This window comes from Parabacteroides faecis (assembly GCF_014647375.1).
GTDB lineage: Bacteria > Bacteroidota > Bacteroidia > Bacteroidales > Tannerellaceae > Parabacteroides > Parabacteroides faecis.
This window is the reverse complement of the sequence record NZ_BMPB01000008.1, coordinates 173,015-288,357: the sequence shown is the minus strand read 5'-3', so window position 1 is coordinate 288,357 and position 115,343 is coordinate 173,015. Positions and strand designations below refer to the sequence as shown.

The following is a 115,343-nucleotide window of genomic DNA, read 5'->3' as shown; positions in this document are numbered from 1 at the left end:
CGCAAAGCTATTCCTATACCGGTACGGTGAACGGTGCGCCGGGAAGTACCTGTATGATCAACCAGACCGCCGGTACGAATGCGAATGAAATCATCCAGGAAATAGATAAGTATCTGGAAGAACTGAAAGGAAGCCTGCCGGAAGATGTGGAAGTGGTGGAACTGATGAGTACCAAGAACTTCCTCGACGCTTCCATCAACGAGGTGATAAAGACCTTGCTGGAGGCGATTATCCTGGTGGTGCTGGTGGTGTATGTCTTTTTGCAGAATCCGCGTTCTACGCTGATCCCTACCATCAGTATCTTCGTGTCGCTGATCGGTACGTTTGCCGTCCTGTATATTGCGGGATTTACCATTAACCTATTGACCTTGTTTGCGCTGGTACTTGCCATCGGTACGATTGTGGACGATGCCATTATCGTGGTGGAAGCGGTGCAGGTGCGGTTCGATGAAGGGTATCGTTCGCCTTACAAAGCGTCGGTGGATGCGATGAGCGGCATCTCTTCTGCAATCGTTACTTCTACACTGGTATTCATGGCGGTGTTTATCCCTGTTTCTTTTATGGGAGGGACTTCCGGGGTGTTTTATACCCAGTTCGGTATAACCATGGCCGTTGCCGTAGGTATTTCGGCTATCAATGCGTTGACGCTTTCACCGGCACTCTGTGCACTGATCCTGCGACCGAACGAGATACTGGTGGATGGTAAGAAGCCGGAGTTTTCCACCCGTTTCCGTTTGGCTTTCGATTCGGCTTTCAAACAACTGGTTCTTAAATATAAGAGTGGCGTTAAGTTCTTCGTTAAGCGGAAATGGATGGCCTGGGGTGCCTGGGGGATTGCTGTCGTTGCACTTTTTTATCTGATGAGTACTACCAAGACGGGGTTGGTTCCTTCGGAAGATACAGGTTCTATCTTTGTCAGCCTGGATGCGCCTGCCGGAAGTACGCTGGCGGAAACGGCTAGTATCATGGACGAGGTGGAAAAAGAGTTGAAGGATCTGCCCCAGATAGACAATTTCAATAAGGTAGCCGGTTTCGGTATGGGATCGGGTAGCGGGGCTTCGCACGGAATGTTTATCATCAAGTTGAAACATTGGGATGAACGTCAGGGTGAAGAGAACAGTGTGGATGCTGTTTCCGCCGAGATCTATAAACGTACGGCACATATCAAGAATGCGAAACTATTTGTCTTTTCCCCGCCGATGATTTCCGGATATGGTACGGGAAACAGTTTCGAGCTTTATCTGCAGGATCGTTCGGGAAAAGGGATCGAGGCGTTGAGCAATGTGACTAATGATTTTCTGGAAGCACTGAATAAACGTCCGGAGGTGCAGATGGCTTATACCTCTTTCAGTGAGAACTTCCCACAGTACCGGGTGGATGTAGACGAGGCACAATGCCAGCGTGCAGGGACATCGACCGATCAGGTATTATCGGTGTTGTCCGGGTATTTCGGGAGTATTTATGCCTCTAACTTCAACCGTTTTACGAAGATATACCGGGTGATCGTACAGGCACCGTCCGATTACCGTAAAGATATGCAGTCGTTGAACAATATCTTTGTGAAGACGACCGATGGGATGGCTCCGGTAAGCCAGTTCGTAAAACTGACCAAGACATATGGGGCGGAGTCGCTGACACGGTTCAATATGTTTTCATCCATCAATGTACAGGGGATGCCTGCCGAAGGATATAGTTCGGGTGATGTGATCAATGCGGTATCGGAAGTGGCTGCCCAGACATTGCCGACTGGTTATGGTTATGAATTTTCCGGTATGACGCGGGAAGAGGAACAGATGGCGAACTCGCATGATACGGTGATTATTTACGGGGTATGTATCCTGTTCATTTACCTGATACTTTGTGCCCTGTATGAGAGTTTGTTTATTCCGATGGCTGTCATCTTATCCGTTCCTTTCGGCTTGATGGGTAGTTTCCTGTTTGCCCGGATGTGGGGGATAGAGAATAATATTTATCTGCAAACGGGGTTGATCATGCTGATCGGATTACTTTCAAAGACGGCTATTTTGTTGACGGAATATGCTACGGAACGCCGTCAGGCCGGTATGTCGTTGACACAGGCGGCGATGGCTGCAGCTTCTGTCCGCCTGCGTCCGATCCTTATGACGGCGTTGACGATGGTGTTCGGTTTGTTACCGCTGATGGTTGCTTCGGGTGTGGGGGCCAATGGTAACCGTTCGCTGGGTGTGGGAACGGTCGGAGGGATGGTTATCGGAACCGTTGCTTTATTATTTGTGACGCCTGCTTTCTTTATCGTATTCCAATATATTGAAGAGCGGGTGATGGGTAAACGAAAAGAAGATAGAAAATGAAAAAGATCATATATAGTATTATAATATGTACGGCTTTGCTGAGCAGTTGTTCGGTTTACCGGAATTATCACCGGCCGGACAATCTGCCGGTCGACAGCCTGTACCGTGATAACCCGGCTGTCGGGGAAGATTCCCTGACGCTGGGGGATCTTCCCTGGGAAGAGATGTTTCAGGATTCGTTATTGCAAAACCTGATCCGTTACGGATTGGAGAACAATACGGATATGCAGGTTGCTTTCCTGCGGGTGGATGAGGCAAAAGCTCAGTTGATGGCTGCCCGTCTTTCTTTCCTTCCGTCGCTGACCTTGTCGCCGCAAGGGACTATCAGCCGTACGGACGGAGCGAAGAGTGTGAAAACGTATGAGTTGCCTTTGCAGGCCAGTTGGGAAGTCGACCTGTTCGGTAGCCTGCGTAATGCGAAGAAGGGGACACAGGCCACTCTTTTACAGCAGGAGGCTTACCGGCAGGCGGTTCGTTCGGAACTGATCGCGACTGTCGCCAACAATTACTATTCTTTGTTGATGTTGGATGAGCAGATCGGGATCAGCCAGTCTACGCTCGATATCTGGAATGAGCAGGTGCGGACTATGGAGGCAAAGCTACGGGTAGGCGAGGAGACGGAGAATGCCGTAACACAGGCGCGTGCCAGTCTGTGTGAGCTGGAAGCTACTCATAACGACTTATTGAGACAGCAGCGTGAGGCAGAGAATACGCTTTGTACGCTGTTAGGGATGACTTCGCAATCCATCTCCCGGAGTACGCTGGCGGAACAGACCTTGCCGGAGGAGGTTAATGCCGGTGTTCCTCTCCGCTTGTTGTCCAAACGTCCGGATGTGGTACAGGCTGAAATGGAACTGGCGAATGCTTACTATGCCACGAACCAGTCTCGGGCTGCCTTTTATCCGAATCTGACACTGACGGGAAGTGTGGGCTGGACCAATTCGTTGGGGCAGGTAGTGACAAATCCCGGCGGATGGATACTATCGGCTATCGGTTCGCTGACACAGCCTATATTCAATAGGGGGAAGCTGATCTCGAATCTTCGTGTATCGAAAGATGAAGAACAGATCGCGCAGCTTAATTATAAACAGGCTTTGCTGGATGCCGGGCAGGAGGTGAATAATGCGCTGTATGCCGTAGAATCGGTGAAGCGGACACTCGACAGCCATCAACGGCAATGCAAAGAGTTGGAACGTACGGTACAAACATCCGAATCGCTGTACCGGACAGGGAATGCAACTTATCTGGAGTTGCTTACCGCACGGCAGTCGCTGTTGAGTGCCCGTCTGAATATGGTTTCCGATCGTTTTTCACAGTTACAATCTGTTGTTAGTCTATATAATGCGTTAGGAGGAGGTTGCGAATGAGAGTCCTGGTTCAAAATAGAATAAACTATAAAGTTTTCTTGTTATTATTCCTCGGTATGCTGACGGCTTTCGGGCCGTTCGCTACCGATATGTATCTGCCGTCTTTTCCGTCGATGGCCGAATGGTTCGGAACCTCTTCGTCGATGGTGCAGCTGAGTCTGACATCCTGTATGATCGGGTTGGCGGTAGGGCAGTTGTTTTTTGGTCCTTTGAGCGATAAATACGGGCGGAAGATCGTGTTGTTGTGGTCGCTTCTGCTCTTTATCGTAGCTACTTTCTGGTGTATATATTCATCCGATATATATCAGTTCGTTGCTTTCCGGTTACTGCAAGGCATTGCTGCGTCGGGAGGGATTGTTATTTCGCGTTCTGTTTCTACGGATATGTTCGAAGGGCATGAACTGGCGAAGATGTTGGCGGTTATCGGTTCGATCAATGGGGTGGCACCCGTACTCGCACCGGTCGTTGGTGGTGCAATGACGGGGATAGCCGGTTGGAAAGGTATTTTCGGCGTTTTGCTATTGATCGGCACGCTGATTTTATTCGCAGCTTTTTATTATCAGGAGTCATTACCCCGTGAAAGGCGTGTTTCATCCAGTTTTCTACATGCTTTCCGGAACTTCAAACCTTTATTTGGAAACCGTCCTTACATGGGGTACATGTTGCAGCTTGGGTTCGCCCAGGCTGCACTCTTTGCCAATATTGCTTCTGCACCGTTCATTATGCAGGAACATTATGGGTTTACACCGCTCGATTTCAGTATCTGTTTCGGGGTTAATGCGCTGGCGGTGGTGATAGCAGCTGCGTTGGCTGTGAAATTTAAGCGGGTGGAGAACGGGACGCTTGCCGGGAGTATCGGGTTACTGGTTTTTTCCGTGTGTGAGATGGTTGCTTTGTTTGCCGGATGCAGTTTCTGGGTGTATGAGGTGTTTATGCTTTGCATTCTTTTTTCGTTGGGGCTTTGCTTCACTTCTTCCACGACACTGGCTATGGATAAGGGACGGATGTATTCGGGGAGTGCGTCTGCATTGCTGGGATCGGTTTCTTTCGCTTTCGGCGGGGTTGTTTCTCCTTTGGTCGGCATGGGAAACCTGATGCATTCGACGGGGATCGTCTTTGTTGTCTGTGCCGTATGTTCTCTCCTTTGCATATATGTGGCAAAGGAGCATTAAATATCTTTTTCTGTCAAACAAATGAAACGGGGCTGTAGTATATATCTTACTGCAGCCCCTAATCTTATCTGTGATGGAGATGTATCAGAACCACTTGATCCTCCTGAAGATGAAGAATGCCAGTGCCGACAAGGTGATGGAAAAGAGTACGATCACGACAAATCCGTGCGGTAGTTCTTCTACATAGTTGATCACATTCATGCCGTAGAAGCTGGCTATCAGTGTCGGAACCATCAGGATGATCGATATGGAGGTCATGCGTTTCATGATGGTGTTCACATTGTTGGAGATGATGGAGGCGAAGGCATCCATCGTTCCGGTAAGGATATCGCTGTAGATGTTCACTGTGAGATGCGCCTGCTTCAATTCGGTTTCCACATCTTCCACCAGTTCGGCATCCATATACATCGGCTCCTGGAAAATACTTTGCAGCTTCGAGAGCATCACTTCATTTCCACGGATGGACGTATTGAAATAAACCATACTTTTCTCCAGCTTCATCAACCGCAGCAGGTCTTCGTTACGGATACTTTTCTCCAACGCTTTTTCGGCACGTGCCACTTCGTTGTTGATCTGTTTCAGATATTTCAGGAACCAGACGGCAGACGAATGGATCAGTCGCAGGATCAGGTCGTATTTATGACGTACGACGAGCTCCTTACGCCGGCTGTAACGAATGAAATCGGGCAATAACTCCGTCTTATGATAACAGACGGAGATAATGATCTCGTTATTCGTGATGATGCCGATCGGGACAGTTGTAAAAGGAATACCGCTTTCGGTGCTCTGTACCGGGATACGCAGGATTGTCAGCAACCAGTTCCCTTCATACTCGATACGCGGACGTTCGTCGGTATCTTCGATATCGCTCAAGAATGATTGGGGTACGTGAAATTGGTTTAAAAGGTATTGGATATCTTCGGGGGTAGGGCATTCTACATTTACCCAGCAGTCGGGAAGCCACTTGTCTTTTTCCACAAAGCCGGCTTCACAATAAAGAAACGATCTCATTATTGCCTCCTTTCGTTGTTGATACGAACAGAGGTAATAAGAAACCTCCGTCCGCTAATTTTTACTTGTTAATGTTTCTCGCGGAATACTGTCGTCCATAATTAGTTAATTACTTTTTACGGCTGCAAAGGTAGAAAAAAGGAATGAATACCAAATAAAAATCGTATTTTTGGCATTCGAAAATTACTAAAGAGAATGGCAGAAGGAACTAAAAATACCGGAAGAGGAAACTCCGGAAAGGGGAAACAAAAACCTGTTGTAGTGTCTGATATGGGACGTCTGCAGCCACAGGCTCGTGAGTTGGAAGAGGCCGTTTTAGGTGCCTTGATGCTTGAAAAAGATGCTTATTCGATCATCAGTGAGATCTTGAAGCCGGAATGCTTTTACGAAAAGTCGCACGAGATGATCTATGCAGCTATTGTGGATCTGGCAGCCAGCCAGCGGCCGGTCGACATGCTGACGGTGACGGAGCAGCTGAGGAAGCGCGGCGAACTGGATCAGGTGGGCGGACCGTTTTATATCTCGCAGCTGACCAGCAAGGTTGCCAGTAGCGCGCATATCGAATATCATGCCCGTATCATCGCCCAGAAATACCTGGCGAGAGAGTTGATCTCTTTCACTGCGATGATCCAGGGAAAGGCTTTTGACGAAACGATCGACGTGGAAGACCTGATGCAGGAAGCGGAAGGTAAACTGTTTGAGATATCTCAGCGAAATGTAAAGAAGGACGTAACCCAGATCAATCCCGTTATCAAGGATGCGATGGATTTGTTGCAGAAAGCGGCGAACCAGAAGGAAGGTCTGAGCGGTACGCGTACCGGTTTCGATGCGCTGGATAAGATCACTTCGGGATGGCAGAATTCCGACTTGATCATTATCGCTGCCCGTCCTGCGATGGGTAAGACGGCGTTCGTACTTTCCATGGCGAAGAATATGGCGGTGAATCATAATGTGCCGGTTGCTTTGTTCTCGCTTGAAATGAGTAACGTCCAGTTGGTAAACCGTCTGATCGTAAACGTATGTGAGATCCCGGGCGAGAAGATCAAGAGCGGACGTTTGGAAAGTTATGAGTGGGAGCAGCTGGACTTCAAGATCAAGGAGTTGTATGATGCACCTATCTATGTGGATGATACGCCGAGTCTTTCGGTGTTTGAGTTGCGTACCAAGGCTCGCCGTCTGGTGCGTGAGCATGGGGTACGATGTATCATCATCGACTACCTTCAGCTGATGAATGCGAGTGGTATGAGTTTCGGTAGCCGTGAGCAGGAGGTAAGTACGATCTCCCGTTCATTGAAAGGGTTGGCGAAGGAGTTGAACATACCGATCATCGCACTGTCGCAGTTGAACCGTGGTGTGGAAAGCCGTCAGGGAGCCGAAGGAAAGCGTCCGCAGTTGGCCGACCTTCGTGAATCGGGAGCGATCGAGCAGGATGCGGATATGGTTTGCTTTATCCACCGTCCGGAATATTATAAGATCACGGAAGATGAGCGTGGTAACTCGCTGGTCGGCCTGGCAGAGATCATTATCGCCAAGCATCGTAACGGTGCGACAGGTGATGTGCGTCTGCGGTTTAAAGGCGATTATGCGAAGTTTATGAATATAGATGAGGATGTAGCCGTGCGCGAGTTCTCATCGAATATGAACAGTGAGGATCCGTTACCTCCGATACCGCCTGCCGGTGCAGATTTCCTGAACCAGGGCAGTAGCAGCGAGGTTCCGTTCTGATCAATCGAGGATAAGATCATGTGCGGCCTGTTCCCGGATTTGCGAAGGGGACAGGCTTTTTTATTCGCTTTATGTTCTCTTTTTGTTTGCTTTATGTTACCTTTGTGATTGTTGTATGATATAATATCAGGTTTATGAAACGTCCGGAAATAGTAAAAGCAATAAAGAAAGTATTAAAACAGGTGGCTCCCGATGCTACTGCAATTCTTTATGGCAGTGAAGCACGTGGCGACGCACGGTCTGATAGTGATATAGACTTACTTATATTGGTTGATAAGGAGCGTATTTCTCTGGAGGATCAGATGCGTATTATCGAACCGATCTATGAAATAGAACTTCAATCAGGCGTACAGATCAATCCCTTTTTTGAAACGTTGAAGAAATGGGGCGAACGTATTACACCTTTTTATCTGAATGTAATGAAGGAAGGGGTCGCCTTATGAATGAAGAACTGAGGAATGAAATCATCCAGTATCGCATGGAAGCAGCCGAAGCATTACTAAAGGAGATAGATAGCCATATTAATAATGGCTTTTATAATACAGCTGTAAACCGGATGTACTACGCATGCTTTTATTCTGTAAGTGCTTTATTACTTCATCAGATGATAGATGGAGTGAAAACACATGAAGGTGTCCGTCAAATGTTTGGAAAACATTTTATTAATACAGGTGTATTGCCTAAAGACTTCGGAAAGTTTTACACCATATTGTTTGCAAAGAGAAGTGCAGCCGATTATGAAGACTTTCTGAATTACGATAAAGAAGCTGTCATGGAACTACAACCCCGGACAGAAGATTTTGTAAAAACAATACATGATTTGATTAGTAAGTAATATTGATAATTATCACTTGAATATAGAAACGCTCTTTTCACCAAAATCAAACCTTCCTTTTCCCAATTTCCCTATAATTTCCCCCTTCACAGAAAAAATAGAACATATTTAGAAAAATATTGCGATTGCGAAGATGGATTGAAAGTCCGAACTTTGTAGCGATAATGTATTGTGTGTATTTTGATAAGTAATAGGGATGAATAGAAACTTAGTTGCCAGAAAGCTGGCGGAGAAAATGAGTATGAGTTTAGTGGATAGTCGTGTTTGTGTGGATACAGTTGTGTCGATTATGGTCGAAGGGCTGCTTACAGATGAAAAAGTAACTTTTCACGGTTTCGGGAGGATCTTTCTGTTATCACAGAGACCTCGGACCGTGCGAAATCCACAAACAGGGGAATCCATGATGTTTGAGTCGCGTGACACCATACGTCTGAAGCCCAGCAGAGAGTTGATCGATAAGATTAATAAAAGGAAAAGAAAATGATTTGTTTCCGGTGAAGCGGGATGGATAAAAGCAACCTTAGTCCATACAGAACTATATTTATCACGGCTTCAAAGGTAGGAAATTATTTGATATGGTTACGACTGAGCCCTTATTTTATAAAGGAATTATACGTTTTTCTTTTTTCTCTTCTTTTTTACTTCTGCGGGTGAAATAGAGCACGGTACCAACCGAAGGTTTGGATATGCCTGCCATTCTGCGTAAACTCCTTCTATACTTTCACTGTTTTTTGATGTTTTCCCAATTGGCGTCAGATGTTTTGATATGTTTTTCATTTCAAAAAACGTGTTTATCTAATTGAGCCATAGTTCTGTATGGACTATGCATATCACTCCTGTAAATTTCAACAGTCTGTAAACGTATGATTGTATGGGTAATAAGTATTTCAAAGTATTGCTGCAACGACCTGTTTTTTGCGCAAAACCGAAAAAACACACTTCAAAATGCTACCCAACTTCTACTAAAAGACCGGAAACAGCAGGAGGTATCCTATAAAACAACAAAATAAACACCTGATACAATGGAAAAGATTGATCTACTTCAAAAGTTTTTGCCCGCAGGAGCTATCCTGACAGGGAATGCAGCCTCTCTGATGGCCGCAAATGAAAGCGAGGCAGCCTCGCCGGATGAGACGAGCTATCTCCTTTGCATTCTCATCCTCCTGTTACTGATAATGTGTGGTATCTCGATCCTCCTGTACCGCATCCTCAAACAGAAGATCGGTGATAAGCAGGAACAGAAACCAACCTCCGCCCAGATTCCGCCATCCGTCCCTGTGCCATACCCCGACCTCCGTGCCGAGAACGAAGAGTTGAAACAATCCGTCGACACCCTGACTGTGCGTAACCGGGAAATGCAGCAACTCATGGTAAACAAGATCAAAGAAACGGACAACTGGACTATCGAACAGGAAGCCAAATACCAGGAAGCCCTCAATAAGGCTGCCGAACTAGAGAAGATTCACAACTCATTTTTTGTTGAAGCAGTACATGAGATGCGAACACCTTTGTCGCTGATATTAGGCTATTTGAGTCAGTTAGTACAGAACCGCGAACTCGACAGGCTCGTGTCTACCCAGGTTCTTTCCGCCTACCGTAATACCCTCGCCTTGCAGGATATGATGTACCAGTTGCAGGATATCCGCCACGGCGACGATGTGGCAAACCATATGCGTCTCGCCCGTTACGACCTCGTCGAAATCACGAAGCAGATGTGCGACCTCTTTGTCGATTGGATCGCCATGAACAATATCGACTTCAAGATCAACACGCAAACCCCTGTCTTATGGATGATGATCGACCGCCGGAAGATGGAGTATGCCCTGCGAACCCTTCTGTCGAACTCCCTGAAAAATACTTTTATGTACGGAAAGATAACCGTCAACATCTTTGTTGTCAAAAAGGACGGTATCGCCTATGGTGCCGTAAGCATCCAGGACGACGGCCTGAACGAGCAGGAGAACACCCGTATCGGATTGAAGCAGATCCGCGATATGGCCGAGTCGGTTCGTGCCGAATTTATGTTGGAGACGCTTCCCGGGCAGGAGGGAACCTGTTGCACTGTGATGGGGCCGTTGGGTAAACATGCACTGATGGACCTCCCGGTCGAGTTTGTCGAACCCGATGCCAGCCTTGTCAAGCTTAATGAAATCCAGAAAGAAGAGATTTCCGGCTTCGTGCAACTCATTCCCCAGAAGAAAGAGACGGGTAAGAAACTGCTGGTGATCGACGACAGCGACCAGATACGCTGGTTTCTCCGCCATGCCTTGAATAAGGAATACCGCATCGTGGAAGCCCGCGACGGCGGCGAAGGTGTCGAGATGGCGAAGAAAGAACGTCCGGATGCTATCCTTTGCGACGTTATGATGCCTGTAAAGGATGGCTTCACCGCCTGCCGTGAGATCAAGACCAACCCCGCCACCTGTCAGACCGTTGTTATCATGTTGACTGCCAAAGTGGAGAACGAAGACGTGATAGCTGGTATCGAAGCGGGTGCGGACGATTATATCACCAAGCCTTTCGACCTCGAAATACTGCGCAGCAAACTGATGAGCCAGATCAAACGCCGCGAACAGATGAAAGAATTCTACACCCAGCCTTCGGAACTTTCGGGCGGCGGTCCGCTCGTCATGCCTGCTCCGCTCAACGAGATCGAAGTGGCGGGGAATGCTTTTATGGATAAAATCATGAAGACAATTGAAGATCATTTGGACGACCCTTGTTTCGATGCGAAATACCTCGCAGACGAAATGAGCATGAGCATTCCGACGCTTTACCGCAAAGTGAAAGCCTTCTCCAATTGCAGCATCCTCGAATTAACGCGCGGTGTCCGTATCAAACGTGCCGCCGAACTGATCCTGCAACAGAAATATTCGATTATCGAAGTCTGCGAGATGGTCGGCTTTAACGATATGGCGACTTTCCGCAAGCGATTTATCGAACAATATGGTGTCAACCCTTCGCAGTTCGGTCAGCCGGTGCGGGTGTAAAACATGGTATTCATTAAAAAAGGTGCAGATAAACAGAGGAATTTTTATCATTTAAAAATTACCGTACATCGGTGATAAATATACCGACAAGCGGTCAGAAACAGCTTCTCTACATTTGCATTGTCAACAAGAAACGATATGAAAAGATACTTAGTCTCTCAAGCGAAAAGAAGTGAAATGAAAAGATTTTAGATTAAGTATAGGTGTAAAATAGTATATCACTTTTAAATAAATTAAGTTATGAAATTACAGAATTTACTTTATGCAACTATGGTTGCTTGCGCATTCAGCGCATGTTCGAACGATGACGATCCTAACATTCCGGATCCTGCATTAGAAATGGATGCTACACTGACAGCAATGTTCAATACAGTAGGGGATGGAGGTTCCGGGTTAAAGAGTACCAAAGCGGATGATGCCACGTACAACACCATTTCTAAAATAGGTATTGCAGTATTCAACAAAGGTGCAATGGGCACTGCTATGGCAGAAGGAGCATTGATCGATTATCAGGTGAAAACAAATGTAAGTGACACTACTGCCTGTATTTCCGCAAAATCAGGAGCTGTAAGTATTTTGGTCATTGCCAATCCGAGAGGTGATATGTTTCAGGGTTTAAACACACTGGAAGGTTTTCTCGGAAAAATTGATGACACTGCTATGGATCCTACCGGTGCTGATTTATTGATGTCAAGCCAGGTTCATGATATAACGTTGAAGAAAGGCCGGAATGTATTTGCGAAGACTGCATCTGATGTTGATAATACAACTAATGATATGCTTGTAGGAAGCGACAATATTGCACTTTATCGTAATGTAGCAAGAGTGGAAGTACCCAAGATTACAGTTAGTCCTCGCGAAGGTTTTGGTAAAGGCGATGAAGTGACGTTTACTTTGAAATCTGTTTTTGTAGCAAATGTACGTAACAGTGTAAGAGTCGGAGGTTTGTCAGATAATGCCGTAGCTCTTTTATCTGCACAGAAACCGTGGTGTACGGTAGTTAATAATGCTACTGATAATTTGTCGGGATTTGCTTCTGACCCGCAATCGGGAAGTCCTTATCTTAAAGAATATGCATCAAAAACTCTCTCATATAATGGCAGTGTTGTCGATTTATCTCTTACTGCTGATGCTGATAAAGTTGAGCTCTTCGTTTATGACAATGCAGCCAACGCAGCGATCACTGCGACTAAAGATGATAATAAAGCAACTCTTCTGGTAATTAAGGGAGATTATGAATATAAGACATCGACGGGTTCAAAAGTAAAATCGGAAAATGCTTATTGGACTGTTCCTATCAACAATACCAACCTTGATGCTACAACAGGCAAAAATTTCCCTGCACATTATGGTGTACTTCGTAATGTTAAATACATAATCAGCCCGACTATCACAGGCCCGGGTACCGGTACAATTACTCCTGAAAGCACAGGATCCAGCTTGTCAGCTAAATTTGAAGTTGTAAACTGGGGCGAAGTAAACCTTGATCCAGATATCGACTAACAATCATATCACTTACGCTCAATAAATCTAATAGATGTTAGACGGATCGATCGGGGAGGACTTCCCTGGTCGATCTTATTACCAAAAAAACTTTCCGGTTAAGACGATAATAAAACAATTAATATATGAACATTAGGGTTTTATTTTACAATGTATTTCTGTTTCTCGCTTTTCTATCCTGTTCCCACGACGGCGACAAGGAGATCGATGGGAGCGGAGACGGTTCGCTTTCATTGCGCATAACGATCCCGCAGATCGGGACGAAAGCCGACGGAGACGCATCGGTCGAACGTCTCTACGTAGCTGTATTCGGAACCTCCGGCGAGAACACGGACAAATTGATCGTCGCCAGCGAAGTCACCCGAACGAATACGGTGGAAGACCTCGGACCGCTGAAAGCCGGTTCCATCCGCATGCTTGTCGTTGCCAACGCTCCTGTTGGTACATTCGACGGTTTAACCTCACTGGACCAGTATCTGGCCCTTACCCAACAACTGGAAAATCAAGAAACAAACCCCGCCATGAGTTCGGGAGTACAAACCTACCTGTTGAAACCCGGTAAGAACACCATCGGTATGCAGACAGCAGGTGCCAACCAGATCAGCGTATCCCCGGTGACCGTCTATCGTACGGCTGCCCGCGTTTATCTCAACCGACTCTATCTACGTCCGGTGGACGAATACGCCGATGAAACCGCCTTCAAACTCGAATCCGTCTTTATGGCAAACGTAAAAAGTACCTCCCATTATATCAGCGAGCAAAACTGGGGTACAGTGGAAGTCACCGATCGTACCCAACCCGACCTTTTCCTGTCGGGCGAAGAAGCCGATCTCGACAGCATCTGCAAAGTAGATGGCATCGCCGCACTATCAGACGCTCTGCGTACCGCCTATCTCTACGACTACCGCGGTCCGGAAGACGAAACCGCGCTGATCGCTAATTGTGCCGCCAACACCTACACTGTTTTTGAAAACATGCAGGAGGAAGAATGGCATACCATGCTGATCATTCGTGGCAGCTACCGTTTCAAAGACAAGAACGGGAAAATGCAGGAAGTGAAAAACACTTATTACCCGGTCGTTGTGAACCGTCAGCACGATACGATCGACAACGTGACGGAACACCGGTATATCCGCCGAAACGTGATCTACTCGATTGACGTCGTGATTAAAGGCCCCGGTTCAAACAACCCGTTCGACTTCGATGCCACCCTGACAAGCAAGATCGCGGTGCAGGCCTGGGGCGAAGTCGTGGAGAATCCTTCGATCGATTAATTCCGAAAATAAGTTAGATAATACAATACAGACATGAAACATTTTAAATTATATATCACGCTCTTATCTAGCCTGTTGCTAGCAGCCTGCTCACACGAAGAAGAACCATCCCCGACCCTGGGTGGAGAGGACGCATCTGTCACAGTCTCGGTGTCGGTGGATGGGATTGCCGCAACTAAAGCATTCTTATCCTCCATGGAAAATGTGATCCGGAATATGACAATTGTTTTTATCGATAAGCAGAATAATGAAGTAGTCGGGCATGGATATTGTTTGACTGAATTTAAGGGTTATATTGATAAATATGAATACACATCGGAACCTATCAACCTGAAAACCGGAACATATAGAATGCTTGTGATGGCGAATACGGTCGAAATATCTTCTTTTAAAGCAACAGACTATTATGATTATATATCTGCTGATTTCTTTCAGCCTGACGATATGATTTTGGCGTCGGAATTTGGGTTTCCTATGAGTTACGTAGACGAAGATATAACGATCGATAACAAAGAGACGACCATTACGGCAAAGGTAAAACGTGTTGTATCCAGAATCGAACTAAGTGAACTTTCCTTCAACTGGAAGGATCCCGATCTTAAATCTATTTCAGGTCTTAAATTCAAAATAAAACGTGTATTCGTTGCAAATGTGCGTCAGCGGACTTACCTGTTCGATACATCGACCTGGCTGCCGGAAGGAGTTGCAACGCATCCGATAGAATGTGTCGAAGATAAATATTACTGTGGTATAGAAGACCTCGGGTTGATAGTAGAAGGAGGAGATATTGCCAAAGGAAATGTAAATAAGTCGGTAATACCCTTTTACGATTTTATGGATGAAGGAATGGGGACAAGTTACTTCGGTGAGAATGAAAATGTGATTGATTTAAAACATGCAAATTTCTATGTCACCACCAATTCTCAGACTAAAGACGACGCTGCTCCCGTAATCCTTTATATAACAGGAGATCTTTATGACAGCGTGAACAATAAGACTGTCCTTTCAGATCGCTATTACCGCGTCAAACTGGAAAAAGGCGTAAAGCCGAATACCGTTTACAAGCTATCTGCACACATCACCGGTAAAGGTTCATACGCCCCGGGAGTCAATCAGGAGAATACCGACCTATCCGCTATCCTCAAGATCCAAAGCTGGGACGGTAAGGATTTAGACAAAATAACCATAGACGAAGATTTCGAATTATAATATGAAACAGATCGATCATATCCATAGATGGCTGGTTGCCGCCGTATGTGCCGCCACCCTTACCCTGACCGGTTGTATCCACGAAGATATGGCCCCCTGCTACAAGCTGACACTGAAAGCGGAGAACGCCAAAGGCGACGACGTCACCGCAAGCGCGCTTAACGATGCCTCCCTCTATGTTTTCGATGAAGGGTACGAGTATCTGGAAACCGTCCGTATGACGGAAGCCCAGATACACGACCATCAGGAAATAAGACTGAATTATCCGGAAGACCGTAATCTGCATGTGATAGCCTGGGGGAACGTTGCCGGAGGCAACCAGACTGTAACGGAAAGCGAGTTGATAGAAGAACTAAGGGTGATACTTAAAAGCCGTGATGGTCTGGCTCAAAAGCCCGACGACCTTTTTTACGGCAGCCGCCTCGTGCAGACGAAAGCCGGGGGCGGCCTGGCGGCGGACGATACTATCGTGGTACGCCCCAAACTCTCGCAGGTCAATATCCTGACGCAGGATATCAAATACGCCCTGCAAAAAAACGTCCCCTCCGCCGTCCCCGGTGAAGCCGACTGCAACTACTACGTCAACCGCACGTTGAACGCCTTCGACTACCGGGGTAACCTGACCGGCGATAGCGTCTATTACCATCCCGATGCCGGATGGGATGCCGACAACGAATATTTCGCGCCCAACTACCGCATGTGTGCCGGTGAAAATATCAACGTCGAACTGACCGCCGAAAATCAGACGCTCGGTATCGCCACCCACGATGACGACGGTGATCCGCTGGTCGCTCCCGAAGCCGGTATCCTGTATGTTGTCCTGCGCTTCGGCGAAAACGGAGCCTTGCTTTCCGTCCGGCAGACCGTCCGTCCCTGGGGCACCATAGACGATCATATCGAATTTTAAATCAATCCCCATTAAATCGAACAGACAATGATCCTACATAAAATATTTTTATTCGTATCTGTATCCACTTTGTTGGCCTCCTGTGCAAAAGACGACGGACCAGTAACTCCGCCGCTTGAACAGGCGCGTCTTTCCGTCGGGCTGCAATTGCGCAGCCAGGCGGGAAGCAAGGCGACCGACGATCCGAACGCGCTGCCCGGTGAAAGCGACATACACGACCTGTCCGCCTACGTCTTCAACAGCGACGGTTCCACCCTGATCGGCTACCGGCGTAACGACGATCCTGATCTTTCGATGCTCGCCATAACCGATATAGAAACCAGTGCCGAACGCATCCTGCTTGTCGTACTGGCGAACGTGCCTGCAGACCTCGACGGGACGGTAGGCAGTTACGCCGGATTGCAGTCGCGTCTGGCGGGGCTTGCCACGCAGTCGCAAAGCTCGCTCACTTTCAGTACGCAGGTGATCCGCTCGACACAGGCGTTGGAGAAAGGGGAGGACAACCTGATCGGCTACACCTCAGGTACGAACGTGGATAATATCTCCAGCCCTTTGCAACTCACCCGCATTGCCGCCCGTGTGGAAATGCGCAACATCGAAACTAATTTCGCCGGTACGCCTCTCGAAGGCAAGACCGTGCGTATCGACCATATCACGCTTGCCAACGTCAAAAGCAACTCCCGTTATTTCAGCGAAGCCGATTGGGGAGATGTCGAAGCCGAAGCCGCCGATGCTGCCCTGGTCTATGGTGCAGGTGCTTCCGAAGCGGCTTCCTCCTTTGCCGAGGGTTCGCATCCGGTAGATTATCTCGGGGCGGACTTCAACCGGACGGTCAGCGACAACAGCCCCTGGTTGTCGCCTGCTTACAGCAACTACGTTTTCGAGAACAGTTCGTCCGATGCGTCCCCGACGCTATTGATCGTCAAAGCTACCTTGGTGGAGACGAACCAGACCCGCATCTTTACGTCGCCTGTCAACCGCAACGGCGTGCAGAACGGCTACGATCACAATTATGTGAAACGAAACTATATCTACCGCCTCTACGTCACCTTCTCAGGCACCAGCTTCGAGAGTGACGAAGCCTCGCTCGACGTCCGTGTCGAAGTGGCAGGCTGGGGCTCCGTACATCAAACCGAAGAAATAAAATAAAAGAAAAAGATATGAAACCGATCAAAAGTATATTCTTTCTACTGGCGGCGGCATTGCTGGCCGCCTGTTCCGCTCCCGGCGAGGAGGAGCCCGAAGTGATCGTTCCGCAGGATGCGACACTGACCTTGTCGGTTGCCCCCGGCTCGATATTGACGAAAAGTGCCGCGAAAAGCACGACAAAAGGCGCAACGGGTGAAGATCATCTGATGAGGAAAGGCGAAGACAAGATCAACAACATATTTGCCGCTGTGTTCCGGGAGGATAGCACGCTGCTGGCTTCGGCATACGTGGATTATGCGAATGTCAGCGGTGCTACACCCGACACGATACGTATTGCAGCCAAGAGCGATACGAAGTATATATATGCGGTGCTCGTCAATGTCGGCAAGCCCAACTTTACAAACATAAAAGAGTTGAGGGAACAGTATATTAAGCTCGAAGATATTCGGGTGGATAACCAGCCGATGTGTAGCCACTTTATAGATCTCACCAAACTGAAACCGGGCAACAACTACATCGGGTCGACAGAAACATTCAAAGATGTTCCGGCCGATGCCTTTTACAGTACCAATCCTGTGTCGGTCTATCGCACCGCCAGCCGCATCGATATCGAAAATATCGACCTGGAATGGCGCGAAGCGGATGCTGCCGACCTGAAAACCGAAGGTGCCCGCTTTCGTTTGAAACGGATCTATGTGGTCGATGCGAAAAGTGCCGCCGCCCTGGTGGATGACGCACTGCATAAAGTGGAATGGAAGGAAGGCGATTATAAGAATGGACGCGCTACAAACGACCAGGGATATTTATCCACACTCGACTTGTTATCTGTTACCGAAGCCGATGCCCCGATACTGACGGAAAACAGCAGTTATCCGCCGGTCGATGCCCCTAAGATACAATGCTACGTCACCGAAAATACAGGCGTGAATCCTACAACGATCATCCTGAAAGGCGATATCCTCCATAAGGACGAAGACACGCCGATCTTGTCGGATCGTTATTTCTTTGTTCGGCTTAAAAATATGACAGATACACAAGGTAAAAACCTTTCCGGCGTACTTCGCAACTACGTGATCCGTATCAGTGCGACGATTGCCGGACGAGGTTCCAGTGATGAAACATACAGAGAGAATGCCAAAGCCTTGGCTACGATTAGTGCTGACGACTGGGAAGTCGAAACACAGAAGACAGAGGTAAATTGAGAATGCAGATTGACACACGTCGATTTCTTCACCTCGGAGGTTTGGTGCCGGAAACGAGCCAAGCCATGTCCGTTCCGCCGGTTGGGAGGTAGTAACGTCCGTCAGGGCCTCCTTTCCGGCGGTTTGGATTAAAAAACAATCGTTTTTTCGTTCAGCACAATGGCGCGGGATGTTTGACGCACGTTTCCGTCTCCACACTTGCCGGGCAATATCAGAAACATAAAACAAACAGAATATTCATATAAAAACAGAAGATCATGGAAATAAGCACAATCAGCTTGCCCCGTATGAACAACGGGGCTCATTTTCTTTATAACACCGACTTTTATAACCGCATTGAAGCGGATACGAAAGTAAAAAATAAGGTCGCCGAAGTATTGACCCGTTACAAACAGGCCATCGACCACGAAGACGAAGCATTGACTATCTCCCGTAAAAGTCTCAATACCGACAAGATCGTCGAGTACGACCGTCGCCGCGACTCTCTCTATGTCGGCATAAAAAGTATCGTGAAGGCACAGCTCACCGTCTCTGATCCGGAGATTCAGAATGCCGCACGCGAAATCAATCAGATAATCAAGGACTACAATATCAATGTGAAGACACAACTGGACAAAGAAACCGGTCTCCTGATCAATTTTATCGACGATATGGAAAATAAATATGCCGACCAGGTGCAAAAACTGGCACTCGGTTCGTTTATCAACCAGTTGAAACAATCGAACAGCTACGTACGTTCCTATACTGCCAGCCGCAACGATGAACGGCTGTCAAATCCGGAGTATACGTTGAAGGAAGCACGTAAAGTAACGGATGAAGTTTATCTGGAAGTAGTCAAACTGATCAATGCGTATGCCGTTATCGAAGGGGATACCGATTATAAAGCATTGATCGCGGTGCAAAATCAGGAAATCGTACATTACAAACAGCAGGTATTGAAACAATCGGTACCTCCGGTTTCGGGTGACCCTACTGCCCCTATTGAACCTGATGCACCGAGCGGAGGAGGTGGTGACGACCGCCCGGAGATCGAATAATCCTTCAATCCTGTGGGGTACTTTTAATAAATACCGACCGAAAGGTGGCGTTCGTTGCAAACATCGGAAATTATCAGTCGGCGGTATTTTTATCAATTTCATGAGAATATATTTTTTCTATTGTTTTTCGGAGTCCGGAAAGCTCTTTTTTACAAGGTGTATTTATCGTTTTCATAGGGTATATTTATCAATTTCACGGCTTTAAAAAATACCTCTCCAGCCTGAAATATTTGCCGCACTTCGGCTATCGGGCAAGGCTGTACATTTGCATTGTAATCGTAAGGGTAAAATTTTAAATCGCAAATATACATTCCTATGAACACAAAAAATATCATTCTGGCAATTTTAATGGTGCTGTCATTCGCAGCTTGTTCTTCTGAAATAGAAGGTATCGACAACAATATGACAGACGCAAGTGTAAACAGTAACAGTGAAACATCTTTATCTGTACGTATGGTATCGAACGGAATCAATACAAAGGCTGACAACGATGTCAACGAATTTGCTATCGACAGTTATATGATAGCTGTTTTCGACTCCAAATCCGGCGAACGCATCGGTTTCACAAAAGAAGCATCTTCTTTTACGGATGAAACTGTAACGATCGACAATATCAGCACAAAAGAAGGAAAAGCAGACGTAGTCGTGATCGCTAATCTCGATCAGCATAATAACGATTGGACATTGTTCGACAATCTTTATACATACAACGAATTTGTAGATCAGACAGTAGGTTGTGTTCCTGGTTTGGTGAAAGTTGGAATTTCCAAAGGCGTTACTTTATCTGGAAGTGCAAGTACTGTTACCGTGGAACTGAAACAACTGACTGCCCGTGTCGTAGTAAATCTGTCAGCTAAAGCGGAAGGCGCAGGTTCGAATACTGTTGTAACGATGGTAGCAACCCGCTACGACGCAAAGATTGCCCGTGACTCTAAAATCATACCGGAAATTAATGCTCATGTGGATGGCGCAGCTCGTTATGATGGTGGTGTTTCTTCATTCTGGTATTGCACTACCAAAACGGAAGCGGCAAACATCGATGTAAATGTTGTAATCACCATTGATAAAGGAGACGGTAGCACACCGAAGGAAGTGGAAAAGACTATCTCTGTACCGTTCCTGAGCAACGGACAACCGGTGACGGTTCTTGAAAACGGTGTATCTTACAACATCGAGGTCGAGGCAAAGATAAGCGTGAAGTACGAAGTAGAATTGTCTTACCAACTGCATGCGATCAACACTATCACACAGGACGAAATCACTTTCAATTAATATTTTCTCGTATTACATCAATAATCCGATAAAAAGAAAAAACTATGATACATTCAATAAAAAATATATGCAACCTGTTGGCAGGCTTCCTGTTATTCGTCTCCTGTACGGACGAGACGTTGATCGGACCGAAAAAAATTATCGTAGAAGAAGGTCTGCCCGTTACTACAACGCTGACATTCGGAACCTCCGATCCGGTGAAGATCGAGACAAGAGTTTCGGATATCAGTGAGAACGATCAGGTCAGATCGTTAGCTGTACTGATCTTTAAAAGAGATGGCGGCAGTATGGTGAAAGTAGACAATACATTTTTCTTTGATGCCGACGCATTGACTATGGGCGCTGTCACGTTGAAAACAACTACCGGAGATAGATATGTGTATGCGGTGGCAAATTATAAGAGTTCCGTGTTTGGTGATCTGACATACCAGTTGGAAAATGTGAATACGTTGGAAGGCTTGAATGAGTTGTGTATCGAACTGGAGGAAAACAACACATCCGTACTGGACGGACAGTTTCTGATGAGCGGTTATTTTATTGGAAATACAGAGAGTACCGAAAAAGGAGCCTGCTGCATTACGGAAAATGGGGTGGTCGATCGATCGGGAAATTCCGGATTTATCGATTTGAAAAGGATCATGTCGTCTGTAAAGTTCAAAGTTTATAGCAATACTCCGGGGGCTACTTTTATTGTCGATAGCTGGCAGGTGAAAAATATCCCTCAACGGTCGTTCGTTTTGGAGCAGAATGGTGAGTGTAGCGGAATGTCATATGATAACACAAATAAAAGTTCTGTCTTCGTGGAGGAAGATGGTAAAAAAACGTTCTCTTTCCTGATGATGGAAAGCAAGAAGGAAGCAAAAGGTAGTGCTTCTACCCGTGATGAACGGGAAAAGATGTCTGATAGCTCTGAGAACTTTGATAATGCACCGGAAAATTCGACTTATGTAATATTGAAAGGTACTTTTTCGGGAACAACTGAGCAATCAGTAAATGGTGACATCTCCGGTAGAGAAGTTACCGCTTATGTTACCTATTATATACATCTGGGAGATTGGGGTACCGGAGGTGCAACGGACTATAACAATTACAAAATCCTTCGTAACAACCGTTACGTTTATACGGTCAATGTCAGAGGTGTAGACGACCTGATTGTCGAAGTTCAAACAGATAGCGAAAACTGGTCAGGTGATGGGGATATGCTCGTGTCAACTGATAATGCTATAATTTTTGATGCGCATTTTGAAACTACGATCATTTCTTTCTCAAAAAAGACGATTCGGGAATTGAGAGAGAAATATTCTCCGGACGGAACTGCTGCAGGTTGTACTTTGGAACGATTTAAAGAAAAGTTTCTGATCTATGCTTCTACACCTAAAAACAGTTTCCATCCCGGTGATGATGATGTCAATTGGGTTACTTATAGAAGGAATACAGAAGGAAATGTTGCTACTGATTTTATGAAATATAAATATTCGGCAAATGATAAAAGTCTTTTGAATGCTGATGGGTTTAAGACTGATTTATATAACGCTTGTGACGATTTGACAGATGATAATGATATTGTATATTATACTTGTTTCATCGATGAGTATTTTTATGGCGATGGTAATGGTAATTATAATGGGGCAGTGAAGTTAAGTGATTTCGTCAACCAACAACCCCGCATACTTCAGATTTGTACCAATTATATAAAGAATAATGAGACATCAAGCAATAGTTCTATCAGTACGGCAGCCTATACATTCTCACAGCGTTCGATCTGTACGATGTATGATATGGATAGAATGGAAAATAATGACGTGAATGGTTGGGGTACGGAATGGACACAGGAAAATCCCAATATGAAGATTGCTACTAATCTGGGAGAAAGAGTTGGATGGGCGAACAGTCTGTCACAAGGGCGTTATAATACGTGGGGAAATTTATCAAAAAGTTTTCCTGGATTTTATGGTCAGCAAAAAGCGTATTCATGGGCTAGTTATCTGAATTTTGCTACGAATACTCTTTGGCCTGACGGAAATAAAAAGGTTTATTTTGCAGATTTTGGCTGTTTGAATAAAAATCGGGATTTGAATGGTAATGGACAAATTGATGCTGATGAATTACGTTGGTATCTTCCTGCGATCAATCAGTACACCGAGTATCTCATTGGGGATGACGTTTTACCAGAAGAAGTAACCCTGGTTAATAGAAATAAATTCGATCATGGAGATATTTATGCAAGTAGTACTGCTCATATATATGCTGGTATGGCAGATACGCAAGTCGATCAGAGAGTCTTTTTGGCTAGTGAGGGTGGTTCGACTGCTTTTGCTAATAGCGCTGGAGGATATAAAGGGACTGTTAAACGTTATCGTTGTATCCGTAATTTGAGAAGTGTAACAGGGGGGACTGCAGCTTTGGCAACTCATAGTGAAACGACATTATCGGATGGATACACTTACCAATATCTTTATTTTGATAATTTAAATCCGACAGCAAAACGGGCAAGCGTTTCTCATGCTTTGACCTTCGGACATACTAACTTCGATGAAGAAGCACGCGTATCTGATGGTATTGAAGTGGGGGATATTAATAAAACGAGCCTGACTGCAGCGGAAATAAGTTTAATAAATCCGTGTGCATCGAAAGGAGAGGGCTGGCGATTGCCGAACCAACGTGAATTGGCTATTCTTACCTCTAACAGAAAGAATGAAGCGATAGACCGGGCTGCTACTATCTTTAGTTGTACAAAGAATAAATATTCTCCTAATAATACGAATAACAATAGTTCAGATAGGGTCTATTTGGGGTATTCCGCAGATATTGCAGGAAGTATGTCGATGTGGAGAGCAGGTTCTAAGGCAAGCTATCGTTGTGTAAGGGATATTAAAAAATAAACAGCATACTTTATGAATCGTGCAGAGTTAATAGAAATAATCCGTGACAGGTCGCATTTGAAGAGGAAAGAGATTATTGCCTGTCTGGAAATATGGGAAGAGGAAGTAGGGAAGGCCTTATTGCAGGAAGACAGCGTGATGTTAATGGGCTTCGGTACTTTCTCTCTTTGGAAGCAGACGGGTCGTCCGGGCAGAAATCCCAGATGCAACACCCCTTTTATGATCGCCGCCCGCAACAGTGTCAAATTCAAACCGGGTAAATTTCTCCTTGAATATCTCAACAATGCAGCCGATCCCGACGATAGTAACGGGCAGCCCGCAAACGAAGAATAAACAGACAAACAAGGAATATCGACAAACAAAATATAAAACAATAAACGATGAAGAAAAATATATTTATCCTGTTTCTGCTCCTTTTAATTATTCCGACCGTCTCCGGCCAGCAACCGCAACCTTCGGACGTTACTGCCCGTCAGACAGTGGCGATTGCCGGTCAACAGTCTTTGAACGTTTCCGGTGAGGGATCTTCGGTTGTTCCCGCCCTTCAGTTCGCGGTAAAAACGAATGTCCTTTACGATGTTACGACCTCTCTCAACCTCGGCATCGAAGTGGCTCTCGCTCCGCAATGGACTCTCGATATCTCCGCCAACTACAACCCCTGGAAGTTCGGCAACGGCATGCGTCTCAAACACTGGATGGTCCAGCCTGAAGCCCGTTACTGGCTTCGTGAAAAGTTCGCCGGTCATTTCTTCGGTCTCAACACCCAGTATGCCGATTACAATATCGGCGGCATCCGCTTCCTGAGCGACAACATGCAGTCGCACCGTTATCAGGGCAAACTTTACAGTGTTGGCCTGTCTTACGGTTACCAGTGGCACCTGTCTTCCCATTGGAGCATGGAAGCGACTGTCGGCCTCGGCTGGCTTCATCTCGATTACGACAAGTATCCTTGTGCTTCCTGCGGCACTCCGCTGTCTGTCTCCAAAAATTACTTCGGCCCCACAAAAGCCGCCTTGTCATTCATCTATTTTATAAAATAAGACGATCATGAACCAACAAATATTCAGCATTATGAAACGAGCATCAGACGTAGAATTAATCTTACTCAACGAAGTAGATAACAATCGGTACGTCCACCTTTATCTGGAAGGCGATACCTGGTGTGCATACGAGCGTTCGGCCTATTACCTGGCCGTGATGGATTTCCTGGTGAGCCTGGATATCGAGGTCGTTCATGATGGTTATGAAGTAATTTTGATGAAGGCCTCCTTCAACATCGACCAAATGCGCCTCCCTCTCTGCCGTTCCGCCGTACTCCGTTCTGTTGCCGACGACCGCCTGCTTTTTCAACTTGACAAACCCATTACCGGCTTCGTTGAATGGAAGGGTGAACAACTAAGCGGGATGCCTGCATAATTTGTCTCCCGTACTTGACGTGGGGAATTGTAGGAACGTATTCTTTTAGTAAGGGTAAAAAGAGAACGAAAAGTATTGTTTAAAATGGACTTAGTTCACGTAGAACTATTTTTTTTCCGTGTTCAAAGATATATATTTATTTTAAAAGATTTGATCCTCAGGCGTTATTTTATAACGACCTGTCCAGAATCATTTCTGACGCTGATTGTACCTTTTTTTCACCAGCCTTATAAGGTACAGTACACATTCAGTATCTGAAAATTTTGCCGGGGTCGTTCTGCTTTTATGTACACTTTGCCTCATTTTTGCGAAATACGACGTCGCATGCGACAAAATCTCTTGTTTATCATCTTAAAAAGTCTGTCCTCTTATCGTAACATAGTTCTACGTGAACTATGATTCTAGCACTTTTATCCCCTGGCAATCGTCCAAACCAAGCCTCTGCGTAGCCTAACGAATACAATGGCTCTTGCAGCAGGAAAACGATTACCGGATAAAAGTGATAAAATCAGGGTAAATAGTACTGTTTTTCTACTAAAAACGAACATAGTACGAATTTCACAAACAATCTCTCGAAAAACAACCAACTTATGACACAGATCATAGACATAGACTTGATTTATTTTAACGAAGTAGATAACGACAAATACGTCTATTCGGCCCTTCACCAGAATATCCAGGACTATTTCGATAAGGCAGGCGTAGAGATCATGTCGCCCCATTACACGGCGTTCCGGAATGGCAATGCTTCTACGATCCCCAAGAAAGAAGAGACGAAAACGAATTAAGCAGGCTGACTACCTATCTGTGCCCTTTTCCATTTGACGAAGCCGTCGATGGGTTTGTCGAGTTGGAAAAGGAGACGGTCGTCGGCAACAGTTATCAAGACGGCGGAGGGAATCAAAGGGAGACGCATGTGGTCTACGTTGAAAGAGGCTTTCATGATGATTTCACAACCGTCGTAAACAACCTCTTTGGCGAGGGTCACCGGAAAATCCTTTGCTACCAGATAGTATGCCGAACGCTCATAAGCGCACCAACAATCGTCTTCCAGATAAAGGTAGACGGTCGTCATATTGTTCGCCTCCTGGATATATGCGTTGATCTGGTAGACAGGATAGAAGTCGCTCAGGGCCGTTTCGAGAACGAAGGGAGCCGGTTCAGGCATCACTCCGGGTGTTGTTTTGGCGGCATCTATCAGAAGTTGATGCACTTTGCGCCAGGGGGTATCATAGCCGATCGTTACCTCCGAGTGGATGATCAGCCCGTAAGTGCGTGCCGATGATGTATAGTTGACTGTTTGTGATGACATGATGAAGGAGTTCGGTATCGTCACGATCTCATTCTTGATGGTGCGCAGACGGGTGACGAAGGCGGTCTTTTCGATTACGTTACCTACTGTATCGTTCAATTTGATCCGGTCGCCTTGCTTGAAGGCGCGCATATAGGTAATTACGAACCCGGCAATAATATTCCCGATCACCGTGCTGGAACCGAGCGAGACGATCAACCCGACGAAAACAGATACTCCCTGAAAGACGCCCGAATTGGCTCCCGGCAGATAAGGATAGATCATCGCAATCATAAAAGCATACAACAGGAACCGGATAATATGATAGGTCGGCATCGCCCAGTCCGAATAAAAACCATTAATCTTCAATCTTCCCGCATCTATCTCCGTGGCAAGATACCGGATGCCCTTAATGACGTATTTTATAACCAGGCAGATCACGATGATCGTGAAAAGATTAGGGATATAGCCGAGGATGCCTTCCAGGATATCTTTTACGGGATTCCAGATATAATAGGCGATCTTATACGCCAGTTCCTTCGTCTGCGGAAAGATGGAGAAAAGGATCGGTATCGTTAAAACCAACAGGATGAACAATAGGAGATAGCGGAGGATATTCGCCAGAAAGATCAACAGGGAGACCTGTTTCTGCGTATCCAGTATCTCATAATTCTGTATGGAGATCGGTTTCAGCTTGGTGTCTTTCAACTGCTGGATACGGTTTTTCACTTTCTTGTAAAGCCAGGAAGATAGGCGGAACAGCAGGAATTGCCCCAGCAATACCAATACGAAATAAAGGATATGTTTCCCCGTCTGCCACCAGCTGTCGTGATATTTCATCTCTTTCTCTTTGGCGACCGACTCTTTCCGTAGCGAGTCGAGTTTCTGTATCTGTCCGCTTTTCAGCTTGAAAGTTGCATCGTATTTTTGTAACCCGGACGAATCGATAGAGTCAGAGTCGGCATGCTCCGTCGTTATATCATCAGCCGAAAAAATATCCTTGATAACCTTTTGCAATTGCGCCTGCCCCGTTATATGCATAACCAATAGTAGCAGAAGAAGATATAATGATCTGTACAGTCTCATGTTGGCGTTCGTTTTTATTGTTGATTTAGATACAACAAAGAAGAAGCTAAATTGTTACGTTAGATTTTTATCCTATATTTGTAGATATACAAAAAATCAAAGGCTTATGAAGAAACATTTACTTCGCATGTTGAGTTTTGGATTGCTGGGTTGCTTTGCCTTAGGCGTACAACTTTTATCTGCAGATCCAATAGGTTTGGCCGGATCGCTCCGGATTGCACAGGAGCGTTATTCAGAAGCGCATACTTCGGGTTTGAAATCCGAGGGTTTTCCTGATTTCAAGTTGGCATATATCGGAACGGAGAAAGCTATTATGGCTGCTTCTTCATTACGTTCGTCGGCTGTCGAAGATGCTTTGTTATACATTTATAATGTCGGTGACGATCGGGGATTTGTAATTGTTTCCGGTGAAGACCAGGGGAAACAACTTTTGAGGATATCGGATAACGGCTCTTTTCCGACTGGTGGTTTGTCCGGCAATATGAATAATTTTCTTATGATGTACACCCGTTATGTCAAGGCTTTGCGAAGTGGTGCAATTGTTGCGCAAACAGCAGGGACGAAAGCCGGTAGTTCAGATACGGATGCTTCTGAGTTTCCGGAAAGAGTGATCCCACTGGTCAAAGCCAAATGGGAGGTAGGTTATCCTTATAATGCCTCTTGTCCTGAAATCGGTGGTTATCTGAGTGAGGCCGGTCCTGCTGCTGTAGCAATGGCCCAGATCATGTCTTTTCATAAATATCCGGCGGGTGGAGTAGGGCATATCAGCTATAAATATGCCGGCAGCTCCCATGGTTTCGGGGGAACTCTTACGGGTTCTAAGTACTATTGGGATGAAATGCCTGTTGAACTGAATGAAAAGTCTTCCGATCGTGAGATCGATGATGTGTCGACGTTGATTTTTCATTGTGGCATTGCTGCCCGTACCAATTATGAATATGGTTCGACAGCAGATAATGAAGATGTATGGAACGCCTTTGTCGAGAATTTTCAGTACGACAAGAACCTGCAACTTTATGACCGTGCTTTCTTCTCGGAAAACGAGTGGACTACTATGTTGAAGACTGAACTGGCTGCTATGCGTCCGGTTTATTATTCGGGAGAGGGCGGCGAGAATAATCAGGGATATAGCTGGTCTTTCGTTTGCGACGGATATAATAAGGATAATCTTTTCCATCTGAAAACCGGATATGCCGGGGACGGTTATTTTGAGTTAGGTGCTATCAATATTGGTTTTTATTCACAGAACGAGCATCAACAGATAATCACCGGTATCCGGAAACCGACGGCGGCATCTGAGCCTGCAACGCTTTTGGGGATCAGTTCGATCGATATTGAAGGAAACGGACAGGTTAAGTTAGGCGATAATCTGCCGATTTCTTTTTCCTTGTCTAACTTCGGTGCGGATGGCGACTATTACATTTTCAGCAAGCTTTTTAGGGAAGACGAAGCAATCGAGGTACAGAGAGAAGACTATGAGGCAAACGTGGAGTTGATCGATAACTTCAAACGTGGAGAGCTTATCGAAGGCAATACCTTTACCTTCGATGTGCCGGACAGCACGGCTACTTATTACATCTATGTGGTTGGTTGCAAAGCCGGGGAGTCTGTGATGAAACCGATCCGCACGGCTAATCATCCGTATGATTATGTGGTGGTCGATGTGAAGGACGGTAACGTTACGCTTTCTAAAGCCGAAAGGAAACTGTCTGCCGATCCCGTTAAGGTCACTTATGATGCGGATAATAATACGGCAGTCTTCGAGGTCACTTTCCATAACAATCAGCAGGCGGATTATTATGGAACAGCCGGTCTGCTGGTCACAGCGCCGGGTCTTTCTACCGAAGAATATAGCTGGGAAGTAAATAACCTGGTGAATATACCTGCAGGGGAAAGCCGGAAGGTTTCCTTTACGGGTGGTTTTGACTGGACTGTTGGTGACACTTTGGTTGTTGTTGCTACTTATCAGTCGGGCTTACGGGATCTGTGGTATCCTTTTTATACCGATATTGAGGAAAGCACGCGCTGGTTTGCATTGAAGGTGGACGGTTCTCTGACCGTTTCCAATGAAACGATTGAACAACCGGCAACTGGTTTTGAATATACTTTTGATCCTGTATCCGGGTTGCTTGCCTTGCAGTCGAATGCATTAATGACAAACCTGATGGTTTACAGATATGATGGACAGGCTGTATGCAGATATCCGATCGGTAGTCAAACAGCTTATTCAACTTACCTTTCTATTCCAACGGGACATTATATTCTTATGGTACAAACCGGACAAGGAACGGAAGTCAGAAAGTTTTATAAGAAATAATGGTTGAGAAACCAGCTTTACTTTTATTGACCGGCGGATCTTAAACTCTAAGATCCGCCGGTTATTTTTTCAGACTGATTCGGAATGGTTTATTCAACCCGCACTTCCCCTGTAATCCCTTTCAGGCTGCCGGGGACTAACTCGTATCCCATGACATATTCCGCCGGAATGCTCTTGTGTGTCAGTCCGAAATCAGCGATCGACTTAAAACCGAGCCGATAATAGTAATTCGGATCGCCGCACAGGAATGCCGCCTTATATCCCATCTCTTTGCCGAGTTTCAGACCTTCCCGCATAAGTGCGCCGCCGATACCCTTGCTTCGATATTCCAGGGCGACCGAAAGCGGAGCAACCAATAGGACATCGAACCGGCTGCCGTCCGGTTGGGTGATATACGTATTGGTCAACATGATATGACCGATCAGCTTGCCACCTTCTTCGGCTACCAGCGCCAGTTCGGGAATGTATAATTTACTGTTATTCCTTAGATTGACAGCGAAATCCTGTTCATCTCCGTCACTGACTTTCGCCGTTTCGAAGGCCGTCCGGATCAGGTCGTAGATAGCCGGGTGATCTTGCTCCGTCTCTTGTCTGATGATGTATTCCATAAATTACCAGGGAGTGAGCGTCACATTACGGAACTCCACTTCTTTCCCTTCGCTCTGCAAGCCGATGTAACCGTCTTTCTGCTTGTTCCATCCCGTGTTTTGGTAAACGCCGTTGATGTAGACGTTGATCTTACCGTCTTTCACGTAGATGTTGGCTTCGTTCCACTCTCCGGCAGGTTTCTCGCTGCTGGGAGCGTTCTTTTTCACTACCGGGAAACCAGGGCGAGGTTCGCCGGGCTTGCCTTGATACTGTGCCAGGTCGGAACCGCCCAACAGGACGAAATCACCGGCACTGCCTAACATCAGGTTACATTCGATGCCGTTCGGGAACGGATTCTTCGGTTCGGCGATCAACAGGAAAATACCGCTGTTCGCACCCTGGTCACCATTCGGCCAACGCCATTCCACATGCAACTTATAGTTGTCGTATTTCTCTTTCGTGTACATGTAACCGAAAGGCTGTCCTTTGATCTTGATCACGCCGTCGCCTACGGAATAAACCTGTTCGGCCGGAACGGAATTTTTGTCGACGACAAAGTTCCAGTTGGAAAGGTCTTTCCCGTTGAACAACTTGATCGTTTTCTGTGCGTTTGCATCGCTTCCGAAACAGAGGAAAGCAGCAGCGATAGCCGCCATGCAGAGCATTCTTTTTTTCATGGTTCTAAATGAATTATATGGTAATTAATCAACAATAAGTTTACGGTAACGTACGCGTTTAGGCTCTGTATCTCCGCCCTGTTTGCGCTTGTATTCTTCATATTCGGAATACGTTCCTTCATAGAAGACCACATTCGAATCGCCTTCGAACGACAGAATATGCGTACAGATACGGTCGAGGAACCAACGGTCGTGGGAAACGACAACGGCACATCCGGCAAAGTTTTCCAAACCTTCTTCCAGTGCACGCAGCGTGTTTACGTCGATATCGTTGGTCGGTTCGTCCAGCAGCAGCACGTTGGCTTCAGCCTTCAGTGTAATGGCGAGATGCAGGCGATTGCGTTCTCCACCTGACAGGACACCGCAAAGTTTTTCCTGGTCGGCACCTGCAAAATTGAACCGTGACAGGTAAGCACGCGAGTTGATCTCTTTTCCTCCTACGCGGATAAATTCCTGGCCTCCGGAAACAACCTGGAAAACGGTCTTTTTCGGATCGATATCTTTATGTGTCTGGTCGGCATAACCCACTTTCACGGTTTCGCCCACTTCGAATGTACCTTTGTCGATGCTTTCCATGCCCATGATCATCTTGAACAGCGTTGTCTTACCGGCACCGTTCGGACCGATCACACCGACGATACCGTTCGGAGGAAGCATGAAGTTGAGGTCGTCGAACAACAGTTTCTCACCGAATGCCTTCGCTACATGTTGTGCCTCGATCACCTTATTACCCAGACGCGGACCGTTCGGGATAAAGATTTCCAGCTTGGCTTCGCGTTCTTTCTGGTCTTCGTTCAGCAACGCTTCGTACGAGTTCAGACGAGCCTTACCTTTGGCCTGACGGGCTTTAGGGGCCATGTTGATCCATTCCAGCTCGCGTTCCAGCGTCTTGCGGCGTTTGCTGACCTGCTTTTCTTCCATAGCCATCTTCTTCGTCTTCTGATCCAGCCAGGAAGAGTAATTGCCTTTCCAGGGAATACCTTCGCCACGGTCGAGTTCCAGAATCCAGCCTGCCACATGGTCGAGGAAGTAACGGTCGTGTGTGATGCAGATCACCGTACCGGCATATTGCTGCAGGTGTTGTTCCAGCCAGTCGATCGACTCGGCATCCAGGTGGTTGGTCGGCTCATCGAGCAGCAACACATCCGGCTGCTGAAGCAACAGGCGGCAAAGGGCAACACGGCGGCGTTCACCTCCTGACAGCGTATCGACTATCTGGTCTTCGGGCGGGCAGCGGAGGGCATCCATCGCACGTTCCAGGCGGCTGTCGAGGTTCCAGGCATCGGTTGCGTCGATCTTGTCCTGCAATTCTGCCTGACGGGTGATCAGTGCATCCATCTTGTCGGGATCATCCAGCACTTCCGGATCACCGAATTTTTCGTTTACTTCTTCGTATTCTTTTAATGTGTCTACAATATCCTGTACACCTTCCTGTACGATCTCTTTCACAGTCTTGCCAGCTTCCAGTTTCGGGTCCTGTTCCAGGTAACCTACCGAATAGCCGGGCGAAAACACCACTTCTCCCTGGTATTCTTTTTCAATGCCTGCGATGATCTTCAGCAAGGTTGACTTACCGGAACCGTTCAAACCGATAATACCGATCTTGGCTCCATAGAAGAAAGACAGATAAATATTCTTCAATACTTGTTTCTGGGGCGGGAAAGTCTTACTCACGCCAACCATCGAGAAAATAATTTTCTTATCGTCTGCCATATTAATTAAAGTATGTTTATTAATTTTTTTCCAGGACAAACTTACGGAAATATCTTCAGATTCAAAAATAATATCTTATATACCCGATGATCTTTCTTTTGTATCTGCTGATGCAGTCACATAGTGACGTGATTCGGCTGTTTCCTGCTTTTTGTTGGGTTGGGCGGAAGGGCAGATAAAGGGTGTCAGGCTTTTGCAAATGGTAAACATCTGGAGTGGTGCCAAAAGACGGAGTGAAAATATTGTATCTGTTATGTGCAGTAAGCCAGTGTGTTCTGAACTTTTGGTAGAAATTTATGTAAAAAAGTTATTGGAATATTTGCATAATATAAAACAACCCTCTATCTTTGCACCCGCATTACAGAAGTAACGCACAGGATGATTCGCTAGCTCAGCAGGTAGAGCACATCCCTTTTAAGGATGGGGTCCTGGGTTCGAACCCCAGGCGGATCACTGAAAACAAAAGAAAAATCAAGCAAATCCCTGATAATCAAGCATTATCAGGGATTTCTTTTTTCTGGCAGGTGGCAGAAAATAGACATTTCAAGCATATTGTTGGTGTGCAAATCGTGGTACATAAATCGGGCTGAAAAAAGTCCCACGATTTAGCTTATTTCTCACTGATTCATAGTATTTTGCATAGCACTACTTTGGAAGAGAATACATAGTTTTGTAACTCTAAAAATGATGTAAAAATGGCTAGAAAAACCTTCAATGTGCTATTCTTTATCAAGAAAGCCAGATTATTAAAGAACGGAGAAGCACCCGTGTGCATGAGAATTACTGTAAACGGCTGTATGGTAGATGTTTTAGTAAAAAGAAGCTGTCCTGTAAACCTATGGAATCAGGCAAAAGAAAATTCAAAAGGTAAAGACCGTATGTCGGTGGAACTGAACCACTACTTAGAAATCACACGTTCACGCATACACCAAATTTATAGGGAACTAGAATCATCGGGCAAGACTATCACAGTCGATCTTATGAGAAAGTTATATTATGGTGTAGAAGAAGATAACAAAACACTATTGCAGGTATTCAGGGAACATAACGAGCAAAGCCGTAGGTTGATCGGCAAAGACTTCGTTAGTAAGACTGTGCAGCGGTATGAAACCACTACCCGATATTTAGAGGAATTTATCAAAAAAGAATATCTGCTTTCAGATATTGCTCTAAATAACTTGGAAGCGAATTTCATTTCTAAGTTTGATGCTTTCTTAAAGATTGAAAAGGGCTGTGCACAGAACTCCGCAATCACCCGATTGAAGAACCTGAAGAAAATTATCCGCATTGCTTTGGAAAACGATTGGATTAAAAAAGATCCATTCGCTTACTATCGCTTTAAACTAGAAGAAACTGATCCTGAATTCCTGACGATGGACGAGATTAAAATCATTCTCGCCAAAGAGTTTACTATTAAGCGAGTAGAGCAGGTACGGGATATTTTTGTTTTTTGCATTTTTACAGGCTTGGCTTTCAGCGATGTAAAAGATTTATCACCTGAACATTTGGTACGGGATAACAAAGGGGAACTTTGGATAAGGAAGAACCGCCAAAAGACAAAAATCATGTGCAATATTCCTGTGTTACCTGTGGCAGCTTCTATTCTTGACAAGTACAAGGATGTGGCAGAGTGTACCGGAAAACTATTGCCAGTATTGAGCAATCAACGCATGAACAGCTACCTGAAAGAGATTGCAGATGTATGCGGATTACAGAAAAATTTGTGCACACATTCAGCCCGGCACTCCTATGCCACCTCTATATGCCTAGCGAATGGCGTAAGTATGGAAAACGTAGCTAAGATGTTAGGCCATGCAGATACCAGCGTAACGAAACACTATGCACGGGTGCTGGATCAGAATATTCTAAAGGATATGCAGAAAGTTAATAGCTGTTTGTCGGAATTGGCGATATAAAAAAGCAGTAGCTAATATGGCAAAAAGATTGGGAAGAATGAATTTCACTTTCTCAATCCTTTTCTTTTAAAGTAAGTTTTTCAGAACTCAATATGAAGCATTGACAAAGGTAAGTTCCGTATTTAGACTGTTCAAGCCCAAGCCCTACGGGTTTTTCTAAAAATCTTCCTCTCCATTGCATTCCGAGCGTATTTTTAGAAAAAGACTTGCACAGACTAAATACTTCACTGGAAAAGTCAATGATTCAAATTGAATTCCGAAAAACAATGTTTTCGAGAGTGACAAGAGGAAAGTTTTCTCCGGTTCTGTCGTATCTTAAATAACTTTCTCATACAGCTTAAACCAATCTAGCCCATAGTTACCTAATCCCAAGCCTACGGTATCAATATATTCAAAACCGCATTTCTCATATAGAGAGATAGCCGGAAGATTCTTTTCATAGACATCCAATCGAATGGATTTTACACCTGATTGTTGAGCCAATTCAAATGAGTAATCCATTAAAGCCCGACCAATACCCATTTTCAGGAATGAAGGATGCACAACAAAAGTACGTATTACAAAAATATGGCTGTAGTCTGTATTGACCTTCCACCTTGCATTATTATAGGCTTCTTCTGGCTGGTGGTCTAAGATAATAGAACCGACAATCTTTTCGTCATACCTGACAACGTAAAGAGTATTATTCTGTATTCCATCGACTGCACATTCACGAACAGGATAAATGCCTTTTATCCATCCGGGATAATTGGTGGTAGCTGCCAGATAATCATTCAAATCATCATATAGCTTTTCTAACTCGTCAATATCGGCAGGCGTGCCGGATTCTATTACAAACTTCATAATTACAAATGTTTGGGATGCAAAGGTATAATTTCCACCTCAATAAAAGAGATTTCTCTTAAAGATAGTGGAAATCATACTCTTTAGTTAGTTATTCCTTCCAGCTTTCAAAATAGTGCTTTTGAAGCAGTTTATCAATTTCATTTTGCCGATAGATGATTTTACCCTTTATCTGAATGAAGGGTATTAATCCCGTATCTCGCCATTCTTGCAGAGTTCGTAAACTGACATTTAGTTTTTTAGAAACCTCATGATTGGAAAGAAAACGTTCTCCGTTCAGGTGGGGTTTATAGTGCTTTACGATAGTCTCAATGCCATTCAGCATTGAGTCAAGCGAAGAAAAAAACTCTTTGACTTGCGGTATATCTTTATTTATTAATTCCATGATTGAAAGATTGTTTTATTGAAATATTGATTTCAAGATTGATAGCTAATTAGTTGTATGATTAGCTGGTTGATTGATTAGTTACGCAGATAATCACCCAATGATGAAAAATTAAGTATATCTTTCACTGGATCATAATCTATGTAAATTCGTTTAGGAACAGGAGCGATAAAATACAGGCTGCCTTCTTTCTGTATTTCATAAGTGGCAGGTGAAGCCTGTTTGGTGGTTTCCGATACATAGATAATAGAGAGAAGATAATCTTTGTCGCTCCGGTAGATGATAACCGTAGGATTCAGATTAACGCTTTCCCATGTGCCGACAATGGAAAATAGGTTGAAGGACGGATAATCTTCTTTAGTTCTTTTCATGAGGCATGATTTGTTTGGATGATTGGTTTTGTGTTTCACTGTCTGCAATAATTCTTTCAATATCGGAAGACTTATAATAAATCTTGCTCCCAATTTGAGAATAAGCCAGTCGCCCACTACTTCGGTAATATTGCAGTGTTCGTTTACTAAAACCTAACAACAGGCACACTTCCTGACTATCCAGCCAGTTTTCAACTTTTTGAGTATGAGTGTTGCACAAACTCTCTATCCGTTTGGCAAACTCCGTGAACTTCTCGCAGACATACGAGAATGTTCTTTTTTCGATGGTTACTACTTCCATACATTTAATTTTTTAATGGTTTATAAAACGTATTGATTCTATTTCACCAGCAAATGAAAGAAGAATCAAGAGCCGTTTTCCAAACTGTCTGGAAGTGGTAGCATAAAGCTACTAATGTCTAACTACCTAAATGTATATATAAGAATCTGCGGAAGTTAAAATAGTAAACTCACTATCAGAATCACTTAATAAAAACAGATAAAAGGACGCAAAAAACTAGTTATGAGCTTACATCATAGTCTATAGCCTGTTTTAATTGGTTACATTATTGTAATGCGGAGATTAAACATTATATTTACGGCAAGATATTCAGCATACAACATAGATGTGAAATGAGAGAAAGTGAAATTCTATATCCGTCACTATCACTTTCCCAATATATTAAATATTATTGGGTGCTAAAAACCGATGAAGTAGAACCTGTGATGATTCAAACTATTCCATCGGGTTGTATGCATCTTGTTTTTCACCGAGGTGATAACTTGAACATCCACGCAAAAGGTTTACAACCGAAGAACTTTATTCGGGGACAATTTTCCATTTATGGGAATTTAATTTCAAAGGGTAATATTGATATGATTGCGATTATATTTCATCCTTTAGGCTTAAACCCCTTTATACAATGCCCTATGAGTGACTTATATAACCGTTACATAGACATTGAAGATTTAGAGGATATAGAATTAAACCATCTTAAAAATTTCATTTCCAGCGAAAGAAACGTTCAGACTTGTATTCAGTTTATCGAACTTTTTCTCATGAAGCGGCTGATTGATATAGATTATAATCACAAAAGGGTACAGAATTCTATCAGCCAAATAATCAATCAACCGCAAATAGAGGTGAATACTCTTGCTGAAAGTGCTTGTTTAGGATATAGGCAGTTTAAAAGAATATTCACCAACCATGTAGGGATGAGCCCTAAAGAATATTACAGAGTAGTCCGTTTTCAGCGAGTTCTGTATCTATTACAGAATAATCCGGGAATAGAGATTGCAGATCTGACTTATTCCTGTGGCTTTTATGACCCCTCTCACTTGGTAAAAGACTTTAAGAAGTTTTCAGGTTGTTCGCCAACTCAATATTTATCTTCCCATTCTCCTTATTCTACATTCTTCTCCGAAGATTGTAGGCTTAATGTTATCAAATCCAATCGTTTTGCATAGCTCCGATTTGTATAAAGTCAGTTTTTTACAAGTGAACGATAGGCAAAAGCCTTATTTTTGCAGAAGAATTTAAAACTGAAACATGATGCAAAGAACTAATTTTAGCTATATAACCGATGGAATTGCAAAGGTTGTTGAAACGGAAGAGAGGTTGTTAAACGACTTACCTGTAGAAGTGATAACACAAAGAAGAAACAGGCAGAATCGCACTATCAAGCAGATACTCGGTCATTTGATTGATTCGGCATCTAACAATCATCAACGAATGGTTCGTCTGCAATATAGCAAAGATCTACTTTTTTTCCCCGATTATCGTCAGGACAATGATCTGTGGATAGCTCTGCAAGATTATCAAAATGCAGATTGGGCTAACTTAATCCAATTATGGAAATTCTATAATTTACATATCATTCAGGTTATTCATTCTGTAGATGTAACGAAATTAGATAATTATTGGTGTGATTATGAAGGAACTAAAGTTACGCTAAAAGAAATGATAGAGGGTTATTTAGATCATCTACATCTGCATATAAAAGAAATTCATGAACTAGTTGAAAGCACTATTCAATAAACTATGCAGTTATTTGCGACAAGTATAACATATTGTAATATATTACTAACTTTTAGTATTTTGCAAAACAGAAAGCCTAAATAGAGAACGAATAATGAACGTATGAACTACTTTAGTCCGCTATGTTTTTCCGTTGCTGCAAATAACTCTCTTTCATTCATAGAATATTTTATCGAACTCGTGAAAAAGAGTTGCCCATCAAATTTATTTTCAGAAAAACATTAAAATATATCGCTATTTAAATAGAAATCACTATTTTAGCACACTGAACCAATACACTCTATATGTAGATACGCGGATATTCTATCCATACAAACTTTTAGTTGTAGCAGAAAACCTTTCTGTTACTTGTTTGCGTATCACTTCCTAACGTTTTAGCAATATTATTTTTAGCCCGAAAAAGGTGCGTAAATTTCTATGTTTGTAACGGATAATTGTATTTCTTATCCTATTATGGGATTTTTATAATAACAAATATTCAAAATACAAATGAGAATCATCAACAAAAAACCAGTTCTATTTGAAAAGTCCAATCATAATATTTGGACTGATCCTTATATTCAGCAGCAAATATTAAAAAGACATCTCGATTTCCAGTCCGATGAAGCTAGCCGAAGACAAGAATCTGTCTTAAAAATAGTAAATTTCGTTCTTAAACATTCAAAACCTGAAAGTCATTTACTTGATTTGGGATGTGGACCGGGATTATATACCTCACTTTTTGCAGATGCAAATTATGTTGTAACAGGCATTGACTTTAATAAGTCTTCAATAGAGTATGCTAAAAGAAAACAGAATGGAATAAAATACATTCTGAATGACTACATTAATAATTACCCCAATGGCAAGTACGATACTATAACCATGATCTATTGTGATATGGGAACTCATTCCGATAGTGACCGTGATCGATTACTGGATAATATATATCACTCTCTTACTAATGGCGGAACTTTTATTTTTGATGTTTTCTCGGAAAGGATAATTAGTGACAGACGGGAAAGTAAAAATTGGGAATACGCACCTCACGGTGGTTTCTGGGATGAAAATAAATATCTGCTTTTGAGCCAAACATTCCATTATCCTAAGAACAAAGTATTTGCATATCAACATAACTTGGTAGTCGAAGGAACAATCAAACATTTTATTATTTGGGAAAGATATTATTCAGAGAAAGAAATAACAGACCTATTAGAAAAGGTCGGATTCCGCAAAATAACAATTTATAGAGATTTACTCGGTAAGAACAATTTCACATCAAGCAGTGAAATTTTCATAGTTGCAGAAAAGTGAAATGTATGATTATATGTAACCTAGCCATTTAAAGTATAAGTGAAACGTTTCTTAGAAACAAAGTTATTCAAACTACTCTCTTGCTCTGTTAATGGCAATGAGATTGACCGTATAGAATTATCAATGGCTTATGATGATTTTGTACGGCAACTCCTTTTGTTTTGTCAGGAAGAACAGAATATTATATTATTATGCTTTGCTATAAATTACACTGTAGCAGAGGTAAAAGAATTGAATATGCGTCTAGAGGTTGAGGATGATAAATCTTCGCTTGAAATCCGGTTGTTAATAATTAAGGTATTAAGTATATTAGATTCTACTTTTAAGGTGATACAATTCCGCTTGGATAACCCTGATTTATTTCCGATAAACACAGAAAATAGTTTTGACCCTGATGTGTATTTATCTAATGATGTTGATATGATTGATATAATGGAATTGATATGCGGTTTATTTTATTCACACTCCGTAAAAAACAAGATTGGAAATCCTGTGAATTTTTCAGAACTGGCACGGGTATTTGAGAAAGGAATGAACTTTAAATTTGCAGACATATACAAGAAAAGGGATGATGTTTTTAAGCGTAAAGCCACAAAACTGACAGAGTTTCTAAATGAATTAATAATCGCTATCAAGATAGAAAGTAAAAATAGAGGGTATTTGTAAATCAGTAGCTTATCAATAATTTATAGGGGAATAGATGATCTACTCCCCTAATTTATTTGCGCCCGTTTGCTGAACTTTGCTTTATCAATCGATTGGAAATCTTAATGTTTAACTTAAAAATGAAGCAAGATGTATATTGACAACGAAGACTTTGAAAAATGGATGGCGAAGTTATCCAAGAAACTCACTGAAATAGGACAAGACCTAAAATCTCTTATAAACACCGATAAGGTACTGGATGATAATGAAAAGATACTCGACAATCAGGATTTAGCCTTTCTATTGAAAGTATCTTTTCGAACGCTTCAACGTTACAGGGTAAGCGGACAACTACCCTACTTTACCATCGGAAAGAAAACCTATTATCAAGCAAATGATATTCGAGCTTTTGTTCGTGAACGTGCCGACTCTCAAACTTACAAACAGTTTGAAAAAGGCAATCAATTAAACAATCAGCCCTGAAAGCAAAAGATAGCAGAAGAAAGAAGTCTGTGTTTAGGCTATTCCTCTGTACCACCACCCCGATTTAGCACAAACTGCCTCACCTATCGGTTCAGCCCGTTTCGCTAAATCGAGCAAGAGGGAACTGGACAAGTCCTGTTCTTCCCTCTTGCCCTGCGGGGCAAAGCCTTCGGCTTTAGCGTGTTGCAAGAACACGCTGTAATGACACCTGTAATAAGTATTTTCTTTTCAATCCTTATTATCAGGTATTTATCTATTCATATTTCTATAAAAAAGTAATTACTATGCCAAACAGCAGTCGAAAAACGATATTCACCACCATTTCCATAGACAAGGAAACGGCAGCTTTGGTAGAAAAGATATGCAAACGCTATTCACTGAAAAAGAGCGAAGTTGTAAAGTTGGCGTTCGGATATATAGATAAGGCGCATATCAACCCATCGGAAGCACCTGAATCCGTAAAATCAGAACTGGCGAAAATAAATAAGAGACAGGATGATATTATCCGCTTCATTCGTCATTACGAGGAAGAACAACTGAATCCGATGATACGGGCTACAAATTCTATCGCTTTACGTTTCGATACAATCGGGAAAACTTTAGAAACTCTTATTCATTCTCAACTGGAAGCTAGTCAGGAGAGACAAACAGCCGTACTTAAAAAGTTAAGTGAACAGTTCTGTAATCATGCTGATGTGATAAATAACCAATCCAAACAGATAAATGCACTCTACCAAATACACCAACGGGATTATAAAAAGTTATTTCACCTGATACAACTCTATTCAGAACTTTCTGCTTGTGGTGTGATGGATAGCAAAAGGAAAGAGAACTTAAAAACTGAAATCGGTAATCTGATAAACACATAGGGTTATGCACATAGATTTTGCCCCGCCATCAAATGGAACATATAATAATTCTGGGAGTTGCCGACAGCTAGCTAATTATTTAGAGCATGAAGATTTGGAACGCATGGAAAAAGGTATCTATACTGAAGGTTTTTTCAATCTGATGGAGGATAACATCTATAAATCAACCGCCATAAAAGATATAGATAGCAATATTGGGCAACTCCTGAAAACTGATGCTAAGTTTTTTGCTATTCATATCAGCCCATCGAAAAAAGAACTCCGAGCGATGGGTAACACAGAACAAAAACAAGCCGAAGCTATGAAACGCTATATACGGGAAGTATTTATTCCTGAATATGCCAAAAACTTCAATAAAGGACTATCCGCTTCGGATATAAAGTTTTATGGTAAGATTCATTTTGACCGTAGCCGTTCAGATAATGAATTGAATATGCACTGCCATTTAATCGTAAGCCGTAAAGACCAAACGAATAAGAAGAAGCTGTCACCACTTACCAATCATAAGAATACCAAGGAAGGAAAGGTGACAGGAGGCTTTGAGCGTGTAAATCTGTTCCAACAAGCGGAACAGGGCTTTGATAAACTATTTGGTTATGACCGCCAACAATCAGAATCGTTTAACTACCACAATACAATGAAGAATGGTTCTATAACCGAACAGATTAAATTTCAGGAACAAAAAATCTCTGGCGAGAAGAAGAAAGAAACATTTCAATCCAGTGAAAAAGAAAACAAGATTTCTTGCAATCTTGCTAGTAAGCAGGATAACAAACACCCTTACAATCTGCAAAACAGTAATAGTAGTGATTCTCTTTTGTCTATCTTTTCATTGGGAGATAGCAACAATTACAATGCTACATTGGCAGAAGAATTACAAGCACAGAAACGCAAGAAGAAAAAGAAAAAATGGATAAGGCGATGATTGAATATGATGAAGTAAGAAACGATATAGACCGCTACCTGATGGAGTAACCTTGAACCCCAATTATTAAATAAGTCCAAAGACTTTTTGTGCAATAAAGTCTTTGGACTCAATATTTAAGATAAAAGCCTTCTTATTTCAGCTTCCCATCCAGAACGATGTTCGATTCGTTTCTTTACAAGACTATTCTGAATTATCTCTGCTTTGGTTAGCTGAGAAAATTGTTCCCAATCATCTTCAAAAACATACGTTGCATTCCCATAAATTACATTCTCCATTATAAATAGATTTTTAGATGGAAACTTAAATACCAAATATCCTCTAAAACCACCAGCCCCATAAACTAGCCCAGAAGGTCTAAACCGGAGAATCGTATCAATATTATGTTCTTGAACTTTTGCTTTTCCGGTTCTATTACTGGACAAATCTCCAGCTAACTGAGCTAATCTAGTCCAAGGGTAGTCTCCTTCTGGAAGAATACGCCAATTAACCCTTGTAGTTGGAATTGACGATATCGCTGGAACCAAATTTTCAGTAAGGATCTCACAAGGACCAAATAACTCTAAAAACAAATTAATAACATGCTTAATTTTAGATACACTCAAATCATCCTTATGCAATAAAGGTGATGTAACATATAAGTTACCAGAAATATCTATGATTTTCAACTCTATTGAAGGGGCTGGAATATCTTCTCTCTGATACCTTTTATAAGGAACATCTACATAATGATAATCACCATGCCAGTCTTTTATACAAACTTCTCTATATTTAGTTTCCATAGGTAAGTCTCTTCTTTTTATGAAACTACCATTAGCATTTAACCGAGAAACAGCACCTAAAGCGCGAGGTAAAATCTGTTCTCCACTAATGAGAGGAATAGAAAAGCCAAGAAGATTTAACTTATCGACATTTATTTCACTCACCTTTTTTGATACAAAAAAGTTATCATTGTCATGAATTCCAATCAGATAACTATCAATATTCCTAATGCGTACTTTATCTATCATATTCTAACCTCTTGGAGGAAAAGGATCGTTACCATAACTATCTTTTTGTCTAATACGACCATCTTTTCCGTGAATTACTAACTCCGACTGCTCTTTCCGTGCAATCGTACGGGCAATTTCTATTGCTTCTCTTTGAGTTTGGGTAATTCTTGTCTTTTTACTATTACCCTCACCTCTTACAGCCCACTCATCACCAGAAGGCACAACATGTTGATTTTTCTTCATAAAAATCACATTAAAATTATAACTAAACAATAAGCAAACGAGGGTTGTTATAGCATAAAAACATCAAAAGGACTTTGGAATTGCCGATTTTTGTTTTAGCTTTGCACGTGAAATAACGGGATTTCTTAAAAGTGACTATCTTCTAAGGAAGTTGCTACAACCCACAAAAACAAATTCTGAAATAGAGAGCAGCCGCCAAGTAGCTCTCTTTTCTTTTTTATAGTCGTTAACTGTTATTTACTTCTCCATATCTTTATCTTTTAGTTTATTCCAGTTTAAAGTGTTCACATTAGCAAAGAAAGGTATTGCACCATATTTGCCTTGAAGATAGCTCTTACGGACATCTACTCGTGGTTTAAAGTTTGCCAATGATGTCAATCGAGTAGAGCCATCTCTTTCTTTTTCAACAAACCAAACCTCATCTGTACGAATAAAATCTACATCTAGTAAATGGGACTCGTGTGTCGTACAAATAAGTTGAGTATTATTAGCATTAGAAAGTTGCGAAAAATAATATTCAAATATTTTTTGAGACATTATTGGATGCATACTACGATCTATTTCATCAATTAAATAAACTGCTGAATTAAATTGAAGATCAATAAGCATTGGAATAAAATCCAACAATCTAATAGAGCCATCAGATTCTTCATCCATATCAAAAATGACATCCTCATCTTGACTATTCTTGTGTACAGTCATTTGTTTGTATATCTTAGTTTGCCCCTCTTTATCCGTTTCGAAGAAATATACAGATTGTTGATCGGAAGAAGCGACACAGCAGTTTTCATCTGGCTTAGCTTCTGAGAGGATTTGTGAAATTAGCTTTTTGGGTAAATCTGTTTCTTCTTTATTAGTTGCCACTTTTTTAAGATCAGAAATACCAGTATTAAAGAAACGCAATAGTCTTTTGGTCACATTTGAAAACTCATCATCTTTTTCCAGTCGAAAAGACAAACCACGAAAACGAGTTTCTGGAAAAATAATCTTCAAATTATCATCAAACCAATTATAAACGTTGCTGATCGCAATTATACCTTTCCCATTTCTTTTATGGTATTCGGATAAAAAACTTTTATCTATCGGTGTTCCTTCTGAAAGAAATTTTACAAATTGTTTAGATTCTTCATTTCCTTCAATCTCCCCAAAGGAGTAATTAGCATAATCTATCTCTTGTATACGTTCAAATATTTTTTTCTTTGTCCTGCTACTAATTTGATACAACCACTCCTTCTTAATACCCCTGATATTAAAGATTACCCCATACGAGTAATACGAAGAGCCTGCCTTAATCTCAATTTCCAATTTAGAATCTACCTTTTTTTCAGGTGCAAGCTTAAATACATCCCAGTTATTTTTTGGGAATCTTCCTAATGCAATATTTTTTAAAAGATTTACGCAGCGGATCATATTAGATTTGCCAGAAGCATTAGCTCCATAAATTATAGATGATCTCAGAACCGATATATCATCTCTTCTTTCGGCTCTATATACATGTGCCGGAAGAGATGTACCTTTCCCTGCAATGAAACTAATTTCGGTTTCATAATTGAAAGATAGTATATTTTCAAACTTTGCTCTCAGTATCATAATTGTCTTTATTTTCAATTTCATTGCAAACATACGACATAAAATACAAATAAGCAATATTTTTCGTCTTTATTTTTGAAAAAATCGTCGACAACTGATATTTAGGCTTCAAATTAATTGAAAAAGTGAATGGTTATAAGGAGTGCGTATAATACTTAAAGGTATATGTACTTTTCAATCTCTTGTTTCGGTAATATTCAAATGGTAAGTAAAACCATGAGAAATTACTAAAATAAAAACTCCCTTATCGGCACTAGCAGCTATATAAAACAACTTTCTAGTTTTGCAGATTCAAAAATAAAAAATTATCTTTGCCCTTAGTATTCTCCATGAGCAAACTACTGCAAAAGCACGTAGAAAATCAGTGGGTTAAATCATGGGATATGCTTGAAGCAAAAAATATAAAGTTTTAAATATCAGCATGGTAACTCTACTCGGAGAATCCCAGGCGGATCACAGAAAACAAAAGAAAAATCAAGCAAATCCCTGATAATTAGATGTTATCAGGGATTTCTTTTTTGGGGGAAGATCGCAGAAAATAGCCGTTTCAAGCATATTATCGGTGGATAAATCGTGGGGCTAAAGTTTAGTCGAAAAAGTCCCACGAATTTGCATCTTTCTTGCTTATTCATACTATTTTGCGTAGTGCTATTTTGGAGGGGCTGAGATTTTTTTGTGCATAGTTGTGCAATACTCAAGATAAACAATTTACTCACCATAGTATTTTATTCATTTTAGTATCAATTCCATTTGAATATTGCATCTCTGATAGGATGTACTATGCCCAAAAATCCTTTTAAAACCTAATTTTTCATAGATATGAATTGCCGGTTTTAAAGCAGTGTTGCTTTCTAAGTACAGATTTCTCCCCCCTAATTCTTTTACTTTATTGATAACAGCCTGCCCTAAAAGCAGCCCGATGCCTTTCCCTTGTACTTTAGGACTAACAGCAAGTTTAGATAACTCATAATCATAATGTTCATCATTCATTTTAAGCAAAGCGCAAACACCAACAGGTTCGTTTTTGTAAAGTGCAACAAAAATTTCTCCCCCTTTATCTATAATAAGCTCTTGGGGATTATTGACTGCTGCATAATCGGTTTCTTCCATTTTGAAGTATTTGTTTATCCATTCTTCACTGAGCGACTTGAAAGCTTCCTGATAACAAGGTTCATAAAGTGTTATTTGAATATCCTTGCTTTCTCTTTGCTTTTTTACCTCTTTTACACGTTCCAGTAATGATTTGCCTGATAATAAACATTCCCATTCTTCAATGGCTTGCCATAAATCATTATGCGCTTCAGATGAAATATTTTCTATAGTAACGGTCATATCAGAGCATTCCTCGATGAGTATCTCTGACATTTTTTTTCCTTTGGGAGATAGCATTATTAAGTTTCTTCTTCCGTCAGACTTATCTTTTGTCTCCTTTACAATTCCTCTTGTAACCATCTCTTTTACAATATTACTAACTGAAGGATGGGAATGTCCTATTTCCTTTGCGATAGCAGTAATTGTTTTTGCTTCCCCATGTGCTAATACGAAAAAGACTGGAAACCATTTTGCACGAATGTCTATTCCATACATTTTGTGAATCCGTTCGGCATCGTTAGTTATTTTATCGGTTAACATCCGTAGCCTGCTACCAATTGCCATTTTACCTGTTTGATTAAAGAAATCCATGTTTTATCGGTTTTATTTAAGTAGATACGTAATTAATTACGCAAATGTAGGTAACTTACCTAATATATGCAAATATTCTTAGCAATTTACTACTCTTTCAACATATGAAAAGGGGTATTCTGATAAAGTTCTGACCGATCTAATGCGCTGCTTATATGTTCATATCCATATTTCATACATAGCAACAGCATTTCTAAACTGATGATAAGAAACAATATACAGATGTTCATATCCGATGGTCGTATATGGAATTATTACTTGATGATAGCTGCAATGATGTGGTTCCAAATGTATGTTTGTTTTGACTACTAAATTCATGATAGTACAAACATGTTTTGCAAAACAACTATCATACTATCATAAATCGATATATGTTATTTATAATCAGTGATATGTATAATGATAGTTGTTTGTTTTAACTATCATAGTACCTATCATACTCTCATTAAAAGAATTATATAAGGAGATATTCTGATAAAGTATATAGTTTATTTTCAGAAGAGTAGGTAGAAAAATACGGTGAGACCCGGGTGTGAATAGTATCAGCACCCGGGTCTCGTTATTGTTTACACCCGGGTGTAAACCGGATGAAGAAGGGGATCTCAAATAACTTTTCTACCTGTTTTCGGTAAAATATCTAACCTGTTTACGCAAATCAGACTACTTATTTTGCTTAAAAGCGACTAATAGAACCGCCGCCCCCCGAACGTCCTCCTCCCCAGGAGCCACCGCCACCACCAAAACCGCCTCCAAAGCCTCCGCCTCGTCCGCCGCCACCAATGATGACAGGTCCCGTACTGCGTCTTAACCGGCTGATATGACGGTTTTTCTTTTCTGTATAGCCGCAATTCTTACATCTGTAGGTATCTTCTGCCAATCCTTCCGAACTGTAAGTAGCCCTTTGTATCACTTGCTGGCCCACATATACCAATGTTTTTTGTCCGCAACAGGGACAGATACGAGGACGGTATTTGAGGATGGATACAAGAATAAAGATCCCGGCAGGAAAAATGATCATCATGACCAGAAATAACCATAGAAAAAGATCGTCGCCTTCCGTTTGTCTGCTGGTATTTCCTCCGGTCATGGCTGCACGTTCATAATCGCTTGCCATCAGATATTCTTTTACTGCGGCAACCCCTTTCAGCATACCGGCACTATAATCGCCCGTTTTCAGATCAGGGATCATGTATTTTTGTTGCAGGCGGTAACAGATTGCATCCGGAAGAATACCTTCTATACCGTAACCAGTCTCGAAAACAACCGAACGCTGTGACGGCTCAGTGACAAGCTGGATCAGAAGGCCGTTGTCTTTGTCTTTCTTTCCCAATCCCCAATGCCGAAACAGGTCTGTAGCAAACATACGGGCGTCATTATCACCGATACTTTCCACAGCAACTACGGCCACTTCGATCCCCAGACTGTCTTCTACAATCTGCAGCAAACGGTTGATATGCTCGACATCCTGCGGATGAATGATCCCATCCGGATTGCTTACATGATTATTCCGGTCGAAGAGACGGACATTCGGAACTGTCTCGATAGTATAATCCTGCACTGCAGAAAGTTGTAGCGGGAAAAGAGAGAGCAGGAACAGACCTGCAAGCAGTAAAGCCTGCAGGCGGTTACCCGTCAGTATTTTATTCAGATTTCTCATTTTTATCTGAACTTATCGAATTAAAATTCTACTTTCGGAGCTTTCTCGGCACCGCTTTCCGCACTGAAATAAGCTTTCGGCTGGAATCCGAACATACCGGCGAGGATATTGGTAGGGAAACTGCGGATATAAGTATTATACGTTTGTGCGGTTTCATTGAAACGCTTACGTTCTACGGATATACGATTCTCCGTTCCTTCCAGTTGGGCTTGCAATTCAGAGAAGTTCTGATTGGCTTTCAGGTCCGGATAACGTTCCAGTACGACCATCAGGCGGGAAAGGGCACTGCTCAGTTCTCCCTGTGCAGCCTGGAATTTCTTCATCGACTCTTCATTCAGGTTAGACGGATCGATGGTTGTCTTGGTGGCCTCGGCCCGGGCACTGACTACACCTTCCAATGTTTCCTTTTCATGAGTAGCATATCCTTTTACTGTATTGACCAGGTTTGGGATCAGGTCCATACGACGCTGATATTGATTTTCTACCTGGCTCCAGGCTGTTTTTACTCCTTCATCCTGTGTGACCATTGTGTTGTATGTACTTTTTACCCAAGAGTATCCGGCAAATAAAAGTACCACGATAATGGCAAGTGTAATCCACAAAGCTTTGTTCTTAAACATTTTCTTTTTGCTTTAATTGTTATACATAGTTGTGCAAAGCTATATAAAAAACAGGATAGAAGAAGAAACTGTTTATACAATTGTTGGTTGCAATGAATATTTAGTGGGTATCTGTCAAGTAATATTTGGCAGGTCCTGTTATTTTCAAATCTTCGGGACGTATACCTTCTGCTTCCTGAGGCGTTATCAGTCCGCGATCGACCAGACGACTAAGGATTACCTGATAGAACTCCGTATAATAGGGTTTTAATTGCAAACCGTCAAAGCAATAGCGAACATGTTTCGGCTTAGGTACGATACTTGCCAGGAAGATACATTCTCCTAAAGTCAGGGCCGAAGGTTCTTTGGCAAAGTAAAAATGTGAAGCCTCGGCTGCACCGTAGACAAGCGGTCCCCATTCGACGATATTCAGATAGACTTCAAACATCCGTTCCTTCGAGGTAAGACGGTTACTTTCTATCAGCCAGACAATCAACATCTCTTCCAGTTTCCGGGCAATCGTTTTGTTACGACTCAGGAAGACATTTTTTACCAGCTGCATACTCAACGTACTTCCACCCCGTGCAAACCGCCGTTCTTTGAGGTCCAGTATCAGGGATTCACGGATCGCACTCGGGATAAAACCATTGTGATAAAAGAAACCGGCATCCTCGCTTTGCATGATGGCCAGAGGCAAATAACGGGATACAGCCGGGAAAGGCCGGAAAGAAGGATTGCCTTCACCGACCTCGAACGTACGCACCGGTTCTTCATTCTCGTAAACGGTATATTCGAACGGTTCGTTCATTTTTCGCAGATCAGTATTCCCATATTGAATGATCTGGAAATTACGGGCGGTAAGCGACGATTCCAGTTGCAGGCTATCCAATGAGGCAAAATCGACATCCAGTAAAAACCGATATGATAATGTTCCGTCGGCTTTTAATCCTTCCAGATTGTAAAACAAACCTTTCGGCAGGGATGCGAACAAGTCATTTGCCGGAAAGTCCTGTTTATTCACCGAAGCAGTTATATGCCAGTCATCTTTTTTCTCAGCCTTCAGATAAGGATGAAAATCCAATTGGTTGAAGTTTACCTGGGAGACACTATCCAGTTCCAGATAGTTTTTTCCGATATTTACCTGGCAGTCGACAGTTCCCCGGTCCAGTAAAACAGTATCGGGAGAAATGCGTCGTTGATGAAGTGTTAGTCCGCTGATATGTGCCTGTCCCCGGACAGCGTGTAGCTCATTCTTTTTGAGTATTTCCTCCAGTTTGAATGTGAGTGTGTCGAACTGTATCTGTGCTCCCCAGCGATAGTTCAGGAAGGGTAGGGTGATCTTTGTATTCTCTTTGGCATGCAGCTGTGCTTCGATCTTTTTTCCCTTGTCCAGCAGCGAACCTTCACAAACCCATTCGCTTCGTACTCCGTTTTCCGTGCTTCGTATTCCGGTAGCGAAACGGCTATCCTTTATGATCAGTGAAGGTATCTCGATCAGGAGTTCATCTCCTTTGTTCAGATAAGAAACACTTAGATTGCGTAAGGTCGCATTATCGGGAAGTAACTTGAAAAGCAGCCCGAACAACCGGCCTGTCTTCCGTGCAAAATTTTGTTCTGTTTCAGTATGGGCATTTATCTCCGCAGATGGGACAGAATGATACAGAAATTCAAAATTGGACGTATTGTCTTTCTTTATAAAGGAAATATTCACGTCGTCGGCTTCTATACTCTTTACGGAGACTTTAAAAAGAAGAAGTGCGGAGCGATCCAGCTTCACCCGGAAAGAATGGCTTCGCAGGAACGTATCGGCATCCGACGGTGTCACAGATAATCCTTTGATTTGTATGCCGCTGAGACCGATCATGCTTATGTCGTCGTAATGAACAGATATCCGGCGCGTTTCTTCCAGCTTCTCCAGTTTACGGTCGATGTATTGCCGTACGAATATGTTCCGTACGGAAAACGAAAGCAGAACCAAAACAGCTAAAAGAATGACACCTGCCGCAATTGCTTTTCTAACAGGTTGATGCATATATTCTTCTTGTTTAAAACGGGAGTAAAAGTAGATATTTTTTCAACATTTCATATCTTTTATCTGTTTTAATAAAAACAAATAAATGAATATGTCATACAAGATTGCATTTTTTGGAGCTAAACCTTATGATATAGCTTCCTTTGATCAGGTAAACGAGAAATATAATTACGATATAAAGTATTATAAAGGACATCTTAATCCCAATAATGTGGTCCTGACGCAAGATGCCGACGCTGTCTGTATCTTCGTGAACGATACAGCCGATGCAGCCGTAATCGATGCGATGGCAGACAACGGTGTCAAGCTACTGGCTCTGCGTTGTGCCGGTTTTAATAATGTAGACCTTGCTGCTGCCAAAGGAAAACTTCCGGTCGTCCGTGTTCCGGCTTATTCTCCTTATGCCGTTGCCGAGTATTCGCTGGCATTGATGTTGTCGTTAAACCGAAAGATACATCGTGCCTATTGGCGTACACGCGACGGAAACTTCTCCCTGAACGGATTGATGGGATTCGATATGCACGGAAAGACAGTCGGTATAATCGGTACGGGAAAGATTGCCAAGATATTGATCCGGATATTGAAAGGGTTGGGTATGCATATCCTTGCTTATGATCTTTATCCCGATCACAAGTTTGCGGAGGAAGAAGGTATTACTTATGTGACATTGGATGAATTATATCGCGGGTCGGATATCATCTCGCTTCATTGTCCGTTGACGGATCAGACCCGTTACCTCATTAACGAGGATTCGATCGACAAAATGAAAGACGGTGTAATGATTATTAATACCGGCCGTGGGCAATTGATTCACACGAATGCCCTGATCGAAGGACTGAAGGAAAAGAAGATTTCGGCAGCCGGACTGGATGTATACGAAGAAGAAGGAGATTACTTCTATGAGGATAAATCCGACAAGATTATCGATGATGACGTGCTGGCACGTTTATTATCTTTCAATAACGTGATCGTCACTTCGCATCAGGCTTTCTTTACCAAGGAGGCAATGCATAATATTGCAGAAACGACTTTGCAGAACATCGAAGATTTCCGGCAAAATCGTCCACTAGTGAACGAAGTTATTCTATAAACAGACTATTTTTTTATCGCTGATTTATTATATTTTTGTGGCCATTGTCCGGTGTGAGCCAGGCAATGGTCTTTTAATTTTACGTATTATGAAAATAGATGATCAGACAGGACTTGTTTTAGAAGGTGGGGGAATGCGCGCCGTTTTTACAGTAGGGGTATTGGATTACTTTATGGACCACAATCTCTGGTTCCCTTATACGATCGGAGTGTCGGCAGGGGCCAGCAACGGTATTTCGTATGCTTCCCGGCAACGGGGACGCTCCCGTTACAGCAATATAGATTTATTGAAAGAATATAATTATATCGGTCTGCGCCATTTTCTGCGTGGCAGAGGATATATCGATATGAAATATCTGTTCTATATTTATCCGGAAAAACTCTATCCGCTCGATTATGATGCCTACTTCAGGTCGAAAGATCGCTTCGTGATGGTCACGAGTAATTGTCTGACGGGAAAGGCGGAATACTTTGAAGAGAAGAAGGATAAAAAGAGGTTGGTGGACATTTGTTGTGCTTCTTGCACGTTGCCGATCCTTTGTCCGGTCGCTCGTGTAGACGGCATTCCGATGGTAGACGGTGGTGTGTGTGATGCTATTCCCATCCAACGGGCTATCGATGACGGTTTCAGTAAAAACGTGATCATTCTGACACGGAATAAAGGGTATCGCAAGAAAGATAAGAATTTTTATCTGCCAGGATTTATCTATAAACAATATCCGGCTATACGTGAACAGCTCAAACTGAGATATAAGCGTTATAACGAAGTACTCGATTATATCGACCAACTGGAAGCGGAAGGGAAAGCCTTTGTGATCCGTCCTGAAAATAAGATGGAGGTGGGGCGGACGGAAAGTAATCCGGAGAAGCTGGAAGCGTTATACAATGAAGGGTATGAGCTGGCTGCGAGGTTGTTTTCAGGGAAGCATGAATAATTTGAGGGTATGTCAAAACAAATAAACCGGACGCAGATATCGTAGAATTCTGCGTCCGGTAAATATCATCTTTTGACACCCCCTCGTTCTTTTTATTCTTTACATTCTTTATGTAAATCCTTACTCAGGCGCATAGCACAGAAATTCGGACCACACATCGTACAGTATTCCCCATCGGTGACAGCGCTTTCCTTATAGTATTGCAAAGCCCGTTCCGGATCGAGCGACAGGTTGAACTGGTCTTTCCAGCGGAAGTCGAAACGTGCTTTACTCAAAGCGTTGTCGCGTACCTGAGCACCCGGATGTCCCTTTGCCAGGTCGGCTGCATGGGCAGCTATCTTATAAGCAACCACACCGTTACGTACATCTTCTTTATTCGGCAGTCCTAAATGTTCTTTCGGAGTTACATAACAGATCATGGCTGTTCCGTGCCATGCAATCTGTGCCGCACCGATAGCAGAAGTGATATGGTCATAACCGGGAGCGATATCTGTTGTTAACGGGCCTAATGTATAGAAAGGTGCCCCGTGGCAAGCATATTGCTGCTCCTTCATATTTTCATGTATCTTGTTCATTGGGACATGTCCCGGACCTTCGATGATTACCTGAACGAATTTCTCCCAGGCAATCTTTGTCAGATCACCCATTGCATGCAACTCGGCAAACTGGGCGGCATCGTTCGCATCATAAATAGAACCCGGACGAAGCCCGTCGCCAATCGAAACAGCTACGTCATACCGGCTCAATATATCGCAAATCTCTGCGAAATGGGTATAAAGGAAGTTCTCTTCATTGTGCAGTTGCATCCATTTCGCCATGATGGAACCGCCACGTGACACGATGCCCGACAGGCGGGTTGCCGTCAGATCGATATGACTTTTCAGTAGACCGGCATGGATCGTGAAATAATCTACACCTTGTTCGGCCTGTTCGATCAATGTATCACGATAGATATCCCAACTTAGTGCTTCCACATTTCCGTTCACTTTTTCCAAAGCCTGGTAGATGGGAACAGTCCCCATCGGTACAGGACAGTTACGAATGATCCATTCGCGTGTTTCGTGGATATTGTCGCCTGTGGAAAGGTCCATTAACGTATCGCCTCCCCATTTGCAACTCCATACCGCCTTCTCAATCTCTTCGCTGATACCGGAAGAGAGGGCCGAGTTTCCGATATTCGTATTGATCTTCACCAGGAACTTCTTACCGATGATCATCGGTTCCGCTTCCGGATGGTTGACGTTGGACGGTATGATCGCACGCCCGGCTGCTATTTCCTTACGGACAAAATCCGGTGTAATATACGATTTCAGTCCCAATGCCTCGATCTGTTGATTTTCACGTATGGCAACGTATTCCATTTCAGGCGTAATGATCCGGCGTTTGGCATAATACATCTGGGTGATGTTCTTGCCTTCTTTCGCACGATAGGGGAGGTGGCGTTTCGGGAAACGGATAGCATCCAGGCTTTTATCTTCCAGGCGGCTACGTCCGTATTCCGATGTAAGTTCGCTCAACTGTTCGATATCCTTGCGCTTGCTGCACCATTCTTCACGGATACGTGGGATACCGGCTGTTATGTCGATGTTTATCTTCGGATCGGAGAATGGTCCGCTTGTGTCGTAGACAATTACCGGATTGTTTTTCTTACAAACTTTTTCTCCGTTTTCATCCAGTGTAACGGTATCCAGAAGTTTTATCTTACGCATTCCAACCTTGATCTTGTTGATCTCTCCCGGAATGTATATCTTCTCCGATGACGGGTAGGTGATACGCATCGTATTTTTCTTGTTTGCCATTGTTATATTGTTTATATTTTGATCAATGTAAATCTATTTGCTTGCTATACTTTTTTATTATTAAACAGAAACGTTCCATCTCCTTTACAGGATCGGGCGCCTGGGTAATAGCCGATGATACGGCGATCCCTGTAATTCCGGTACTCATCAAAGGGGCGATATCCTCATACCGGATTCCTCCGATTGCAAATATAGGAATTTTTAGTCCTGCTTCCCGGCATTGTTCCATGATTCTTTTGTATCCTTCGAGACCGAGTATCGGACTCAGGTTCTTTTTTGTTTCCGTAAAACGATATGGGCCAAGACCGATATAGGAGGCGCCCTGCCTGTCTGCTTCCACGATATCTTCAAAGGTATTGGCTGTGGCACCTACCAGGAAAAGGTCGCCGTATCCTTGTTGACGGATAATTTTCCAGGCATCGCTGACCGGCATATCTTTCTTACCCAGATGTACAGTGAGAGCTTTGCTTTTAATAGCGATCTCCAGGTTGTCGTCTATGCATACCCGACAGGATGATCCTGCTAAATGAACCAGCTTTTCGGCAGCATCTAGGGTAAGATTGTCTTTCATTCGTATCTGTATCCAGTTACATCCGCCTTCCAGGGCTATTTTGACCTGGTCTTCTTCTGTATATTTTTCAGTACGGTGTGTGATGAACATCAACGGAAGTGTGTTCTCTTCCGTGAAACAAGCATACTGGCTGTTTATCTTTTCAGGCATAGTTGTATATTTTTATATTGATTGATAATTGTTTCTTTTTGTGATATATCCGGTACTTTTCCCCACAATGCACCTAAAACGGCTACGCCTCCGAAACCTATTGAACGGATCGATGGGATCGTTTCGTTACTGATACCACCCAAAGCGATTACTTTTTCATTTATTATCTTATGGGAAGCGGCATCCTGCAAAGTTTCCAAAGAGAAACCGCTACCGTATCCTTCTTTAGATATGCTCTCAAAGACAGGACTGAGAAAGACATAATCGAGTTGTCGATTTTCTTTTACTTCCTGTAAGGAATGACAGGAACGGCTGATACTACCTTTGAAACCTTCCGGTATAATATGGTTCCTGCTATTCAGATGTATGCCGGCAAGATTATATTCCGATGTCAGTTCAAAATGATCATGTAAGACGATACGGGAGTGAAACACCTCCGGGACAGTATCTAATAATAAACGTAATACCTGTTTATCCCCCTGGGGTTTACGCAAATGCACTCTTTCCATTCCTTCCTGAAATAAAGCCGTCAGGATCAGACCTTCGCCTTCAAAGAAATTAGGAGTCGTTATGGCTATCAGTTTCATGACCTATTCATTTCTATTTTATGTAATGGAACCGGGGCAAAAAAATGATTCAAAGGGCCATGACCATGCCCCGTTTTTACATCTTTTCCACTCTGAATAGCTTGTGTGATATACTCTTTGGCAGAACCGACTGCTTCAGGCAGATTCATACCCAAAGCAAGATAAGCAGCAATAGCCGAAGATAATGTACAGCCAGTCCCATGACCGTTCGTCGTTTCTATCGTTTCGGCGGACAGGCGGACAGGAGACATTTCCGACATATATAATATATCGGTCATATCTTTTGTCTTCAGATGGCCGCCTTTCATTAGAACGGCCTTGCAGCCCCGGGACAATAATTTTCCGGCAGCCAGATCCATATCTTTTTCGGAGAAGATCTTTACACCTGACAGGTATTCCGCTTCGTCGATATTGGGAGTGACTAATGTACTTCGGACGAACAGTTCGCGGACTATGATTTCGATGGCATCATCCTGTAGCAATTTATTCCCGCTGGTAGAGATCATCACCGGGTCCAGTATGATATATGCGGGAGAAAATTTGTCTATTGTTTCAACGATAATTTCGGCTGCCGTCTTGTTATGTACCATTCCTATTTTCACAGCATCTATCGTAATATCTTCAAAGACAGCATCGAGTTGCCCTTTCAATATCTCGGGAGAAATAGCCTGAATGCCTCTGACACCCTGGGTGTTCTGAGCTGTGACCGATGTTATGACGGAAGCTCCGTAAACACCGATGGCGGAGAATGTCTTGATATCTGCTTGTATGCCAGCTCCGCCACCACTGTCGGAACCGGCAATTGTAAGTGCTACCGGATAGCGATACGTCGTATCTGTTTTCATGTTTACATACCAAAGGAGGGAAAAAGCCTTATCTGTCTTTCCTACGGCGGCATTACCCGCATCAGGTTCACAGGGTATAATCTCAGCCCGTTTACAGTATGGCACCCCCTTTTCGCGGACAAAGGTAGAAAGATTGACAGGAGAAAACAAAAGTGAATTGTTAAATTTAAGAGAGAATTGATACATATAAAGAAATAATCCAGTATATTTGCGAGTACATATCCGGCATTATAGCTTTTCTTCCGGATTGTGTTTCCTTTTACCATAACAATCTTAAAGGTGACTGAACATGTTGAATAATAAAGGCTTGTATGTGATTACCGGAGGGCCTGGAACAGGTAAAACATCGCTAATTGAAGAACTTGAAAAAGATGGATTAAAGACTGTAAAAGAGGTTGCACGAGATATAATCAAAGAACAACAACTGCAGGGAGGAGATGCTTTGCCCTGGAAAGATACCGGGTTATATACGAAGATAATGCTGGAACGCTCTGTCGATTCGTATCTTGCACATGCAAAAGAGGAAGGTGTCCTGTTCTTTGACAGGGGCATACCTGATACTTTGGCTTATGCACAGTTAATAGGGTTGAACGACCGGAAATACATAGAACTGGCCGTTAATAAATATAGGTATAGTGAACAGGTTTTTATACTTCCCCCGTGGGAAAGTATATACCATACAGATAAAGAACGTAAACAATCATTTAATGAAGCGATAGATACATATTATGTAATGAGAGATGTTTATGAGAATGCAGGTTATACATTGATCGAAGTACCCCAATTGCCTGTGGAAGCAAGGAAGGATTTCATTATTGATCGTATAAATTCAATCTGAAAACATCAATATTGGGGCCTTTTAATGAATTTTGTTGTCAATTGGAATATAATCGGTTCAATTTGGAACATTCAGAAAAAAGAATCTGTTATAATTTTGCGGAGTTTAACGAGGGAGTTAATATAAAATAATGGGGAAAAAGATTGTTTTTATTCTGACATTCGTTTTGATAGCTTTTGCATCAAAGGGTCAGAACACAATAATAAACGGAATTGTAACGGACTCGATCACTGGAGAAACGTTACCATATGTTTCAGTTATACTGAAAGGTACAACTATCGGAGCAACGACAGACGATGACGGGAAGTTTTCACTGACAACATCATCTAATGAAAGAACTTTATCCGTTTCTTATCTTGGATACGAAGAAAAAGAGTTTAAAGTTGCTGTCGGAAAGAAGAATTATTTCAAGATAGCTTTAGCGCCTTCCAGCTTCGCTATCTCGGAAGTTGTAGTCAAGCCCAAAAAGGAAAAATACAGTAAAAAAGAGAATCCGGCCGTCGCCTTCGTCAAGAATGTGATCGATTCACGCGAAAGTAACAATCCGCGTAACCACGATTACTTCAGCTATAGCCAGTATGAGAAGATGGTTTTCGCAATGAACGATTATCATCCGAAACCCAAAAAGGAAAATGGTAAAGCCGGTAAATTCGACTTCCTGATCGATTATATCGATACGTTGGATATCGGCAAGACTATCCTGCCCGTATCGGAAAAAGAGAAGGTGGAAGGTGTCTTTTACCGTAAAGATCCTAAGGTGGAGAAAAGAGTCGTATTGGGAGCCAAGGCTGCGGGTGTGGATGAAGTTTTCTCACGTGATGGTATGCAGCAGTTCCTGGGAGAAGTTTTTCGTGAAGTAGATATTTTCAAGAATGATATTCCTCTCTTCCTGCAACGTTTTGTAAGCCCGTTGTCCAGCATGGGGCCTAATTTCTATAAGTATTATCTGCTCGATACGCTGGAGGTCAACGGACAACAATGTGTGGACCTGGGGTTTGTTCCTTTTGTTTCCGAAGGCTTTGGCTTTACGGGGCATTTGTTCGTGACGCTCGATTCTACCTATTTCGTCAAGAAGGCGATATTGAATGTCCCTAAAAACATCAACCTGAACTTTGTCAGTGGAATGACGATCGAACAGACTTTTGAAAGGACGGAAGACGGAACACGTATCATAACCAAAGATGATATAAATGTAGACTTCAAGCTGACGGAGAAGTCGAAAGGCATGTATGCCCGAAGGCTGAACATATACAGCAATCATTCTTTCCTGCCTCCTGAGGACGATGGGATATTTAAAGAAAGTGCTCCGGTCATCACGCTGCAGAATGCCTACAAGCAACCGGAAGATTTCTGGGACCTGAATCGTCCCGAGGAAGCCGGAAAGCGGAATCAGAATACGGTCGATAAGCTGATGGAGAAATTACGTTCGGTTCCGATATTCTATGTGACAGAGAAGATCATAACGATCCTGACTTCGGGGTATATAGGCACAAGTACTGATCCTGTTAAAAACAAATTTGAGTTTGGACCGGCCAATACCTTTATCAGTGGTAATGCGATCGAAGGTGCCCGCTTCCGTGTCGGAGGTACGACTACGACTGCTTTCAGTAAAAGATTGTTCCTGGAAGGATATGCCGCTTACGGTACGACAGACCGGAAGATCAAATATAATGGTTTGATAGAGTATTCGTTCAACGATAAGAAAGAATATCGTAAAGAGTATCCGGTCAATTCCATCCGTTTGGAATATCTGTACGATATCAACCAGCTGGGACAACAGTATATGTACACCAACAAGGATAATATCTTCCTGGCATGGAAACGTCAGAGAGATACCCGTGCTACTTATTTGAGAAATGCCGAGTTGACTTACTATCGCGAACATTATAACGGTATTGCTTACGGTGCTGTCCTGCGTAACAAGAAAGAATATTCGACAGACTATGCTGTTTTCGACAGAATAGAAGAAGATGGCCGTATCACTCCGATAAAATCTTATTCAATGACAGAGCTGGAATTTAAGTTCCGCTATGCTCCGAACGAGAAATTCTATCAGACACGTAATTACCGTTATCCGATTACTTTCGATGCTCCGGTAATCACTTTGAGCCATATTACAGCAAGAAAAGGTGTATTGGGTGCCGATTATACCTATAACCGTACAGACCTGGGTATCCAGAAACGTTTCTGGTTCTCTGCTTTCGGATACATCGATATTATCGGTAAGGCAGGCAAGGTGTGGGACAAGGTTCCTTATCCATTGCTGATATTGCCAAATGCAAACTTGTCATATACAATCCAGCCGGAGTCCTATACGAACATGAACGCAATGGAATTTATCAGTGATGAATACGCATCCTGGGATGTTACCTATTTCATGAACGGACTTCTTTTGAACCGTCTTCCGCTGATTAAAAAGCTGAAATGGAGAGAGGTGCTTTCATTCCGTGGTATGTGGGGTAATCTGACAGATAAGAATAACCCTTATTATGGCGGTAAAGATCTGTATTTGTTCCCGGAAGGATCCTATACATTAGGAAATACGCCTTATATGGAAGCCGGGGTAGGTATCGAAAACATCTTTAAGTTCCTTCGTCTCGATTATGTATGGCGTTTGACTTACCGTGATCATCCGGGCATACAGACAAAAGGTATTCGCTTCTCGATGAAGTTGTCGTTTTAGTCGGCATATTTGAAATATAAATAAAGCTTCCGTTGTCCGTAATTCATGTTACTGGCAACGGAAGTTTTTTTATGCAGTATCGTTCTCGTTTCCTAAGCAGGAAACTGGAATTTCCCAGGGAAGAAACTGCAGTTTCCCAGGCAGGAAATTGTAGTTCCCTGCGGAGGAAACTGGAGTTTCCAAATAAGAAAACTACGAGAAAACTGTAATTGGTTGATAATTACAACGGTAGTCCTGTTTTGGTAAATCCTTTAAAATGCTTCTGTCATATTCATATAAACCTGCACTCCATCCAGTCCCGGTTCCTTTCCTATATCCAATCGGAAGTTTTTACCCGGTTGCATTTGTACACGTAATCCGGCACCGAAATTCAGTTTCCATTTATTCCAGTCAAAAGGAGTATTACCGATCGTTCCGGTTCCCATCCAGGCGACAAAACCGCATTTAGCCCAGAAGTTTCCGCTTTTGTATTTAGCCTGAGAACCGAACATATGGCGGTATTCCACGATTCCGTAAGCCATAGACTTATCCCTGTATTTACCCCAGTAATATCCGCGAAGGTCGAAGGGTGAACCGAAAGACGGTAATTCGGAGTAGGGGACATCTCCCATGCCGATCTGACTCTTGGCGATCCATGCCAGTGTACTTCTGGGGCGGAACACATTTACAAAGTGCCGATATTCAAGTTCCAGTATTTCATAATTATAAGTGCCTCCGAGATACTTGCCGAAAGCCTTCATGTTTCCACTTAGTAATACGCCCCGTGTCGGTGTGGCTACATCGTCTCTGGTGTCGTATTGGATCAAGCCACCGATACCTACATTCAGATATTTTCGTTTGAACCGGTTGAAGTAGGGATCTATTTCCATTACCGGATTAATATCCGAGGCATCCGTAAAATTTATATCGAACAGCCCTCCCAGATAGAAGTGGGGGCGTATCTCCCAGACAAAGCGGGGGTAGATCTGGAAATAACTCCGGTGATAACGAGTGGTTGAATCGCTTCTGTCTACATGCTCAATCGTCTCGTATCCCTTTCCATAATAATGTGCCGGCTCGTTCCTGTATCCGTAGCTGGCATAAATACGGAATTTATTCTGATTGAAAAAGAATGTCCCGGCTCCTGCAACCACGATTGTTCCGTTGATCGAAAGATTGATGCCCGCCGGAAGGAAGGAACGTTGTGAGATTGTATCGTTCTTATTCATTCTGAAACTGGCCAACACAGCGCCGCCAACACCGAGTGATGCTTCCGGAGTATAAGACGGTCCTCCGAGGACCGACCACCATATTTTTTTGTTAGCTCTGATGGAGTCTTTTCGTAATTGCCGATAATAACGTTTAAGTTGTTTCTCGTTCAATTGCTGTCCGTCAACAAAAATGGCCTCTTTATGGAGTGTATCGGTCGGCTCTGTATTTTGGGCCTTTCCGGATAAAAAAGAAACAGATAGGATGATACCTGTGAAAACGATTAAATGTTTCGACATCGGCTGCTTTTATTTTTAGGTTGCAAAAGTATGAAAAAGAAAACATACTAACCTATACTTTGGTTGTCAGCCTTTGTATTTCTTTAGGTTTATTCAGCTTTTTGTACCGGAATTTCAATCCAGAACAGGGATCCTTCTCCTTCCCGGGATTCAACGCCTATATTCCCTCCGAATTTTTCGGCTATCATAGCACAGATAGGAAGTCCGAGTCCTGTGCCCTGGGCGAATGAATTCAGTTTGACGAAGCGGTCGAAAATCTTATCTTTTTTATCTTCCGGTATGCCTATTCCGGTGTCTTTCACATAAAAACGGATATTCTTTTCAGTTTCATCCAATGTATAGCCAAATGTGATAGTTCCTTTAGGCGTAAACTTCAATGCATTTGTGAGGAAGTTGATTATCACTTGCATCAGCCGGGTGCGGTCTGTGTAAATGATACATTGAGGAAGCTTCTGGTCGAATGATATACTGACTTCTTCAGATTTGTTCTTCAGTTTCATTTGGCTGCAAATCTCTTCCATCAGCTCATTTATGTCTGTCTGGGTATAGACATAATCCAACGAGCCGGATTCGATTTTGGCCATATCTATAATGTCGTTTATCAATTGGAGCAGGAGTTCATTATTGGTGGAAATGATATGTGCAAATTCCTGTTTCTCTTCCGGATCATCCGTCTCCGTCAATAAGTTTGAGAAGCCGACTATCGCATTTAACGGTGTGCGGATCTCATGGCTCATATTGGCAAGGAATGCTGATTTTAGACGGTTTGCTTCGTCAGCTTTCTTTACTTCATACATCAGATGTTCTATTCTCTTTTTGTCTGAAATATCTTCTATCTTCATTAAACCGCCGATAACATTTGTTTCCGAATGATCTAAAACGGGGATTGCACTGATCTCGAATGTCGTTTCGCCGTCAGAAAACTCATGTCGCACCGGCTGCTCTTTTATGATCGCTTCGCTGAGTGCACATTGGGTACAGGGCTCTTTTCTTCCCATAACAGTTTCATAGCAGATCTTTCCCGGTGTATAGCGGCGTCCTTTGGCTTTCCCCTGTAGATTGGACGTAGATTCCCATTGTACCTTATATTCTTTGTCGATATAGATCAATCCAAAGTTTATGCTGTTCAATACCAGGTTTTGTGTATCTGCTGCATCTTCCAGTTTTTCCTTGGCCTGGATCAGCTCTTTTTCATATTCCTTTATCTGTGTAATATCCCAGCGAATGATCAGCAACCATCTGTTCTTGTCGTGCGAGATGATGGATTTATGTACGATCGTATTATGAAGAATGCCGTCCGGGGTTACATAATCTTCTTCTGCTCTGTAGTTTTCGCCTATCTGGACTAATTGTTCATCGACTTTGCGGTATTTCATACCGCGTTCTGCACCATAAATATCAAAATCCGTATGTCCCAGAACTTCTTCACGTTCAGTGCCGGACCGTAACTCCGCCTCTTTATTCCAATAGAGATATTTGTAATCATCATTGATATCCTTGACAAAAACCGGAAAAGGAAGATTATCCAGAATATCGATGCTAAAAAGACGTTCTTTTACTGTTTCGCTCAATGTCTGTTCTCCTGCCAGTTTGACTTTGTACTGGTCGTTTTCTCGAGCTAATTTCCGGTTTCTGTACAACAGAAAAAAGGAGATAACAACCGATAGCAGAAGAAGCAGAAGTAATATGGTTGTTTCCACTGTTAACATCAAAAATAGATTATTTATCGAAATAAGCATTCCCATAAAACTATAATAAAGATTTACCCCTTGCAAATATCGACAAATGTATCATTAATATTTTAAATACTTCCTGAAATTTATTGATTTTCATATTATTTTTCGATTACACCCCTAAATATTTCCATAATATGCAATCTAGTTTCCTTGTAGTCTGAGAAATTAGCTTTACATTTGAAGAGGTAAACAGAGAAAAAGTAATTTATGAAGAAAGTAGCTGTTCTGGCAACCTTTTTTCTGATCTCCCTGCAACTGCTCAACGCCCAGAAAGTAGGGTTAGTATTAAGCGGAGGAGGTGCGAAAGGTGCTGCACATATCGGGGTAATAAAAGCGCTTGAAGAAAACGGAATACCTATTGATTATATAACTGGTACCTCTATCGGATCCATTATCGGTAGTTTATATGCTATGGGATATTCGCCGGAAGAAATGCTGGCATTAATGTTGTCGGAAGAATTTAGTTACTGGCAGACGGGAACGGTTGAAAATGAGTATAAATATTATTTCAAGCGGCCGGACCCGACGCCAGAATTCGGTCATTTTTCTATCGACATGACTGACTCCTTGCAGATAAAAGCAAACTTTTTGCCGCAGAGCCTTATCAATCCGATCCAGATGAATCAGGCTTTCATGGCTCTTTTCTCGCAGGCTACGGCTAAAGCCGGATGGAATTTCGATAATCTGTTCGTCCCGTTCCGTTGTGTCGCTTCCGATATTTATACAAAGAAAGCGATTATATTCAAAAATGGAGATTTAGGAGATGCTGTGCGTGCTTCCATGACTTTTCCTTTCTTTTTTCAACCGATCTGGAAAGACAGCATTCCTTTGTTTGACGGTGGCATTTATGATAATTTCCCGGTTGGTCCGATGAAAGAGGCTTTCCATCCTGATTTCATTTTTGGTTCTACAGTAGCCGGAGGGAATAACAAGCCTTCCAACAATGCATATAATCAGCTGGAAACAATGATTATGCAAAAGACAGACTATGATGTTCCCGAAGAAGACGGTATGATGATCAAGTTCAGCTTTCCGACCGTCTCATTACTGGATTTTCAGAAGGCAAAGGAATTGATGGATATTGGTTATAAACGCACTATGGGGATGATCGATTCGATTAAGCAGAGAGTTCCCCGCAGGGTGCCGCTTGCCGAAGTGAATATGCGAAGGGCTGCTTATAAGGAAAGTTTGCCTCCATTGATTTTCCAGAATATCTATGTGACGGGAGTCTCTGAATCGCAGCGTAAATATATAGAGTCGCAGTTACATCGTGACATCAACCATGAGTTTTCGATGGAAGAGTTCAAACGGGCTTATTTCAAAATGCTGACCTCTTCCAAGATCAGAGAGATTATGCCACATGCTGTTTACAATCGCAGGGAGAAAAAATTCGATCTTTATCTGGACGTAAAAATGAAAGAAGAAATAACGGTCGGTTTTGGTGGCAATATTTCATCACACCAGGCAAACCAATTATTTCTGGGGTTAGGATATCAATATTTAGGTCGTTTTGCTGCCGATGTTAATGCTAATTTCCAGGTGGGAAATTCCTTTAGCGGAGTGTTGTTGAGCGGGAGGATTTATTTGCAGACCAAAATTCCGACATATCTTAATTGGGAAGGCGTTTATTCTGATAAACGATATCAGGAGAGCCAATCTTTGTTCTATGAAGATGTATTACCGGCTTTCATAAAGCAAAAGGAGCTGTATATGAAGTTGAAACTGGGATTTCCATTCCTGAACAGGGCTAAGTCGGAGATAGGATTCGCTTATGGGCAGTTGAATGATTATTATTTCCAAAGCAACAGTATGTTGTTCCCTAATTCGAGGTTTGATCATAGCTGGTATAACTTATTCAGCGGCTCGCTCAGTATAGAACGTAACTCGTTGGATGCCAAACAATATCCCATATCCGGACGAAAACAGTTCCTGATAGCGCAATATGTTACAGGGACAGAGAATTATGATCCTTCCTCGCAGACAGCGGAAAGTCAACCGTTTAAGAAAAAGGTTCATAGTTGGTTGCAGTTGAAAGGGGAGTGGCAACACTATGAAGTGTTAAGTAATCGTTTCAACCTGGGACTTCAGGGTGAACTGGTCGTGTCGAGCAAAAACTTGATGAATAACTATACGGCATCAGTTTTACAGGCTCCGGCATTTACTCCTACACCTCATAGTAAGATTGTGTTTAATGAAGCTTTCCGGGCAAATCAATATTTGGCTGCCGGGATTTCACCGATCTATAAGTTCAGTAAGCTTCTGCATTTTCGTTTGGACTTATATGGTTTTGCGCCATTATACGAAATAAAGAAGGAGGTCAAAAGTGAAAATCCGTATGTGGCGGCTCCTTATTATGGAAAATTTCTTCATTCATTTAAGTATATGGGAGAGGCTGCTCTGGTTCTGCAATTACCTTTTGCCTCTATTAGTCTGTATGCCAATGGATATAGCTATCCAGCGAAGAATTTCAACTTCGGACTGAATATCGGTTACTTGATCTTCAATCCAAAAATGTTAGATTAATTTGAAAAAAAGATGTAGTAAAGTCTTGCAAGTTTAAAAGAAAACACTACCTTTGCACTCGCAATCACGAAACAATGGCCGCGTAGCTCAACTGAATAGAGTAGCTGACTACGGATCAGCCGGTTACAGGTTTGAATCCTGTCGCGGTCACCATTCGAGATTACAGTTTAAACAGATACAAAGATTGGCCGCGTAGCTCAACTGAATAGAGTAGCTGACTACGGATCAGCCGGTTACAGGTTTGAATCCTGTCGCGGTCACCATTTGAGATCACAGTTTAAACAGATACATAAAGATTGGCCGCGTAGCTCAACTGAATAGAGTAGCTGACTACGGATCAGCCGGTTACAGGTTTGAATCCTGTCGCGGTCACAGAATAGGATAGTGTTGAAGTAGTAATATTTCAACACTTTTTCTTTTTCCACAACTATTATCATACATCTTTCATATTGGAGAGTTTGTACAATAAACGTAAAGGATTGTAGGATTCCTATCTTATTGCTTATCCTTATCTGATTATTTCCCGAAATAAAGGGAGTGGAGAATGAAATATAAATTATTGGGGTGGATTTTGTTTCAGGTACTCGTTGGGAGTAAGATTGGTCTTTCGTTTAAAGTTACGATAGAATGAATCGGTAGATACAAAACCAGCTTTCTCTGCCAGTACGGATAATTTCTGACCGGAATGGATACGCTCCAGCAAATAATCGATACGGAAATCGTTGATCCATTGATTGAAGTTTTTGCCTGAACAGGTATTGATACATGATGACAAATAGGTCCGGTTGGTATCCAGTATCTTTGCCAGTGAATCAAGCGATATCTCTTTGTCGAGGTATAGTTTCCCTGATTTTACTTTCTTTTGAGCTGTACGGAAGAGTATTTCTTGTTGGCTGAGTGGTTTTGCGTTTTCTGGCGATACCAATGTCTGACGTTGTTGTTCTTCTTTCTCCTGCTCTATAAGAATGGCCATGCGCTTTTTCCGCTGGCGGTAAATGTGATAAACAGTTCCCATAAGAGCAATAAAAAGAATTATGCAGGTACCAAAAGCGACTAGTAGACGTTGAGTGTCCATCAATTCAACTTTCTGCATTTCGAGTTTGTGTATCAAATCACTAATTTGCAGACGGTCTATAAGATTTTTGTCATCACGTTCTTTCTCGGCTTTCGTAATGATTTGCTGGATAGAGTCCCGGTATATCAGAAGGTCTACAGCTTTTTTATATTGTTTAGTGGCTCTGCAAAAAGAACTGTAACGAGCAAGGGCTTTTACCTGTATTTCTAACTGAAAAGTCTGCTCTGTAGCCTTTTTCATTAGAGATTCAACAAAAAGAAATAACTTACTTGCCTCTTGAAAGTTACCATTTTGTTGATATATAGTTGCTAAAGAAGAATAAGTGGGTAAAAAATAAAAGGGAAGGGAGGTTTTAATCTCATTTTGTTGAAGTCGCTCAGTGTGGTTTTGATATTGTTTCATTGCTTTATTTAAAAAAATAAGAGTTGAATCTATATTGTTTTCTGCAATATAAGTATCTGCGATATTACAATTAAGAATCATATTATTTTCCATTTTTTTAGTTTGCTCCATTTTTGTTAAATAGAAACGTGCACTATCCGGTTTTTGAATTTCTAAATAACATGTTGATAATAAAGAATAAATAGATGGCATGAATACAGCTACGGAATCTATGCCTACTCCATTAGTATAATTAATTACCTCAGTGTACTGTTTCGAGTTATAGAAAAGGTATACTAATAGAGAAAAGCATCTGTCAGCCAAATCAGATAGATGATTATTCATAGCTAATTGATAGGCCTCCTTATATAAAGGAATAGCCTTCTCTTGATCGCCTAATATTGAAAAATAATGAGCAATTGTGTAAAGATCTTCTATTACTAGCTCTATTTTTTTGGCTGTACGATGTTCTGCCAATAGCTCAAACCAAATAGGTAAATATTGTTCATGTAATCCATTCTTGTTTAGTAATGAGGCTTTTATCTTTTTTATTTTCCACTCATCCTCTTGCGAAAATGAATAATCAACTTCCAGTTTGTCACATAATCGAATACCTTCCGTCGCAGCATCAAATACTCTCTGATCTGATAATTTTTTGTATAATTCAAGTAATTGTAATAATATCTTCTTTTTTTCTTTTTTTGAAGCAAGAGGTAAACTCTCAAATAAAAGAGCTTTTTGTTTTAACAGTCCATCTATTTCTTCTCCATCTCTACAGGCTATCCTATACAAAATTGCCACCTGTTGATGAGATGGTAATTTATGTACGTCCTGCAGTAAAGAGTCAAATGATAAAGAGATGATAGGAGTTACGTCCAATTCTTTGTTTAATAAATGGGCTCTATCCTGATTTTGATTTGTACAACCTATATATATAAAGACAAGAAGAAATAGATGGTATGTTTTCATTTTCTTCATTAAGTCAAGACGATAGCTTCTGAGGCACAAGCATTTTCGCAATCACCACACCAACTACAACGAAATTGATCAATAATTATGATTTTCTTATTTTTAACATCGAGTAATCCAAGTTTACAAGCATCTATACATTCACCACAGACTGTACACTTTTTATAATCGATAGTCCATTGGGTTATTGGTGTATCCTCTGAGGATTCTTTTATTTTCCCTTCATTGTTTTTCATTATACTAATGTTTTAAAATTGTTAGACAAAATTACATATTCTATTTAAAATAACAAACCGGTATGGACTTCTATTTTTTGAAAATTTTCACGAATGACATATTGAGGCATACGCTCAAAATTAACCCCTGCACGGATAAACCAGGAAAAAGGGACTGATCGTGTATAAGTAATGGAAGCATTCATCCCCCAACGTGACATCGTTTCATAATCGAATACTTGTTGTAATCTGTTGCGATTTTGCCACAATGGAATTTCAGGAGTATTTTCTCCTGATTGTAGTTGTTTTTCATCGAGGATTGATCCTCCTCCTTTTCCATATTGTCCCCCAAAAGAGAGATCGAGCAACGCATTAGGTAATAAAAAATTCCGAACAAATGTGGCATGAACTGTAAACCGATGGATTGGTTGTGTGAATTTAGCCGGATAAAATAGCAATGCACTTTCTGCTTGATAATAGCTGATCCCTGAAAAAATAGAGAAACGAGGATGCCATGCGTCACGTAATTGATCATACTCATAAGTCAGTGCATACCGGCTTGTACGCCGAGTAGAACGAAGCAATTTTCCATCCGATTGCCAGGTATCCGATTCAGTCTGGTGCTGCAACGGATCATAGTTATTCACATGGCCAAAGGTTGCCTGCCATACCCATTCATGTCGGAAAAGGGGAGAAACTCTTTGAAGTTTTCCTTTATAGTCTATTTGCCAGATGTTTGATTCTCCTTCTTTTCGATTTTGTACACGGTTGCTCTCAATGGCTTGATTGATAACACTTCCGTCCACTTCTTGAAATAGTTTAAAAGGACCACGATTGAATCCTAACTGCAAAGAACCACCTACTTCCCGACCAATATAATACCAGTTTACATTTTCACCTACAGATAAGGTTTTAAAGTTTCCGAGTGGATAAGCAGCCAAGACTGGATAAGCTGTATGGCTTCCCATATTTTGATAATTCACAGTTTCCTTTCGATGTGTGTAAAGAAAAGAAGCTCCCAACTGTAAATCTCTATACATATATCCCATTCCCGGAGTGAATTGCCATTCCATCCATTGATTCTTATTACGCGGGTCAATGTCTTTGGCTGTAAGTTGTACCTGATAGGCTGCTTTTGCTCCCAGTAACCAATGCTGGTGAACCGGTAGAGAGAAACCTGCTGCCAATTGATATTGTTCCGAACGTTGCTTTCCACTTATAGAGTCACATAAGTTTATGGCCTGCCAATGATCACCGGTCATTCCATTCCAGTTTTGTTCCCCATTTTGATATTGTGTATAACCGATCTTGCCATAAAGAGAAACTTTATTCACTGTCTGGAACGATTCGCTATACACTGAATAAATACTAGTTGAAGCCGGTATACTGACATTTCCCAGATTCCCATTATGATAACTATAGCCTGCTTCCGCCACAGAAAAAGAACGGAAGCGATTGAATGATAGTCCTACAGGATTGTTGGCTGCTAACCAGTTATTATGCTTGTATATTTCCCGGATAGAAGGAATATGCAGCGTGTCGGTTTGAGCAGAAACCATCGTGGATAACGAAAATAAAAATCCGAACAGTACTTCCCGGCTTCTCATAGCACTATTTTGTTTTGAGTGTAGCAGTCGTTACTTCTATATCTTCAGCTGAATTGTTCGTATCCTGATAAACTGTGCGTCCATCAGTCGTACCTGTTTTCTTACGGATAATAGACCTGCCTGAATAGCGATCACCAGGGATATAACATTTTCCATTGTCGAGTTCGTTAGGTACTCGCTTGGGAGAATTTGCATCCTTTACACATTCAATGCAGTCGATGACCCATTCTTTGGGAACCATCAGATAACGTTTCTCCTGATTCGAAGCATTCGGGCGTGGTTCGCGGTTCTCCGGGTCTAACACATATTCTTCCGGAGAATCCTGTAGACTGAATACCATAAATGTAGGACCGTTAACGGGGAGTGCATACATAACCAGCAAAGGATTCAGGTTTGCAAGCAATGTCATCGGTTTAACACCGGCTGTAATGTTCTGACGCTCAAGACTGACATCCCAAAATCCCCAATCGACACCGGACAGATCGACGGAATTGGCATGCTGAAACTCTCCACCTGTATGATCTACGGCATTTGTTGCTATGGTCGTTTCTTCTCCTGGAGCTAAAGGATACTCTTTTCCACTCCCGGGGAATTGCCAGGTCAGATCATTTACCGGAATACGTTTCATTTCTGTATATGCCATCCAGGGTGATTCAAGGTTATTACCAGGGTCTACTACGCCGACACACAAACCATCCAGATAAATAGTTTGATCTGAATTATTATACAGAGTTATATACTGGTCAGCTTGATAATTTTCATAATACCCTTTACATCCGCCAAAGTAAATCTCTTTAATCACAAGGGCATTAGTTTTAGCTTGTGATAAAGGAAGTTCTATAATATCCGGTGCTTCTCCCTGATCTGGTAATAGTGCTAATGATTCTATCCTTCCGCTAAAAATTAATCCGGCATTTGTTTGATGGTGTACGGAGGCGGAGTAATAACCAGGTTCTACATCGAGAGAGGCTTGTCCTGTCGAAGAACAATGCAAAGAATACACGGTCCCCTGATCTTTATTAGTGAGCGTTACTTCCATTTCCTCATAAGGTAATGTTGTATAACCATCAGGAGGCAACAACTGGATATGAACGGAATAAGACTGATCTTCACTTTCCGAGCAGGATGCTAAGGCTAAAATTAAAACGAGTAATAAATAGGATACTTTTTTCATTCGATATTTGTTTTTTTGTAAATAATCAATCAAAACCGAATCATTATCTCGGCTCCGTAATACAAACCGGGATTTTGAATCGTATATTGTTGCGTACTACAGGTATATTTTTTCGGATTCGATTGCGTAAAATTGTTGGCGCAAAAAGCAACCGACACATAACGACCTATCTCTTTTGTTACCCGAAGATTCAACAAAAAATAAGGGCCGAACGAATCCGTCAAAAATGCAGTTGGCGTGCCTGTAGTCAGTACCAGATCTGCAAAACGTTTGTCATTTGCCATTTCTGGGGTGAAAAGATGCTGTACACCTTCACTATCCATATAATATACCGGATTGATACGTTTCTGGTGTTCAGTATCTGTCATTGGATCTCCATCTATACGGTTTCCGTTATCGTCGATCAGATAAACGGGATTATTGTAATTACTTTCCATACCCCGACGTTGTTTATCCATCCATACGGCTTGTAATGTCAAAGTGGTAATCAGTCCTATACGGGGGAGCTGAGTGATGAACTGGAAACGGGTACTGAATTGTTGCCATACTTTGAGATTGGCAGCGAAACTATTTGTTTCGTAAATGCCGACATACGGATATGGTTTACCGTTTGCTTCTATCTGGGGATATCTGGCAGAAAGTGCAGTGTTTTTTTCATGTAAGTTCAGATAACTTCCACTGATAAATAACGAAGTATGTAAAAGATCCCAATGCCCCATGTCGAATGTATATTCTATACCTTGTTTCAACTGTTCAATACCATTATCCGGAGAGGTATAGGTTGCAAAGGTTGTATAAGTAGTATAGGGGAGAGGCTGTCCGTTATTTATCACACCATCGGACGTTAATTCGGGATGCTCGCCTTTGCTGAATAACGGATCATAACGACGGTATGTAAAAGGTTCAACTTGTTCCGATGTACTGAATCCGTTCCGGAGGTGTTCCCGGAACCATACGATATCGGCTTCAACTTGTCCTATTTGCAGGTTAAGTCCTAGTTCTAATTTTTGGTTCACAGGCAAGCGCAGCTTCGGGTTGAACGTACGGTCTGTTGCAAAAGTATGCATCACAGTCAGGCGTTCACCATTTTCCATATCGTTATAAGTAAAGCAATTTTTGTCGGTATAGGACTTATCCGGATACAGGTAAGTTAATATCGGCATCTTATGCATTAGTCCCCAGCCTGCCCGTATACTAAGATGTTTCAACATTGCATCTTTGTTTTGCTCCACCAGAATTTGTTTGAGGTTTATTCGTGGATCGACTGCCGGTGTATAATGGAGTGTCTTTGTTTGGAGTTGGGTGATACGTAAGCCAGCCTGTAATTCCGTTCGCATTTTTCCCATGTGAAAAGAGACTTTGTCTTCTGCAAAAGTTGTATAATGGTTTACAAAAGGAATACTACGGAAAGAACGGCTGCGCACCTGGATCATTTCTAACGGTGGCTGAAGGGGATCGAATACTATACCTTCGCCACGATTGCCTTCTGTACTTATTTCCATTCCTAAAAGAAAGTGATTATATACATTATTATATAACGTATTTCTAAGATTGGCCGTTAGTGACATGTCGGCATATATCGGTTTACCTTCTACCGAAAGATGACTGAAATAATTAGGAGCTAAAAATATTCCTGCCTGTTCACCTGGCTGACGGGTATAAGTAGTGACTTGTTGTGTACCGGAATAATATGTGCTTGATTCATTTTTCTGATAGCCATAAGTTAGTCCGGTACGATATTCCAGATTTGATATCCAGGATTTGTTCAAATTCCACTGACCGTTTGCTGAGAACGAAAGCCCCCGGTTAAAGGCTTTCTGAAATTCACCATCGACCGAATTACGTCCATAGCCTCCTTTATCTCGCATCCAATATCCTCGTAGGTTGAAACGAAGTGATGCCGTAGGGAAATCTTTTGAATGAGCAATTTGAATACCTAACCGTTGAAAAGCCTGTTCCGGTATGCGGGGATCTTGTGCAGAAAGAGCATAATCAGCCCCAAGATGGAGAATGCCGCCATGATTACCGATAGCCATACCTTTACTTATAGAAGCCAGTTTTTCAGTAGCCGTAAAACGTAATCCTACTGTATAGGGTTGTAATCCGGCTTTTGAGTTGACCAATACAACACCACTGGTCGCATCTCCATAACGGGCGGAAGGTATTCCACGTATAACTTCTACCGACTCGATGGAAGCTGGCGACAGTGAACGTATATCGAATCCCGAAAGAACAGAACTGTTAAAGAGACTACTTTGGCCTTCGAGTCCCATTTGCTGCATATTCATATTATTATTCATTCGTATGCCATCCACCAATATGGCAGTTCCCAAAGCATTCGTTGCATTTTCGTATGTAGCACTGCGGATTGTAAAAACGGCAGGTGTGTTCAGGTCAGGGTTGCGGGTAAGTACACCTGGTAATAATTGCGACAGATCAGACAAATCGGTAGCCTGAATATGACGAATGGCATCCTGACCGATCACGGAACTGGTGCCTGGCGTATTTGGTTGGGTGGCAGTAACTATCACTTCCCGAAGACGGATATTAGAGAGGGTATCGGTGGGTATTGTTTTTTCCTGTCCGTTAATGAATAAAGAACATAAAAGAAAGAATATTGCACACCATGTTTTTACCTGACTATATTTGTTCATTCTTGTTGTAAAACTGATAACTGACCGGTATAGTATGTTTTGAGGGGGCAAAATAAGCTATTTTATTTTGTACATTCACCGTCTGAAGTAAAAAAAATTAAAGAATCCTGTATTTATCAACTTTAGTAAGTACATTTGCATTCAACAAATTCATGATGCCATTACTACTATTTAAGATATTAGTTATTTGTACCTCTTTACTATCCTGGGTTGTTTTAAGCATTGCCGGGATTTCTTTGTTTCAGTACAATAAGTATAACAAGAAGATCGCTCTTTCGATTGCCATCGTTTCACTACTTTGGTTTGTTTCTACCTATAATAGTTGGTATGAAGGAGTTTTTCTCTTTAGGAAGATTGCTCTTATGCCCAGTCTGAACAGTTGGGCACTTACATTACTTACTCCCTTGTTTTATCTGTATTTTTGTACTCAGAATAGTGATAAATCATTGAATACACGGCTGTGGATACGACATTTACTTCTTCCGGGAATACTGGCGGGTATATATATTGGAATGATACTTTTCAATCCGGTACCTGATATGCTGATTTATAATTGGTCAGAATTCGAACTTAATTGCCCGGCCTGGTGGATTTCCTTCCGTATCGGTTGCTACTTGCTTTTGATCATACAACTGTTTGTTTATGTACCGAGACTCTCTGATATGAGTAAGGAAATAAGCGATAAAAACATGTATCAAATAAGATTCTTTAAAAGAGAATTATTATATATTTTAAGTTTTTACATTATCTCTGTTGTGAGTATGCTTACTCCCTGTTATATTTGTAATATTCTATATAATTTGTCTGTTACTCTGACGGCTGGATATTTTTTGAGACAATCGGTCTTTTATAGAACTATAAAATACAAAATAGCATTTTCGTTGCAGCCTCACTTAAACACAAGACAAGAAGAGAAAACAGATATTATTATCCTCTCTCCACCGGAAGAAGAACAATTAGCCAAGCATTTAAAAAGGATGTTGAATAATCCTGATCTGACACTCAAAATGCTCGCCCGTGAAGTAGGAAAGAATGCAACGATATTAAGCCGTTACTTCAATCAACAATTAGGGGTCCGCTTTTCAGATTATGTGACAGCCCGCCGTTTGGATGAAGCGGAAGTCTTACTAAAGGATACAGATATAACTGTAATTGAGATTTCGGAGCTGGTAGGCTTTCAGACTTCGTCCACATTTTATCAGGCTTTCAATGCACGACACAATCTCCCTCCTTCTCAATGGAGAAAGAAAATGAATGTAGAACTTTGAGGTTTGTATTCTGAAATCGTTTATTATTATTCTGAAATCATAAAATTTAAGACTCTATTTATTGTGTTAAATTTCTGTTAAACAGCATAGTATGATTATGTTAAAATAAGAATCCTTTCGTTGTTGACACATATTGTTTCTAAGCTACATTTGCATATGTAACCTAGGTCGTAAGGCCTATAAAAATGAAACAATATGAATACACCTAATTTGGAAGAACAGACCATTCAGGAAGCTGCTGTCGATACATTGAGCAACGCGGATCAAATTGTATCGGATAGTATATTTATTAAAATACAGGAACATTTCCGCAGAATATTATTTAAAGATATTCTTTATATAGAAGCATCTGGCAGTTATTGCAATGTCTATTTGCAAGGTGGTTCTAAGGTCACGGTTGCATATACGTTAACCGACACTATGCAGCATTTGTCAAATAGTCTTTTCATTCGCGTACATCGTTCTTTCATTGTTAACATAAAACATATCACAGCTTATATCGGTAATATATTTTATGTGGGTGAGCATGTGATACCCATCGGTAGACAATATAAAAAAGAGGCATTATCCCATCTTAATATCTTAGGAATGATCAGTTAATTATAGTAATAATTCATGATGCAATAAATGAAATCATCTATATTGAGTCTGCTTGTTTTGCTATTATTTTCTCCTGATTATATATATTCGGTAGAGTCCGATATAATGTCAGGGAACCTTGATAGTCTGCGTTATCATTTATCTCAAAGCGATAGCACAAAGAATACACCGCAACAATTAGAAATTATACAGAGTTGTATCCATTTTAATAACAATGAGATTAGTAAAGGACTTCACCATGCTTCAAAAGCATTAAAATATGCCCGTAAAGCTGGAGATATAGACATTGAATTACTATCCTTGCAGATGCTTTGTAATGGATACAGCCTGCAAAAAAACGAAAAGGAACTTTCTTATTATACACGTCAATTAAAAGAGGAACAAAAACAGACAATTATAAAGTTACAGGATACAGTCAAGTGTTATCGGATTTATTGTATTATTTTATTAATATACTCCATTTTATTATCAGGTTTTATATACTATCATTATTATCGTCTAAGAGAGAGTAAACGATCCGTTGTTATTACAGGATCTGATCCTTCTCATGTTGACGAAGAAGACAAAGATGAATTTGAACCTGTTTATACATCTATAATTCAGTATGTTGTTACAGAAAAGCATTATCTGGATAAAATTATCGATATAGCAGAAGTAGGGAAACATTGCCACATAAATAAGGAGCTCGTAAATAAAGTACTGAGTGCAAAAGCCAATATGACGCTTTTGGAGCTGGTGAATAACCATCGTTTGGAACATGCCTGTTCTTTATTGTTGGACGATAGTAATAAGACAGTGGATGCCATAGCTGATGAATCCGGTTTTAAAACAACCCGAACGTTCCTGCGTCAGTTTAAGTCACGATATAATATGTTACCTAGTGAATATAGGCGTAGCGATCCACCTCCTCATTGACAATCCTTCTATAACAAAGGCACAACAGAAGTGGGGAAGGATGGGGTGACATTACACTTGTCATGTTATTTATTGCAAGTTGTCACCTTCGAAACAAGGATTTGTTTGTCTTATACTAAATAAAATGTTTTATTTGCTAGACTATATATTACATCTAAGAAGAAAACATATGATCCATGAAATAATGAACACTCTCAAATTCCGGCTGGAAGAATATATAACCAGTATTTTGGATTTGCCATATAGTCCCGTACTTACAGGCAATCTGTCCATGAGCGGAGAAGATGAGCCAAATAAACTGGTATTATCAGTTATAAATATAGAGCGTGAAACAGCAATGGGCATCACTGCTATGACTCATCAAAGTAATAATGAAAATGTTTCTATAAAAAAGTTTCCTCCCTGGCATCTGAATCTGAAAATATTGATATCTTCAGTTTTTGAAGATAAACTATATCTAGAATCATTAAAAATGTTTTCAATGGCCATCGGTTTTTTGCAATCAAACTCTTCTGTCAATTATTCAGACGGACGATATTTTACAGTTGAAATGGTTACACTTGATACGCAAGAATTAATGAATGTATGGAGTCTGTTCGGCGGACATTATTACCCCTCTATTGTTTGTAAAATACGCATACTGGAATTTGATGGAAATGAAATTTATGCATCTATGCGAAACATAACGGCTTCCGATGTAAAATAAATTTGTTTAATTGAATAATATTCATAATTATGGATACTTTTAAAATAATATTCCGAATTTCTTTAATGCATGACTTTTATAAGGATAGGAAGTGCCGTGGGATAGACATGAACTTAACTGATGAGACCAGACAGTTGTTTAACCGACGTGGCATTCTCTTCCGGGCAATTGGAATTGGGGAATGGGCTTTGATTTCGGTGAATGATCGGTCACCGGATATTTCGGATGAGCTGTCTTTGGTTTTGAAAGTGCGCGATCCTGATTTTTTCTATTATACAGAATCATCTGATGTATTAAAAAATATATCAAGGGGAAAAATAGTTATTCCATTCCAGTTTGCAGGAACAGATAATATGGTTCTGTATTTTCAAGCCTGTAAGGTTTATTGGGTTTATAAATTCATATCTAGGAGGAAGAATGAAGAGCGTAAGCTGGAAATAAAGAGTACGGATAAAAACTTCACGTTTAAGAAAGTGGAATTTATAGAAAAAGAAAATTCCTATTATTGCTGTTCGGAAACTAAAATCAGATTAAAAGAATCATATGATTTTCGTTTAAGTCTGACTGAGAATATTTCTCTAGGTGGCGACTTGCATACAACTGAAACAAAAGTACTGATCAGCGGAATGCCATTCCCGAAGCCGGGACGTATATATACAGATGATATACACTGTATACAAGAAATTATATACATATAACGAATTAAATTAGTAATCATATAAATCATTCTACCATGGGAACATACAAAACGCCAGGCGTTTATATTGTAGAGAAAAATGCATTTCCAAATTCGGTTGTAGAGGTTGAAACCGCGGTTCCGGCTTTTGTCGGATACACAGAGAAAGCAGATGACGGAAGTCAGTCATTATTGAATAAACCTTTTCGGATTTCATCTATGAGTGAATTCGAGGCTTATTTTGGAGGGGCAAATAACAACGTAAAGTATACTGTAACATCAAAAGAAGAAGCAAATGCATCAAAAGATGATTTGATCTTTAATAATGGTACTGATAAAAAATATTATACTGTTACTACCGATAATACATTATTCATGTTGTATTATTGTATGAAAATGTTCTTTGCGAACGGTGGTGGCCCTTGTTTTATTGTTTCTGTAGGAAATTATGCAAAGAAGGTGGAGGTAGAGACAATCACTGCCGGAATTGACCTCCTGAAAGAGGAGAGAGAGGCAACGATGTTATTGGTTCCGGATGCAATGGCATTGGATGCAAAGGAATATGCTAATATACAGACTGCTATGCTTAGCCATTGTGGAGAAATGCAGAACCGGGTTGCATTGTTGGATTTTAAATATGAAAAGGATGCTGATATAGTAACTTTTCGGGATGGTGTTGGTTCCAGCTATCTGTCGTATGGAGCGGCTTATCATCCCTGGCTCAATACTTCTGTTTTGTCAGAACGTGATGTAACAGACTCTTTTTTGTCAGATGGCAGTTTGGATGAAATACTGAGTGATAGTGGCATTTCTAGAGAGGACCTTGGTAACGATAAATCTGCCTGGCACAATATTCTGTATCAGAATAGTCTTTTATATAAAGCTGTTATTACTGAAATACGCAGACAATTAAATTTATTACCTCCTGCTGCTGCTATGGCAGGTATTTATACAGCAGTCGATAATGCCCGTGGCGTGTGGAAAGCACCAGCTAATATTTCTGTAAATAATGTGATATCCCTGTCTCACACAATAACGAATGATGATCAGGAACTACTGAATGTTCCCTTGAACGGTAAAAGTATCAATGCAATCCGTTTTTTTACAGGGGATGGCATAAAGGTTTGGGGAGCACGTACATTGGACGGAAACTCTTTGGATTGGCGATATATCAATGTACGTCGTACAATGATCTTTTTAGAAGAATCAGTAAGGAATGCAGCCCGTGCTTACGTATTTGAACCGAATGTTGCCTCGACTTGGTTGAATATGAAGGGGATGATTGAAAATTTCCTACGTGGAATATGGAAACGCGGAGGTTTGGCAGGGGCTAGTCCTGAAGATGCTTATAGCGTACATGTCGGTCTGGGTGATACAATGAGTGCTCAGGATATTTTGGATGGTATACTTAGAATAACAGTACTGGTAGCAATCAGTCATCCGGCTGAATTTATTGAAATAACATTCCAGCAACAAATGCAAAAATCATAAAACATTGAAGATATGGAAACAATGAAAACTCCCGGCGTATATATTGTGGAAAAAAACGCCTTTCCAAATTCGGTTGTTCCTGTTGCTACGGCTGTACCAGCCTTCATAGGACACACTCAAATAGCAATGAATGGGACCAAGTCTCTTCTGAATGTACCTTTCCGTATTACTTCAATGCTGGAATATAATAAGTATTTTGGAGGAGGACCTCAGCCAGAATACTCCTTATCTGTTGAAAATCAGGAGAATATCAAGGGCGCTGGGAAAAAGCTGGATGAGAAAGATGCTGAAATAGAAAGTGTTAATATCACTATAAACACCATACAAAATTTGCAGGAGGAGGCTAATAATCTAATTTCAGCACTTGAAGAGAAGAAACCTGAAGGTGAAACGACAGTCATAGCTGATAGGATTATAGCAACAGTAGTTATATTAGAAGATGATGTTAAAACACTTGAATATGACAATATACCTTCAGATGTGGCTAATATAAAGACTGTAGCAGATAATGTGAAAGAATTAATATCACAACCAGATGTAGCAAAATTAAAGGCCAATGATATTATAATAACCTCTAAGGATATACAGGTAAAAATCAATAATATAGTACCTAAGTTAAAAAATGAAAGAAAACAATTAGTAGAAGCAGTTAATACAGAAATAAAAAAACTTTATAGTGTTAGTGAGTCATTATGGAGCATCTCAGAAGCCCCAACAATACTCAATACATTATATTATAATATCGTTCTGTTTTTTGCTAATGGGGGCGGTGCCTGTTATATCGTATCGGTAGGAGATTATTCGGAAGCTTTCACCTCGGAAGATTGTGAAGCAGGTCTTACTCCTTTAACTAAAGAAATGGAGCCGACTATGTTGATTATTCCTGAAGCTGTAAACCTAAGTTTTGAAGAATGGAAAAAGACAATGGAGTATGCGTTAGGACATTGTGACACTATGAAGAACAGAGTAGCTATATTGGATATTTTTGAAGGATATAAGCCTCAGAATGATTCTTCAGGGGATGTTGTGAAAAATTTCCGTGAAAATATAGGATCCATATCTCTTGATTATGCAGCAGCTTATTATCCTTGGATAAATGCCTCTGTTGTAAGTGAGAGTGATATTGATACTTTTAATTTAACTACAGAAAGTGCAAAACTCTTACTTACCATTATGCAATACGAACTGGGGTACAAGAGTACAAAAAAAATAGAGCAAACAGATAATAAAGAAAATGCTACTGGTGTAGAAAAAGCTGATGAAGTTCTACTGGACTACAAACTGTTGAATACCCTTTTGCAAAGTAGTCCTTTCGGTGCTTTGGTAAGAAAAGAAATTTGTAAGAAAATAAATCGATTACCGGTTGCTGCTGCTATGGCTGGCATTTATACAAAAACGGACAATACCCGTGGCGTATGGAAAGCACCTGCCAATGTATCGATCAATAAGGCTGTATCCCCCACGGTAAATCTAACAAATAATGCTCAGGAAGACTTGAATGTCGATATATACGGACGAAGTATTAATGCGATCCGTTATTTTAAGGGAGAAGGTGTAAAAGTCTGGGGTGCTCGTACTCTGGATGGAAACTCCGGTGACTGGCGTTATATAAATGTACGCCGCACCATGATCTTTCTGGAAGAATCGATAAAGAATGCAGCCCGTGCTTACGTATTTGAGCCGAACGTAGCTTCGACCTGGTTGAATATGAAAGCTATGATTGAAAATTTCCTTTTGGGGGTATGGAAGCAGGGCGGACTGGCTGGGGCATCTCCTGAAGATGCTTATAGCGTACATGTCGGATTAGGTGATACTATGACACCGGAAGATATTCTGGAAGGCATACTCCGTATCACAGTCCTGGTAGCGATCAGTCACCCGGCTGAGTTTATAGAGATCACGTTCCAGCAACAAATGCAGAAATCGTAGTTTATAGTAACAATTAGTTTAACATTAAAAATAAAGTATTATGGCAGGAGAAAAACAAGATAACGTATGGCCGTTACCCGCGTTTTATTTTAAAGTAGAGATTGAAGACATAGGTGAAATTGCTTTTAAGGAAGTATCAGGTATGGATATGGAAGCACAAGTCATAGAGTACCGTCATGGCAACAGCCCGGTATTCTCTAACATTAAGATGCCTGGATTGAAGAAAACCAGCAATGTGAGTCTCAAAAAAGGCGTTTTCAAATCAGACAACAAGTTTTGGGATTGGTTCAATGAGATAAAAATGAATACGATCAAGCGTCGTTCAGTTACTATCAGCCTGTTGGACGAGACAGGTGCCCCTACGATGGTTTGGAAACTTATCAATGCTTTTCCAACCAAGGTAACGGGTGTAAGTCTGAAATCGGATGGAAATGAGGCTGCGATAGAAACGCTGGATTTGGCTCATGAAGGATTGACCATCGAAAACTCGTAAGTCATATAGGAGTTATGGGAGAACTGTCAGATTTCTTTCCGCCAGCTGTTTCTTTTTATTTCAGCGTGGCTTTTGTCATACCTTTTCGGGCATTGATAGAAATTCCGTTTATGGAAGTAGGAGGGTTGACAACTGAGATGACTACTGAAGAATTAAAGGAAGGTGGGGAAAATAGTTTTTCCTATCAACTTCCTGTAAGGATCAAACATGGGAATCTCATATTAAAGCGCCCGATAGAAAATATGTTGACAGATCTGCTGGAAGCCTGGTCAGCCAGTTCTCTTCACGGGGAACTGGTTACAAATGTTGTTCCGATAGATGTAACTATATCCTTGATAGATGCTTACAAGCTTCCTCATCGGATGTGGTACGTTACAAATGCTTATCCGGTAAAATGTGATAATAACCCGTTCGCATCCAATAAGAATGAGTTGGCTATGGAATCTTTGGAACTAGCTTATAATAAAATACTTAGAATAATCTGATTTATGGCAATAGTAATTAAAGAGATCATAGTACGTACAACAGTTGAAAAGGTCCGGACACGCGAGGAACTTCTTACGCAGGAATGGAAAGAGCAGTTGAAACGGGATATCCTGGAACAGCTTCGTTGGAATAATATTGGTAATAACAGTGGAAAAGGAAAAAGATAAAAGCATATGCAAGGTGGATTGGTAAAAATGTCTTTGACAGCTTACGGGGATGAATCCTTCACAAATAAGCTGGTATCTATAGATGTCCTTATAAATCCGGACAGCTACAAGATATCGAAAGACGTTAATTTGTCGGATAGCAAACAGCAAAAATCCTCAAACAATGCTCAACATTTTGAAAAATACGGAAAAGAAACTTTATCGTTTTCAATTGTTTTTGATGGTACAGGAGTTCTTCCGGGAACAAATAGTAGCACAGTAAAGGACTTGGTTAATGATTTGGATGTCGTTATATATAACTACAATGGCAATATTCAACGGCCGAATTTTGTGGTAATCAACTGGGGTGATTTACTATTTAAAGGCCAGTTGAGCAGTTATTCGCTTAATTATACATTATTTTCTCCGAATGGTGACCCGCTTCGCGTAAAGATCGACCTGTCATTTGTGAATACACTCAAGATAGATCGGGATCTTGTTAATTCAAATAGCAGGAAGCTATCAGAATTAATTAAAGCAAAAGAAGGAGACAATGTAACCAGTCTCTGTGACAAAAAATATTCTGATGCATTAGTAGCACCATTGGTAGCCAAATTAAATGAATTAAATAGCCTTCGGAAAGATATAGCAGGAACATTATTGAAATTACCAAAAATAATTTAGAGATGGAAAATTCGTTAATAGCAAACAGTGACAAGATTATTTCATATATAATAAAAACAAATGGAAAGGAAATTGATGAATCTTTTGGGCTTTCCTCATTACATGTCTGCCGGATTTTAAACCGGATAGGCAATGCAACATTGCAGTTTGATACAGGAGATAACGATTCGTTCTCTTTTCCTGAATGTGATGCCGATACTTTTAAGCCGGGCAATGATATAGAAATTGAAGCTGGTTATGATAATGAACCCAAACGCGTGATTTTTTCCGGTATGATAATAGGTATGAATGTCCAGATACAGGGGGGGATACGTCCCCAATTGGTAGTTGAGTGCCGTGATTCTATTTTCCTGGCAACTCAAGGGCGTAAAAACCAGTTATTTGAAAAGGTAAAAGATTCCGATATTATAGTACGGCTTGGCAAACAATACGGGCTATCTGTTTCTGTGAATCCGACTCAAATCGAGCATGAATCATTGGTTCAGTATTATTGCAGCGATTGGGATTTTATTCGTTCACGCGCAGAAGCTAACGGATTGGTTATTTGTATTCAGGGAAAGAAGATGATTGTAGAACGACCGAAGGTTAGTGCTTCTCCAGTATTGACAGTCACCAATGGCGTTAATCTGGTTAGTTTCAATGGTACACTTTCCTCTTCTGAGCAATATTCGAAAGTTGTAGCTAATACCTGGAAAATAGCCAGTCAAACAACTATCTCCGAAACGGCTTCGGCTCCTTCGGTTAATTCACAAGGCAATATACCCGTAAAATATTTACAGGATAAAGGAGGGGAAAGTCTATATTGCCAGACCGATGCTCCTATATCGAATAACGAATTGAAAACCTGGGCAGATGCAATGGCTATGAGAAATGCCATGTCCCGATTCCAGGGGGACTTCTCTTTTATAGGGAGTGCCGAAATTGAACCCGGGTCTGTTGTTTTGCTGGAAAATGTAGGAAAACGTTTCAATGGGAGTGTGTATGTCGGTGGTGTAGAACATACGATAGAAAAAGGCCAATGGATCACGCGTGTTCATATGGGGCTTATGCCGGAAAACGTAACAGACTTACCTGATGTTATAGCACCTCCAGGAGCCGGTTTGTTACCTGGTATTGAAGGGTTACATGTCGGAAAAGTGAAAGAAATAAGTAATGATCAGGAAAAGGAATTTCGTGTACGGGTCAATATACCTTTACTAGGGAAAGATATATGGGCACGTTTATGTACTCTGTATGCTACAAATACATCCGGAAGTTTCTTCTTCCCTGAAAAGGGAGATGAAGTTGTGATCGGTTACTTTAATAATGACCCCCGTTTCCCGGTTATTTTGGGAAGTATGTATAGCAGCAAACAAGCGGCTCCCTACCAACCTGAATCATCGAACGATTTAAAATCGATTGTTACACGTGCTCAATTAAAGCTTGAGTTCGACGAAAAGAAAAAAAGTATAAAACTGTATACTCCGGGAAAAAACAGCATCGAGATAAATGATGACGGAAAATGCATACGACTTTGTGATCAACATAAAAATGAGATCATAATGAATGATAGTGGTATCACATTGAATTCATCGAAAGATCTGATGATGAAAGCGAGGGGTAATATTGTTCTGGATGCAGGAATGAAAGCGGATATAAAAGCCAAATCAGATACTTCCATTGAAGGTCTCAATGTAAAGGCAGCAGCTAAGGTTAGCATTTCTGTTTCCGGCAATGCAAAAGCTGAGTTGTCTGCTTCAGGGCAGACGGTTGTTAAAGGCGCAATGGTAATGATAAATTAAAAAAGAAAGGAGTAAAATTATGCCACCGGCTGCAAGAATTACTGATATGCATACATGTCCAATGCAAACACCGGCATTTCCTTCACCTATACCTCATGTGGGAGGTCCGGTAACGGGGCCATGTGTACCAAATGTTTTAATAGGCAAAATGCCAGCCGCCGTCGTGGGGGATATGTGCGTTTGTGTGGGACCACCGGATACAATTATCAAAGGATCTGCTACCGTAATGATCGGTGGAAGACCAGCTGCTCGTATGGGAGATACTACTGCTCATGGAGGACAGATCGTTGTTGGGTGTCCAACAGTTATAATAGGAGGTTAAAAAAGATGGAAGATAAATCTTTTTTAGGAAGGGGCTGGAGTTTTCCTCCAGATTTCCAAAATGATAAAAGAACGACAAGAATGTCGGAGTATGAAGAAGATATCAGGCAGAGTTTGATTATTCTGTTCTCGACCCGGGTTGGAGAACGATTCAACAGAAATTATGGATGTAATCTGGCAGATTTTGTTTTTGAACAGATTACCAGTTCGGTTATAACCCGGATGAAGGATGAAATAGAACGAGCGATCCTGTTATTCGAACCCAGAATATCACTAAAAAAGGTAAACATCGACACATCCCGTGAGCCTGACGGAGTCCTGTTGATCGAACTGGATTACTTGATCAGACAAACCAATACGGATGCAAATTTTGTATATCCGTTTTATTTACAAAATAAGTAAGAAAGAATGGTTTTATATAACGGAAGAGATGGTTTAAGCAGACAGAAACGATCAGACGATGTAAAAGTCGTCTGTCCGTTTCGTATTCTGGAAGATGATTCTTTCAGTTTGCTTACCCGTGCTTTGGAAAATGCCTCCTTTATCCGTTATTTCAACTCGGAAAATACACCTAAAGGATACTGGAAAGCCTTGTATCTGAAACAGTCGATAGTCGTTCTTTCGGAGGTCAGGCAAATAGATACATCTCCCCTGGAACAAGAATTTGTTGAAGGGAATTGGGAATATCGTTCATTATTAGTGGAGAATTTACTTAATAAGATAGATGACTGGCGTAAAAGGTTATTATCGTCTGCCCCTTTTGAAAATAAAATATTGTTGGCAATCGATCTGGAAAACCAGATAACAGTAAATTTGAGTTCTGCTTTTTACTGGCTAAAGGATGTTCTTCCGGAAGAGAATGTTTTAGCTGGTTTAACATTTGATTGGGGGAGAAAAGACGTTGATCATTCTGATATTATTATCACACAGAATGAACTGCTTGACCTATTGTTTTATAAAATATTGGAGTCGCTACGATTTTTGCAGGAAAATGTAAATTTATATACGAAAGATATCGAAAGTAGCGGTCTGGTAGACCCTTCACTTGCTCTCATTCTTTCATTTGCAAGAAATTATAGCGGCATTGCCAGTCGTTTTAATAAGAGATGGGAAGAATTGTCTGGTTTTTATGTAGAAAAAATACTACAAATACGTCCTCGTGCTTTTATTCCTGATAATACCTGGTTGATACTCACACCGAATGAATTATCGGACCGGATATGTATTCCGGCACAAACTGGTTTTATAGCAGGAAAACAAACAGATGATATTCCTTTGATCTACCGAAATGAAAAGGAAAGCTATATCAGCCAAATAGCTCTTCATACTGTATTAGCCTATAGACAAGACAGATTACTTTTAAGAAAGGATCTTTCAAGCTATATAAATCCCGATGATCCTGCTCTTCTTAAACCTCAGAACTTGTTCCTCGATAATGATAAGCAGGCTATAGCGGTATCTATGGGAATGATGATTGAATCGCCCTTATTTCTTTTGTCGGAAGGAGAAAGATTTATCACTCTCTCATTTACGTTGACAAATGAAAGTCGGGAACTGTTCGACTCTACCTATGGAAAACCGAAATATCTGAACGATGCCTTTTGTCTAGAAATCAGTACACAGGAAGGTTGGACACCTATTCCTGAATATGAACTGATCTACCTATCAGATAACGGTTGTCTGAAGTTACATCTTCTGCTATCTGAGGATTTTCCAGCTACAGCAGTTTGCACAGATGCTTACGGAAAGGTTACGAATGCACCGGTATTACGACTGTTAATGAATCCGGATGCGGTCTTTTATCCGTATATTTGGGCTACTCAATGTCATATTTCCCGAATGAATATCCGGGTAGATGTTACCGGGATTTCAACACTGGATATACAGAACCTGGCTGGTCCCGTAAGTGCATCGAGTTCCTTTTATCCGTTCGGACCTATGCCTGAACGTGGAGCATGGATGATCTGGGGTAATGAAGAAATGGCTCAAAAGGACTTGATTTCAACCGAATTAACCTGCGAATGGTTGGAACTTCCGGCATCAAATAATGGCTATTCCGATATTTATAGTACATATACACCTCCTCTCGATAATAGTTCCTTTAAAGTACAAACAGCATTTTCGTCACACAATAAGTGGGTAGTACAAGAAGATGCCGACTTAACCGAATTGTTTTCATATAACTTCCCAAAAGGAAAAGTGAATAAAACAAGTACTTTCAGATGGACTGTAGAGAAAGGAACCTTTTCTGACGGACTTTTCAGACTTATATTGGCGGAACCGGAGATCGGATTCGGATATACTACTTACAGGCAAATGTTCAGTGATATCATGATCCGGAACAGTCATAAAAAAAAGGGTATTGTCATTCCTCCGCCAATGCCGATAGTTCCGCTTATGGATCAGGTTCGCGCGTCTTATACCGCCGAAGAAGAAATTTTATTTCAATCCGGGGCAAAAGGAGCATCCAGTACGCTGTATCATATTCATCCATTGATGGAAGACTGCCTGAAACAAATCGATACAGACGACGAGATCCTGTTGTTTGAAGGAATATCCAATAGTCGCAATCTGTTGTTTGCTATCAGTGGTGCCGTCGGAGAAACATTGATCCGGTTATTCATCAAAATTAAATCGTTAAAATTGTCGCTCAGTACTGTTCAACAACCTGAAGTCAGATGGTTGATCAAACGTAACAGATGGGATTGGGAGAAACTTTCTCCTCTGGCTCTTTTGGAAGATACGACCTCTGCATTCATGCAAACCGGTCAGATCGAGTTACAATTACCTGATCCGGTTTCGGAAGAGTGGTTGGATGAAGACGGACTCTTTTGGCTTTGCGCAGCTTTCAAAGATCCGAAGCCCGGAGCTAATCTAATAAATCCTATTATTTCCGGTTTTTATACAAATGCCGTTCAGGTGACACTGGATACAGAGCAGGAAGGATTCGATGTAGAAAAGTTACCCGGGTCAATACCGCCCGGAACCATTACAAAACCAGAAAAAGATATTATCGGTATCGATATGATCCGTCAGATCGAACGAGCTAAAGGAGGAAGACCGGAAGAAACCCGGGAAGAGATGATTGTTCGTATAGCCAACCGTATCAATCATCGTAACCGTGCTGTTTCTGCCCGGGATTATGAAGAAATGGCATTGGCACATTTTCCCGAAATCGGGAAAGCCTATTGCTGTCCTGGTAAATCATTACATGGCGGTCAACCGGTTGTGGAACTTACGGTTGTCCCCAATAGATATACGCCCGGTACTTATCCGCTGTGTGAAGGCATGCTATTGAAACAGGTGGAAAATTACCTGCAAAGCAAATCCAGTACATTTGTTAAGCTGAATGTGGATAACCCTTTCTACGAGGAGGTAACGGTGCGTTGCTGGATTGTACTTGCCGAAAGAGTGCCAATACCGTTGGGAGTCCTGGAAGACCAGGTGATACAACAAATAAATAACTGTATCGCTCCCTGGCAGGAAGCTACCGGATTGCCAGTTTTTAATTATGCATTTACATTGGATGATATGCATAATACGATAGGAGATAATCCTTATATTCAGTCGGTAGTCAAGCTTGTTGTTCTGCAACGTACCTTTATCGGAATGGAGCTGTATTATCTGAAAGATTATTATTCCGGAAAGACAGAAGGAGATGAGTTTATACAACCTACGATTCCCGGAAATATACTTTTCCCCGGTAAGGAACATTTGATAAGGACCACCGATTCTGATAAATGGGATAATCAGGCAGGTATTGGAGAATTAGAAATAAGTAATACATTTATAATACGCTGAAAAAATATGCCCAAGCAAGATAGAAAAACATTAAAGGAATACTTCAGACGGGGAAAAATGCCGGATGAAGGACAGTTTAATGATCTGATTGACTCAATGCTGAATCTGGTAGACGATGAGTATCCGGAACCTGTTCCGCCATTGCCTCCCATACCTCCTGTCCCTCCTGTTCCGACACCGGAGATCAGAATAGAGGTTCCGGCAAACGGCAAATGGCATACACTGACAAACTGGAGTCCTTCTTGTCGGGCTTATTCACTCACTGCAGGATGCGGAAGCCGTAAGTCTGACCGGTACGCATTGATACACGCAGTAGCTATGCATTGCATGGGAAATCATTTCCGTATTAACTATACACGTTCCTGGTATATGTTCTTTTTGAGTAAACTGAAACTCCGCTGGGCTTCCCGGGGAAATGCCTATGCTTTGCAAATACGTACCCGTAGCAATTATGGGGAAAATGTGAATATCTGCTGTAAGATCACCGAACTATGGGGTGAAGACGATATGACCTGGATCATTAAATAAAGAGAACTATGGAAGAAGTGATCCAATCTTTTAAACCCGAAGAGTCGTTGTACACCCTTCTGCAGGAAGAGTCGCTTGAATATGTACAAGGTATGTCCGGCAAAATATGGACGGACTATAACATACATGATCCTGGTGTGACAATTCTTGATTTGCTGAATTATGTTCTTTGGGATTTGGATTATCAGTTATCTTTCAATCTGGAGGATTACCTGACTCCGGAAAATAAGCATTTTGTTCCGAAAGTAAACGGGCTTTTCAGTCCACTGGAGGTTTTTCCTGTTTCCCCGGTTACACCGGATGATTACCGGAAACTGATTTTCGATTCATTCGACGATATCGAGAACGTAGAAGTTATTCCTTTCGAACCAACGGATGTAAAAACTTGCCGGGGAATGTATGACCTGAAAATTCAAATTTGTTTTTGGTCTGATAATAAGATACGGGAAAAGTATCTGAAACAAAAGATCCAATCATTGTTCCACCAGAACCGGAACCTTTGTGAGTCTCTGCACGAAATTTATTTTGTGAATTGGAATACGCTGACCATAACGGGAACGATAGAGATAGAGGCGGAAGTCGATCCGTCGCTGATACTTTCCCGGATTTATACGGAAGCTGCAGATATGTTTACCGGAGGGATCCGTTACCGTAATCTGCAAAGTTTGTTACAGAACGGAACCTCTCTGGATGAAATACTGGAAGGCCCCAGACTTCACTACCTGACTGTCGATGACGATTCCTTGACTGATTCGATTCAAATTTCCGTTTATTCTCAATTATATAACCGTATCAAAGAAATTGCAGGAGTAAAATCAATCCGTTCTCTTGATTTACCGGAATTAGATGGGGCAGGAATAATGAACAACATCGCTGTCCGATTCCCTAAAAAGAAAGCGGAAGTACTGATCCGTCTGGTATGTGCAGGACAAGAGATCAGTTTCAATTTTGAGAAGGTATCTCGTCAATTGTACCTGTATAAGATGAATCTTTATGGCGACCAACACCGGACAAGCAATCTTGATTTTTATAAGTCACCTGCTGGTTCTTTTCGGGATATTTATACTCTTTACAGCGTACAAAATGAGTTTCCGCATTGTTATGGCATCAATAAGTGGGGAGTTGCTCCAGATAAGAGTGATTTACGAAAAGCACAAGCCCGGCAGTTGAAAGCTTATATGCTTATTTTCGATCTTCTTGTTGCCAAAGGATTAAATGAAGTAGAAAATATACGGCAATGGATGCAGCTTACTTCCGAACTACCGACAGATCGGATACCGGTTCTTAGCAATGATCCGCTTTTGAAGTGGGAAGAATTGACAGATGATATCAAACGGGAGGAAACCGAAAAAGGGAGGTCCCATACCCTGAAATATGAAAAACGGAAGTGGCTGGATGTGATCGACAAGATCTATGGGGAACAAAGTAATCCTACTTTCCTGGATAACTTGAATATCTACGAAGATACGGAGGAAGAAATAACAGCTCGCCGGACAAAATTCTTGTCTTTAGTACCTGAATGGGGATACGGACGTTTTAAAGGCATCAACATTTATGATACGACCAATTCAGGAAGGTCGGGATTAGACCTGTATATTACAACACTGCTCGGGTTTGCCGGAGCAAACGGACACCCGATAGCAAATCTCTTGCCTTGTTACAATTTGAGTATGCTGGGTGATTCCGCCTTTTTCAGTAAACTTGGATGGCTATTGGATTACCGTTTGGTGACACAGAACCGAAAAGATATCCTAGAGGAGAAACGTTTGTGTGACGTGCCTCTAAGAAAACGAGAATGGACTGACGACAAATATGAATGGCTGCGGTTACAGTTCCCTTTGCTTCAGCATGGATTTATTTTTGAATCTTTTCTGCAAAAAGGATTTCAAATAGACAATTATAAGATATTGACGCTCCCGCTGAATGATAGCGGCTCAGTATTTTATTTACTTTTATTCCGTTATGGGATCGGAAAGAACTGGAGTTCACTGGGACGTTTTTCTTCAAAGGAGGAAGCTATACATGCAGCGAATTGCCTCTGTAGTTTTCTTCTGATGTTAAACAGGAGGAGCGAAACGATGTATGTAGTCGAACACTTGCTTTTAGCTCCCATCAATCAGGAAACCGAATTGGAAGAATCAGAAGAAGAGGAGGAAGAATACGATGAAGGAGAAAGTAATGATCAGGCGGTGTTTTCGAAGAAACAGCAGTTACTCTTGGATTTTTCCATGACCATTGTTCTGAATGGGACAACAGCCCGCACTGCTAATCCTTTATTCAGGAAACAAACAGAACAGCTTATTCTTGAAAAGGCTCCGGTCCATCTGGATATAGGTATTTACTGGCTTTCTTTCTGGGATATGACTGTTTTCGAGAAATTATACTATTCATGGCGGGATGCGCTGACATCGTCTATTGCAGGTGAAGTGAACAAAAAATCAGGAGAGCTAGCTGCTTTCCTATTAAAAATAAAGGAAAAATATGATCGCGATAGGTAAGGTAACATTTGATTTTAATATGGAAGATGAATCCTATGCACGTCAGTTATATGGACGATGGGATACTTTTTCCCGTACCTCTTTCGAACAGGTGGTAGATGATGTTTTATCACGGTTCGATTCTTCAGATGAAACGATTGAAATAGAATCGCTTTCATTGGATCTAGGTGTGATCCCTGAAGATGAGTTCGATGATAAGTTTCCCAAAATACTGGCAGAGAAACTAAATGAAACTTTCTCAGACTTTCTTAGGAATCCGGAAAGCCATTCGCAACAAATACGAATTATCCCTGTTTCTAAAAGCCGAATCGAATTATTAGCTTGCTATTTGCAATATGGTTTTTTCCCCTGGTTGGCAAATACGGAAAACCTGAATTTGGAAACGTTACTTTTAGAAGCAATGCAAATGGATAATGATGCCTTAAGGCAGTTGATCCATACGCTGGGAGATAATGTAAAAGTTCGAACACGCCTGATCTGGCAGTTATCGGACAAAATGCTGGAATCGATCGTTGTATTGATAGAACCAAGTGAAAGTGGGTTTATTAACACCTACACGCATGTTCTGGTTGCTTTATACCCCTATACCGGCCATCCGGAGATAAGCCGCCTGAACTTTCGTGATGTAGTCCATAATCTGGTTTTTGCTTATCTGCTTTATCCCAACAGAGGTTATTTCATGCGTAAACAATTCGTCTGGCAGACTATCTATGGGTTAGCCCAACGTTATAATATACAGGTGCTTTCGTTAATAGATATACTTACTAGTCAGGTACAAACATTATCTGAAGGTAAAACATTGTTACCTGGTTTGTTCCTGATACTAAATGAGCTTCGGACGGAAATGAAGTTGGACGGAGGACCACACCTGGATATAAAGAACGGTGACATCAATACGATAAATACTAACAAACAGACAGTTCAGGGTACGGTATCGGATAGCCATAAAGATGATGCTCTGTCAACTTCAACAAATAATCAACTTATTAACAATTTAAAAAACACGGAAATGGAAAATTTTAATGAAAAGACTTTTGAGGTTCAAAATGCAGGTTTGGTTTTAATATCACCTTATTTGCCTATACTTTTTTATCGACTAGGATATTTGGCAGAAGATCGAAGATCATTTGTTAATAAAGAAAAACAGATACGAGCCATATTTTTATTACAATATATGACTTCGGAAAAGCCTGATTACAATGAAGCATCTTTGTTATTGAACAGAGTTCTTGTAAATTATCCCATATCAGAACCACTTCCTCGTAATGTGGAATTAACACAGGCAGAAACTGATATGGCTGATCAAATGTTAACTGCGATTAAGACGAATTGGGATAAAATGAGAAATACATCCGTTAGAGGATTTCAGGATGCATTTCTGAAACGAAAAGGGAAGTTGGAAGAAAGTGAGGATCGCTGGATGCTAAAAGTGGAAGAGCGAGCCTATGATATTTTGCTAGATTCAGTTCCCTGGTCATTTAAGATGTTCAGGTATCCTTTTCAGGAAAAAACAATGCTGGTCGAATGGAGATAAATCCTGAGTTAAGTATGAAAGTAGAAAAAATAGAACACCCTCGGAGCACATCTCATGTGCTTCGGGCTGAAGCTGTACAAAGCGCCCAGATGAAAGATAACCGGGAATCGGTTTTGATACAGGCTAAACTGATGGATGCCATTCAACGTCAGGAAGAAGACGAAGAAGAACTGATCCAGGGGAAATTTGAAAACAAAACAGGAATCCCGGATGATGTAAAACAACGCATGGAAGATTCATTCGGGACTGATTTCTCATCTGTCAGGGTTCATCCGGAATCCTCCAAAGCTCCGGAAGTCGGGGCTTTGGCTTACACACAAGGCACTGATATCCATTTTGCTCCCGGTCAATTTAAACCAGAGACATCAACCGGCCAACAGTTGCTGGGCCATGAACTGACTCATGTTATTCAACAGTCCGAGGGACGGGTACAACCTACTACGGAAATAGGAGGGATGGCCGTCAATGACGATATCTCATTAGAAAATGAAGCTGATCTTTTAGGGGCGAAAGCTAGTATGTAAATCAAAAACCTGTAAAAGATGGAGCAATATATCGAATGGTTCCGCCAGGTACTGGATGTTAGTATCCGGCTTTATTTCCGTCAGGAATGTCCTGTCTCATCGATTTATGAGATCAGATGTCCCGACGGAGGTAAGCTGGAGAAAACACTGGGTATCGACAGCGGACCTCTTTCGTTCGATGAACAAGTGGTTATTATGCTTGCTCTGATTCCTCATTTGTGCCCACAGGCACTTGATATCCTGTTCGTGAACAATAAAAACTTCGATCGCCCTTATACGGAATTCGGAGGGTGGAAAGGTTTGTCTCATGGGGGATTCCTTCCTACCGGCGAAACAGCGGCTTTTATCCTGGCGGGAGAAAACTTCGAAAAGAGAAAAGATGTCTGTAAACTTTTCGATCCTGAACATCGTTTCCGTACTGCCAATATACTCCGGCTGGATGAACAGGGGAAAGGCGAACCGTTCCTGAGTGGCAAACTGGAAGTTTCGGAAGAGGCATTAAGCCGTATATTACAGGAGAAAGATTTTAAACCGGATTATAGTCCGGGATTTCCGGCAAAAAGGATTACAACACAACTGAACTGGGATGATGTGGTTCTCGATTATAATGTAAAGGTAGAGATAGAAGAGATCAACAACTGGATCAGGTGGGAATCGACAATTATGGATGAATGGCAGTTGGGACGTTTTCTGAAGGCAGGTTATCGTTCTCTTTTCTACGGTCCGCCGGGGACAGGTAAAACACTAACGGCTACATTGATCGGTAAACACAACCAGATGGATGTATACCGTATCGATCTCTCCATGATCGTTTCTAAATATATCGGTGAAACAGAGAAAAACCTGGCGTATGTATTCGATCTTGCTGAGAACAGGAACTGGATTCTCTTTTTTGATGAAGCAGATGCCCTTTTCGGTAAACGCACATCGACCAATACCTCCAACGATCGTCATGCTAATCAGGAAGTAGCTTATCTGCTCCAACGCATTGAAGATTTTCCGGGAATTGTGATCCTGGCAACCAATCTGCGTTCAAATATAGATGAAGCCTTCTCGCGTCGTTTTCAGTCGGTTGTTTACTTCCCGATGCCAAGAGAAGAATTACGCATTGAATTATGGAAAAAGATGTTGAGACAGGAATGGTTAGAGGAGAAATTCGATAAAACAGATGCGTTGATCAGGCAATGTGCGGGATATGAGCTATCGGGAGGTTCCATCTCCAACGTAATACGTCGTTGTGCCTTACGTCTGTTGGCAGAAAACAGAACCAAATTGACTAAACCTATATTAATAGAATCCATACAGAAGGAACTATATAAAGAAGGACGCATTCTTTAAATATACAAAAAGGCAGTGCTGAAAATCTCAACACTGCCTCATTCTTCTGGCAGATCAACTCCGCCACCTCATAATAAATAGATCCGTTTTATTTCAGATTTAATACACTTCTTTCTTCGCCTATTCCTGATTTATTGGCTGGTGTCGACTTGCGTGTGCAATAATCAAATTCTGCCGATTTATCTCCGCTGAACGATTTCCATTTCAATTTCAGTTTAACGGTTTTGCCTTGTGTATCAGGCAGGCCATCCAATTTGAATGCAACCAATCCGTCGCCTTCTGCTCCATATATATCTCCGTAAGCATTGTGGCGGAATTCCACTTCATAAGGATTAGCAGGGTCCTGGCTTACTAATAAGTTTACGAAATGTGCTTTGCTGCGATCTCCCCATAATGTTCTGAAACGAAGTGTCAGATAACCATCTTCGGCAATTGTCACCCAGTCTTTAACCATTTCGACAGGGTCGCTGCCATATACGGAATCGTTATCAACTCCCAGATCCGGAGCTATTTGCTTTGTCAGAATACTGTCGATCCAGTTAATATGAACAGCTTTACTGTATCCTTCGCTAGGCTCGTTTACTTCACTGAAATTAACCAGTGCTCTAACTTCTTTATCTCCAAAAGGAGAGGAGGTGATGTTTGCTGGCAACAAGGTAGTAGAATCATCCAATTGCAGGAAAAATGAATTGTCACTAACCGGCTTCACCGTCACAAGTGCGTTCGGGATCAAATACCCATAATGATAATCATCATTATCATCCAAACATGACTGAAAAGTCAAAGAAGTAAACAGAACACTTGTGGCCATTAAAAATAATTTCAACGTCTTCATAGCTTAATATCACTAAATTATTAATTGTTTATATCAGAGAAGATGAACAAGTGCTTGAAAATGCTGCAAAGCAGGTTGATAAAATATATTAATAAATATCTCGAACGTATGCTGAACGACGGAAATAAAGAAGAAAATAAATAATCAAAAAAAAATCGGGAAGATGATAGGGGTATTTTCTTTTTTTCTGTCTTAGGTATGAAGTTGAATTTAAAAAGGAAAAAAATGGAAACAGCAGAAAGAGAAAATCAAGCGCCCATGTTGTGGTACTGGAGTGTTCCTGAAAATGGTATGGATATGGAAGATTGCGAAAAGATAGCTAAGGAAAATCTGGCTAATCGACAGAGCAACAGATATAAGGAGATGTATATCGCGTTTATTTAGGCGACCAGATACAACGTAAAAAGGCATGTAGCGTATCAAATAAGATACATACATGCCTTTTTTAGTATTTATTAGTACATAGTCGCAAAACATATATAATTGACGTCTTGTTATAATATCGAATAAAATATAGTTCTCATATGAGAATAGTTTTTTATACTGACTGAAAACAAGCAGAAAAAAATAACAAAAATTATTCCATACTCAGAACTAAATAAACCTTATCATTGTTATAATGATACACAGAGCTTAAAAGTAAGATTCTGTAATAATTATGTTAGTAGTATTTGTTTTTTCATATAAGTAGAGTTTGTTATTTGTTTGGTCCGTATGTAACTGTGAAGTTATATACGGATTTTTTATTGGTTCTACTTTGATTTGTCTTTTTATTACTATTTTTTTATAATCACCATTATGTTTAATAGAGGTTGTGGAACTCTCTAACTCTTGCCTATTTATCTGGATTTAACAGGCTCAATAATTTTTTTCAACATTTATTATCTAAAGAATGTTTTATATGAAATAAGTGTTTTATCTTCGCACCGCGATGAAAAAAATATTGCTGATATTATTATTCCTGTTTCTGCTGTTACTGAATATGCAGGTCAAAATTGAAGATGAAAAAGTTTTGTCTCCGGATGAAACTACTTTTATCTGCAACAAGAAACTGCCGCTACAGGACGAACTGAAGAATTTTGATTTGAATCAGTACCATAATACAGCTTATTGTCCTACCAGTCGTATTCAGGTTTTATCTACCAGATGTGAACGTCCGTTCAAAGTAACTACAAAATTTCTGGAATTCTTTTTATTGAAAGAGCAAAATACGCTGAATAGAGTTTTCGAATCTTATTTAACAACACAATCTATAAAATTTTCCACTCTTCGTATGCGATCTGCCCATTGGGTCTACGTATTACGGAAAATTATTATTTAGTTTACTATTTCTTGTTTTTTTTATTTTATTTGTCTGTACTGGATTACTGTCAGACAAAGGTTAACTATGCACTTTAAAGTGTATTATATCAGGATTTTAAATTAAATAATTATGTTAAGTCTATTACTTTCTACCCTGGAAATGATGGCCCTGACCTTCATCATAGGTTTTATTGTAGCCGGTGTGATCAAGATTATTGCAGCCTGGGCTGACTCTTTGGAGTTTCATCATTCTAACAGTGATGAAATGGTACAATTCAGTAAGCTGAATAAATTACGTGCCAAAATCGGTGATATCTTAGGATTGGATGTGGTGAATGAAAATGAAGAAGATCCGGTGGATGATGAACGTGAAGAGTTCCGCCGTGGTGTAAACAGTGACCTTCTCCATATAAAACCTTCCGGATATTATCATGGTGTTAGTCATGGTGCTTCTCATTTGGACCTGATGGATTATTATTATCCGCAGGATACTCGTATTATGTATCTGAAGAAAAAGGAACAGATGATAAGAAAAAACAATACAAACAATAAGGAAAATCCTTCTACCGAAAAATAATAAGATATGGAAAATGTTGATTTTTTAAGCTTGTTTCAAGGATTTGGAACAATGGTTGCCGGTGGATGGATACTGGCTATAGCACGTGTTTTTTTGATTTCCCTTGGTGCCCTGCTTGTTTATCTGGGCTGGAAAGGTGTTCTGGAACCAATGGTAATGATTCCTATGGGTTTAGGGATGGTTGCAATCAATTGTGGTACACTGATCATGCCGGAAGGTGGTCTGGGAAATCTTTTTCTGGATCCGATGCTATCTGATACGGATCAATTAATGAATACTATGCAGATTGATTTTCTTCAACCTGTTTATACACTGACGTTCAGTAACGGTTTGATCGCCTGCTTTGTGTTTATGGGGATCGGTACTCTACTGGATGTAGGTTTTCTACTTCAAAAACCGTTTGCTAGTCTTTTCCTTGCACTTTGTGCCGAACTGGGAACTTTTCTGACTGTTCCCATTGCAAGTGCATTCGGTTTATCTTTAAAAGAAAGTGCTTCTGTCGCTATGGTCGGTGGTGCTGACGGTCCGATGGTGTTATTTACCTCATTGATCCTGGCAAAACATTTGTTTGTACCAATCACGGTAGTTGCCTACTTATATTTGGGACTTACCTACGGAGGTTATCCGTATCTGGTAAAACTATTGATTCCACAACGTTTGCGTGCAATTAAAATGACGACTACGAAACCTCCCAAGAACTATGATGCAAAGGTTAAGCTGGCTTTTTCAGTTATTTTATGTGCTGTCCTGTGCTTTTTGTTCCCGGTGGCCTCTCCCCTTTTCTTCTCCTTATTCCTGGGTGTTGCCGTACGTGAATCGGGTATGAAACATATTTATGACTTTGTTAGCGGACCTTTATTGTATGGTTCGACATTCATGTTGGGGTTGTTGTTAGGTGTATTATGCGACGCGAAGTTATTGCTCGATCCTAAAATTCTGAAATTACTGGTGTTAGGTGTCACAGCATTACTTCTTTCCGGTATCGGAGGTATAATCGGAGGATATATAATGTATTTCATTAAACGTGGTAACTATAATCCGGTGATCGGTATTGCTGCAGTAAGTTGTGTTCCTACAACGGCTAAAGTGGCACAAAAGCTGGTCAGTAAAGAAAATCCGGATTCGTTTATCCTGGGTGACGCCTTGGGAGCGAATATTTCAGGTGTTATTACATCTGCGATTATTACAGGTATTTATATAACAATTATTCCTTACTTGTAATTCATCAGTAGAATTAGAGATAAAAAATAGCCGTTCCGTAAATGGGACGGCTATTTTTATAACTTTGTACGGCGTAAAAACATTCTTGTTATGAACAAATATCTAATACATTTTCTGATACTTTTTCTGAGTCTCTCTTCAGGCATTTTGCCCAAAAGAAAATATCTATTCTTGGTGATTCCTATTCTACCTTTTATGGGTATGTTATCCCTGCCGGTAATGCGTGTTGGTATGGTGTTCGTTTGTAACCCGTATGGACAGTTTAGGTAATCCTGATATCATTTTTATCTTTGGTGGTACCAATGATAGTTGGGCTGGCTCCCCTATCGGCCATTTTCAATATGAAAACTGGACAAAAGCCGATCTTTATAATTTCCGTCCGGCTTTCTGTTATTTATTGGACCATATTACCCGATCTTATCCGAATGCCCGGGTTTATAATCTGATGAATACAGAGCTTTCTGAAGATATTACAAACAGTATAAATGAGATATGCTCTCATTATGGAATAACCAATATCCGTCTTCGCGATATCGATAAACAATGGGGACATCCTTCTGTAAAAGGAATGAAAAGTATCAGTGAACAGGTTTGGACTGTCGTTTCACAATAAGTATACAGAGAAATAAATACCGGAGAGACATATAGACAAAAAAATAGCCATCTCAATCGAGACGGCTATTTTTGTATGTAATGAGATGATTATTATTTGTTCATTTCTGCTTCGATAGCTTCCAGTTCCGGACCCATGTTCAGATTATAATAGATACCTCTTAACGCAACCATATATTCTGATTCAGTCGGTTTCATTTCGTGAGCTTTCTGGAAATAAGGAAGAGCCTGTTTGAAAAGATCTTTAGCAACAGCTAATTCTTCCTGATATTTCTTGCTATCATTGATCATGTTAGCTTCACCTTGTTTGTTCACACCCTGGTTGTAGTAGATACGTCCCAGACCTGACATTGAATCGATGTTTTCCGGATTAAGTTCCAATGCTTTCTTGAATGCTGCTTCTGCTTTTGCATAATCCTTGAAACCTGTTTCATAAACGATACCCTGAACATGATAAAGTTGTGAGTTGTTCGGATCTTTAGCGATAGCTGTTGACAGGTTTTCGATAGCCTTTTCATTCTGACCTGAACGAATATAAGTATCGATCAAGCTCATCAGATAGAAATCTTCATTCGGGAATTTTGACAAACCTTCTTCCAGAGTATTTAAGTAGCTTACAGAATCTCCAGCCTGCTGAAATTCGTAAGCCAGATACTGATAAACATCATTCTGTCTGAAATCTGTGTCTTTAGCACGAGTCAAAGCCTTGATAGCTGTAGGAGAATCACCTAGCTGAGTAGCAGCAACAGCAGCATAGAACTGAACTGTCATGAAAGTAGAGTCTTTTTCTGCAGTCTGAGTTCCTTCAAACATCGGCAATTCAGAGATTTCCAGATATTGATTGAAGAAATCATAAGCTTTCTTGTAATCTTTCTGGTCGAAATAGTAAGCACCACCGTTGAAATAATATACATGGTCAGCACTCAGAATGCTCTTGATGTCTTTTGTATATTTAGGTTTGATCTTACCTTTTTCGTTAGGCAGTTGATCCAGTTCGTAAGCCTTCTTGAAATAAGGAAGGATAGCGATCAATGCATCATACATAACCGGTTCGTTCGGTTGTTGTCCCAGGATCTGTTTTGTTCTTTCAGAACTAAACTGCTGATCTTCGATAAAACCTGCTACATACCATGCCTGAGCATCGTCTTTTGTTTCAGGATTTTCCAAAGCTCCCTTGATCAAGGTTCTAGCTTCTGTAAAATCAGGAGTTGCCCCTTTTGCTATACCTTGCGCCTCCTTAACGGCTTTCTTCTGAGCGAAAGAGGCTGATGATGCTGCAACACATAATGCAACTGTTAACAATAATCGTTTCATTGTGATAGTAATTTGAGATTAATATTTCTATTTGTTTAAATTATTCATTTGTTGTCTCTTCAGTATCATTTGCGATATCTTCAGATCCTCCAAACCCGGTTAATTCTTCATTATTTTCATTCTGAGCATCCAGTTCAGCGTTTTCTTCATCCACCTCCTGCTCTTCCGGTTCGGACAGTACCTTACATACCGAGGCTATCTCATCGTTACGTTTACCCAAGTTGATCAGGCGTACACCTTGTGTTGCACGTCCGATAACGTTCAAGTCGGTCACTTTCATACGAATAGCGATACCAGACTTGTTGATGATCATGATATCATTTTCTACTGTAACATTTTTGATGGCAACAAGTTTACCTGTTTTTTCTGTAATGTTGAGTGTCTTAACACCTTTACCGCCACGGTTTGTCATACGGTAATCTTCCACAACCGAACGTTTTCCGTAACCCTGTTCGGAAACGACCAGTACGGTATCGGCTTCCTTGTCCTTGATACATACCATTCCGACTACTTCATCGGAAGGATCGTCATCGAGTGTCATACCTCTTACCCCGGATGCTGTACGTCCCATAACACGAACGGCGCTTTCATGGAAACGGATAGCACGTCCGTTACGGTTTGCGATCAGCACTTCGTTATTGCCATTTGTCATACAAACTTCGATCAGACCGTCGTCTTCACGCAATGTGATGGCATTTACGCCATTCTGACGCGGCCGTGAATATGCTTCAAGCAATGTTTTCTTGATGACACCTTTCTTGGTACAGAACAACAGATAATGTGAATTGATAAATTCGGTATCGGTTGTCAGTTTCTTTACACGGATGAATGCGTTTACTTTATCATCCGGTTCGATATTCAATAAATTCTGGATTGCTCTACCCTTTGCGTTCTTGGCGCCTTCCGGGATTTCATAAACTTTCAGCCAGTAGCACTTACCTTTTGCCGTAAAGATCAGCAAGGTTGCATGCATAGAAGCCGGATAGATATATTCAACGAAGTCTTCGTCACGTGTTACCGATCCTTTCGCTCCTACTCCGCCACGTCCCTGGGCACGGAATTCACTCAGCGGTGTACGCTTGATATATCCCATGTGAGAAATGGTGATGATCATTTCGTCATCAGCGTAGAAATCTTCAGGATTCAGTTCTTCCGAAGCATATACGATATCTGTTTTACGTTCATCGCCGAATTTTTCTTTTACCTCTTCCAGTTCTCCCTTGATAACGTCCATACGAACATCTTCATTTTCAAGAATTTCTTTCAAACGGGCGATTAACTTTTCAATTTCTTCGTATTCTGCACGAAGTTTATCCTGTTCCAGTCCGGTCAACTGGCGAAGTCTCATTTCAACGATGGCACGTGACTGAACATCAGACAGTGAGAAACGCTCCATCAAACGTTCGATAGCCTCATTCGGACTTTTGGATGATTTGATGATAGCGATTACTTCATCGATATTGTCAGAAGCAATGATCAAACCTTCCAGGATATGTGCTCTTTCTTCTGCTTTCTTCAGTTCGAAGCGAGTACGACGGATAACAACTTCATGGCGGTGTTCGATAAAAGCCTTGATCATATCCTTCAGGTTCAACTGTCTCGGACGACCGTTGACCAGGGCGATATTGTTTACACTGAAAGAAGATTGCAGTGCGGTCAGCTTATACAATTTATTCAGTACGACACCTGAGTTGGCATCACGTTTCACATCGACAACGATGCGCATACCATTACGGTCGGACTCATCGTTTACGTTGGAAATACCTTCAATACGTTTGTCATTTACCAGATCAGCTATATACTTGATCAATTCTGCCTTATTAACAAGGTAAGGAATTTCGGTAATAACAATCTTTTCGTGATTGTTTTCAACTTCAATCTCTGCTTTACCACGAAGGATAATACGTCCTCTACCGGTCTCGAAAGCCTCTTTTACACCGGCATATCCGTAGATCGTTGCACCGGTCGGGAAGTCAGGAGCCTTGATATATTGCATCAGTCCTTCTATGTCGATGTCTCCGCGAGCGTCGATATAGGCAATACATCCGTTGAGCACTTCGGTCAAATTGTGTGTCGGCATATTTGTAGCCATACCAACAGCAATACCCGAACCTCCATTTACCAGCAGGTTAGGAATACGAGTCGGCAACACAGTCGGTTCTTTCAGCGTATCGTCAAAGTTCAACTGAAAATCTACTGTATCCTTATCGATATCCCGGAGCATTTCCTCGGCAAGTTTACTTAATCTTGCCTCTGTGTAACGCATAGCGGCAGGACTGTCACCGTCCACAGAACCGAAGTTACCTTGTCCATCGACCAATGTATAACGCATAGACCATGTCTGTGCCATACGAACCATTGCGAAATAGACGGACGAGTCACCATGTGGATGATATTTACCTAAAACTTCACCAACAATTCTCGCAGATTTTTTATAAGGTTTGTCGGATGTATTTCCCAATTCATTCATTCCAAACAAAATACGACGATGAACCGGTTTAAAACCATCCCTAACATCCGGAAGGGCACGTGAAACGATAACAGACATTGAATAGTCAATGTATGCCGATTTCATTTCCTCCTCGATGTTAATCTTAATAATTCTGTCTTGATCAACCATTTAGTTTTATATTAATTACACTCAATATCTCATCTTTTAAAAAGTGCACTAAGGTAACGCTTTTCCCCTTATCACGAAAGTTTTTGCACTGAAATTTTATTATTCAGAAATATTGGGGGTTTCTTAAGGAATAATGGCATGAAATTTGTTAGATATATATGGAGAGTTTATTAATTTTGCATTCACAGTACATTATTATAATAGATAAGGATTCATATAATATGAAAAATAATTATTCGAAAAGGCTTATTGACGTTATAGAATATAGCCGCGAAGAGGCCGCCAGGCTTCAGAACAGCTATATCGGGCCGGAACACTTAATGCTTGGTATCATCCGCGACGGTGAAGGCAAAGCCATGCAATTGCTGCATGATTTGCATGCCGACGTATCAGATATAAAGAAAAGGATTGAGCAGGAAATCAAAAATACATTTGAAACCGAAGAGTCCGAACTACACGATATAGCTATCAGTAAGACAACAGAGCGTGTGTTACGAATGAGTATGTTAGAATCACGTTTGTTTAAAACAGACGAGACAGGGACGGAACATCTGTTGCTGGCTATTTTGAAGGAAGAGTTCAATGTAGCCGCAAAAGCATTGGGTGAAGCCGGGATAAATTACCGTAACGTATATAACAGTCTGATAGGCGAAACAAGTATGGACCGTATGGAAGAACTGGAAGAGATCGATGAGATCAGCGACGGTTATACAGATGACGAGGACGATGACGACGAGGATTTCTCTTCCCGTAAAGAAGCTCCCCGCTCCTCTTCCGGAGCCGGTGCTGCACAGCCGAAATCGCCGAACGATACACCTGTACTGGATAACTTTGGTACGGATATGACACGTGCCGCAGCCGAGAATCGTCTCGATCCTATCGTCGGCCGTGAAAAAGAAATTGAACGTCTGGCACAGATATTGAGCCGCCGTAAGAAGAACAATCCGGTGCTGATCGGTGAACCGGGGGTTGGTAAATCTGCTATCGTAGAAGGACTTGCTCTGCGTATCATCCAGCGTAAGGTATCTCGGGTGTTGTTCGACAAGCGTGTGATCAGCCTGGATATGGCCTCTATCGTAGCCGGAACAAAATACCGCGGACAGTTCGAAGAACGTATCAAAGCGATACTGAACGAACTTTCAAAGAACCCGAATATCATCCTGTTTATCGATGAGATCCATACGATCGTAGGTGCAGGGTCGGCTTCCGGCTCTATGGACGCTGCCAATATGCTGAAACCGGCTTTGGCACGTGGTGAAATCCAATGTATCGGTGCAACGACTTTGGATGAGTATCGTAAGAACATCGAGAAAGACGGTGCTTTGGAACGTCGTTTCCAAAAGGTGATTGTCGATCCGACTACTGCCGAAGAAACATTGCAGATATTGAAAAATATCAAACCTCGTTACGAAGAACATCACAATGTGATTTATACCGACGAAGCACTGGAAGCTTGCGTTAAGCTGACAGAACGGTATATCAGTGACCGTAATTTCCCGGATAAGGCGATCGATGCCCTGGACGAGGCCGGTTCCCGCGTACATATATCTAATATTACAGTTCCGAAAAGTATCGAAGAACTGGAAGCGAAGATAGAAGATACGAAAACCGAAAAACTGGCAGCCGTGAAGTCGCAAAACTTCGAACTGGCAGCAAGTTTCCGTGATAAAGAACGTCAGTACTTGTTGCAGTTGGAGGCCGCAAAATCCAAATGGGAACAGGAATTGCAGGAGCACCGCGAAACGGTGGATGAAGACAAAGTTGCCGAAGTTGTAGCCATGATGTCAGGCGTTCCCGTTCAGCGTATTGCTAAAGCAGAGAACCTGAAACTGCTGGAAATGGCAGAGAACCTGAAAAAGCAGGTAGTCGGTCAGGATGATGCTGTCCAGAAGATCGTAAAAGCGATCCAGCGTAACCGTGTCGGTCTGAAAGATCCGAACAAGCCGATCGGAACCTTTATGTTTTTAGGTCCGACAGGTGTGGGTAAAACTCACCTGGCTAAGAAGTTGGCAGAATACCTGTTTGACTCGGCAGATGCTTTGGTTCGTATCGACATGAGTGAATATCTTGAAAAGTTCGCGGTTTCCCGCCTGATCGGTGCACCTCCGGGATACGTAGGTTATGAAGAAGGTGGTCAGTTAACAGAAAAAGTTCGCCGTAAACCTTACTCTGTCGTATTGCTGGATGAGATCGAAAAAGCGCATCCCGATGTATTCAACCTGTTGTTGCAGGTGCTCGACGAAGGTCGCTTGACTGACAGTCTTGGCAGACGGATTGATTTTAAGAACACGATCCTGATTATGACTTCCAACATCGGAACACGCCAGTTGAAAGACTTCGGCCGTGGTGTCGGATTCAGTTCGCAGGCAGCCGGTGAACCGGATAAGGATTTCTCACGCAGCGTAATTCAGAAAGCGTTGAATAAGGCGTTCGCTCCGGAATTTCTGAACCGTGTCGACGACATTATCATGTTCGACCAGCTTGATAAAGATGCGATCCACAAGATCATCGATATTGAGTTACAGGGTCTTTACAAACGTGTTTGTGGTCTGGGGTACGAATTGGTGCTTACCGACGAGGCGAAAGACTTCATCGCAACGAAAGGCTACGACGTACAGTTTGGTGCCCGTCCGCTGAAACGCGCCATCCAGAAATATCTGGAAGACGAAATGGCTGAGCTGATCATCCGTGCTTCTGTTGGCGAAGGCGACAAGATCGTTGTAGACTTCAACAAGGAGGAACAGAAAATAGTAACATCCGTAGAAAAGAAGGAACAGGAATAAGTCGTTTCTTCCGGTAATAAAGTCAAAATGTCAGATAGAACCTATCTGGCATTTTTTTTGTTTATATCGTAACGTCAAACGAATTAGTGTAACATAAAAATATAAAGAAAATGGCTAAACAAGGAAACATTGGTGTTACAAGCGAGAACATCTTCCCTATCATTAAGAAGTTTTTGTATAGTGATCACGAAATCTTTCTTCGTGAATTAGTGTCAAATGCTGTCGATGCGACTCAGAAATTAAAAACGCTGGCATCTGTCGGAGAATTTAAAGGTGAGTTAGGAGATTTAACGGTCCATGTAAGTTTCGACGACAAGATTATCAAGATCTCCGATCGTGGTATCGGTATGACGGCCGAAGAAATCGACAAATATATTAACCAGATTGCCTTCTCCGGTGCTGAAGAGTTCGTAGAAAAATACAAGAACGACGCGGCAGCTATCATCGGACATTTCGGTCTTGGTTTCTATTCTTCTTTCATGGTTTCGAAGAAAGTAGAGATCGTTACCAAATCTTACAAGGAAGGTGCCGTTCCTATGAAATGGAGTTGCGACGGTACACCTGAATATACACTGGAAGAAACACAGAAAGAGGATCGCGGTACAGATATCATCCTGTATATCGACGATGAAAACAAAGACTTCCTGAATAAAGACAAGATCAGCGGCTTGCTGACGAAATACTGCCGTTTCCTTCCGGTACCTATTGCCTTCGGTAAAAAGCAGGAATGGAAAGACGGCAAATATGTCGATACCGACGAAGATAATATCATTAATGAGATCACACCGGCATGGGTTCGCAAACCGACCGATATGACCGATGAAGATTATAAGAAATTCTATCGTGACCTATATCCTATGTCGGAAGAACCTTTGTTCTGGATTCATCTGAATGTGGATTATCCGTTCAACCTGACAGGTATTCTGTATTTCCCGCGTATCAAGAGCAATCTCGACCTGCATCGTAATAAGATTCAGCTTTACAGCAACCAGGTATTCGTTACAGACTCTGTGGAAGGCATTGTTCCTGAATTCCTGACATTATTGCATGGCGTACTCGACTCTCCGGATATTCCTTTGAATGTTTCCCGTTCTTATCTGCAGAGCGACCAGAATGTGAAGAAGATTTCCAACCATATCACCAAGAAAGTGGCCGACCGTCTGGAAGAAATATTCAAGAACGACCGTCCTCAGTTTGAAGAGAAATGGGATAGCCTGAAGTTATTTATCCAGTATGGTATGTTAAGCGATGAAAAGTTCTACGATCGCGGCGCTAAGTTTGCTCTTCTGAAAGATGTCGACGGCAAATACTATACATTTGAAGAATACAAAGCATTGGTTGAAACCAACCAGACAGATAAAGACGGCAACCTGATTTATCTGTATACAACGAATGCCAACGACCAGTACAGCTACATCCAGGCTGCTAAAGATAAAGCCTACAGTGTATTGATCATGGACGGCCAGCTGGATGTACATGTTATCAGCCAGTTGGAACAGAAGTTCGATAAGACTCGTTTCGTCCGTGTAGACAGCGATACGATCGATAACCTGATCCGTAAGGAAAATGTAGGCCAGGTAACATTGGATGAAGATCAGAAGAATGCCCTGCAGGAAATGTTTAAGAGCCAGTTGCCGAAGATCGAAAAGACGGACTTTATCGTTACTTTCGAAGCATTGGGTGAAAACTCAAATCCTGTAATGCTTACACAGAGCGAATATATGCGCCGTATGCGTGAAATGTCTGCTATGCAACCGGGTATGTCATTCTATGGCGAAATACCTGACAACTACAACCTGGTATTGAATACGGATCATGAACTGGTTAAGAAAGTGCTTTCTGAAGAAGAACAGAACTGCGAAGAGAAGTTGAAACCGATCCTGGCAGACCTGAAAGGTTGGAAAGCTCGTCAATCCGATCTTCGTGACGCTCAGAGTAAGAAGAAGGAAGAAGAGATCACTTCCGAAGAAAAAGAAGACATGACAAATACGAACCATAAGATCGATGAGCTGACATCACAGCGTGATGCTATCCTGGCAGAATATGCAGGCAGCAACAAGTTGGTCAGCCAGTTGATCGACCTGGCTTTGCTTGCCAATGGTATGCTGAAAGGCGAAGCGTTAAGCCAGTTTATCAAACGTAGTGTTCAGATGATCGGATAAATTGTCCTGTCTCTCCGGAAGTTTTTATAACTCACGTTTCAGGTTTCAGTCGTCTTAATATATTATATGTGAGTAGATTATACTGAAACGTTATAAAAAAGGAAAAAGCCTTGCAGTTTTTTCAAAAAACGACAAGGCTTTTTTTGTTATATACTTAAGGCTTTTCTGAAATAACTCCTGTCCTATTTTTTTCCGTTCACTTCCTGTTTTTTATGGATGCCTACCCATTTTAAAGAAGTAGTTATCCACTTGTCAAGACATAGTGACCCATCGAAAAAAAACATATATGTTTCGTCAACAAAGCATATATGTTTTGAAGTCAAAAGTCCCTTATTTTATATTTAAAAGAGCTGACTTTTTAAATTCTTTTTCACCAGTCAGTCGGATCGTTTGAAAAACAATTGATCGAGGTGGCTGAAACCTGAAACGTCTCATTGTGTGTGAAAAAATAAGAGAATACTATTTCGTAAGAAAAGAAAAACTTTATGTTATTTATTTTATCTTTGATTGTTCCAATTGTAGATCAATAGTCTTACGAGACTGTTTTTTATATTGTGATGACATGATTATTACAGTAAAGATTATATATGAAAAAGAACTTTATTTTATTTACGAGTATTTTTTTGCTTTCAGCCACTAGCTGCCAAAAGGATCTAAGAGATGATGTGGATGATTTATTAGAAAGAGTTTCCAAATTAGAAAAAATCTGTGAGCAGGCTAATGCCGACATTGTTGATTTAAAGCAAATTGTTTCGTTATTGGAAGCTAACGATTACATTACCAGTGTAAATGAACTGGCTGACAAAAGTGGATATGCCATTAATTTCCTTAAAGGAAACACCATTGTGGTAAAACATGGTACGAATGGTGATTATCCCGTAATTGGTGTAGATGAGTTAAATGGCATTTTCTATTGGACACAAAAGGTTGGGGATAATTCTGCTTCCTGGGTTTTAGATTCGAATGGCAATAAAGTACAGGCAACTGGGGGAAACGGTAAGACTCCTGTTATCGGCGTAAACTCCAGTGGAAACTGGACTGTAGATTATGGAGAAGGTTCTAAAGAACTTTTAGTTAATGGTAAACCTGTTTCTGCTAAGGGTAAAGACGGACAAAACGGGAAAGATGGAGTAAATGGTACCGACGGAAAAGACGGAGCGAATGGAACCAACGGTAAAGATGGCGTTGATGGCTACTCTCCATTTAAAAGCGTAACGGACAAAGGAGACTATATCGAATTAAAACTAACGACAGGTACTATATTAAAGTTGCCCAAAGAAAATTCTAAAGCAATGAAAATTCTCTTTGATGTAAATGAAAATGGTTTGATTGCAGAAAGAATGTGGGCTGATGAGACAAAAGAGATTACGTATAAGGTAGAAAATCCGGATTCACAAACAACAGTTGATTTTGAAGCAACTAACGGATGGAGAGTTAAGCATAATCGTAATAACAATTCTATTACTTTAATACCTTTAGAAGCCTGGAACGAAGAAGGGCGCATAATTGTCTCTCTTCTAAAGGACAATAAACTGATATCGCAATTTAGGTATTCGGTAAAAACAATGCTATTTTGGGATAAAAGCTCTATCAATACAATGCCACAAGTGTTAGAGGCTATAGGTGGTAAGGTTCCTGTGACTATCCAAAATATCATATTTCCTCCCCAGTGGTTCTATAAAAATGCTGTTATAAAAATAACTCCGGTTCTTCGTTATTCCGGTGGTGAAGCAAAAGGACTACTTTACACATTCAAAGGAGAGGATGTAGAGGATATAGAAGAAGGGGATGTAATTACATATGAAACAGGTGCTAATGAAGCAATAAGATCTTCTTTTGATTACATACCTGAAATGAATAAATCCGAACTGTATCTGACTTTCGATGTGGAAATAGATGGCAGAGCAGTCAAAATAGATGACATGAAGGTTGCCGATGGGGTGATCGCTACTAACTAAATATGTCTTTACTCTATCTTTTATTTATGGGGCACTGTCCATTGTTTTGTATAGTGCCCCATGAAAATTGTACTGATTATTATTCTTTTACAGCTATCACTTCGATCTCTACCAAACCATTCTTAGGCAAAGTCTTTACGGCAACAGCAGAACGGGCAGGGAAAGCACCTTCGAATTGAGAAGCATATACTTCGTTCATCGCAGCAAAATCACCCATATCTGCCAAAAATACGGTTGTTTTTACGACATCGCTGATATCGTATCCGGCTTCAGTCAGGATCGCTTTTACATTCTTGAAAGCCTGGGCAGTCTGTTCCTTTACGGCTCCTTCCACGAAATTACCGGTTGCGGGATCGATTCCTAGTTGTCCGGAAGCGAACAGCATGTTTCCTACTTGTACAGCCTGGCTGTAAGGGCCTATTGCGGCAGGCGCATTTGTTGTTGCAATAACTTTTTTCATTGTGTTTATCTTTTTAGTTGTTTTGTTCTTCATTCATACGCTGGCGGACAACTTCATAGATCAGGATAGAGCTGGCTACAGATACATTCAGTGAGCCGATCGTTCCGAACTGCGGTATTTTTACCATACTGTCGCAGATACGCAGGTTATCCATCGAAACGCCTTTATCCTCCGCTCCCATTACGATAGCGACCGGACCGTCATATTTAATAGATGTATAGTTTTCGTAAGCCTTCTCGCTGGCTGCATATACTTTTACTCCGCTTGCCTGGAGGAAACGGATGGATTCTTCAATACTTTTCTCTTTGCAGACAGGCAATACATGCAATGCTCCGGCAGATGTCTTGATTGCATCCGCATTTACCGTAACGCTTCCTTTTGCCGGAATAACAATAGCATCCACACCGGCACATTCGCAGGTACGGGCTATCGCACCGAAATTACGGACATCCGTAATACCGTCCAGCAAGACGATAAAAGGATTTTTCCCCTGTTCGTAAACGAATGGTATAATGTCTTCCAGACGCTGATAAGTGACAGCCGGAATAAAGGCGATCACGCCTTGGTGATTCTTCCGTGTCAGGCGGTCCAGACGTTCAGCCGGTACACGCTGTACAGGAATCTCACGTCCTTTCAGCACTTCAAACAGTTCGCGGGAAAGTTCTCCCTGCAACTCGCGCTTTATAAGAATTTTATCTATTTCCTTATCGGCCTGGATAGCCTCGATCACGGCACGTATGCCGAATACCATTTCGTTTTCTTTCATCAATCTTATTCTCTGTAAGTTATATTATTTATTAGTAAGATTAGAAAACATTTGTAAAACATCTTTACTGTTCATCACCTCTACTATTTCAATGCAAAGATAAAAATAAAATGAGAGGATTTGTTTACATCATTGCTATAAACAAAAAAAGAGGTTACTATTTATAGAACTCTCTCCCTATAGTTTGGGTATGTAAATAAAAAAGCCACCTACTGCGAAGTACATGGCCTTTTCGTTATTACTTTAGGATTTTTATCTATTTACATAACCTGATCCTCCGCATCCAGAACAATCTTTATGCCAGTGATTAGATTTGTCTCCACATATTGAACATGCAGGATGATCATTTGTTTCTGTCGAATAATCGTAGAAAGGAGGTCTCTCTCTTGTTTCATTTTTACCAGTTCCCCGACAAGTAGGACAAACTTGCCTTGAAGAAGTGTATTTAATATTGCTAGAACTTCCAGAATTAAAACTTCCGCCTTCCGTATTTGTCGATACATAATAATTTGCAAAGTCATTAGCAATCGACAAACAACCTAATATGATGTTCATTACTGTTTTTTTCTTTTCTGCTTTTTGATTCTCTTTTATTTCATTTTTAATAGCAATATTTTCATTTTCAATTTTACTGATATTATCCATAAATTCACTTATCACCTTATTTTCCGGCTCATATGCAAGAATTGTTTTACAATCATTCTTTGCCTTACTATAATTACCTAAAATTAAATATGAAGAAGCTCTATAAAACAACGCACTTGTATTATTGTCATCTATTCTTAATAATCTATCACACAAATTAATGGCGGATTGGTAATCATTCAAATTCTGATAATTCTTAATCCTTGCCAAATGAGCATCAATATAATTAGGACGAATAGTTATTGCCTTATCAAATAATTCGATAGCTTCTCTGTCATTTTCTGTGTTTAACCCTTTAGAATAATACGAATAAGCATCCAAACCTAATTTAAACTTATTCTCTGAGAAATCAACATTGTCAATAGGATAATCCAATGATATTCTTTTTGTTTCAAACATTAGACCTATTTTGCCGTTGTTCTCAGTATAAAAATCAGGCAACATTACATCTCCAAACTGAGTATAGTTATTAAATGTTTGTTTCTGTTGTTCAGTATGCAATACCTTCTTTTGTTCTTCATTCAAAAAGGAAACTGAGTAATCCAAAAGTCCCGTTCTTTCATTAAAGTACATATTGACCTTGCTGTTTTCAGGGGAAATCAACTGTAAAACGTTATATGTATTTTTACCTTCAGTAATAGTTTCGACATATTTCATATTTGAAATATCTGTCATTGAAGCGGTTGAAGATTTTAGAAAATCGGTTAACTTAGACATAGAGGATAACATGTTCTCATCAAGTTCCAAAGTTGTTCCATCATTAGTTAGGATCCATCCCCTATCTTTATTAAATAGCGTTTCGATTTTACTATTATCTGATGACTCTTGCACCATATACGCTCTTTCATTCTCAGAATCACCAATAATTGTTATCCAGGAAATATTTGGTTGATCGGAAAAAAAAGAAGTCATTTTAGATTCTTGTAAAAATGTCTTTGGTGGATTTTTGGATAATTTATCAAGCCCTGTAACTTTATTGTATTTATCAATAACAGCTTTTACTTTATTTACGTTGTCATTTTGAGCCGTTGAAAACAAACAAATAAGTGATAACACTAATAATATACTGTACTTTTTCATACGTAATAGAATTTATCCATAATTAACAAATCCAGCAAACTCTTTAGATGTTAATGCATCTAATACAAAAATAGATATAATAATGATTATCAAAAAGTTTTATGTATAAAATTCATCTAACTTCTTCTTCAAATACCCCAATCCCTTTTATTTGTTACCAAAGTAGTTACTTAGACTTCCAACTTCAATCTTTGCCATAATTGCTGGTTATTTACTATTTCGCCGTTCCTTCACGCCTTGAATAAGAAATAATATTCCGGTGATGATAAGGGCTGAAGAGAGGCCTGTATAAAAAACAGAAATAAAGGAATCGGGTAATAACCGGGAATGACGGATTCCTACTCCTAAAATGATCATAAAAAACATCACAACCCAACCTTTAATATCAAAGAAAGAGAAAGGACAATTCTTTTCTCCTTTTTGAGCGATACGCCGGCTATGCTTCCTGAACAAA

97 protein-coding genes, 4 tRNA genes and 2 pseudogenes (2 of these 103 running past the window's edge) are annotated in these 115,343 nt (G+C 41.3%); 68 read left to right on the top strand and 35 right to left on the bottom strand.

All coding sequences use genetic code 11. The features are described 5' to 3' along the window. The 3 genes in view from IEY67_RS13530 to IEY67_RS13520 are tightly spaced (each overlapping or abutting the next) and all read left to right on the top strand, a layout consistent with a single transcriptional unit that may run on beyond the window. A protein-coding gene (locus tag IEY67_RS13530; RefSeq protein WP_075557300.1) for an efflux RND transporter permease subunit crosses the window boundary here: on the top strand, positions 1-2,330 show its 3' portion. It extends 808 nt beyond the left edge of the window; only the last 2,330 of its 3,138 coding nucleotides appear in the window; the start codon falls outside the window, past its left edge; the stop codon is at positions 2,328-2,330. Next, entirely contained in the window at positions 2,327-3,697 is a 1,371-nt protein-coding gene (locus IEY67_RS13525) for an efflux transporter outer membrane subunit (protein ID WP_183671679.1), read from the top strand. The genes IEY67_RS13530 and IEY67_RS13525 overlap by 4 nt, the downstream gene beginning before the upstream one ends. Then, complete coding sequence (locus IEY67_RS13520) at positions 3,694-4,869, top strand: multidrug effflux MFS transporter (RefSeq protein ID WP_183671678.1); 1,176 nt, start codon at positions 3,694-3,696, stop codon at positions 4,867-4,869. The genes IEY67_RS13525 and IEY67_RS13520 overlap by 4 nt, the downstream gene beginning before the upstream one ends. Positions 4,870-4,953: 84 nt before the next feature. Here the strand turns inward: IEY67_RS13520 and IEY67_RS13515 are convergent, their stop codons facing one another. Next, positions 4,954-5,880, bottom strand: a complete 927-nt coding sequence (locus tag IEY67_RS13515) for a magnesium transporter CorA family protein (RefSeq protein WP_075557303.1) — start codon at positions 5,878-5,880, stop codon at positions 4,954-4,956. A gap of 195 nt (positions 5,881-6,075) precedes the next feature. On the opposite strand from IEY67_RS13515, the gene dnaB reads away from it, so the two are divergent. The 19 genes from dnaB (at position 6,076) to IEY67_RS13425 (ending at position 26,069) form a co-directional block, all read left to right on the top strand. Continuing rightward, positions 6,076-7,605, top strand: coding sequence for a replicative DNA helicase (gene dnaB, locus IEY67_RS13510; protein ID WP_075557304.1), 1,530 nt, complete (start codon positions 6,076-6,078; stop codon positions 7,603-7,605). 134 nt (positions 7,606-7,739) lie between these two features. Continuing rightward, positions 7,740-8,048: a nucleotidyltransferase domain-containing protein gene (locus tag IEY67_RS13505; RefSeq protein ID WP_122373244.1), complete on the top strand. Its 309-nt coding sequence runs from the start codon at positions 7,740-7,742 to the stop codon at positions 8,046-8,048. Then, the gene (locus tag IEY67_RS13500) at positions 8,045-8,440 is read left to right on the top strand and encodes a HEPN domain-containing protein (RefSeq protein ID WP_122373243.1); all 396 of its coding nucleotides are present in this window, start codon (positions 8,045-8,047) and stop codon (positions 8,438-8,440) included. The genes IEY67_RS13505 and IEY67_RS13500 overlap by 4 nt, the downstream gene beginning before the upstream one ends. A gap of 196 nt (positions 8,441-8,636) precedes the next feature. Continuing rightward, the gene (locus tag IEY67_RS13495) at positions 8,637-8,924 is read left to right on the top strand and encodes an HU family DNA-binding protein (RefSeq protein ID WP_122373242.1); all 288 of its coding nucleotides are present in this window, start codon (positions 8,637-8,639) and stop codon (positions 8,922-8,924) included. 538 nt (positions 8,925-9,462) lie between these two features. Then, positions 9,463-11,430 carry a hybrid sensor histidine kinase/response regulator transcription factor gene (locus tag IEY67_RS13490; RefSeq protein ID WP_229801059.1) on the top strand — a complete coding sequence of 656 codons (1,968 nt, stop codon included), beginning with the start codon at positions 9,463-9,465 and terminating at the stop codon, positions 11,428-11,430. Positions 11,431-11,670: 240 nt separating this feature from the next. Next, a complete protein-coding gene (locus IEY67_RS13485; protein WP_122373241.1) occupies positions 11,671-12,933 on the top strand; it encodes a fimbrial protein in 1,263 nt (420 codons plus the stop codon). A 125-nt stretch (positions 12,934-13,058) separates the two neighbouring features. Further along, a complete protein-coding gene (locus IEY67_RS13480; RefSeq protein WP_122373240.1) occupies positions 13,059-14,207 on the top strand; it encodes a fimbrial protein in 1,149 nt (382 codons plus the stop codon). A 33-nt stretch (positions 14,208-14,240) separates the two neighbouring features. Next, entirely contained in the window at positions 14,241-15,416 is a 1,176-nt protein-coding gene (locus IEY67_RS13475) for a hypothetical protein (protein WP_122373239.1), read from the top strand. 1 nt (position 15,417) lies between these two features. After that, positions 15,418-16,323 carry a FimB/Mfa2 family fimbrial subunit gene (locus tag IEY67_RS13470; protein WP_183671677.1) on the top strand — a complete coding sequence of 302 codons (906 nt, stop codon included), beginning with the start codon at positions 15,418-15,420 and terminating at the stop codon, positions 16,321-16,323. 27 nt (positions 16,324-16,350) lie between these two features. After that, positions 16,351-17,472, top strand: coding sequence for a fimbrial protein (locus tag IEY67_RS13465; RefSeq protein ID WP_183671676.1), 1,122 nt, complete (start codon positions 16,351-16,353; stop codon positions 17,470-17,472). Between the two features lie 11 nt (positions 17,473-17,483). After that, positions 17,484-18,674 carry a fimbrial protein gene (locus IEY67_RS13460; protein WP_183671675.1) on the top strand — a complete coding sequence of 397 codons (1,191 nt, stop codon included), beginning with the start codon at positions 17,484-17,486 and terminating at the stop codon, positions 18,672-18,674. Between the two features lie 9 nt (positions 18,675-18,683). Beyond that, positions 18,684-18,806 (top strand): hypothetical protein, encoded by a 123-nt coding sequence (locus tag IEY67_RS25325; RefSeq protein WP_262889881.1) that lies wholly within the window; start codon positions 18,684-18,686, stop codon positions 18,804-18,806. A gap of 125 nt (positions 18,807-18,931) precedes the next feature. Next, positions 18,932-19,711, top strand: coding sequence for a DUF6261 family protein (locus IEY67_RS13455; protein ID WP_183671674.1), 780 nt, complete (start codon positions 18,932-18,934; stop codon positions 19,709-19,711). 315 nt (positions 19,712-20,026) lie between these two features. Continuing rightward, entirely contained in the window at positions 20,027-20,983 is a 957-nt protein-coding gene (locus IEY67_RS13450) for a fimbrial protein (protein ID WP_183671673.1), read from the top strand. A gap of 44 nt (positions 20,984-21,027) precedes the next feature. Then, a complete protein-coding gene (locus IEY67_RS13445) occupies positions 21,028-23,865 on the top strand; it encodes a fimbrial protein (RefSeq protein WP_183671672.1) in 2,838 nt (945 codons plus the stop codon). 12 nt (positions 23,866-23,877) lie between these two features. Further along, on the top strand, positions 23,878-24,198 hold the full coding sequence (locus IEY67_RS13440) for an HU family DNA-binding protein (RefSeq protein WP_183671671.1): 321 nt from the start codon (positions 23,878-23,880) through the stop codon (positions 24,196-24,198). A 47-nt stretch (positions 24,199-24,245) separates the two neighbouring features. Further along, complete coding sequence (locus tag IEY67_RS13435) at positions 24,246-24,905, top strand: DUF3575 domain-containing protein (protein ID WP_183671670.1); 660 nt, start codon at positions 24,246-24,248, stop codon at positions 24,903-24,905. A 31-nt stretch (positions 24,906-24,936) separates the two neighbouring features. Next, on the top strand, positions 24,937-25,281 hold the full coding sequence (locus tag IEY67_RS13430) for a hypothetical protein (protein ID WP_183671669.1): 345 nt from the start codon (positions 24,937-24,939) through the stop codon (positions 25,279-25,281). Positions 25,282-25,871: 590 nt separating this feature from the next. Beyond that, the gene (locus tag IEY67_RS13425; RefSeq protein ID WP_183671741.1) at positions 25,872-26,069 is read left to right on the top strand and encodes a hypothetical protein; all 198 of its coding nucleotides are present in this window, start codon (positions 25,872-25,874) and stop codon (positions 26,067-26,069) included. A 272-nt stretch (positions 26,070-26,341) separates the two neighbouring features. Here IEY67_RS13425 and IEY67_RS13420 read toward each other — a convergent pair. Then, positions 26,342-27,658: pseudogene (locus IEY67_RS13420) on the bottom strand (mechanosensitive ion channel family protein); the annotation flags it as partial. 106 nt (positions 27,659-27,764) lie between these two features. On the opposite strand from IEY67_RS13420, the gene IEY67_RS13415 reads away from it, so the two are divergent. Beyond that, entirely contained in the window at positions 27,765-29,975 is a 2,211-nt protein-coding gene (locus IEY67_RS13415; RefSeq protein WP_229801058.1) for a C10 family peptidase, read from the top strand. Between the two features lie 89 nt (positions 29,976-30,064). Here the strand turns inward: IEY67_RS13415 and IEY67_RS13410 are convergent, their stop codons facing one another. The 3 genes from IEY67_RS13410 to ettA are packed head-to-tail and all read right to left on the bottom strand — an operon-like array spanning position 30,065 to position 32,953. Continuing rightward, on the bottom strand, positions 30,065-30,583 hold the full coding sequence (locus tag IEY67_RS13410; protein WP_122373226.1) for a GNAT family N-acetyltransferase: 519 nt from the start codon (positions 30,581-30,583) through the stop codon (positions 30,065-30,067). Positions 30,584-30,586: 3 nt separating this feature from the next. Then, complete coding sequence (locus IEY67_RS13405; RefSeq protein ID WP_122373225.1) at positions 30,587-31,240, bottom strand: 3-keto-disaccharide hydrolase; 654 nt, start codon at positions 31,238-31,240, stop codon at positions 30,587-30,589. 24 nt (positions 31,241-31,264) lie between these two features. Next, positions 31,265-32,953 (bottom strand): energy-dependent translational throttle protein EttA, encoded by a 1,689-nt coding sequence (ettA, locus tag IEY67_RS13400; protein WP_122351281.1) that lies wholly within the window; start codon positions 32,951-32,953, stop codon positions 31,265-31,267. A 380-nt stretch (positions 32,954-33,333) separates the two neighbouring features. Here ettA and IEY67_RS13395 point away from each other — a divergent pair. Both IEY67_RS13395 and IEY67_RS13390 read left to right on the top strand, forming a co-directional pair. Further along, positions 33,334-33,406 (top strand) — tRNA-Lys (locus IEY67_RS13395). 242 nt (positions 33,407-33,648) lie between these two features. Next, positions 33,649-34,869, top strand: a complete 1,221-nt coding sequence (locus IEY67_RS13390; protein ID WP_183671668.1) for a site-specific integrase — start codon at positions 33,649-33,651, stop codon at positions 34,867-34,869. 315 nt (positions 34,870-35,184) lie between these two features. Here the strand turns inward: IEY67_RS13390 and IEY67_RS13385 are convergent, their stop codons facing one another. The 4 genes from IEY67_RS13385 to IEY67_RS13370 all read right to left on the bottom strand — a co-directional run bounded on the left by IEY67_RS13385 (position 35,185) and on the right by IEY67_RS13370 (position 36,769). Then, a complete protein-coding gene (locus IEY67_RS13385; RefSeq protein ID WP_183671667.1) occupies positions 35,185-35,712 on the bottom strand; it encodes a GNAT family N-acetyltransferase in 528 nt (175 codons plus the stop codon). A 91-nt stretch (positions 35,713-35,803) separates the two neighbouring features. Further along, positions 35,804-36,097 carry a helix-turn-helix domain-containing protein gene (locus IEY67_RS13380; protein ID WP_183671666.1) on the bottom strand — a complete coding sequence of 98 codons (294 nt, stop codon included), beginning with the start codon at positions 36,095-36,097 and terminating at the stop codon, positions 35,804-35,806. 77 nt (positions 36,098-36,174) lie between these two features. After that, entirely contained in the window at positions 36,175-36,468 is a 294-nt protein-coding gene (locus IEY67_RS13375) for a DUF3876 domain-containing protein (RefSeq protein WP_183671665.1), read from the bottom strand. Then, complete coding sequence (locus IEY67_RS13370) at positions 36,455-36,769, bottom strand: helix-turn-helix domain-containing protein (protein ID WP_183671664.1); 315 nt, start codon at positions 36,767-36,769, stop codon at positions 36,455-36,457. Before IEY67_RS13370 ends, IEY67_RS13375 begins: the two co-directional genes overlap by 14 nt. A gap of 332 nt (positions 36,770-37,101) precedes the next feature. Between IEY67_RS13370 and IEY67_RS13365 the strand changes: the two genes are divergently transcribed. From IEY67_RS13365 to IEY67_RS13345, 5 genes are all read left to right on the top strand, one after another. After that, complete coding sequence (locus IEY67_RS13365) at positions 37,102-37,935, top strand: AraC family transcriptional regulator (protein ID WP_183671663.1); 834 nt, start codon at positions 37,102-37,104, stop codon at positions 37,933-37,935. 85 nt (positions 37,936-38,020) lie between these two features. Continuing rightward, positions 38,021-38,506, top strand: a complete 486-nt coding sequence (locus tag IEY67_RS13360) for a DinB family protein (RefSeq protein ID WP_183671662.1) — start codon at positions 38,021-38,023, stop codon at positions 38,504-38,506. Positions 38,507-38,995: 489 nt separating this feature from the next. Continuing rightward, positions 38,996-39,799, top strand: a complete 804-nt coding sequence (locus IEY67_RS13355; protein WP_183671661.1) for a class I SAM-dependent methyltransferase — start codon at positions 38,996-38,998, stop codon at positions 39,797-39,799. A 39-nt stretch (positions 39,800-39,838) separates the two neighbouring features. Then, entirely contained in the window at positions 39,839-40,465 is a 627-nt protein-coding gene (locus IEY67_RS13350; protein WP_183671660.1) for a hypothetical protein, read from the top strand. A gap of 129 nt (positions 40,466-40,594) precedes the next feature. Continuing rightward, complete coding sequence (locus IEY67_RS13345; protein ID WP_183671659.1) at positions 40,595-40,927, top strand: helix-turn-helix domain-containing protein; 333 nt, start codon at positions 40,595-40,597, stop codon at positions 40,925-40,927. Between the two features lie 33 nt (positions 40,928-40,960). Here IEY67_RS13345 and IEY67_RS13340 read toward each other — a convergent pair whose 3' ends face one another. Continuing rightward, on the bottom strand, positions 40,961-41,116 hold the full coding sequence (locus tag IEY67_RS13340) for a hypothetical protein (protein WP_183671658.1): 156 nt from the start codon (positions 41,114-41,116) through the stop codon (positions 40,961-40,963). A 95-nt stretch (positions 41,117-41,211) separates the two neighbouring features. Between IEY67_RS13340 and IEY67_RS13335 the strand changes: the two genes are divergently transcribed. Both IEY67_RS13335 and IEY67_RS13330 read left to right on the top strand, forming a co-directional pair. Then, positions 41,212-41,796 carry a BfmA/BtgA family mobilization protein gene (locus IEY67_RS13335; protein ID WP_183671657.1) on the top strand — a complete coding sequence of 195 codons (585 nt, stop codon included), beginning with the start codon at positions 41,212-41,214 and terminating at the stop codon, positions 41,794-41,796. Between the two features lie 4 nt (positions 41,797-41,800). Then, positions 41,801-42,721: a DUF5712 family protein gene (locus tag IEY67_RS13330; RefSeq protein ID WP_183671656.1), complete on the top strand. Its 921-nt coding sequence runs from the start codon at positions 41,801-41,803 to the stop codon at positions 42,719-42,721. Between the two features lie 116 nt (positions 42,722-42,837). Here the strand turns inward: IEY67_RS13330 and IEY67_RS13325 are convergent, their stop codons facing one another. The 7 genes from IEY67_RS13325 to IEY67_RS13295 form a co-directional block, all read right to left on the bottom strand. After that, complete coding sequence (locus tag IEY67_RS13325; RefSeq protein WP_183671655.1) at positions 42,838-43,731, bottom strand: hypothetical protein; 894 nt, start codon at positions 43,729-43,731, stop codon at positions 42,838-42,840. A gap of 3 nt (positions 43,732-43,734) precedes the next feature. Then, entirely contained in the window at positions 43,735-43,956 is a 222-nt protein-coding gene (locus IEY67_RS13320) for a DUF2188 domain-containing protein (protein ID WP_183671654.1), read from the bottom strand. A 237-nt stretch (positions 43,957-44,193) separates the two neighbouring features. Further along, positions 44,194-45,546, bottom strand: coding sequence for an AAA family ATPase (locus IEY67_RS13315; protein ID WP_183671653.1), 1,353 nt, complete (start codon positions 45,544-45,546; stop codon positions 44,194-44,196). Positions 45,547-46,275: 729 nt separating this feature from the next. Next, positions 46,276-47,229, bottom strand: a complete 954-nt coding sequence (locus IEY67_RS13310) for a bifunctional helix-turn-helix transcriptional regulator/GNAT family N-acetyltransferase (RefSeq protein WP_122357311.1) — start codon at positions 47,227-47,229, stop codon at positions 46,276-46,278. A gap of 673 nt (positions 47,230-47,902) precedes the next feature. Continuing rightward, entirely contained in the window at positions 47,903-48,886 is a 984-nt protein-coding gene (locus tag IEY67_RS13305; RefSeq protein ID WP_183671652.1) for a TPM domain-containing protein, read from the bottom strand. Positions 48,887-48,906: 20 nt separating this feature from the next. Beyond that, complete coding sequence (locus IEY67_RS13300) at positions 48,907-49,506, bottom strand: LemA family protein (RefSeq protein WP_122357313.1); 600 nt, start codon at positions 49,504-49,506, stop codon at positions 48,907-48,909. A gap of 100 nt (positions 49,507-49,606) precedes the next feature. Further along, a complete protein-coding gene (locus tag IEY67_RS13295; RefSeq protein ID WP_183671651.1) occupies positions 49,607-51,517 on the bottom strand; it encodes a biosynthetic peptidoglycan transglycosylase in 1,911 nt (636 codons plus the stop codon). Between the two features lie 91 nt (positions 51,518-51,608). On the opposite strand from IEY67_RS13295, the gene IEY67_RS13290 reads away from it, so the two are divergent. Further along, positions 51,609-52,607 carry a 2-hydroxyacid dehydrogenase gene (locus tag IEY67_RS13290; RefSeq protein ID WP_122357320.1) on the top strand — a complete coding sequence of 333 codons (999 nt, stop codon included), beginning with the start codon at positions 51,609-51,611 and terminating at the stop codon, positions 52,605-52,607. A gap of 88 nt (positions 52,608-52,695) precedes the next feature. Then, entirely contained in the window at positions 52,696-53,541 is an 846-nt protein-coding gene (locus tag IEY67_RS13285; RefSeq protein ID WP_183671650.1) for a patatin-like phospholipase family protein, read from the top strand. A 92-nt stretch (positions 53,542-53,633) separates the two neighbouring features. On the opposite strand, the gene thiC is transcribed toward IEY67_RS13285, so the two are convergent. The 4 genes from thiC to thiD are packed head-to-tail and all read right to left on the bottom strand — an operon-like array spanning position 53,634 to position 57,493. Then, the gene (gene thiC / locus IEY67_RS13280; RefSeq protein WP_122357316.1) at positions 53,634-55,340 is read right to left on the bottom strand and encodes a phosphomethylpyrimidine synthase ThiC; all 1,707 of its coding nucleotides are present in this window, start codon (positions 55,338-55,340) and stop codon (positions 53,634-53,636) included. A gap of 22 nt (positions 55,341-55,362) precedes the next feature. Further along, positions 55,363-56,061, bottom strand: a complete 699-nt coding sequence (locus IEY67_RS13275; RefSeq protein ID WP_183671649.1) for a thiamine phosphate synthase — start codon at positions 56,059-56,061, stop codon at positions 55,363-55,365. Then, positions 56,046-56,648 (bottom strand): thiamine phosphate synthase, encoded by a 603-nt coding sequence (locus IEY67_RS13270; protein ID WP_183671648.1) that lies wholly within the window; start codon positions 56,646-56,648, stop codon positions 56,046-56,048. Before IEY67_RS13270 ends, IEY67_RS13275 begins: the two co-directional genes overlap by 16 nt. Then, positions 56,645-57,493 (bottom strand): bifunctional hydroxymethylpyrimidine kinase/phosphomethylpyrimidine kinase, encoded by an 849-nt coding sequence (thiD, locus tag IEY67_RS13265; protein WP_122357319.1) that lies wholly within the window; start codon positions 57,491-57,493, stop codon positions 56,645-56,647. The genes IEY67_RS13270 and thiD overlap by 4 nt, the downstream gene beginning before the upstream one ends. 289 nt (positions 57,494-57,782) lie before the next feature. On the opposite strand from thiD, the gene IEY67_RS13260 reads away from it, so the two are divergent. Both IEY67_RS13260 and IEY67_RS13255 read left to right on the top strand, forming a co-directional pair. Further along, positions 57,783-58,331 carry an AAA family ATPase gene (locus IEY67_RS13260; RefSeq protein ID WP_122373220.1) on the top strand — a complete coding sequence of 183 codons (549 nt, stop codon included), beginning with the start codon at positions 57,783-57,785 and terminating at the stop codon, positions 58,329-58,331. Positions 58,332-58,461: 130 nt separating this feature from the next. Further along, complete coding sequence (locus IEY67_RS13255; protein WP_122354405.1) at positions 58,462-61,014, top strand: DUF5686 and carboxypeptidase-like regulatory domain-containing protein; 2,553 nt, start codon at positions 58,462-58,464, stop codon at positions 61,012-61,014. 251 nt (positions 61,015-61,265) lie between these two features. Here IEY67_RS13255 and IEY67_RS13250 read toward each other — a convergent pair whose 3' ends face one another. Both IEY67_RS13250 and IEY67_RS13245 read right to left on the bottom strand, forming a co-directional pair. Further along, positions 61,266-62,501, bottom strand: a complete 1,236-nt coding sequence (locus IEY67_RS13250) for a BamA/TamA family outer membrane protein (protein WP_183671647.1) — start codon at positions 62,499-62,501, stop codon at positions 61,266-61,268. An 89-nt stretch (positions 62,502-62,590) separates the two neighbouring features. After that, the gene (locus IEY67_RS13245; RefSeq protein WP_229801057.1) at positions 62,591-64,210 is read right to left on the bottom strand and encodes a sensor histidine kinase; all 1,620 of its coding nucleotides are present in this window, start codon (positions 64,208-64,210) and stop codon (positions 62,591-62,593) included. Between the two features lie 234 nt (positions 64,211-64,444). On the opposite strand from IEY67_RS13245, the gene IEY67_RS13240 reads away from it, so the two are divergent. The 4 genes from IEY67_RS13240 (at position 64,445) to IEY67_RS13225 (ending at position 67,132) form a co-directional block, all read left to right on the top strand. Next, a complete protein-coding gene (locus tag IEY67_RS13240) occupies positions 64,445-66,760 on the top strand; it encodes a patatin-like phospholipase family protein (protein WP_122354408.1) in 2,316 nt (771 codons plus the stop codon). 76 nt (positions 66,761-66,836) lie between these two features. Further along, a tRNA-Arg gene (locus IEY67_RS13235) sits at positions 66,837-66,913 on the top strand. A 33-nt stretch (positions 66,914-66,946) separates the two neighbouring features. Next, positions 66,947-67,023: transfer RNA gene (locus IEY67_RS13230), tRNA-Arg, on the top strand. Positions 67,024-67,058: 35 nt separating this feature from the next. Continuing rightward, positions 67,059-67,132: transfer RNA gene (locus IEY67_RS13225), tRNA-Arg, on the top strand. A 184-nt stretch (positions 67,133-67,316) separates the two neighbouring features. Here the strand turns inward: IEY67_RS13225 and IEY67_RS13220 are convergent. The 5 genes from IEY67_RS13220 to IEY67_RS13200 are packed head-to-tail and all read right to left on the bottom strand — an operon-like array spanning position 67,317 to position 74,835. Further along, complete coding sequence (locus IEY67_RS13220) at positions 67,317-69,194, bottom strand: helix-turn-helix domain-containing protein (RefSeq protein ID WP_229801056.1); 1,878 nt, start codon at positions 69,192-69,194, stop codon at positions 67,317-67,319. After that, complete coding sequence (locus IEY67_RS13215) at positions 69,194-69,421, bottom strand: 4Fe-4S dicluster domain-containing protein (RefSeq protein ID WP_183671645.1); 228 nt, start codon at positions 69,419-69,421, stop codon at positions 69,194-69,196. The genes IEY67_RS13220 and IEY67_RS13215 overlap by 1 nt, the downstream gene beginning before the upstream one ends. 44 nt (positions 69,422-69,465) lie before the next feature. After that, positions 69,466-71,007 (bottom strand): DUF6850 family outer membrane beta-barrel protein, encoded by a 1,542-nt coding sequence (locus IEY67_RS13210; RefSeq protein WP_183671644.1) that lies wholly within the window; start codon positions 71,005-71,007, stop codon positions 69,466-69,468. A 4-nt stretch (positions 71,008-71,011) separates the two neighbouring features. Then, positions 71,012-72,181, bottom strand: a complete 1,170-nt coding sequence (locus IEY67_RS13205) for a DUF4876 domain-containing protein (RefSeq protein WP_122373212.1) — start codon at positions 72,179-72,181, stop codon at positions 71,012-71,014. Positions 72,182-72,210: 29 nt separating this feature from the next. Next, positions 72,211-74,835, bottom strand: a complete 2,625-nt coding sequence (locus IEY67_RS13200) for a TonB-dependent receptor plug domain-containing protein (protein ID WP_183671643.1) — start codon at positions 74,833-74,835, stop codon at positions 72,211-72,213. A gap of 977 nt (positions 74,836-75,812) precedes the next feature. Between IEY67_RS13200 and IEY67_RS25175 the strand changes: the two genes are divergently transcribed. From IEY67_RS25175 to IEY67_RS13100, 20 genes are all read left to right on the top strand, one after another. Beyond that, positions 75,813-76,103 (top strand): helix-turn-helix transcriptional regulator, encoded by a 291-nt coding sequence (locus IEY67_RS25175; protein WP_229801055.1) that lies wholly within the window; start codon positions 75,813-75,815, stop codon positions 76,101-76,103. Between the two features lie 195 nt (positions 76,104-76,298). Next, a complete protein-coding gene (locus tag IEY67_RS13190) occupies positions 76,299-76,703 on the top strand; it encodes a LytR/AlgR family response regulator transcription factor (RefSeq protein ID WP_122354415.1) in 405 nt (134 codons plus the stop codon). A gap of 27 nt (positions 76,704-76,730) precedes the next feature. Then, the gene (locus IEY67_RS13185; RefSeq protein ID WP_183671642.1) at positions 76,731-77,618 is read left to right on the top strand and encodes a helix-turn-helix domain-containing protein; all 888 of its coding nucleotides are present in this window, start codon (positions 76,731-76,733) and stop codon (positions 77,616-77,618) included. Positions 77,619-77,742: 124 nt separating this feature from the next. Further along, the gene (locus IEY67_RS13180; protein ID WP_308425756.1) at positions 77,743-78,324 is read left to right on the top strand and encodes a Pvc16 family protein; all 582 of its coding nucleotides are present in this window, start codon (positions 77,743-77,745) and stop codon (positions 78,322-78,324) included. A 29-nt stretch (positions 78,325-78,353) separates the two neighbouring features. Then, positions 78,354-79,022, top strand: a complete 669-nt coding sequence (locus IEY67_RS13175; RefSeq protein WP_183671640.1) for a hypothetical protein — start codon at positions 78,354-78,356, stop codon at positions 79,020-79,022. Positions 79,023-79,057: 35 nt separating this feature from the next. Next, the gene (locus IEY67_RS13170) at positions 79,058-80,491 is read left to right on the top strand and encodes a phage tail sheath family protein (protein ID WP_183671639.1); all 1,434 of its coding nucleotides are present in this window, start codon (positions 79,058-79,060) and stop codon (positions 80,489-80,491) included. A 12-nt stretch (positions 80,492-80,503) separates the two neighbouring features. Continuing rightward, positions 80,504-82,420: a phage tail sheath family protein gene (locus IEY67_RS13165; protein WP_229801054.1), complete on the top strand. Its 1,917-nt coding sequence runs from the start codon at positions 80,504-80,506 to the stop codon at positions 82,418-82,420. 40 nt (positions 82,421-82,460) lie between these two features. Next, entirely contained in the window at positions 82,461-82,913 is a 453-nt protein-coding gene (locus IEY67_RS13160) for a phage tail protein (protein WP_122354421.1), read from the top strand. A gap of 14 nt (positions 82,914-82,927) precedes the next feature. Continuing rightward, positions 82,928-83,398: a phage tail protein gene (locus tag IEY67_RS13155; RefSeq protein ID WP_122354422.1), complete on the top strand. Its 471-nt coding sequence runs from the start codon at positions 82,928-82,930 to the stop codon at positions 83,396-83,398. Between the two features lie 3 nt (positions 83,399-83,401). Then, a complete protein-coding gene (locus IEY67_RS13150; RefSeq protein WP_183671638.1) occupies positions 83,402-83,566 on the top strand; it encodes a hypothetical protein in 165 nt (54 codons plus the stop codon). Between the two features lie 6 nt (positions 83,567-83,572). After that, complete coding sequence (locus tag IEY67_RS13145; RefSeq protein WP_183671637.1) at positions 83,573-84,229, top strand: CIS tube protein; 657 nt, start codon at positions 83,573-83,575, stop codon at positions 84,227-84,229. A 2-nt stretch (positions 84,230-84,231) separates the two neighbouring features. After that, the gene (gene vgrG, locus IEY67_RS13140; RefSeq protein WP_183671636.1) at positions 84,232-86,010 is read left to right on the top strand and encodes a type VI secretion system tip protein VgrG; all 1,779 of its coding nucleotides are present in this window, start codon (positions 84,232-84,234) and stop codon (positions 86,008-86,010) included. Between the two features lie 19 nt (positions 86,011-86,029). Further along, a complete protein-coding gene (locus IEY67_RS13135; protein WP_183671635.1) occupies positions 86,030-86,332 on the top strand; it encodes a PAAR domain-containing protein in 303 nt (100 codons plus the stop codon). Between the two features lie 5 nt (positions 86,333-86,337). After that, on the top strand, positions 86,338-86,733 hold the full coding sequence (locus IEY67_RS13130) for a GPW/gp25 family protein (protein WP_183671634.1): 396 nt from the start codon (positions 86,338-86,340) through the stop codon (positions 86,731-86,733). A gap of 6 nt (positions 86,734-86,739) precedes the next feature. Further along, positions 86,740-90,132 (top strand): baseplate J/gp47 family protein, encoded by a 3,393-nt coding sequence (locus IEY67_RS13125; RefSeq protein WP_183671633.1) that lies wholly within the window; start codon positions 86,740-86,742, stop codon positions 90,130-90,132. 6 nt (positions 90,133-90,138) lie between these two features. Beyond that, positions 90,139-90,660, top strand: coding sequence for a hypothetical protein (locus IEY67_RS13120; RefSeq protein WP_122373202.1), 522 nt, complete (start codon positions 90,139-90,141; stop codon positions 90,658-90,660). 8 nt (positions 90,661-90,668) lie between these two features. After that, positions 90,669-93,158 carry a baseplate wedge protein gene (locus tag IEY67_RS13115; protein WP_122373201.1) on the top strand — a complete coding sequence of 830 codons (2,490 nt, stop codon included), beginning with the start codon at positions 90,669-90,671 and terminating at the stop codon, positions 93,156-93,158. Then, entirely contained in the window at positions 93,142-94,692 is a 1,551-nt protein-coding gene (locus tag IEY67_RS25170; protein ID WP_221267808.1) for a contractile injection system tape measure protein, read from the top strand. Before IEY67_RS13115 ends, IEY67_RS25170 begins: the two co-directional genes overlap by 17 nt. Beyond that, complete coding sequence (locus IEY67_RS13105; RefSeq protein ID WP_229801051.1) at positions 94,683-95,216, top strand: eCIS core domain-containing protein; 534 nt, start codon at positions 94,683-94,685, stop codon at positions 95,214-95,216. The genes IEY67_RS25170 and IEY67_RS13105 overlap by 10 nt, the downstream gene beginning before the upstream one ends. Positions 95,217-95,234: 18 nt before the next feature. Then, a complete protein-coding gene (locus tag IEY67_RS13100; RefSeq protein WP_122354430.1) occupies positions 95,235-96,554 on the top strand; it encodes an ATP-binding protein in 1,320 nt (439 codons plus the stop codon). An 88-nt stretch (positions 96,555-96,642) separates the two neighbouring features. On the opposite strand, the gene IEY67_RS13095 is transcribed toward IEY67_RS13100, so the two are convergent. Then, complete coding sequence (locus IEY67_RS13095; RefSeq protein ID WP_122373200.1) at positions 96,643-97,389, bottom strand: NigD1/NigD2 family lipoprotein; 747 nt, start codon at positions 97,387-97,389, stop codon at positions 96,643-96,645. Between the two features lie 225 nt (positions 97,390-97,614). On the opposite strand from IEY67_RS13095, the gene IEY67_RS13090 reads away from it, so the two are divergent. From IEY67_RS13090 to IEY67_RS13070, 5 genes and pseudogenes are all read left to right on the top strand, one after another. Beyond that, a complete protein-coding gene (locus tag IEY67_RS13090) occupies positions 97,615-97,773 on the top strand; it encodes a hypothetical protein (RefSeq protein ID WP_183671632.1) in 159 nt (52 codons plus the stop codon). Positions 97,774-98,320: 547 nt separating this feature from the next. Then, the gene (locus IEY67_RS13085; RefSeq protein WP_122373199.1) at positions 98,321-98,710 is read left to right on the top strand and encodes a hypothetical protein; all 390 of its coding nucleotides are present in this window, start codon (positions 98,321-98,323) and stop codon (positions 98,708-98,710) included. A 111-nt stretch (positions 98,711-98,821) separates the two neighbouring features. After that, positions 98,822-99,268 carry a LapA family protein gene (locus IEY67_RS13080; protein ID WP_122354433.1) on the top strand — a complete coding sequence of 149 codons (447 nt, stop codon included), beginning with the start codon at positions 98,822-98,824 and terminating at the stop codon, positions 99,266-99,268. A 6-nt stretch (positions 99,269-99,274) separates the two neighbouring features. Beyond that, positions 99,275-100,489 (top strand): sodium ion-translocating decarboxylase subunit beta, encoded by a 1,215-nt coding sequence (locus tag IEY67_RS13075; protein WP_122354434.1) that lies wholly within the window; start codon positions 99,275-99,277, stop codon positions 100,487-100,489. A gap of 90 nt (positions 100,490-100,579) precedes the next feature. Next, positions 100,580-101,102, top strand: a pseudogene (locus IEY67_RS13070) (SGNH/GDSL hydrolase family protein). A gap of 92 nt (positions 101,103-101,194) precedes the next feature. On the opposite strand, the gene IEY67_RS13065 reads toward IEY67_RS13070, so the two are convergent. Together IEY67_RS13065 and gyrA are read right to left on the bottom strand one after the other, a co-directional pair. Then, positions 101,195-102,415, bottom strand: a complete 1,221-nt coding sequence (locus IEY67_RS13065; protein WP_183671631.1) for a tetratricopeptide repeat protein — start codon at positions 102,413-102,415, stop codon at positions 101,195-101,197. 40 nt (positions 102,416-102,455) lie between these two features. Continuing rightward, positions 102,456-105,035: a DNA gyrase subunit A gene (gene gyrA / locus IEY67_RS13060; protein ID WP_122373196.1), complete on the bottom strand. Its 2,580-nt coding sequence runs from the start codon at positions 105,033-105,035 to the stop codon at positions 102,456-102,458. A 221-nt stretch (positions 105,036-105,256) separates the two neighbouring features. Between gyrA and IEY67_RS13055 the strand changes: the two genes are divergently transcribed. The 3 genes from IEY67_RS13055 (at position 105,257) to IEY67_RS13045 (ending at position 111,938) form a co-directional block, all read left to right on the top strand. Further along, entirely contained in the window at positions 105,257-107,818 is a 2,562-nt protein-coding gene (locus tag IEY67_RS13055; protein ID WP_122354438.1) for an ATP-dependent Clp protease ATP-binding subunit, read from the top strand. Between the two features lie 110 nt (positions 107,819-107,928). Beyond that, positions 107,929-109,980: a molecular chaperone HtpG gene (gene htpG / locus IEY67_RS13050; protein WP_122373195.1), complete on the top strand. Its 2,052-nt coding sequence runs from the start codon at positions 107,929-107,931 to the stop codon at positions 109,978-109,980. A gap of 587 nt (positions 109,981-110,567) precedes the next feature. Continuing rightward, positions 110,568-111,938: a PL29 family lyase N-terminal domain-containing protein gene (locus tag IEY67_RS13045; protein WP_183671630.1), complete on the top strand. Its 1,371-nt coding sequence runs from the start codon at positions 110,568-110,570 to the stop codon at positions 111,936-111,938. Between the two features lie 79 nt (positions 111,939-112,017). Here IEY67_RS13045 and IEY67_RS13040 read toward each other — a convergent pair whose 3' ends face one another. The 4 genes from IEY67_RS13040 to IEY67_RS13025 form a co-directional block, all read right to left on the bottom strand. After that, a complete protein-coding gene (locus IEY67_RS13040) occupies positions 112,018-112,398 on the bottom strand; it encodes a RidA family protein (protein ID WP_122373193.1) in 381 nt (126 codons plus the stop codon). 13 nt (positions 112,399-112,411) lie between these two features. Then, positions 112,412-113,164, bottom strand: a complete 753-nt coding sequence (gene rlmB, locus IEY67_RS13035; RefSeq protein WP_122354442.1) for a 23S rRNA (guanosine(2251)-2'-O)-methyltransferase RlmB — start codon at positions 113,162-113,164, stop codon at positions 112,412-112,414. Positions 113,165-113,416: 252 nt separating this feature from the next. Further along, positions 113,417-114,889, bottom strand: a complete 1,473-nt coding sequence (locus IEY67_RS13030; protein WP_183671629.1) for a tetratricopeptide repeat protein — start codon at positions 114,887-114,889, stop codon at positions 113,417-113,419. A 207-nt stretch (positions 114,890-115,096) separates the two neighbouring features. After that, positions 115,097-115,343: the 3' portion of a hypothetical protein gene (locus tag IEY67_RS13025; protein WP_183671628.1), read on the bottom strand. Its footprint extends 179 nt past the window's final position; only the last 247 of its 426 coding nucleotides appear in the window; its start codon lies beyond the right edge, outside the window — the gene reads right to left on this strand; the stop codon is at positions 115,097-115,099.

Excerpts from the sequence above, each read along its gene's own strand:
- IEY67_RS13465 (WP_183671676.1), top strand. The coding sequence starts at position 16,351 with ATGATCCTACATAAAATATTTTTATTCGTATCTGTATCCACTTTGTTG.
- IEY67_RS13440 (WP_183671671.1), top strand. The coding sequence starts at position 23,878 with ATGAATCGTGCAGAGTTAATAGAAATAATCCGTGACAGGTCGCATTTG.
- IEY67_RS13520 (WP_183671678.1), top strand. The coding sequence starts at position 3,694 with ATGAGAGTCCTGGTTCAAAATAGAATAAACTATAAAGTTTTCTTGTTA.
- IEY67_RS13165 (WP_229801054.1), top strand. The coding sequence starts at position 80,504 with ATGGAAACAATGAAAACTCCCGGCGTATATATTGTGGAAAAAAACGCC.
- IEY67_RS13445 (WP_183671672.1), top strand. The coding sequence starts at position 21,028 with ATGATACATTCAATAAAAAATATATGCAACCTGTTGGCAGGCTTCCTG.
- IEY67_RS13105 (WP_229801051.1), top strand. The coding sequence starts at position 94,683 with ATGGAGATAAATCCTGAGTTAAGTATGAAAGTAGAAAAAATAGAACAC.
- IEY67_RS13470 (WP_183671677.1), top strand. The coding sequence starts at position 15,418 with ATGAAACAGATCGATCATATCCATAGATGGCTGGTTGCCGCCGTATGT.
- IEY67_RS13240 (WP_122354408.1), top strand. The coding sequence starts at position 64,445 with ATGAAGAAAGTAGCTGTTCTGGCAACCTTTTTTCTGATCTCCCTGCAA.
- IEY67_RS13475 (WP_122373239.1), top strand. The coding sequence starts at position 14,241 with ATGAAACATTTTAAATTATATATCACGCTCTTATCTAGCCTGTTGCTA.
- IEY67_RS13375 (WP_183671665.1), bottom strand. The coding sequence starts at position 36,468 with ATGAAAAGAACTAAAGAAGATTATCCGTCCTTCAACCTATTTTCCATT.
- IEY67_RS13355 (WP_183671661.1), top strand. The coding sequence starts at position 38,996 with ATGAGAATCATCAACAAAAAACCAGTTCTATTTGAAAAGTCCAATCAT.
- IEY67_RS13480 (WP_122373240.1), top strand. The coding sequence starts at position 13,059 with ATGAACATTAGGGTTTTATTTTACAATGTATTTCTGTTTCTCGCTTTT.
- IEY67_RS13490 (WP_229801059.1), top strand. The coding sequence starts at position 9,463 with ATGGAAAAGATTGATCTACTTCAAAAGTTTTTGCCCGCAGGAGCTATC.
- IEY67_RS13255 (WP_122354405.1), top strand. The coding sequence starts at position 58,462 with ATGGGGAAAAAGATTGTTTTTATTCTGACATTCGTTTTGATAGCTTTT.
- IEY67_RS25175 (WP_229801055.1), top strand. The coding sequence starts at position 75,813 with ATGTTGAATAATCCTGATCTGACACTCAAAATGCTCGCCCGTGAAGTA.
- IEY67_RS13305 (WP_183671652.1), bottom strand. The coding sequence starts at position 48,886 with ATGAGAAATCTGAATAAAATACTGACGGGTAACCGCCTGCAGGCTTTA.
- IEY67_RS13135 (WP_183671635.1), top strand. The coding sequence starts at position 86,030 with ATGCCACCGGCTGCAAGAATTACTGATATGCATACATGTCCAATGCAA.
- IEY67_RS13345 (WP_183671659.1), top strand. The coding sequence starts at position 40,595 with ATGTATATTGACAACGAAGACTTTGAAAAATGGATGGCGAAGTTATCC.
- vgrG (WP_183671636.1), top strand. The coding sequence starts at position 84,232 with ATGGAAAATTCGTTAATAGCAAACAGTGACAAGATTATTTCATATATA.
- IEY67_RS13215 (WP_183671645.1), bottom strand. The coding sequence starts at position 69,421 with ATGAAAAACAATGAAGGGAAAATAAAAGAATCCTCAGAGGATACACCA.
- IEY67_RS13285 (WP_183671650.1), top strand. The coding sequence starts at position 52,696 with ATGAAAATAGATGATCAGACAGGACTTGTTTTAGAAGGTGGGGGAATG.
- IEY67_RS13175 (WP_183671640.1), top strand. The coding sequence starts at position 78,354 with ATGGATACTTTTAAAATAATATTCCGAATTTCTTTAATGCATGACTTT.
- IEY67_RS13120 (WP_122373202.1), top strand. The coding sequence starts at position 90,139 with ATGCCCAAGCAAGATAGAAAAACATTAAAGGAATACTTCAGACGGGGA.
- IEY67_RS13030 (WP_183671629.1), bottom strand. The coding sequence starts at position 114,889 with ATGAAAAAGTACAGTATATTATTAGTGTTATCACTTATTTGTTTGTTT.
- IEY67_RS13180 (WP_308425756.1), top strand. The coding sequence starts at position 77,743 with ATGTTTTATTTGCTAGACTATATATTACATCTAAGAAGAAAACATATG.
- IEY67_RS13435 (WP_183671670.1), top strand. The coding sequence starts at position 24,246 with ATGAAGAAAAATATATTTATCCTGTTTCTGCTCCTTTTAATTATTCCG.
- IEY67_RS13415 (WP_229801058.1), top strand. The coding sequence starts at position 27,765 with ATGAAGAAACATTTACTTCGCATGTTGAGTTTTGGATTGCTGGGTTGC.
- IEY67_RS13155 (WP_122354422.1), top strand. The coding sequence starts at position 82,928 with ATGGGAGAACTGTCAGATTTCTTTCCGCCAGCTGTTTCTTTTTATTTC.
- IEY67_RS13085 (WP_122373199.1), top strand. The coding sequence starts at position 98,321 with ATGAAAAAAATATTGCTGATATTATTATTCCTGTTTCTGCTGTTACTG.
- IEY67_RS13075 (WP_122354434.1), top strand. The coding sequence starts at position 99,275 with ATGGAAAATGTTGATTTTTTAAGCTTGTTTCAAGGATTTGGAACAATG.
- IEY67_RS13390 (WP_183671668.1), top strand. The coding sequence starts at position 33,649 with ATGGCTAGAAAAACCTTCAATGTGCTATTCTTTATCAAGAAAGCCAGA.
- IEY67_RS13430 (WP_183671669.1), top strand. The coding sequence starts at position 24,937 with ATGAAACGAGCATCAGACGTAGAATTAATCTTACTCAACGAAGTAGAT.
- IEY67_RS13365 (WP_183671663.1), top strand. The coding sequence starts at position 37,102 with ATGAGAGAAAGTGAAATTCTATATCCGTCACTATCACTTTCCCAATAT.
- IEY67_RS13410 (WP_122373226.1), bottom strand. The coding sequence starts at position 30,583 with ATGGAATACATCATCAGACAAGAGACGGAGCAAGATCACCCGGCTATC.
- IEY67_RS13315 (WP_183671653.1), bottom strand. The coding sequence starts at position 45,546 with ATGATACTGAGAGCAAAGTTTGAAAATATACTATCTTTCAATTATGAA.
- IEY67_RS13220 (WP_229801056.1), bottom strand. The coding sequence starts at position 69,194 with ATGAAGAAAATGAAAACATACCATCTATTTCTTCTTGTCTTTATATAT.
- IEY67_RS13245 (WP_229801057.1), bottom strand. The coding sequence starts at position 64,210 with ATGTTAACAGTGGAAACAACCATATTACTTCTGCTTCTTCTGCTATCG.
- IEY67_RS13260 (WP_122373220.1), top strand. The coding sequence starts at position 57,783 with ATGTTGAATAATAAAGGCTTGTATGTGATTACCGGAGGGCCTGGAACA.
- IEY67_RS13170 (WP_183671639.1), top strand. The coding sequence starts at position 79,058 with ATGGGAACATACAAAACGCCAGGCGTTTATATTGTAGAGAAAAATGCA.
- IEY67_RS13300 (WP_122357313.1), bottom strand. The coding sequence starts at position 49,506 with ATGTTTAAGAACAAAGCTTTGTGGATTACACTTGCCATTATCGTGGTA.
- IEY67_RS13515 (WP_075557303.1), bottom strand. The coding sequence starts at position 5,880 with ATGAGATCGTTTCTTTATTGTGAAGCCGGCTTTGTGGAAAAAGACAAG.
- IEY67_RS13495 (WP_122373242.1), top strand. The coding sequence starts at position 8,637 with ATGAATAGAAACTTAGTTGCCAGAAAGCTGGCGGAGAAAATGAGTATG.
- IEY67_RS13360 (WP_183671662.1), top strand. The coding sequence starts at position 38,021 with ATGCAAAGAACTAATTTTAGCTATATAACCGATGGAATTGCAAAGGTT.
- IEY67_RS13405 (WP_122373225.1), bottom strand. The coding sequence starts at position 31,240 with ATGAAAAAAAGAATGCTCTGCATGGCGGCTATCGCTGCTGCTTTCCTC.
- thiC (WP_122357316.1), bottom strand. The coding sequence starts at position 55,340 with ATGGCAAACAAGAAAAATACGATGCGTATCACCTACCCGTCATCGGAG.
- IEY67_RS13040 (WP_122373193.1), bottom strand. The coding sequence starts at position 112,398 with ATGAAAAAAGTTATTGCAACAACAAATGCGCCTGCCGCAATAGGCCCT.
- IEY67_RS13500 (WP_122373243.1), top strand. The coding sequence starts at position 8,045 with ATGAATGAAGAACTGAGGAATGAAATCATCCAGTATCGCATGGAAGCA.
- IEY67_RS13160 (WP_122354421.1), top strand. The coding sequence starts at position 82,461 with ATGGCAGGAGAAAAACAAGATAACGTATGGCCGTTACCCGCGTTTTAT.
- IEY67_RS13145 (WP_183671637.1), top strand. The coding sequence starts at position 83,573 with ATGCAAGGTGGATTGGTAAAAATGTCTTTGACAGCTTACGGGGATGAA.
- thiD (WP_122357319.1), bottom strand. The coding sequence starts at position 57,493 with ATGAAAACAGATACGACGTATCGCTATCCGGTAGCACTTACAATTGCC.
- IEY67_RS13455 (WP_183671674.1), top strand. The coding sequence starts at position 18,932 with ATGGAAATAAGCACAATCAGCTTGCCCCGTATGAACAACGGGGCTCAT.
- IEY67_RS13385 (WP_183671667.1), bottom strand. The coding sequence starts at position 35,712 with ATGAAGTTTGTAATAGAATCCGGCACGCCTGCCGATATTGACGAGTTA.
- IEY67_RS13115 (WP_122373201.1), top strand. The coding sequence starts at position 90,669 with ATGGAAGAAGTGATCCAATCTTTTAAACCCGAAGAGTCGTTGTACACC.
- IEY67_RS13055 (WP_122354438.1), top strand. The coding sequence starts at position 105,257 with ATGAAAAATAATTATTCGAAAAGGCTTATTGACGTTATAGAATATAGC.
- IEY67_RS13100 (WP_122354430.1), top strand. The coding sequence starts at position 95,235 with ATGGAGCAATATATCGAATGGTTCCGCCAGGTACTGGATGTTAGTATC.
- IEY67_RS13380 (WP_183671666.1), bottom strand. The coding sequence starts at position 36,097 with ATGGAATTAATAAATAAAGATATACCGCAAGTCAAAGAGTTTTTTTCT.
- IEY67_RS13150 (WP_183671638.1), top strand. The coding sequence starts at position 83,402 with ATGGCAATAGTAATTAAAGAGATCATAGTACGTACAACAGTTGAAAAG.
- IEY67_RS13130 (WP_183671634.1), top strand. The coding sequence starts at position 86,338 with ATGGAAGATAAATCTTTTTTAGGAAGGGGCTGGAGTTTTCCTCCAGAT.
- rlmB (WP_122354442.1), bottom strand. The coding sequence starts at position 113,164 with ATGAAAGAAAACGAAATGGTATTCGGCATACGTGCCGTGATCGAGGCT.
- IEY67_RS13325 (WP_183671655.1), bottom strand. The coding sequence starts at position 43,731 with ATGATAGATAAAGTACGCATTAGGAATATTGATAGTTATCTGATTGGA.
- IEY67_RS13125 (WP_183671633.1), top strand. The coding sequence starts at position 86,740 with ATGGTTTTATATAACGGAAGAGATGGTTTAAGCAGACAGAAACGATCA.
- ettA (WP_122351281.1), bottom strand. The coding sequence starts at position 32,953 with ATGGCAGACGATAAGAAAATTATTTTCTCGATGGTTGGCGTGAGTAAG.
- IEY67_RS13485 (WP_122373241.1), top strand. The coding sequence starts at position 11,671 with ATGAAATTACAGAATTTACTTTATGCAACTATGGTTGCTTGCGCATTC.
- IEY67_RS13095 (WP_122373200.1), bottom strand. The coding sequence starts at position 97,389 with ATGAAGACGTTGAAATTATTTTTAATGGCCACAAGTGTTCTGTTTACT.
- IEY67_RS13460 (WP_183671675.1), top strand. The coding sequence starts at position 17,484 with ATGAAACCGATCAAAAGTATATTCTTTCTACTGGCGGCGGCATTGCTG.
- IEY67_RS25170 (WP_221267808.1), top strand. The coding sequence starts at position 93,142 with ATGATCGCGATAGGTAAGGTAACATTTGATTTTAATATGGAAGATGAA.
- IEY67_RS13425 (WP_183671741.1), top strand. The coding sequence starts at position 25,872 with ATGACACAGATCATAGACATAGACTTGATTTATTTTAACGAAGTAGAT.
- IEY67_RS13450 (WP_183671673.1), top strand. The coding sequence starts at position 20,027 with ATGAACACAAAAAATATCATTCTGGCAATTTTAATGGTGCTGTCATTC.
- IEY67_RS13080 (WP_122354433.1), top strand. The coding sequence starts at position 98,822 with ATGTTAAGTCTATTACTTTCTACCCTGGAAATGATGGCCCTGACCTTC.
- IEY67_RS13525 (WP_183671679.1), top strand. The coding sequence starts at position 2,327 with ATGAAAAAGATCATATATAGTATTATAATATGTACGGCTTTGCTGAGC.
- htpG (WP_122373195.1), top strand. The coding sequence starts at position 107,929 with ATGGCTAAACAAGGAAACATTGGTGTTACAAGCGAGAACATCTTCCCT.
- IEY67_RS13270 (WP_183671648.1), bottom strand. The coding sequence starts at position 56,648 with ATGAAACTGATAGCCATAACGACTCCTAATTTCTTTGAAGGCGAAGGT.
- IEY67_RS13090 (WP_183671632.1), top strand. The coding sequence starts at position 97,615 with ATGGAAACAGCAGAAAGAGAAAATCAAGCGCCCATGTTGTGGTACTGG.
- IEY67_RS13295 (WP_183671651.1), bottom strand. The coding sequence starts at position 51,517 with ATGCATCAACCTGTTAGAAAAGCAATTGCGGCAGGTGTCATTCTTTTA.
- IEY67_RS13320 (WP_183671654.1), bottom strand. The coding sequence starts at position 43,956 with ATGAAGAAAAATCAACATGTTGTGCCTTCTGGTGATGAGTGGGCTGTA.
- IEY67_RS13275 (WP_183671649.1), bottom strand. The coding sequence starts at position 56,061 with ATGCCTGAAAAGATAAACAGCCAGTATGCTTGTTTCACGGAAGAGAAC.
- IEY67_RS13370 (WP_183671664.1), bottom strand. The coding sequence starts at position 36,769 with ATGGAAGTAGTAACCATCGAAAAAAGAACATTCTCGTATGTCTGCGAG.
- IEY67_RS13330 (WP_183671656.1), top strand. The coding sequence starts at position 41,801 with ATGCACATAGATTTTGCCCCGCCATCAAATGGAACATATAATAATTCT.
- IEY67_RS13065 (WP_183671631.1), bottom strand. The coding sequence starts at position 102,415 with ATGAAACGATTATTGTTAACAGTTGCATTATGTGTTGCAGCATCATCA.
- IEY67_RS13505 (WP_122373244.1), top strand. The coding sequence starts at position 7,740 with ATGAAACGTCCGGAAATAGTAAAAGCAATAAAGAAAGTATTAAAACAG.
- IEY67_RS13200 (WP_183671643.1), bottom strand. The coding sequence starts at position 74,835 with ATGAACAAATATAGTCAGGTAAAAACATGGTGTGCAATATTCTTTCTT.
- IEY67_RS13185 (WP_183671642.1), top strand. The coding sequence starts at position 76,731 with ATGAAATCATCTATATTGAGTCTGCTTGTTTTGCTATTATTTTCTCCT.
- IEY67_RS13310 (WP_122357311.1), bottom strand. The coding sequence starts at position 47,229 with ATGGATTTCTTTAATCAAACAGGTAAAATGGCAATTGGTAGCAGGCTA.
- IEY67_RS13335 (WP_183671657.1), top strand. The coding sequence starts at position 41,212 with ATGCCAAACAGCAGTCGAAAAACGATATTCACCACCATTTCCATAGAC.
- IEY67_RS13290 (WP_122357320.1), top strand. The coding sequence starts at position 51,609 with ATGTCATACAAGATTGCATTTTTTGGAGCTAAACCTTATGATATAGCT.
- IEY67_RS13205 (WP_122373212.1), bottom strand. The coding sequence starts at position 72,181 with ATGAAAAAAGTATCCTATTTATTACTCGTTTTAATTTTAGCCTTAGCA.
- IEY67_RS13210 (WP_183671644.1), bottom strand. The coding sequence starts at position 71,007 with ATGAGAAGCCGGGAAGTACTGTTCGGATTTTTATTTTCGTTATCCACG.
- IEY67_RS13190 (WP_122354415.1), top strand. The coding sequence starts at position 76,299 with ATGAATACACCTAATTTGGAAGAACAGACCATTCAGGAAGCTGCTGTC.
- IEY67_RS13250 (WP_183671647.1), bottom strand. The coding sequence starts at position 62,501 with ATGTCGAAACATTTAATCGTTTTCACAGGTATCATCCTATCTGTTTCT.
- gyrA (WP_122373196.1), bottom strand. The coding sequence starts at position 105,035 with ATGGTTGATCAAGACAGAATTATTAAGATTAACATCGAGGAGGAAATG.
- dnaB (WP_075557304.1), top strand. The coding sequence starts at position 6,076 with ATGGCAGAAGGAACTAAAAATACCGGAAGAGGAAACTCCGGAAAGGGG.
- IEY67_RS13045 (WP_183671630.1), top strand. The coding sequence starts at position 110,568 with ATGAAAAAGAACTTTATTTTATTTACGAGTATTTTTTTGCTTTCAGCC.